We start from the raw sequence: 115,343 nt of genomic DNA on the forward strand, positions 1-115,343 counted from the left end.
ACATCGTCATGGACAATCAAATTTACGGCTTGACGAAAGGGCAGACATCACCCACTTCTGCACCTGGATTCAAGACGAAATCGACGCCAAAAGGGTCGATTGAAAAGAGTGTTTCACCCGTTGAACTCGCCTTGACGGCTGGCGCGACGTTCGTTGCCCAAAGCTTCTCGAATGATTTGAAGGGCTTGACGCAATTGATCGAGCAAGCGACGGCACATAAAGGATTTGCCTTCATCAACGTCTTCAGTCCGTGTGTCACGTTCAACAAGGTCAATACGTACGATTGGTTCAAACAGAACTTGACGAAGCTGTCCGATATCGAAGGATACGATCCGTCGAACTTGGATCTTGCGAAACAGACCGTTCATGCTCACGACGGACTCGTCATGGGATTGATCTATCAGGATGAAACACGTCCTGATTACCAGTCACAAATCGATGGCTATCAAGAATCGGGTCTCGCGTATGCGGATCTTGAGCTAAACGAAGAAACATTCGGTAAACTGGCAGTGGAATTCATGTAAGATAGAGGAAAGATGTGTTTGGTTTTTTGGGGATGCTAAACATTTGGAAGTTCGCCACATATAAATAAACGTGAACTTCCGCGAAGGAGTCGGGGAAAGATGACGAAATTAGTAACGACGGTAGAAGAGACGACAACGACGAAAACGATGCGTGCACTCGTCAAAGAAGAACGCGGGTTCGGTGCGGCACTCAAAGAAGTACCGGTACCCGTACCGAGTCGTGGAGAAGTCTTGATTCGAGTCGAGGCAACATCGATCTGTGGGACGGACGTGCATATCTATGAGTGGGACGCGTGGGCAGCCTCGCGTGTCAATCCGCCGTATGTCTTCGGTCACGAGTTCTCGGGCGAAGTCGTCGAGCTCGGAGAAGGCACGAAACGTTTGAAACTCGGTGACCGTGTCTCGGCGGAGACGCATATCGTCTGTCATCAATGTAAACAGTGTCTTCGTGGTCAATATCACATCTGTAAGAACACGAAGATCATCGGTGTCGATACACAAGGCTGTTTTGCAGAATACGTCGTCATGCCGGAAGAAAACCTCTGGGTCAACCCGGAAGATATGCCAGCAGGGATTGCCTCGATCCAAGAGCCGATGGGCAATGCCGTCCATACGGTTCTTGCGAGTGATGTCAGTGCGAAAACGGTCGCAATCGTCGGTTGTGGTCCGATCGGTCTGATGGCGGTCTCCGTCGCTAAAGCAGCTGGTGCGGCGGAAGTCGTCGCGATCGACGTCAATCCGTATCGTCTCGAACTCGCACGGACGATGGGGGCGGATGTCGTCATTGATTCACGTCATGACGATGTGTTAGAGCGAATCGAACGTATGACGGACGGCGACGGGATTGATGTCGTCTGTGAGATGAGTGGTCATCCGGTTGCGATTCGTCAAGCCTTCGAGATGGTGACAGCAGGTGGAGACGTCAACATCCTCAGTCTGCCGGTCAAACCGGTTGAAATCGATTTGACGAACCACGTCGTCTTCAAAGGTGTCCGGGTCCAAGGGATCACCGGTCGGAAGATGTATGAGACATGGAGCCAGGTTTCTGCTTTCTTATCGAGCGGAAAAGTCGATGTCCGACCGTTAATCACACACACGTTGCCGCTCGAGCGGTTCGAAGAAGGATTTGAATTGATGCGTCAAGGGAAATGCGGGAAAGTCGTATTACAACCAAGGGGGACGAATTAATGGGATTTGAACACTTACGGACAGAACTAGAAGAGATGAAACAGGCGGGCACGTTCCGCAACCTCGTAGCACTTGAGAGCGCGCAACATAACCGCGTGACGATCGACGGGAAGGAACTCATTCAACTGTCGTCGAACAACTACCTCGGACTCGCAGCACATCCACGTCTCGCTGAACAAGCTGCAGAAGCAGCGCGTACGTTCGGTGCTGGAACAGGGTCAGTTCGGACGATTGCCGGAACACTCGAGATGCACCAAGCATTCGAACGGGAACTTGCGACATTCAAGCATACGGAAGCAGCACTCGTCTTCCAGTCGGGATTCGCAACGAATCTCGGTGTCTTATCGGCACTGCTCGGTCCGGAAGACGTCGTCATCTCGGATGAGTTGAACCACGCTTCGATCATCGATGGGATTCGTCTGACGAAAGCGAAACGCCGAATCTATAAACACGTCGACTTGGCTGATCTTGAAGCGGCCTTACAAGAAACGCAAGACGCGCGGACGCGCCTTATCGTCACGGACGGTGTCTTCTCGATGGACGGAAACATCGCACCACTTCCGGAAATCGTTGAATTAGCCGAGCGATATGACGCACTCGTCATGGTCGATGATGCCCATGCGTCAGGTGTGCTTGGGAAAGCGGGACGCGGTACGGTCAATCACTTCGGTCTTGACGGACGTGTTGCCCTGCAAGTTGGTACGCTCTCAAAAGCTATCGGTGTCCTCGGTGGATACGTCGCGTGTGAACAGCACGTCAAAGATTATCTGATCCATAAAGGACGTCCGTTCTTGTTCTCGACATCACATCCACCAGCAGTCGTCGAAGCGAACCGGGAAGCGCTCCGTGTCATGGAGGAAGAGACGGAACTCTTCGATCGTCTGTGGGAAAACACGGAATTCTTCAAACAAGGACTCCGGGATCTTGGATTCGACATCGGAACGTCGACGACGCCGATCACACCTGTCATCGTCGGGGATGAAGCACGTTGCCACGAGTTGTCGGACCGCTTACGTCAAGAAGGTATCTTTGCTCAAGGCATCGCCTTCCCGACGGTTGCAAAAGGAAAAGCACGTGTCCGGACGATCGTGACGGCGGAACATACGCGTGAAGATTTAACGACGGCGCTTGCAGCTTTCGAAAAAGTCGGTCGTGAATTAAACTTGATCGGTTGATATCGATCACGGACGAAATGCGTCCGCATACTTTCAGGCAGTGGGTCGATGACCCACTGCCTGAAGTGCGTCATGACGAAAGAATCAACGTCGACCGTTTTTACTTTTGCGAGATAGGGAATAACAGATGAGGAAAGGATGTGACCTAATGAGTACGAAGAAGAAAGGGATTTTGCTCTCATTTTTGATGCTGACGCTGCTCCTTGGGGGTTGTATTCGCATCCAATATGATGCGACGATCCATACCGATCAGAGTGTCACCTTAAAGACGACATATGCCGCAAAGGAACACCCAGTGGCGCGTTTACTGAACCTAAATCCGAATTGGAATAGTTATGTCAAACAGGCAGAAAAGAACGGCTATGCAGCGAAGACGTTCAAGACGAAGGATGACTATGAAGGGATCCGGATGCAGAAGACATTCGCGAACTTCAAGGACATGACATCGATCAAGGACGAATGGAAGACAGGTATCGGTGGGATTCTCATTCCACCTGATACGAAGTTCGACATGAAAAAATCGGATGGTTTTTGGTTTGATACGTATCGACTGGATACGAACATCGATCTCAGTATCGATCGTTTGAATATCAAAGGCTATCAACCGACAGGACAGGTCAAGAAACTCGCCGATCGGTATATCCGTCAAGCCGATATCGAGATCAAGCTCCACGGTCCGAAAGTGATCGGTCTCCAAAATGGAGAAAAGATCGACTGGTCGAATTACCATGATGTGTCATGGAAATTATACGGAACGAAAGCCAACCAGCTACAGTTGATTGCGTATGTACCGAATCCGACAGGTTGGATCATTACCGGTATCGTGTTATTAATCGGTGTCGGATTATTCCTCTACTGGGTCTTTCACCGTGTCCGTCGTTTGCGCCGGCAACAGTTGAAGACGATCAGCATCTCGCTCCTCGTCTGTTTGATCGTCGGGGGAGGAGCGTGGTGGGTGTTCGCGGAAGATACGTCAAGTGCGCCGCCACCAACGCGTCAGATCGTCACGCAAGGAAAGAGTGAAATCGTGCCGACGTTCCTCGTCCACGGGTTATTCGGAACGGAGCGGACGTTCGTGCCGATGATTCAAAACTTCACGAATAAAAAAGTCGCCGATGATGGTGGTCGATGTGACGTGACTCGTTCCGGAAAAGCAACCTGTAGCGTCAAACCCTCGCCGACGGGCTACCCACTTGTCCGAATCGTCTTCGCAGATGATGAGGCAAGTCTTGCCGATCAGCAAAAGTGGTTGAATGCGGCGATTGCCGCTTACGATGCGAAACAAAAAGCGACCTTTGCCGATATTCAGCTCGTTGGGCACAGCATGGGTGGTGTCGATGTCGTCGCCTACACGGTCCAAGAGGAGATGCCGTATCACGTCCGGAAAGTCGTGACGCTCGACTCACCGATCGCCGGTTCGGATTACGCGAAACTCGGATTGACACTTGCGCCACTTGGCACGAATACGAACAGTCCTGCGATACGCGATCTTGCGAAGGGCTCACCAGCGATGAACAATCTGACCCAGCGGCTCGAGACGTGGCCACGCGACGTGCTCGTCTATTCGTTTGGTGCCAAAGGAGGCGACTTCAATCTGATTTCGTTAAATAGTTCGTTTGCACTCGAGAACTACACGGATAACATCCAGACGAAATCCTATAAGTATGATCACTTCACGATTCATCGCCGGGAGCCGGTCTTCCGCGAAATCCGCAATTTCCTGTTTAAAGAAAATCGAGTCACGGAGGAGGAACCATCATGAAACAGGTCGTCATCGTCGGCGGAGGAATTGCCGGTCTAACGGCTGCTGCATTGATTGCACAAGAAGGTCATGCCGTCACGGTACTTGAGGGAAGCCGTGAATGGGGAGGATCAGCCGGGAAGTTCACGCGCCGGGACTTGACGTATCCAGTTGGAGCGACCCTTGGGATGGGATTTGAACCGGGTGGCATTCATGCCCGTGTGCTCGATCATCTCGGAGTGACGCACCAGGTCGAGCCACTCGACGTCGTCATGACGATTCGCATCGAAGGACGGACGATTCATTATTATCAAAATCGCGATGTGTTTCTAACCGAATTGACGTCACATTTTCCGGAGCAAGCATCGTCGATTCGGGCATTCTTTGCTGAAATCGAGCAGATACACGAGGCAATTCGTCCACTGATGGCAGAACTGCCGGCATTGCCACTTCAAGATTTAGCCGACGTCCGGCGGTTAGTTCGTCATACGAAAAGTGTCGTCCTCTTACCATATTTTCCGCTGACGATTGGTCATCTGTTACGCAAACATCGACTAGCGGATACGCTGTTCGCACAAGTGATCGACGGGATCTTACTCGACAGCATGCAGACAGGGCAGGAAGCATCTGCTTTACTAGGAGCCGTCGCCTTATCGATTTATCATGAAGGTGCTTATTATGTCCCAGGTGGATTATACCGACTGGCCGAGCAATTGAAAGAGACAGCAGAGGCGAGCGGGGCAACCTGTCTCCTTGGGCGAAAAGTCACGTCGATTCGAAAGACACCGGATGGTTTCTTGATCGAGGATCGTCGCGGACGCTTGATGCTTGCTGATGCTGTCATCTGCGCAGTTCCGCTTGAAGGCATCAGGGAAGTCGTCAGTACGGATATGAAACGAACGTTACGACGGACGTACCAGCGACAAGAAAAGCTACAGCAATGGGCGACCTTTACGTATTATGCGGCGATACCGGAGTCGGTCATTTTGTCTGATGAAGCATTCCGGCAAGTCCATGATCCGTCCCTACCTTCAGGTCATGCCTTCATCTCCCTCTCCCGTCCAGATGACCGGTTACGTGCACCAGCCGGTCAGCGGACGCTGACGATGTCATGCCATGTTCCGATTGGTACGTTCGATAAGACGAACCGGAAACGCTACGACGAACAAGTCGAGAAGATGTCGGCAATCTTCGAAGCTATTCTTGAACAACAGTTTCCAGGTTTCCGTCAACAGGCAATCGAACGTCATCCGGGTGGACCCGGTGCGTGGGTTCGCTATACGTTCCGTCCGGACGGTGGAGTCGGGGGATATCCGCAACGTCCGAGTACGAGTCTTTTGTTCGCAGCGCCGTTTCGAACAGGCATCAATCACTTCTTTGCGATCGGCGACACGATCTTTCCGGGTGCCGGGACGATCGGGGCGACGACGTCTGCGATTCATGTTGCCCGACAGTTTGATGTCAGATTATGAGAAATCATCGTAAAATGATGAAAGAAGCGACGCATCTGTCGCTTTTTTCACATTTGAGGATTATGATGAGGAAGAGTCGGGAACATGATATCCATGAACAGAAAGAGAAAAGGAGTGAAGAACCATGGAGACATTCGAGCAAAAATGTCAGTCGTTCATTCAGGAACGACGACCTGAAGTCGGTCCGATTCAATTCGAGTCGGCGCGTACGTTTCTCAATGCACGCGGTTTAAGCGTTTACGAACGGATTTATCAAGGGAAAGAGGAAGTCCGATTAGCGTTCGTCGAGCAGACGAATGGTCAACAACTCGTTTCATTTATGGAAAATACATTCGGCAACGGACTGGTCTATTTTGTCTCAACGGCAACCGCGACATGGGATGGCGACCGTTTTGGTGAATATACGTTTTAAGTACATAGGGAGTCCCAGTCGATGACTGGGGCTCTTTCGTGTCGAAACCTAATCCTTGTCCCGTTCGTAAGGTAGATAAGTGACTCAGTTGAAGGAGGAAACGATGTGTCATCACTTGAACAACCTAAAACATCGACACGGCGGCTTGCGACCGTCTCGTTGATTTTCATGGCGGTCGGATTCGTCGTCTCATTGCCATTTAAAGAAAATGCGTGGGTCTTTTGGCTCCAGAGTGGTTTTGAAGCCGGACTCGTCGGTGGGATTGCCGACTGGTTTGCGATCACGGCATTGTTTCGCCATCCGCTCGGCTTAAAGATTCCCCATACGAACCTGTTGCCGAAAAATCGGGAACGGGTCATCGAATCAATCGTTCATATGCTCGAGACGGACTTGCTCAATAAAGAGAGTATCGTCGCGAAGCTCCAGCATATGACGCTCGCAGACCGTGTCATCAAAATCTTACGTTCGATTCTCGTTCTGCCTGCTTTTCGAGCGACCGTTACCGAACTATTGGTCGGTCTGATCCGGAAATTACCGAGAGAGGCGATTCTTGAGTTTGCGAATACACGGTTGACGGAGACGATCAAAGCGTATCCGTCAAAACGGCTGGCGGTACGGGCGATGGAGTTAAATGAGGAACGTCGACTCGACGAGTGGCTGATGGATCAGTTACTCGGTTATGGGCAACGTCTGCTCGAAGACCCCGTCATCCGAGACCAGATTGGGCGCCTTGCCTATACGGCGATGATCGACCAAGAAAAGAATACGTTCTTGCGGGTGACGGCGCGAACCGTCCAAAAAGTCTATTCAGAAGAAAAACTCAGTCTTGTCATTCAAGGTGTCTTGTTGACGGTCATTCAAGATATGCGACACGTCCATCACCCGAATCGTTTAGCGATTCTTGATCATCTGCGTCGTAATCTGGCACAGTTATCGATTGATGAAGAGCGTCTAGCAAAAATCGATGCTTGGAAGGCAAGCGAGGTCGACCGGTTTGACTTCGTTCCGGTCATTGAACGCGCGTATGATGCTGGTTTGATCGAACTCGAACGCTACTTGACGTCAGATGCCTTCTGGACGGAACGGGCGATGCCGATGCTTTCGCGCGCTTTAGACGACTGGGAACAGCATCCGACGTTCAAAGATAGCAGTGATCAATGGATGAAGGAGCAACTCGTTCGTTTCGTCGAACAAAATCACCAAAAAATCGGTGGACTCGTCCGCGAGAACTTAAACCGGTTCGATACGGAGACACTGATTCATATGATCGAGGATAAGGTCGGCAGTGACTTGCAATGGATTCGGGTCAACGGGGCATTGTGTGGATTCATCATCGGTTTGATTCTCGGTGCGATCAAGGTGTTCGTCGGATGAGCCGGTGGACGCATGATGTGACGTTGTCGGAAGCATTTGATTTTAAAGGAATCGTATCTCGTTTGACGGAAGACCCGTTACAAATCGAACAGGATGGGCGACTCGTCGTTCCGATCTTCATCAACGATCAGGCATACATCACGACGATGGAAGCCATCGATGGTTACACGTTACGGATTGACGGTTCAGGACCGCAAACAGCGGTGCTGACGCAACTCAATCGACGGTTTCGACTCAATGAGCCAAATCCTGCGCAGCGTCTCAAGGCGACGTCGTTACACGCGATCGTCGAACGGTTCGGCGATGAACGACTCGTGCTTGATCATTCACCGTTCACGGCCTTGATTCGCTCGATCATTCATCAACAGATCAATCTCTCATTTGCCCATACGTTGACGGAACGTGTCTTTCGAACATTCGGAACGGTCAAGGACGGGATCATCCTTCCGCCGACACCGCGTCAATTAGCAACTGCGCGTCGCGAAGACTTGCTTGCTCTGCAACTATCAGGACGTAAAGTCGATTATCTGCTTGGCGTAGCGACAGCAACGATTGATTATGATGCATTGACGTCAGCTGATGATGCAGAAATCGCTGAGACGTTGATTGCACTGAAAGGCGTCGGACCATGGACGGTCCAAAACGTCCTGATGTTCGGATACGGTCGTCCGGACCTTTTTCCGGCATCGGACATCGGGATATTACGGGCTTTCGAACGGTTGCTCGGTTACCGACCGACGGTGGAAGAAGCGACGCGACTGGCGGAGGAATTTGCCCCTGTCCGTAGTCACGCCGCCTATCTATTATGGCGTTCGATTGAATAAGGAACTATTCTTGTCACTCTATCGCGAGAACGGTATAATGAATGCGACAGAACGAGGAATCGTTCAGAATGCTAAGGGAAGCGACGTGTTCGCTAACGATAGAGGGGACGAATGTGGATGTATACAGATGAACAAATCATCGAAAAAGCCAATGAAATCGCCAAAATGATTTCAGAGACACCGGAAGTAGAACGATTTAAAGCGGCAGAAGCCAACATCAATGGGAATGAAAAAGTCCAAAAGATGATGAAACAAATCAAGTTCCTTCAAAAAGAGGCAGTCAACTGCCAACATTACGGCAAAACAGAAGCACTCGCACGTGTCGAAGCGAAGCTCGATAAATTGTTCGCTGAGCTCGATGAGATGCCTGTCGTCCAACAGTTCCAAGAAACACAAGAAGAAGTCAACGGACTTCTCCAATACATCACGGTGACGATCTCGAACGGGATTACGGATCAAATCATCGAAGCGACGGACGGAGATGTTCTCGCTGGTAAGACAGGTAGCGGCATGGAAGCAGAAAACAAAAGCGGCGGTTGCGGCTACTAATCACGAAATGAACGAAAAGCCGACGGACATCCGTCGGCTTTTTCTACGAATGAGGTGGAAGAATGGAAGCAGTACACAACACTCCGATGATGAAACAATACTTCTCGATCAAGGCGGATTATCCGGATGCCTTTTTGTTTTATCGACTCGGTGATTTTTACGAATTATTCTTTGAGGATGCCAAGAAAGTCGCCCATGAACTGGAGTTGACGCTGACGGCGAAAAACGGCAAGAACGCGGAACATCCGATTCCGATGTGTGGCGTGCCCCATCACGCAGCGAACGGCTACATCGAACAGTTGATCGAGCGTGGTTATAAAGTGGCGCTTTGTGATCAAGTCGAGGATCCGAAGTTGACGAAAGGACTCGTCAAACGCGAAGTCATCCAAGTCATCACACCGGGAACGTTGATGTCCGCCTTGACGGAAAAAGAGAATCGATACCTAGTAGCGGTCGTCGAACAGGACGGTCGTTTTGGGATTGCTCGCGGTGATGTCTCAACAGGTGAGAGTGCCTTGACAAGCGTTGCGACACTCGACGGTGTAGTCAAAGAACTGAGCATCATTTTGCCACGGGAAATCATCGTCACGACAGAGGAACACGAGACGGCGCTCGCGCACTTACGGATTCCACTGACGCGTAGTTCTCGGCGCGAATCGCATCCGCACGGGGATCGTGCGATTGATGCAGCCCAAGCGGAAGCCTTTGCGGTGCTCTATGCCTACATGCACGATACACAAAAAAGAGCGTTGACACATCTACAACCCGCTGTCGTCTATGAAGCGAGTGACTTCATGCAACTCGAGCCAAATACGGTCAAGAATCTCGAACTCGTCCGCTCGGCACGAACAGGAGACAAAAAAGGTTCGTTGCTTGGTCTGCTTGATGTGACAGGTACAGCGATGGGCGGACGGATGTTGAAACGCTGGCTTGAAAAACCGTTGTTATCGGAACGCGTGATCACCGAGCGGCTCGACGCTGTCGAGGAATTGTTGCAACACTACTTCGAACGTCAGCAATTAAAAGATACGTTACGCGAAGTCTATGATCTCGAGAGACTCGTCGCAAAAGTCGGTTACGGTACGGCTTCAGCGCGCGACCTCGTTCAATTGAAGTCGACGTTACGGCTGATTCCCCGCATTCAATCAGCGCTCGAGGAGATGATGAGCGAACGTCTTGGTCAGCTCAGTCTCGGACTCGATCCGCACGACGAATTGAGCGATTTGCTCGATCGTGCTTTCGTTGAAGCACCACCAATCTCAACGAAAGAGGGCGGAATGATTAAGGCTGGTTATTCAGCAGATCTCGACGAGTTACTCGTCGCCTCAAAAGACGGAAAGACATGGCTTGCGACACTTGAAGCCAGTGAACGGGCAGCAACCGGCATCAAGACGTTGAAGATCGGCTACAATCGCGTCTTCGGTTATTACATCGAGGTATCACGAGCCAATGCCAAGCTGTTGCCAGAAGGACGGTATGAACGGAAGCAGACACTCGCCAATGCCGAGCGTTACATCACACCGGAATTAAAAGAAAAAGAAGCGCTGATCCTAGGGGCGGAAGAGAAGAGTGTCACACTCGAGTACGATCTCTTCTGTGGAGTGCGCGATGAAGTCAAAGGACATATCGAAAGCTTGCAACGGGTCAGTCGCCGGATCGCGGAACTCGACGTCCTCGTCGCACTAGCTGAGATTGCTGAAACGCACGACTATGTCCGACCAATCACGACGACCGGACGAACGGTTGATATTCAGCAAGGACGTCACCCGGTCATCGAGACAGTCTTACCGCGCGGTGAATACGTCGCGAACGGGATTACCTTAAACGAAGGACGCGAGATGCTGTTGATCACTGGACCGAACATGTCCGGTAAATCGACCTATATGCGACAATTCGCCTTGATTGCTTTATTGCATCAAATTGGCTCGTTCGTACCAGCTGCTCAAGCGGAACTGCCGATCTTCGATCAAATCTTCACCCGGATTGGGGCGGCAGACGACCTCGTCAGTGGACAGTCGACATTCATGGTCGAGATGGTCGAGACACAAGAAGCCTTGACGCGTGCAACGGACCGGTCTTTGATCCTGCTAGATGAAATTGGTCGCGGGACCTCGACGTACGACGGGATGGCACTCGCACAAGCAATCGTTGAACACATCGCCCGGCACGTTGGAGCGAAGACGCTATTTTCGACCCATTATCATGAACTGACAGTGCTCGAAGAATCGATTGATCGATTAGCGAACGTTCACGTCCGTGCCGTTGAACAAGATGGGCGTGTCGTCTTCTTGCATGAAGTACGCGACGGAAAAGCCGACCAATCATACGGAATCCATGTCGCGCGGTTAGCTGATTTACCAGATAGTCTGATCGAACGGGCGCAAGTCCTCTTGTCCGAGTTCGAGCAGGCTGAGCCTGTTCCGGTCGCAGCACCTGTAAAAGCTCCTGTTCAGGAGGAGCCGATTGATCAACTCAGTCTGTTCTCAGATGCGGATCCTCTGCGAGAGACGATGGCGAGTCTTGATTTGATCAATATGACGCCACTCGAGGCATTGAATACGCTGTATCGTCTACAAGCCGAAGCGAGAAAGTGAGGAGAATGCAGTGGGAATCATTCGTGAATTATCCGATAGTTTAGCGAACCGGATCGCGGCGGGAGAAGTCGTCGAACGACCAGCGTCGGTCGTCAAGGAACTGGTAGAGAACGCACTTGATGCCGGTGCGACCCAAATCGATGTCGAACTCGAAGAAGCCGGAATGAAACGGATGACGATCCGCGACAACGGACACGGGTTTTACCCGGATGACGCTGAACTGGCTTTCGTCCGTCACGCGACGAGTAAGATTAAGGACGAGCATGACTTGTTCCGAATCAAGACACTTGGTTTTCGCGGAGAGGCACTTGCCTCGATCGCGTCCGTCAGTAAAGTGACATTGAAGACGAAACGTGAGGACGCGGAAGGAATTCAAGTGACGCTTGAGTACGGGACGGTCGTTGAACGGACACCAGCAGCAATGAACCGGGGAACGGAATTGACGGTCGAGCATCTCTTCTTCAATACACCGGCACGGCTGAAGTATTTGAAGACGACGCATACGGAGCTTGCGGCGATCACGGACGTGCTGAACCGGATGGCGTTCGCTCATCCAGACGTCAAACTTCGAGCAACGCATGAAGGGAAGACATTGATCCAGACGAACGGATCAGGAGACGTCCGGCAAGCACTGGCGAGTGTCTACGGTCATCAAACGATTCAAGGAACACTAGTCGCCAAAGGTGCGAATGCCGATTATCAATTGACGTGTCATCTCGTCAAACCGGAAGTGACCCGTGCCTCAAAGAATTACATCACGTTGATTCTCAATGGACGTTCGGTCAAAAACTTCGCCCTGACGCAAGCGGTCTTGAACGGTTACCATACGCTCTTACCGATCGGGCGGTATCCGATTGCGGTCATCGAGGTGACGATGGATCCACTCTTGGTCGATGTCAACGTTCACCCGGCGAAACGAGAAGTCCGTCTTTCAAAAGAGATGGAGCTCTGCCAGTTGATCCAGGAGACGATCAAGATGACGCTCAGCCGGGAGACGCTGATTCCGAAAGTGACGCCACCGAAACCAAAAAAAGATCCGAGTAGCCAGGAAAAACTCGATTTTTCTTATGTCGCTGAACCGGTCGAAGAAACGTCATCGCGAGCGGTCTGGAATTATCCGATTCCGAAAAAGCCGCAAGAAGACGATCGACCACCTGTCGAGAAATCATTACCTTTTAGCAACGAGGATGATCTATTCGAGCCCATCGCACCGGTCAAGCAGGAGTTTGCTGAACTGATTGAGGAACCAGCCGCGCGTCCGCGCTTTCCGCATCTCGACGTCATCGGTCAACTTCATTCGTCCTATATCGTCTGTGCCGGGGAAGACGGGATGTATATGATTGATCAACATGCAGCACAGGAACGAATCAAATACGAGACGTATAAGGTCATGTTCGGTCGACCACCGGAACAACGACAGCAATTGCTCTTACCGTATACGTTCGAAATCTCGTCGGATGACATGAAACGGATGGATGAAGTCCTTCCGTTGCTAAAAGACGTCGGCATCGAGTTCGAACCATTCGGTCCACAAAGCTTTATCGTCCGAGAAGTTCCGACGTGGTTCCCGTCCCATCGGCAGGAAGAGACGATTCAGGAATTACTCGATGAAGCCTTGATGAAGCGAAAAATCGATCTCGAGACGTATCGGGAAGATGCCGCCATCATGATGGCATGTAAGAAATCAATCAAGGCGAATCATCCGTTGAACGATGAGATGATGCGCCGGTTGATTGACGATCTAGCGAAAACGGAAATGCCGTTCACATGTCCACACGGACGTCCAGTCATCATCGAATGGACGACGTATGAACTCGAGAAGTTATTCAAACGGATCATGTGATTAAGATGAGGAGACGATCCCATTCAGGTGTCGTCTCAGATTAAAAAGGGAGCTGACTCAAAAGTCAGTTTCTGTAAAGAATGACGTGTCACACGCAACTCCTACAGGAACAGGCGCATTTATGCGCTATCAGAGACAAACGAGACCCGTTTTCCTGCTTGAATGAAGCAGGAAAACTGGCTTGTGTCTCGCCTGAGGAAAGGGCGTGAACAGACGCGTCATTCTTTTTTGGAGTCAGCCCCTTTTTGTTCGTCTCGAATCATTTATTGTACTGATACACGAATGACTGGTTTTTGTTTGTTCTAATACAAAAAAGGTATGGATTTTCATGAGAACGGTTACTTCAGTTGATTAACTAGATTTCATTGATTGTTGAAGGAAAGAGGCGGATAATAAGACTCGAAACTGTTAACAAGGGGACCTTTATCATGCTTTCACGCGTTATGCGTATCATTCAAATCATTGCTCAAATCGTACTTATTTTTGTTTTTCACTCAGTGGGGACTGGGTGAGCGAAACTTTCCAGTTACCATTACCCGGTAACATCATCGGCTTGATTCTGCTATACGTGACATTAAAAAGTCGACTGCTTCCTCTCGTCGCTGTTGAACGGGGCGGAACCTTTCTGCTGTTCGTCATGCCGTTATTCTTTGTCCCAGCACTGTCCGGAATCATGGATTATACGGCATTCCTTCGAACATCTGGTCTTCAAGTCGTGTTGATCGTCGTCGTCAGCAGCCTGCTGACGTTAGTCGGATCAGCGTATATCGTCGATCGCTTGGCACACCGAAAAGAGGCGGTGACCCCACATGAGTGAGACACTGTTCTGGATCATCCTGACCATTCTTTTATTCAGTGGCGCAATGTTCCTTTATCAGCGTCATCCTCGTGTCTGGACGTTACCGATCCTGACGGTGACCGCTGTCCTGATCGTAATTCTCGTCTATAGCGGCGTCTCACATGCAGAATACATGCAGGGTGGACAATATCTGTCGAAGATGCTCGGTCCAGCGATCACGGCATTTGCGATTCCGCTCTACCGCGTCCGACATCACGTTCGCCGTTTTCTACCGGAAATCGGGCTTGGTGTTTTGCTTGGAACATGTATTGCAATGAGTTCAGATCTGTTACTCGGTCTGCTACTCCATCTTGAGCGGACGACGAATCTTGCGTTGTTACCCAAATCGGTCACTTTACCCGTTGCCTTAGCGATCTCACAAAAAGCTGGCGGGACGACGACTCTGACGGCTGCCTTCGTTTTATTGACAGGATTGACAGGATCAATCGTCGGACCAAAATTAATGACGGGCTTGAAGATTCGTCACTTCGTCAGCCGTGGGGTTGGACTAGCGTCGATTGCCCACGTCATGGGCGCGACGAAATCGATGAGTCTTGACCAACGGGAAGGGGCGGTCGGTCTGCTGACGATGGTCTTGACGGCCGTCTGTGCCAGTGTCATCGCACCGTTTTTAATCACATGGTTATATGGGTAAACACTCTGTTTTTTAAACGGAGTGTTTTTTTGTAACCGATTGAAACTTGTCGACCACTTTTGCAGTATAGTACAACAGAAAACAGGGTGGAGGAGAATCAGATGATCATTTGGATTAACGGTACGTTTGGCGTCGGGAAGACGACGGCAGCAAAAGGGCTACAACAACGCTGGAGCGGATCACACATCTTTGATCCAGAGGAGACAGGCTATTTTTTACGAGCGCAACTGCCGGAAAACAAGGATGATTTTCAGGATGAGCCGTTGTGGCGTGCGTTCAATCGACAGCTCCTCGAGCAGCTCGATACGGAAAAGGCGCGGATCATCGTACCGATGACATTGACGAATCCAGCGTACTTTCAGGAAATCATCGGGACGTTACGAGCGAACGGTCATGACGTCCGTCATATCGCCTTGATGGCGAAGGAGACGACTGTCAAACGTCGGTTGATTAGCCGCTTCGAGCATCCGAATTCATGGGGTGGTCAACAGGCAGAACAACGCTTACGTCAACTGACCGATCCATTGTTCAGTCAACAGATCGAGACGGATGATCTGACGAAAGGACAGATCGTCGATGCGATTGCCCTCGTGACCGGGATTGGACTCTCGCCTGCCCGACCATAAAGGATTCAAGAAAGATGTTTCCGGGAATCATTAGATGATAATAGATGAGGAGGAAACAATCTTGAACGAAGGGCAACTTATTGCTAGGAGGATTTATGAATATGAAACACTGGATGACTGAGAAATTGGGCAGACAGTTGATGGCGATTTTTTATAGTGTCTTTGCACTAAGTGTCATCACATCGGTTGCCAGTTATTTATACGTGGATAATGCAGACGGTCGGACGAAGGAACAAGTACTCGACCAGTTACAAAAGACACAATGGTTCTGGTTCTTGAACTTGATGATTTTTTTATTTTGTCTACTGTTCATCGTTCGCCCATTGATTCATCGGGTGACGTCACAACTCCGCGAATTGAACGTCAAGAGTCGTCGCCTTGCAGAAGGCAAATCGATTTCGCTCGAGCATGATGTCGACAGCCATAATGAAGTCGGTCAATTAACGGCATCATTTTACCAGATGGCACGGTCGATCTCATCACAACATGCGGAATTGTCAGCTAAGAATCAAGAAATGGAACACAATCAGGAAGTATTGAAGCAAAAACAGAACGAGCTTGAGCGCGCTCTTGAATTGACGCGGACGAATGAACTCCATTTGCAGGATCGGAATGAACTGATCGAAACGCTTGCTTCAAAGGAGAGTTTATTCGATTATTCATCCGTCATCAGTACGATCGTTCGGTTGACGAAGACGGAATTCGGTGCTCTGTTATTGATCAAGAATAATGAAATCGCTCAAGTCGTTCCAAAAGAAATGACAGAAGAACAACAAGAGAGTCTGAAGACGGAGTCGTTACTACTAAAGCGAGTCATGATTTCAAAGGAAACCGCACATTCCTCAAAAAAGGTCGCGAACGACGATCTCATCAAGTATCCGTATCACGTCTATGAAGGTGTCATTCCGATCATGGATCCGGCAAAAGAAGAATTGATTGCTTGTCTCTATCTAGCACGATTTGACGCACCATTCAACCAACAGGATCTGGCGGAACTGGAATCGTTCTCGAAACAAATCGCGATCTCATTGATGCGAATGTCACTTTACGAACAGATGGAATACGAACGAAAAGAGACGGCACAACTGTTGAATTCCGTTCGGGAAGCGATTCTCTACATCAAACACGAAGAGAAGACGATCTTAGGAAATCAGGCGTTATTCGATATCTTCCAGTCGTTACAAGTCGAAGAAGACAACGATTCGATGACCTTCCTCGAAGTCCGACCGGAAACGATGTTCGAGCAGATGGATCAAAAGGAAGCGTTTGAAGCATACTTCGAAGAAGTCTTATCGGGTGAGATTCCGGAGGGCATGTTCTCCTTGTCGATCGACCAAGGTGAATACTTCATTCAAGTCTATGCCGAAGCCATTGCGCACGGGGGACATTCAAAAGGAACGATTCTCGTCTTCCGTGACGTCACGGCTGAGACAGAAGTCGACCGCGTGAAGTCGGAACTCGTCTCAACGGTCTCTCATGAACTTCGAACACCGCTCTCTTCAATTTATGGCTTTACGGAGCTCATGTTGAAACGGGATTTGGATCCTGAGCGGAACAAGCGATACTTGCAGACGATTCACGATGAATCAAAACGTCTGACCGATCTCGTCAGTGACTTCTTGAACGTCCAGCGGATGGAGTCAGGAAAGCAAGAGTATGACAAACAAATCTTTGACCTGAAAGAAATCGTCAAGGAACAAATTCAGTTTTATCAAGCAGCGACGGAGCAACACAGTCTGCAGCTTGATTTGAATGATGAACAGGACTTCATGGTCGAGGCAGATGCGAACAGCATGAAACAACTACTTGGTAACCTCTTGAATAATGCGGTGAAGTACTCACCGGACGGCGGGGATGTCGTCGTGACGATGACCCACCAGCACAATCAGATCGAACTCAGCGTTCGTGATTTCGGGATCGGGATTCCGAGTCATTCGATGCCGCATCTATTCAGTAAGTTTTATCGGGTCGACAACTCAGACAGCCGAAAGATTGGCGGGACGGGACTTGGATTATCGATCTGTAAGGAAATCGTTCGCGCACATGATGGCAATATCGAAGTCGAATCGATCCTTGGAGAAGGAACGGTCTTCCGGGTCAAATTGCCGAGTGCGACAGACGCGTTACTCGAAGCAGAATGAAGAGACGAAGAAGAGGCGATATCATGCGCCTCTTCTTTTTTGTCGTTTCACGTGTGAGATTCGTCCAAATTCATGCGTTTGGCTAAAACGAGTAAGATGCAGACATTTGAACGATAAATCGGACAGATTGATGACAGAACGGCTGAAACAGTTGAAAAAATCGTAAATTGTGCAGGGATTGCGAACGTTTCTGTACTCTCGCTATAGTGATTACAAAAAAGCGTGAGAGGAAGAAGAATCATGGAGAGCTTAGAAGCGTTACTCACACCACCGCAAGATATCGAACAAGAGAATGCAAACATTGATGGCAAAACACCGCTTGCGAAATTACAGCGGATTGCTGGGGAAGCAGCGCGGCAGATGATGCGACGACATCTCGAAGCAGATGTCTTGCAGGCGCTTGACGACAACATCTTGTATATCCACGACGCCGATTATTACGTGACTGGTTCGACGACTTGTGCTCAGATTCCGCTCTGTCAGCTACTCTCGAACGGATTTCAGACGACACACGGTTCAATCCGACCAGCGCAAGACATCCGTTCTGCCCTCGCCCTTGCGGCAATCATCGTCCAAGCGAATCAAAACATGCAGCATGGCGGACAAGCCTTCGCGACCTTTGACGATGATGTAGCGCCATTCGTCGAAAAGACCTACCAACGCGAATGGACCAAACTAAACGCCCTTGTGCCGCATTGGAAGCGACGCAAGCGGGAGCGGCGCGCATGGCAGGAGACGTATGAAAAGACGTTTCAGGCATGCGAAGCGTTCATCCATAATACGAATTCGATGCATTCACGCGGCGGTGGACAGGTGCCGTTTTTATCCGTCAATTATGGGACGAATACGACGCAGGCAGGGCGGCTCTTTCAGCGCGCCTTGCTGTCAGCGACGGAACGAGGGTTAGGAAGAGGGGAGACGCCGATCTTTCCGATTCAAATCTTTAAAGTCAAACAAGGCATCAACCTGTCACCGACGGATCCGAACTACGATTTGTTTCAACTTGCCACCCGCGTGACAGGAAAACGATTGTTTCCGAACTTTGCGTTTCTTGATGCACCATTTAACCGTCAGGAGCAACCGGGGGGAGCAGAAGTCGCGTATATGGGATGCCGGACCCGTGTGTTTGAAGATCGTGGAGACATCCCGTCCGTCACAGGTCGAGGCAACTTATCGTTTACGAGCATCAATCTCGTCCGTTTGGCACTTCAGAGTCAAACCGTCGATCAAATGTTCGAAGCCGTCCAAGAGACGACAAGACTTGCATGCCGGCAACTCATCGCGCGTTATGAGTTCCAGGCAAGTCGAACGGCTGACGAGTTTCCATTTTTATATCAACATGTCTGGAAAGACGGTGAGATGCTAAAAAGTACGGATCAGGTGGGTCCGGTCCTCAAGCACGGGACGTTAGCGGTCGGCTTCATCGGTCTCGCGGAATGTTTGACCGTTTTGACGGGCAATCATCATGGGTATTCCGAACTGGCGCACCAGATTGGTATTGCCTTGATTCAAGCGATGCGAACGGTCATCGACAACTATGGCGAGATGACGGGATTGAACTTCAGTTTACTGGCAACTCCAGCTGAAGGGTTATCAGGTAAGTTCACACGTCGTGATGTTAGTGACTTCGGTGAAATCAAAGGAGTGACCGATCAGCCGTATTACACGAATTCCTTTCATATCCCTGTCGATGCGCCCGTAACGATCCGTGAAAAGATTCAACTCGAAGCACCGTTTCATGCATTATGTAATGGTGGACATATCACCTATGTCGAGACAGATGGCGCACTTGCCGGAAATCCACAAGCGATTGAAGACATCGTTCGTTTGATGGCGGAAGCTGGAATCGGCTATGGGTCAATTAATCATCCCGTCGATCGTTGTCTTGATTGTCGAACGGAGCAGACGATCGAGGATCAGTGTCCGGTTTGCGGAAGTGGATCGATCGAACGGATTCGACGCATCACAGGATATCTCGTCGGTACACTGGACCGTTGGAATGAGGCAAAACGGGCTGAAGAGCAGAATCGGGTGAAGCACGATGTTACGCGTTCTTTCCCTTCATCCTGATTCTGTCGTTGATGGACCCGGTTTGCGAACGGTCCTGTTTCTTGCCGGTTGTCCACACCACTGTGTCGGCTGTCATAATCCGTCTTCCTGGGATCCGGCAGGTGGAGTGGATTGGACGATTAAAGAAACAGTGGAACGGATTCAGGCGATCGGAAATCGTCGTTTGACATTATCCGGCGGCGAGCCGATGCTTCAAGCGGCAGCACTTGTGCAACTTCTCGAACAACTTGGACCAGATTATGACGTCATTTTATATACTGGCTATGTACTAGAGGAAATCTTACAGCGTCGACGGTGGTATCCACTAATACTGCGACTAGACGGACTCATCGATGGTCCGTTCATCCTGTCGAAACTCGACCGAACGACACGTTTTCGGGGCAGCACGAATCAACGAATTTATGATCGACAGCAGTTGCAAAAAAGAGTGTTACACAAAAACAAAAACTCCCCCGTCTCATCAGACAGGGGAGAATCAGATCATGCATATTTTTGTTCTTGATCGACGGATTCGACGACTGCGAGTGTCGTCGTCCGTCGTTTTTTGATGAAGAACGATAAGATCAATGCCGCGAGTGCAAGTAACGTCGCGATGAAGAACGTATCATTGATCCCTTCGATCATCGCTTGCATCTGTAACCATTCCGGATTAGCAGCTTCTGGTTGTGAAGCGAATTCCGGGACGTGATGCTTCGTCCGCGACGTCATGATCGTCACGAGCAGACCTGAACCGATCGCACCCGATACTTGTGACAACGTATTGTTCAATGCCGTACCATGGGGCGTCAAGTGTTGCGGAATATGGTTCAATCCGTTCGTCATGACCGGCATCATGACCATCGAGATTCCAAGGAAACGTAACGTATACATGATGACGAGGAACGCATATGACGTATCCGCCGCTAATTGACTAAACGAGAACGTCGTCAAGACCGTCAGTGATAAGCCGATGATGGCAAGGATCCGGGCGCCGAAACGGTCGAACAGACGACCCGTGATCGGTGACATGATCGCCATGACGATTGCCCCCGGTAACATCAAGAGACCAGAGTGAAACGGTGAGATACCGCGAATCGTCTGGATATAGATCGGCATCAAGATCATGGCGGAGAACATCGACATGTTCAGGACCATCGAAATTCCTTGCGATAAAGCGAACATCGGATAACGGAAAATCCCGAACTCAAGCATCGGTTCTTCGAGCATGAATTGACGTATAATGAAGGAAGTCAGACTGATTACACCGATGATCAACGATCCGATGACCGTCCAAGACCCCCATCCGGCAGAACCAGCGGAACTAAATCCATACAGCAATCCACCGAAACCAAAGCTTGAGAGAACGAGTGAAAATAAATCGAGTTTGAGTGTGCTACGAACCGTCTCTTTCTTCAACAAGAAGGCACCCGTGAAGAGCACGAGTAATGCGATCGGAGTGACGAGATGGAACAGCATCCGCCACTCATAATGTTCAAGAATCCAGCCGGACAACGTGGGTCCGATGGCTGGGGCAAACGTGATGACAAGTCCGAAGATTCCCATTGCTTGTCCGCGTTTTTCGATCGGGAAACCGGTCAAAAGAACGTTCATTAGCAGTGGCATCATGATCGCAGAACCAGATGCCTGCATCATCCGCGCACCGAGTAGAAGCGGGAAGACGTGTGCTTGTCCAGCGATGATCGTACCGAGTGAGAACAGCGTCATCGCCGTCAAGAACAGTTGACGTGTCGAAAACTTCTGGACAAGGAATGCTGACGTCGGAATCATGATTCCGTTGACGAGCATATAGCCCGTCGTCAACCACTGGGCGGTGCTTGCCTGAATACCGAATGATCCCATGATCGACGGTAAGGCGATATTAAGTAACGTTGAGTTCAGGACCGCAACGAACGCACCTGCCATAAGGACAGTTAAAATTAAATAAAGTCGTGATGATTGCTTGCTTGATTGCATTTCGTTATGCTCCTTTTGTACTATGAGTCTAAAATGTTAGACTTGAATTCTATAACTAACTTGGCTATCTTACCAGTCCAAGTCGAATGAATTCAAATTATTTGCTTCATACACTAAAATAAGTGATTGTTAAACCATTGCGATCATTTGAACAGAAAAGGACAAGACCATGAATCCAAAAAAGAAACAACTACTAGATGCTGCCTATCAGCTATTCGTCGAAAAAGGTTATCAATCGACGTCCATCCAGGACATTCTTGAGCACAGTAACGTTTCCAAGGGAACGTTCTATAACTACTTTTCCTCTAAAAATGAATTATTCATCGATGTATTTAATACCGTCTTTGAAAAGATGCGGACGGCGCGCAAAGAAATTCTCGTCGGACGAGATGTTTCGGATTATGAGACGTTCATCCAACAAGGTAACTGTTACTTGGAACTGATGCAAAAATATAAATTGTATACGTTGTTCGAAGAGGCGATTGCTTCGAATGAAAAAGAACTGAAGACGTTCATGGAGAATAACCGTCTTCTCGAGATCGAATGGACGTTCGAACGATTACGTGATTTATTCGGTCAGACGAAGGAACCGTATCTTCTAGATTTAGCGGTCATTTATACAGGAATGTTGCAATATGCGATGTACTTCTTCCGACAATCCGAACCGAACACACAACCGGAACGTGTTGTCCGTTACGTATTCAATCGATTGACGCATCTCGTCGAAGACGTCAGTCGGACGGAAGAACAGTTGATTCCGCCGCGTTTCCTATCCGTTTGGCTCGACCGTCCACAAGATGAAGTCGTCATTCGGAAGGATTTGTTCGAGAAGACGAGTGCGCATATGAAACGCTTGATTACCCTGTCATCAATTTCCGATGAATCGAAGGAAGCACATGAAGAGGTTCTTGATTTCATCTATGAAGAACTACTCGAACGGAAGAAACCAAAAATTCATCTTCTACGCCGGGCACTCGAGACGATGGACGAAGATCCGGTCTTTGCGGGTCAGGAGATCATGGCAACCTATAAGGCGATGGTCGATGAGATTGCCCGTGTGCGGACCAAAACTTCCTAAAAAGGTTGCTTTTTGAAACTGACCAGATTACACTGAGACCATTCATGTTAGAAAAGGGGTCTCATCATCATATGTTTACTCAATGGAAAAAAGAGTGGTTCCTGCAACCAAAAGCGGATTTGCTGTCCGGAATCGTCGTTGCCTTGGCACTCGTTCCGGAAGCAATCGCGTTTTCGCTGATTGCTGGCGTTAATCCGATGGTCGGTTTATACGCTTCCGTCATCATTGCGATCGTCATCTCGATTGCCGGCGGTCGTCCCGGAATGATTTCAGCTGCGACCGGTGCGATGGCACTCGTCGTCGTCCAGCTCGTCAAGGACCATGGTGTCGATTATTTACTAGCTGCCGGTATCCTTGCCGGAATTCTACAAATCGCGTTCGGATTTTTAGGAATTGCTAAGTTATTACGGTTCATTCCTCGATCCGTCATGGTCGGATTCGTCAATGCTTTAGCGATTTTGATTTTCTCGGCACAACTGCCGCAGTTCGAAGGACAGAACTGGATCATGTACGCAATGGTCGCCGCATCACTCGCCATCATCTTGTTATTCCCACGCGTGACGAAAGCGATCCCGGCACCACTCGTTGCGATCACGATCATGACAGTGTTGACGGTCGTCTTCTCACTTGATACACGAGTCATCGGGGACATGGGGCAAATCGAAGCGGCGTTACCAAGCTTCTTCCTGCCGGATGTTCCGTTCTCGCTTGAGACGCTCCAAATCATCTTCCCGTATGCTTTGTCACTTGCATTCGTTGGGTTGATCGAATCGTTGCTGACAGCACGAATCGTCGATGAGATGACGGATACGACGTCGAACAAAGCGATGGAATCACGCGGACAAGGAATTGCGAACATCATCGCAGGTATGTTCGGTGGCATGCCGGGCTGTGCAATGATCGGTCAATCGGTCATCAATGTCACGTCGGGTGGGCGTGGTCGCTTGTCGACGTTGACAGCAGGTGTGTTTTTAATGCTGTTGATGTTTACGATGAATGATCTATTGATGACGATTCCGATGGGAGCACTCGTCGGCGTCATGTTCTTCGTCTCGTATGCGACGTTTGACTGGGGATCATTCAAGATGCTCAAGACGTCACCGAAGAGTGATTCTGCTGTCATGCTCGCAACCGTTCTCGTCACCGTATTGACGAACGATTTATCAATGGGTGTTCTTGTCGGAATCTTGCTTGCTGCGTTATTATTTGCGTCAAAAATTTCTCGTATTCAAGTCGAGCGCAAGGAGCAAACAGATCGAGTCCGTTATACGATTCGTGGACCGTTGTTCTTCGCATCGACGACAGCATTTGCAGAACAGTTTCAGCTCGAAACTGATCCATCATCCGTCATCACACTTGATTTCTCAGCGTGTCACTTGTTTGATGATTCCGCTATCGAAGCAATCGAAAACATCGTCTTGAAATACGAACGACTTGGAAAAAAAGTCGAACTCGTTGGATTGAATGAAGAGTCGCAGGCTCTTGTCGATCGACTAGCTCAGCGGATTGCGTAACGAATTTTATAAAAGGGGTGGCATTCCTAGGTACATTGGGAATGCCACCTCTTTCTATTGTCTCGACGAGTCATATACGCACTATGTATCCAATAATTGTATGATGTGATAAGGTGTAAGCTATTAAAAAAGAAAGTTATTATGAACTAACGTTAAAAACTTTAATTCAACTCACTTTAATAAGTAAACGAGGTTCACTAAATGAAAAATTACCATTTGAATAGAATACTCAATTTAAGGACAGTCGAAGCATATTTTTTGAGAGATGGTTATTTAACACCACCTATGTATTGCCTAATACTCATTGACTATCAACGTCCTAGCACTATTGACGATTTTCCTTATTTAAAAAATATTGATGGAATCTCGGAAGACGACTTTGGATATGATAATTTTATAAAAGCAATCATTATTTCACCTGAGGAAGTTACTCAAGAAACGTATGATGAATTATGTACCGTGGCAGGTGGTTTTTTAGAGGATAAAGAAGAGTGTCGATGGAATTTGGATATTGAAGTTATTGGTAATTTCAAACATAAAAATAATTTGGATGACATTTTTCCTTTACTCCAAAATGTATTAGAAAAATACAAGTGTCCTATAAATATTCATCATATTCCTATAGAAAAATTTAACTTCTTATCACAGGAATAAATGAGTATGATGTTTTAACATTCAAACCTACTACTCGTCCGATATGATTTATAAGATATCTATATGATCTTCAACTGTTGAAACGAACTAAAAGTCAAAGAATGACTGAATACCATGTATGAATTATGTTTTATCACTAAAAATAATAGCAAAACGATTTGAGGATTGAACATGTGCTGGAGAGGATAAGTGCGACGTGCTTTCAGTTTCGCTATACTAGAAACAAAAGGGGGCATTTAGGATGAAATGGTTTCGATTTGAGCAAGAAGGAAAAGTAGGTATCGGGGTTGAACGGGATGGCTCTACATATGATGTGACGGCACAAGTCTATACGGATTCATTGTTTGAAGTGATTTCACGTGAGTTCGAAGTTGATCTTGATTTAGATATCGCGCCACTACTTAAAGGGGATGTTCGAAAACTGGCACCGTATATTCCGGCACGAAACGTCATCTGTGTCGGCAAGAACTACGCCGATCATATCAAGGAGATGGATACGGCGGGAGCGGGGAAATTCGTCTTGTTCACGAAAGCACCGACATCGATCGTTGGTCCGTTCGAATCGATTGAGCGGCATGCGGATTTGACACAGCAACTGGATTATGAAGGTGAACTCGCCATCATCATCGGCACGACGGGGCGTGATCTGACACCTGAGAATGCACTTGATCACGTGTTTGGCTACAGTATCGTCAATGATGTGACAGCGCGGGACTTACAAAAAGAACACGTCCAGTTCTTCCGTGGCAAATCACTCGATGGGTTCTGTCCGTTCGGACCGGTCATCGTCTCAGCGGACAGCTTTGATCCGCGTGACGTCCTTGTCGAGACGCGTGTGAACGGGGAACTCCGTCAATCGGGATCAACGGCCTTGATGTTGCGTGATGTCGTAACGATTTTAGTTGAAGTGTCACACGGGATGACACTTGAAGCAGGGGACATCATTGCGACAGGCACTCCGGCTGGTGTGGGTCACGGCATGAAACCACCGGTCTACCTTCAGACAGGGGATGTCGTCGAAGTATCGATTGAAGGAATCGGTCGCTTGCAAAATGAAGTCCAGTGAACGAAGATGACTGAAATGACCGATTTTCATTCACCACTTTCCAAGTTGCTTTGGAAAGTGGTTTTTTATTTTGTGAAAATCATCAAAAATTTAAAAAATGATTGATTCTAACCAATAAAACAGTCATAAAATGACCGTTTTTGATGTATAATGAAACTATAAGAACGGTTTCATGTCGAAAAAAGTCGTATTTTGAACGTTTTATAAAGAATTTATATAAATTTTGAACGTTTTTGATTGATTTTTAGATGTAAACGCTTTATATTAAAGATGCGGAGGGAAACCTTATGTTAACCAAAAAACGCCATCAACTCATCCTTGAGCTTTTAGCCCGAGAAGAAGTCGTCAAGATGCAAAAGATCGTCGAACAAACCGGTGCGAGTGAATCCACGATTCGTCGGGATTTATCACAACTCGAGACAGCAGGTCATCTGCGTCGGGTGCACGGGGGCGCGACAGCGAACCATTTGCAAATTGAAGAACCGAGTTATTTCGAGAAGAGTGACCAACACGTCGAAGAGAAGGAACGGATCGCGCGAGCGGCTGCCGATCTGATCGAAGACGGGATGTATGTCTATCTCGATGCCGGAACGACGACGCTTGCCATCGTTCCGTATCTCGAAGAGAAGGCGATTACGGTCGTAACGAACAGTCTTCCTCTAGCGAACACGTTACTCTATCACCGTATCCCGACGTTCGTCGTCGGAGGGCAACTCAAGCATTCAACGCAAGCACTCGTCGGTTACAACGCACGTGAAGGAATGTTGATTTACCATTTTGATGTCGCGTTCCTTGGGATGAACGGTGTTCATCCGGCACAAGGCTTCACGACACCAGATCCGGAAGAGGCACTCGTAAAGAAGACAGCGATCGAATTAGCAAAACAATCGTATGTACTCGTCGATGAGACGAAGCTGGATGCGATCAGTTTCAGTCGTGTGGCGTCCTTGCAAGCGGCGACGATCATCACGACGACATCCAGTGAGCAAGAAGCGAAATACAGTCAATACACAGAGGTGGTGAACGCGAAATGATTTATACACTGACACTCAACCCATCCATCGACTATTATGTCACGTTACCGGTATTTGAGGCAGGACAAGTCAATCGTGTCGAACAGGCGGAAAAAGTGGCCGGAGGGAAAGGGATCAACGTCTCTCTCGTCCTAAAAAACTATGAGGTGGAAACACAAGCACTCGGATTCCTTGGAGGAAGTACCGGACAATTCATTCGGACGGAACTCGAGAAACGAGGCGTGTTGACGGACTTCACACCGATTCAAGATGAGACGCGAATCAACGTAAAGATTCGCGCCGATCAAGAATCTGAGCTGAATGCAGCGGGACCGAAGATTCAACCGGAAGAGCTGGAGCATTTATTATCCCGATTCAAGACGATGGAAGCCGGTGACATCGTCGTCTTCGCAGGTAGTATCCCAAGCAGTCTGCCGCATGATCTCTATCGTCATATCGCGACGATCCTGAATGAACGGAACGTCCGCTTCGCTGTCGATACGACGAAGGAAGCGATGCTTGAAGTCTTACCGCTCGGTCCATTTTTAATCAAGCCGAATCACCATGAACTCGGTGAAATCTTCGACGTCGAGATTACGTCGAAGGAGATGGCCGTTCCATACGCCCAACAGCTCGTCGAGCGAGGTGCCGAGAACGTCGTCATCTCATTTGCAGGAGACGGAGCACTGCTTGTCAATCGTGAAGGTGCCTATACGGCAAACACACCGGCAGGGAAGCTCGTCAATTCCGTCGGTGCTGGAGATTCACTCGTCGCTGGATTCGTCGCCAGCCACGCGCTCGGTAAATCACCAGAAGAAGCGTTCCGCTATGCGGTGACGACTGGTAGCGCGTCTGCTTATTCCTTTGGTCTTTGTACGAAGGAAGATATCGATCGTCTCATCAAAGACGTCAACGTCGTTGAACTCATTCAATCCTAAAAGGAGTGTGACTACTCATGAAAATTACTGATCTCTTGACACGTGATACGATTCAGCTCGATTTACAAGCGTCATCTAAAGCCGCTGTCATCGATGAACTCGTCAACGTCCTCGATCGGGCAGGAAAACTGAACGATCGCTCGGCATATAAAGAAGCGATTCTCGCACGGGAAGCGCAAAGTACGACAGGTTTAGGGGAAGGCATTGCCATTCCACACGCAAAAACAGCAGCAGTCAAAACACCAGCGATCGCTTTCGGTCGTTCGGCAGGTGTTGACTACGAAGCACTCGATGGTCAACCAAGTCGGTTGTTCTTCATGATCGCAGCGGGTGAGAACGCAGATAATGCGCACCTTGAAACACTTTCGAAACTATCGGTTTATCTGATGGATATGAACTTCCGCGATACGATCCTTGCGGCTAAAACGAAAGACGAAGTCATCGCAGCAATCGAAGCGAAGGAACGTGAAGAAGAAGGTCCAGTTGACGTCTCAAGCGACAACGTTGACCAAGACGCACCGTATATCCTCGCTGTCACAGCTTGTCCGACAGGGATTGCACACACGTATATGGCGGCTGATGCCCTTCGCCAAAAAGCAGAAGAGATGGGTGTCCGCATCAAAGTCGAGACGAACGGATCGACAGGCGTCAAGAACGGTTTGACACAACAAGACATCAACGATGCGACAGCGATCATCGTCGCTGCGGATAAAGCGGTTGAGATGGATCGTTTCAACGGGAAACACGTCGTTGAAGTACCGGTCGCACAAGGAATTCGTAAACCACAAGAATTAATTAACCGTGCCGTCAAACAAGACGCACCTGTATACAAAGCGAGCGGTTCAAGCGAAAGTTCAAAACCAGCGCGTGGTGGATTCTACAAACACTTAATGAGTGGGGTATCCGCAATGTTGCCACTCGTCGTCGCTGGTGGTCTCTTGATTGCGATCAGCTTCTTCTGGGGAATCAACTCTGCGAACCCGGATGATCCGTCATACAACGAGTTCGCTGCTCAGTTAATGTCGATCGGGAAAGCTGCATTCGGTCTCTTGATTCCGATCCTCGCCGGATTCATCGCGATGTCGATCGCTGATAAACCAGGTCTTGCTCCTGGTCTGATTGCTGGTTTCCTTGCAAGCAACGGTAATGCTGGTTTCCTCGGTGGATTGATTGCCGGTTTCCTTGCTGGTTACGTCGTGCTCTTGCTCGTTAAAGTCCTCAAAGGTCTCCCAGCAGCACTTGAAGGAATCAAACCAGTCTTACTCTATCCATTGTTTGGTTCATTCATCACAGGGATGATCATGTTGCTCGTCATCAATGAGCCGATCGCGAAGTTCATGACATGGCTCACGGATTCGTTGAACGGGCTCAGCGGTGGGAACGCAATCCTCCTCGGTATGCTCGTCGCAGGTATGATGGCAATCGACATGGGTGGTCCAATCAACAAAACAGCATATGTTTTCGGTACAGCTGCTCTTACAGCAGGTAACACGGAAGTCATGGCAGCCGTCATGGCAGGTGGGATGGTTCCACCACTCATCGTGGCTTTCTCATCAACATTATTCGCACGTAAGAAATTCACACCGCAAGAACGTGAAGCAGGTATCGCTGCTTACGCAATGGGTGCATCGTTCGTCACAGAAGGTGCGATTCCATTTGCAGCAGCCGATCCACTCCGCGTCATTCCTTCAAGCGTCATCGGTTCAGCTATCGCTGGTGCATTGACGATCGTCTTCGGCGTCTTGCTCCCAGCACCACACGGCGGTATCTTCGTCTTCCCGTTACTTGATGGTCCATCAGGTACGGTCATGGCAATCGTCGGTTACGCGGGTGCGATCCTCATCGGTTCACTCGTCGGTGCGGCAATCCTATCCTTCCTCAAAAAACCACTTGTTGACCAATCGGTCGCGAAAGCGGAAATGACAGAAGGAACAGGTACGAAAGCATCATAATTCATCTAAATCCTCTCCGTTTTCAAGCGGAGGGGATTTTTTGTTGAATTTTGACGGCTAACGGTGAAGAATAGAGGGCATACTGAATAAGAAGGAGGGATGGACATGGGTGGACAATCCTTACAAATCGGACCACGGACCATCAAGACAGGTCTTGCGGTCATCTTGGCGCTGTTGATCAGTAATCTGTTCAACCTCAGCCCGATCCTGCCTGCAATCTCGGCAGCGACGACACTCCTGCCTTCGGTCTATCAGACATGGAAACAATTTCTCGAGGAAGCAGAGGCCAACTTGATTGGTGCCTTTTTGACGTTACTCGCACTTTGGATTTTAGGGGATAATCCAGCCAATCCGCTCGCGATCGGAATCGTCATCATGGCAGCAATCTCGATTTTGCTAGCCTTTGGTTTCGGGCGGACGATTCCACACGTCGTTTTGATGATCATCGTCATTCTCGAAAGTGTGGCGACAGCGACCGAGCCACTTTGGCAAGTCGTCCTGATCCGTTACTTGCTCGTCATGCTCGGGATCGGCTGTGCGCTTGGCATCAATGCGCTGATCTTCCCGCCGCGCTATGGCAATGTCTACTATCAAAAAGCGACGAAACTCTTCGAAAAGCTGCTCGTCGTCACGCGAGCGATTGCCTTCGAAGGCAAGGTCGCCCCATATCGGGCGGCAATCGATAAAATGTCAAATTCGCTCCTTGAGACACAAAACTTGTTCAACCTACACAAGGAAGAGATTCGAGGAACGCGTCAGAAGCACGCCTCGCTCTTACGGAACCTCTTGATTCTCAAACATATGCAATCGTGCCTCGAACGTGGTGTCGCGACGGCAGAGCGCTTCAAAGAGCGAGAGAAGGCCCTTGACTCGATTGCGGACGATCTTCGGAGTGAATTGTTTTATCACTTGATGCATATCGCCCAGCGACAAGAGAAGGTCTTGCTGACATATGATCTCTTGTTGACGGAAGAACCACTCGCAATGGAGGATCTCGTCAAAGAGAACATCGCCTTCGTTAAGCACTCTTTCCTTGACCGCGATGAACTCGAGGAAGAAGTCATCATGGAAATCTTACCGATCGTCGTTTCGATGAATGAGTGGATCCAAGAGCTTGAAGCATTCGAAAAACGGCTCAATGGTGCGCTTCGTCGTCATATCACATCACTGACGATCGAACAAAAATCAGTCCGTGATAAAACATTTAATCGATTTAAACGTAAAAAAGCCATTGACGAAAGTAAAAAGTAAGCGTATAGTCCTCCTTAACGATACTTTACTTGCTAAAAGCATAACAGTATAACAGCATAACAGAACGAAAGATTAAGCGATGATGAAACCGAAGTAAAGACCATCTCCCTGTTTCAGAGAGCACGTGGCGCTGCGAACGTGTACACAGATGGTGTTGAATTACAGTTTCTGAGCTTCTTGCGTAAGCGAGCGGAGCACACCGTTATCCCAATCATAAGTGACTCAGTCGATGACTGGGTAATCAGGGTGGTACCGCGGCTTTCGTCGCCCCTGTCGAACAATATGTTCGGCAGGGGCTTTTTTGTTATCTCACATTCATTCAAGGGGGAACTCATATGTCTACACCAATCATTCCAAGTCATTTACGTCCACACGTCGCACCACAGCACTACGAAGACTACACGCCAACGGATCATGCCGTTTGGAGATACGTCATGCGACTGAATTTAAATACGTTACAAGATACAGCACATCCGGCATACCTCGAAGGGCTTGCTGCATCGGGCATCAGCCCGGAACGGATTCCGGACGTGCGTGAAATGACAGCGAACCTAAGCCGTGGAGGCTGGGGAACAGTCGCTGTTGATGGTCTCATTCCTGGCGTCGCCTTCTTCGATTTCCAAGGGCACGGACTCTTGCCGATCGCGACCGACATTCGGAAGGTCGATAACATTCTCTACACACCGGCGCCAGATATTTTGCATGAAGCAGCGGGGCACGCGCCAATCTTGATGAATCCGGTCTACGCGGAATTCGTTCGACGCTTCGGTGAGATCGGGGCACATGCCTTTAATCATAAAGCCGAGCATGACGTGTTCAAGGCACTAAAGAAATTGACGATTGTCAAAGAGAGCCCGTTCTCGACGCCAGCCGACATCGAGCAAGCTGAAGTCGAACTCGCGGAGACACGGACACACGTCAAAGGAATTTCGGAAGCGAACGAAATCTCACGTCTGTTCTGGTGGACGGTTGAATTCGGTCTGATTGGTAATATCGACAACCCACAAATCTACGGGGCAGGTCTTTTATCATCCGTCGGTGAAAGTCGCCACTGCTTAACGGACGCGGTCGTCAAACATCCATTCTCACTTGAAAAAGCACTTGCAACGAAACATGACGTGACGAGCATGCAAAAAGAACTCTTCGTTTGTGAATCGTTCGAACAACTCCGCGATGCACTTGAAGAATTCGCACAGTCGATGTCTTACATCCGCGGTGGCATCCACGGACTAACAAAAGCGGTCGAATCGGGTAACCTGTCAACGCTCGTCTTCGACAGTGGTCTCTCGCTCGTCGGTGTTCCTGAAACGCAAGAGATTCACGATTCGCTTCATCTCGTCAAACTAACAGGTCCGACAGCGCTTGCTGCGAACGGCGAAGTGTTGACAGGTCAAGGACTTGCAGATCATCCGGAAGGCTTTACACTCCTTCACGGCAAGGAATTGAACGAAGTATTGATGCAAGTCAAAGTCGGTGAACGTCTCGACTGGGCGGAAGGAAATGTTCGCGTCACAGGGGACATCACAGCGATTCAAAACGTCAATGGAAATCGGGCGCTCGTCGTCTTAGAAGCAGCGACGCTTGCAAACGACGGGAAAATGATGACGATGGACCGGATGGAATTGATCGTCGGTGACATCACGTCAGCATTCCCGGGAACGGAAGTTGAAGCACTGAAGCCGATTCCGGAAACGGTCGAGTTCGAACGAATCGAACGTCCGTTGACAGCGGCTGATCCGATCTTCGAAGTCGTCCGCGAGATTCGCGAAGGTCGTGCCGGACGAGAACAGTTACCGCAACTGATCGATCAGACACTCGTCCAGTTACCGGACGCTTGGTTACTCCGTCTTGAATTACTCGAGTTAGCGGATGAAGTCGATCAACCACGTCTGATTGCAGATCTCGAGCGCTTAAAAGCGACATCTGAGCAGCGAGATGAATTGATCACGCGTGGGATGGCCTTACTCGACGTCGTTCATCAATGAGTCGAACTCCGGTTCTGAACCTGTTAGAATGGAGACATTCGGTAAAAGGGGATGATCGGTTATGACAAATTATTATCAAGACGTAAAGGAATTCCACCGTGTGTTTTCACACCCTGGCGCAACGACGCCAACACCTATGACGGTCAATCGTGGAATCAAACGCTCGACCTGGACGGCAGAAGAAGCGGTCGTTGAGTTCCTGCATCAATCGGCGACGAGTGAAGCAGAATTTCTCGAAGCGATCGAACGTTTCAAGTCAGGACTTGATACAGCGGTCGAAAAATCGCTTCAGATGAAACAACCCGAAACAGATGTCGAACGGCTCGTCGGACAAGGGGATGCCTTGACGGACGCCCTCTACTTCATCATGGGAAGCTTCGTTGAGATCGGGCTTGATCCGGCTCCATTGTTCGAGATCGTCCAGCGTGCGAACATGGCGAAGCTTGGACCGGACGGAAAACCAATCTTCCGGGAATCGGACCAAAAGGTCATGAAACCGGAAGGCTGGCAACCACCGGAACCACAATTAGAAGCAGAAGTGCGTCGGCAAATCGCTGTAGCTTCGAGTACGTCGAAAGCGTGATTCATGACGATAAAAAGAGAGGGATGACTGGTCTGCGAACCGGTCATCCCTCTCTTGTTGTATTTATTCACTTTTGACTTGATAACGCGATAAATCGAGTTGACGGACGGTCAGGAACTCGACCCCTTCTGCTTCAAGTGCCAGTCGCTGTTCATCGCCTTCAAGCGATAGTTTTCCGCCAGCAGCGAGCACGCGGTGCCACGGTAGACGTTCCGTCTTACTCATACTGTGAAGAATCCGCGCTACTTGTCGGGCGCTACGCGGATGGCCGGCGAGTCGAGCGACTTGCCCGTACGTCATGACCCGACCAGCAGGGATCGAACGAATGATAGTCAGGACATCTTGCGTGAATGGTGTCATGTTTCGTCCGTAGCAACGACATACTGTTGAATCTTATCGTCTTCATCAAAGCCGATTGTCACATCGATGATGCCTTGTTGCAGGCGAATCTGGAGTTCGAGACGGTCCTTGATATCGTCCGCTTGTGCGATCGTCAACGTCGGGTCGACTTCAATCTCGACTTCGACGTGGAAATGATCGCCTTCCTTAATGACTTCTAGTTTACTAATGTCCTTGACGTCAGGGTCCTTCATGATTAGTCCGCCGAGACGTGCTGCCATCGTCTCATCGGCTTCACCCAGTGCACCAGCTGCGTTTTGCAGGAAGACATTCCCGACGACGTAAAACATCATCAGTCCGATGAGGATCGAAGCAATTCCTTCTGCCTGATGGAACGGTGTCACATGCGAGATGATGACGGCGAGCATCGCGACGACGCCACCAGCCGTTGCGACCAAATCTTCTAGGAACACAAGGCGTGTGGCTGGTTTCGCTTGTTTGAGTGAGCGGAAGCTGTCAAGAATCAAGCGTGGTCCTTTCGAGTCTAACTTCGCATCGTGCGCGATCTCTTGCATCGCTTTAACAAATACGCCACTCTCTAAGACGACACCGACGAACAAGACAGACAACGTAATCCAAAAGCCAGTTGATTCTGTCGGTTCGATGATGTGGGCGATCCCTTCATGAATCGTCTCGTACGCCATGATACCGACGAAGAGGATGGCACCGAGCAAGACGAGATTGACGAGACGACCGAAGCCGTTCGGGAAACGTTTCGTCGGTGCCTTTTTACTGAGGGCAGAACCGATGAAGACAAAAAATTGGTTAGCAGCGTCCCCGAGCGTATGCATCATCTCCGCGAACATTGCGACATTTCCCGTCAGGACGTAGGCAATTGCCTTGATGATGGCGATGACGGAGTTAACGATGCCTGCCGTCAGCGCCGACCGGTTTCCCCGGCGTAATAACGTAAAAAATTCTCCCATGATTGTACTCCTTTTAGTTAAGTTACATATTAGTTCATTTTATTATGTTACATCATTTTGAGAAAAACGACTATCTTCACACGAAAAAACCCACGCAAGCTGCGCGGGTTTAACTCGTCAAGACAAGTCGACTGTTTTATTGATTTCGTTCTCATCGTCTTTGCCGACGACTTTCTTCAAGACTTGTTTGACGGACTTCGTCGTGTTTCCCGTTTCCCAGTATTCAGCAGCTTCCGTGTTGACCTTGATCAAGACGACTTTCGGATCTTCGTATGTCGTTCCAAGGTATGCTTCGTAGCGTGGACTCCAGAGCTCTTTTTTTCGTTCGATGTCTTCGACGAGTTCTGCTGTCCCACGAATCGAGACGTATGATTTGTCGACGTACGCGACGTTAACGCTCGGATTCTTAAGTAGTTCTTGGTACTTGTCTGTTTCTTTTGAAGTGAGGAACCAGAGGTCGCCATCAAATTCGATATCCTGTGTCTGCATCGGACGCGATACGAGTCCTTCTGCTGAAATCGTCGTCAGCATCGCTGTTTCGATTTTATCAATCAGTTTCTTGACCGTTTCGACTGCTTCTTGATTCGTAGTATGGGTTGACATGTAACTCCACCTCATTCGTTAGATTTTTATGCTCACTTAGGCATTGTTCCCTGAATTTCAAAATGAAAACGTCCCCATGATAGAAAGAAGCAGTTTCGTTGCACCGTACAACGAGGAGGCGTACAGTGTAGGTACGCATTCGAAAGAAAAAGGAGAGACATACATGAAACTTAGTATTTTAGACCAATCCCCGGTCTCTAAAGGACAATCGCCATCTGATGCCTTACACGAAACGGTCGAGCTCGCGAAAATCGCGGACGAACTCGGCTACCATCGCCTGTGGGTATCCGAACACCACTTCGCTAAAACATTGGCTGGTTCAAGCCCGGAAGTCTTGATCGCTTACATGGCGGCAGTGACGAAACAGATTCGCCTCGGTTCAGGCGGTGTCATGCTGCCGCATTACAGTGCTTATAAAGTCGCGGAGAACTTCCGTGTCCTTGAAGGGCTTGCACCGAACCGGATCGACCTTGGACTCGGTCGGGCACCAGGCGGTATGCCGCTTGCGACACGTGCGTTGCAAGAAGGATCGTCGCCACGTTTTGGTGGAGCCGATTACGGCGAACAACTCGATGATCTCGTCGATTACTTGAAAGACGGAGCACCTGCCGGACACCGGTTCGCGGGACTCGTCGCAACACCAGAAGTCGATACGACACCAGAAGGTTGGTTGCTTGGATCAAGTGGGGGTAGTGCCTTGAACGCTGCGCAACGCGGATTCGGATTTGCCTTTGCCCACTTCATCAATGGACAAGGTGGACAAGAAGTGATGGACTACTACCGTCATAACTTCATGGCGACGTCGTTCAATGAGACACCACAAACGCTCGTCTCGATCTTCGTGACGTGTGCTGAAACGACGGAAGAAGCAGAACGGTTAGCTTCAAGCCTGGATCTGTCACTACTCCTACTTGAAAAAGGGGTCTCGTCGACAGGAACGCCAACTCCAGAAGAGGCAGCGGCGTATCCGTATACGTTCCAAGACCAATTCCGGATCGCTGAAAACCGGAAGCGGATGATCGTTGGTAACCCGGAATCCGTTGCAAAACAATTGCAAGAGCTCGCTGATTCCTACGGCACAGACGAAGTAATGATCGCTTCGATGATCGCTGACAAGGAAGCAAAACAACAATCATTGAAATTAATCATGGATGCCGTCAAAGCGGCGGTCTGACCGATACGCACGTCCTTTCTCACGAAGTGAGGGAGGACGTGTTTTTTGCGTCTGCTACGGGAATGCTCTCGGATAAGATGTCATTACGAAGTCGGAGGAATCCGAATGATGCTGCACCGAATAAGCCGACTGTACCGACTCCAAGTAGCACGATGATAGATACATGATCACTGAGTAAACCAAACAATAGGGTACCGATCGGCATCATCGCCATTGCAATGGATTCCAGCACACCGATGACACGTCCGAGGTAAGCCGGATCGGTCTGTTTTTGAACGATGAGCTGCAGTGGAATGTTCATCCGTAAGACGAGCATGCCGTCGATGAACAATAGAATCATGAAAAAAGGTAATAGTAGAGCAGATGGAACATAGCCGAGTAGGGCAAGTGCAGGAAGCGCATAACAAGAGGCGATTAAAAAGAGCGACTCGAATATCGTGCGTAACGGACGTTTCACCGTAAAGCGAGGTAAGGCAAGAAGCAACGAAGCGACAAGAAGACCGGCACCGAGTGCGGACTCGACCAGTCCAAACCGAAATGGTGTGAATTGCAGTCGATCGAGCAAAATGATTGGTAACAGGATTTCGAAAGCGACAAAAAAGAAGTTCAGGAAAATCGCCATCAGGACGAGTGTCGTCAAGACCGGTTGACGGAACAGATAACGGTAGCCCTCTTTAAACTCCGAGACGAAAGACGGAGTATCGGTAGTAGCCAGAGGAGGGGTATCCACTGCAAGAAAGCGGAGGCGGCTATTCCACCAGGCAGCAGAAGCAAACAAGAGGAACGGTAAGATCAAGAATTGCGTGATGGAGACAGTGGCGATAAGCAATCCCGCAACGAGTGGAGCGGTGATCGTTGAGGTCGATTGAATCGTCGAGAAAAGCGCGTTTCCGCGTTGTAACTCATCTTCTTCTACGAGTCGCGGTAACGAGCTTGATAAGGTGACGGATAGGAACGTCGACAGGCTCGTCAAGAGGACACTAGCAACGATGTAATGAACGGTATGTAGAGGGGCTTGTAGCGAATAGAGCAGAAGTCCGAACAAGACGAGTGCACTTAAGCTTTCGGTCATGACGATGATTCGTTTCCGGTTCCAACGATCAGCGAGGACACCAGCAACCGGTGAGAGCAAAATCCGTGGCACTGATCCTGCAAGCAGGACGAGAGCAAACTGAAAACCAGACGATGTTTCCCGTAAGACGGTCAGTCCAGCGACGAACGTAAAGAGACTTGCCGCAAATAATGAACAAAACTTTCCGAATAAGACACGCTTTAAATTAAATGACATCCTGTTCACTCCTTCAGAGTTAAATTTTATTGAACTTTAGTGTAGAATAAAGGAGTGGAAGAAAAATGTAAAGATAAAGTTCAATAAAATTTAACTTTTATGATAAAAGGAGTGACAAGTGTGTTAGGGGAACGTATCAAACAGATCCGAAAACAGAAAAAAATGACGCAAACGGACGTTGCGACCGGCATCATCACGAAGTCGATGCTCAGTATGGTCGAGAACGGGAAAGCGACACCGTCAGTGCCCGCACTACAGGCGATTGCTAGGCGATTACAAGTTACGGTCGAGGAATTGATGCTCGATCCGCGGGATGTTCGGATGCGGGAACTCCTTGAAACAATCCGTTCACGAGATACCTCATATCATTCGGACGAAAAAGTTCGAGAAATTCTGCATCCGTATTTAGTGCCAGAGACAAACTCTTACTGGCAAGGACAGGTCTTTCAGGAATATGGGGATGCCCTCCGAACGTCTGACCCTGAGCTTGGTTTGACATATTTCGAGAAGGCAGAGCGAGTTTTTCAACAGCTTGGTCGTCAAGATGAACAATTACTTGCCCAAATCGCAAAAGTTTACTTTTTATTCAATCTCAAACGGACGAAGGAAGCGTATGAGCTGATCGAAGCAATGGATATACCACGTGAGATTCCACTTGCACCGAAAACCTATTTAAAGCTTCAAATCCTGCGTGCGCTCCGAGCAAGTTTGTTCGATGATCACTACACAGAAGCGATCGCCTTATTGCGTGAAGGGGTTCAGTATATGCGGGAGCAAGATGTCTATTATCATGTCATTTCGTTTCAACGTTTCCTCGGATTGTTTTTATATCTAGAAGGGGAAATCGAACAATCACGGCAAGAGTTTGATCGACTGGAGCAGTTTTTTGCATTTAGTGAAACGACTGCCGTCGGACGAATCGAAGTCGATTTAACGAAAGGACTCATCGCGATTTTTGAAAACGATACAGACGGCATGCAGATGGCGTGGGAAAAACTCGTCACTGTGGCGATTGACGACGCGAAGCATTACATCGGACAACTCGAAGTCCATCTCCTTTTGAACGGCATCGAATTACCGAATCAGACGCTGCAGCAGAGCGTCGATAAGATATGGGAGATGCAAGATGCGTGGCTTGCCGCGAGTGGATTCGACCAAGCGATGATGCTACAGACGCTCGTACTAGCGATGCAACGAGGGATTGGTCAGGAACGGCTGGAGGATGTCACTCGATTGAAGGATGATCTTCAAAGCGAACGACTCAAAGGCGATCTTGAGCGAGAGATACAAGCATTGGTTAAGGTTCAATGACAAAAAAACAGGCATGAGGCGAGTGTGCTTCATGCCTGTTCGTGTGAGGATGTCGTTCTTCTGAAAATCAATAAGACGCATGCGGCGACGGAAACGATCAAGTGACCGATATAGACGTCTCCCGTCTGGATATAATGCAAGAGCATCGAGCCACCAAAAATCAATAAGGCAAGAAAGAGAAGCCGAACATACAGTGTTTTGTAAGACATGCAGACACATCCTTTCCATATCCAGTATATCCCAAAGTGAAGTGGTAAGACAAAAAACATCCACCCCGAGGGATGGATGAGGAAAGTTTAAAGTGATTTAAAGCCTAATAGTTTTTGCGTCCAGTAACGTTCCGATACACGGCTGATACCTAAAGCAGGTTCATTTGCATGAATGAACTGATCATTGTTCAGCATGATGCCAATATGTGTCGGACCAGCGGCATAGGTGTTTTCGAAGAAGATGATATCGCCACGCTTCGGTTGACGTAATTTTGATAACTTCGCTCCGAGATACCGATCATCGTTCCAGTAACCGTTGACGTTCGTCCGTCCGACAGCATAGCCAGCGGCATTCAACGTGTAATTCACAAAACCAGAGCAATCGAATCCACCATTGACGGGGCTACTTGATCCCCAGACGTATGGTGTACCAAGATATTGTTGCCCAATCGAGATCGCACGTTCCATCAATGTCGAACCAGGTACGGTCGTCACAGGAGGTGGTGGCGTGACCGGAGGCGTCGTTGTGACGGATCCCGTCGTGATGTAACTCTTCGCAACATAGTAGAGACCCGTTCCAATCTTGATCTGGTACCAGCCGCTATCTTTTCCTGTCGTTTCACCTGTGACATTGACCGTTGAGCCGTGTCCGACTTGCGTGAAGACTTTAGAAGACGTCGAAGGCAATGTGCGGACGTTCAGCCCGGTTGGGGCATTGACGCGATACGTCTTCGAAGCATCAACCGGCGTCACAGAGACTCCGGGAGTCGTTGGTGTTGTTGGTGGCGAAGCTTTTGTTGAAGCTTTGACATAAGTTGAAGCAACATACGCTTCTTTTCCGTCGAGCTTGACTTGGTACCACGAATCAACGGCACCTGTGACATCGAGTACTGTCTGATGGGGTAATGTCTTGTAAATTTTTGCGTTCGTTGCTGCAGCAGTCCGTGCGTTCAAGCCTTCCTTCGCATTAACCGTGTAGATCTTCGAGCGATCGACCGCTTTAATGACGTTCTTGACGGGTGTCGTCGTAGCAGGTTTTGACGTAGACGTTACTTTCATTGTCTTTTTATCAACTAATGATGCATGGATAAAAGCTACTTGCTTCTTATACGTGATTTGATACCAATCACCGGATTTTTTCGTAACAGTCAGAACGCTATTTTTTGCCAGTTTTCCGAGTGATTTCGAACTCGTCGTTGCTTGTTGGCGGACGTTGACAGCATCGGTGTTCGTTATGTAGGTCGTCGTTGTCGTAGTCTTTACTGTCGTCGCCTTGACGTATGCTGAAGTGATGAAGGCTGGTTTTGACTGGTAACGGATTTCGTACCAGCTGTTGACCTTCTTGACTGCTGTCAGCTTCGTTCCTTTTTTCAGTGTCGTGATGACCTTCGCGGAAGTCGAGGCAGCCGAGCGAATGTTGACGTTATCCGTCAATGTTAAGGTCGTTGACGCAGCAGAGACCGGTCCGGTTGAACTGATCAAGGCGATCGTCGTAAGAGCGAGAAATGTCTTCTTCACGTGACGTAGCTCCTTCCAAATAGATAGGTAAAAATCGTTGTTACCATTTTGTCATAAAAAGTGCTAATTCCCCTGATTTTAAAATATATTTTTGTTCTAAAAAACTAAGCGGTTGTTTTAATAAAAAATGAATAGCTCGATACAGTATTTTCAAAAAAGTTCGAGTACACTAGAAGTACTCGGAAGGAGGCTACACATGTTACGCCGTTTTTATCAATATTATATCCCGCATAAACGTTTATTTTGGCTTGATTTTATATCTGCCTTATTCGTCGGGGTTTTAGAACTTGCTTTTCCACTCGCTGTCCAGTGGTTCATCGACTCCTTGTTGCCAAACGGTGAGATGAACTGGATCATCCTCGTCAGCGTCGGACTATTAGCACTCTACATCATCAGCACGTTGATGCAGTTCGTCGTCAACTATTTTGGACATAAGCTCGGGATCAATATCGAGACCGATATGCGTCGTCAACTGTTCAGCCATGTGCAGAAACAGTCGTTCCGCTTCTTCGATAATACGAAGACGGGTCATATCATGAGTCGGATCACGAATGATTTGTTTGATATCGGGGAACTTGCCCATCACGGTCCGGAAGATGCCTTCATTGCCGTCATGACATTGCTTGGTGCGTTCTCGATCATGTTAACAATCAACGTACCACTCGCGCTCGTGACGATCATCGCCGTACCATTCCTGATCTGGCTGATCAGTTATGCGAACGTCCGGATGAATAAATCGTGGGACCGGATGTATGGTAATATCGCTGAAGTCAATTCGCGCGTCGAGGACAGTGTCTCTGGTGTCCGTGTCGTCCAGTCATTCACGAACGAAGCTTACGAAATCGAGCGTTTTGAAAAAGACAACGCGACGTTCCGGCAGTCGAAGATCAATGCCTACAAGGTCATGAGTAAGAGTCTATCCGGCATCTACTTGACGACCCGTTTGATGACGCTTGCCGTTTTAGTCGTCGGTGCCTACTTGACGTATCGCGAAGCTTTAACGGCAGGGGAACTCGTCGGATTCATTCTTTATATGAACATCCTGCTGAAGCCAATCGACAAAATCACCGCATTACTTGAGATGTATCCAAAAGGGATGGCTGGCTTCAAACGCTTCCTCTCGATGATTGATGAGGATGCATCGATTCCGGATGCGCCAGACGCACTCGTCGTTGATCGGTTGAACGGTGGCATCACATTCAAGGATGTGGCGTTCGGTTATGAAGCCGATCGTCTCATTCTAGAGAATATCAATCTGACGGTCGAACCGGGTCAGACAGTCGCGTTCGTCGGAACATCAGGGGCAGGGAAGACGACGATCTGTTCGTTGATTCCACGTTTTTACGATGTTCTAGATGGCGCAATCACGATTGACGGAATCGATATCCGGCAGATGACGAAGGAGTCTCTGCGACAACAAATCGGGATCGTCCAGCAGGATGTCTTCTTGTTCTCAGGGACGATCGCTGAAAACATCGCCTACGGTGACCTGAATGCGACGCACGAAGACATCGTGCAAGCGGCGGAACGTGCCCATCTCGGTCCGATGATCGCGGATCTTCCGGATGGGTATGCGACACAAATCGGCGAACGGGGACTCAAGTTATCGGGTGGGCAAAAGCAACGACTTGCCATTGCACGGATGTTCCTTAAGAACCCGCCGATTTTGATTCTCGATGAAGCGACGTCTGCGCTCGACACGGAAACGGAAGCACTGATCCAAGAATCGCTCGCCGAGTTGTCCGAGAACCGGACGACGCTCGTCATTGCCCATCGTTTAGCGACGATCCGGAATGCGGATAAGATTTTCGTCGTTACGAAGGACGGCATCGTCGAAGAAGGCTCGCATGACGAACTGATGAATCAAGGTGGTTATTTCTCCCGGTTGTTAGAGAGACAACGAGTTTGAATCGATTTGAAAGATTGGAAAGCAATGGACATGTTCCGTTGCTTTTTTTGTTCGTTCAAAAATAAGATTGTGTATGCTAATTTTAGGGAAAACGATTTATAGAAAAGAAGGCGAGGTGGAAGGATGTACGGTCAATTCTGTGAGAACTATGATGAGAGTTATCCCGTCTTGCGGGAAGAGACGTCACATGATTTCCATCGTTTTTTTGCACTGTCTTACACGATTCATGATACTGTCTTTGAACAAACTGTATATGAAAGGCTAATGCGGACGATCAAACACAAGACATCGCGTTTTTCAGCGCTTCGGAGCCGTTATACGCCGTTACTTGTCGCCCATGTTCAATTGAATAGCACGGATCCCGATGTTCTCATCGAAGAGATCATCGTTGCGGAAAAGAAGATTAAACATCGCCTGATTCGTGATAAAGGGGTTCGTCCATTTTTTGCTCTCAACGAAGTATTGAATCGGCGTCAAGGAATCGATGCCTTTCCCTATATGGAACGGCTGCACGCGACACGACCTCATCTAAATGTAGCAAAGCAGTACGTCGTGACATCGACCTTGCTTGAACAGCAGCCATTACCAGAAGAATTTCTAGAGCGGGTCAATACATCGGAAGAGTGGCTCGCGCAATTCATGGAACGAACGAGTGAACGTGTCATTACGGCGCAAATCTTAGCGGCGCATCCAGATCCTTCAGCGCAACAGGAACGAATCATTGCGTGGCGGGAACTGTTAGAGCGGAGAGAGATCATCATCTGGGATCGTTTAATGCCAATTCTTGCGTTACTCCCTACAATGGAACGTGTCGACTGGATTTATGTGACCCGGATCGTCGACCGGGAGCGGGCACGGAATCGATTTTCAGACGAGGTCAACTGGTTGATTGCCTTTCATTTGTTGCTCGCTAAAACAGGTGTGACACGAGTTCAAGCCACGTTGTTATTGCTGGCTGCACTAGAGTTGACGAAAAAACCGTAAAACGAAAAACGAACGAGGAGTGGCGCGCGCCATTCCTCGTTCGTTTGGTTTAGTGACTTAATCGAACGTCGTAAACGTCGCATGTCGTTCGACCGGATACAGTTCCGTACCGGCGACAGCGTTCAAGATCAACTGGTTCCGCGAGACGGACATACCAAGATTATCCGCAGCCGGACCGTGTGATAATTCTAAATTAGCGGTTGCGTATAGATGGTGGGCTGTCTCGACCGAACGCACGATTTGGTAGTCGGCATCGACTTTCCAGGCATTCGGTGCTTCGAATACGATATCAAGTCGGTCGATGAAGCTCGGAAGGGATGGCGAAAAACCAGTTGCCGCAATGACGGCATCTGTTACGGACATACGTTCATCCTCAAGTTCTTGATGTTGCATCGCAATCGTGAACCGCTCATCGTACGTAATCTCTTTTACTTCAAGATTCGCGCGGATCGCGACCTGTCGTTGTTCCTCTTCCGTCAAATCATAGAGATGGGCGTAGATCGATTGCAGGGTCTCCGGACTGATACCGTTCTGAGAGCGGGCAAACTTCTTGACCGACTCTTGTCGTACTTCGAGTGGAAGTTGGTTGAAGTACGTGACGTAGCTCGGTGAAAAAATTTCTTCTCCGAGTTTGCCGGTCTCAAGTGTCTCAAACAGTGTCGAACGCGCAATCCACTCGAGTTCAGGACGCTCTGAAGCAGGCGTCGTCAAGAGATCAAGGAAAATCTCGGCGGCACTTTGACCGGAGCCGACGATGCTGATTTTGTTGCGCTGAAGTAAATTTGCCTTGTTCATGACATATTGCGTATTGTGGATGACGCGTTCGTCAAACGTATCCGGGATGGCGGGTTTTGAACCAGTGCCGATGACGACGTTTCGTGCTTCGAACGTTTCGCGTTTACCGGTCGAGACATCTTCGACGAGGACTTCAAAACTATCACCGGTGTCTTGCACGTCGATGACACGTGTCGAAAAGCGGAGATCTTCAAGTTGTGTTGCGACCCAACGTAAGTAATCGTTGTAACCTTGTCTTGAAATCAGAAGTTTTTCATAGAAGTAAAACGTGTGGAGACGGTGAATCGATCGTAAGTAATTGAGATAGGAAAACGAACTTGTCGGATCGGCGAGTGTGACGAGATCGGAGATGAAGCTCGTCTGCATCATCGAGTCCTGGATCATCATGCCGGGATGCCATGAAAATTGTTCGCTTTCGTCAAAAAATAACGTCTTTAAATCTGTCGGATGCGCAAGTGCGCTCAATCCTAAATTCATCGGACCAATGCCAATGCCGATTAAGTCATACATAGAAAAAGCCTCCCAATTCGATATTGTTCTAAAACAATACCCGAAAAGGAAGGCGGACGAAACGTCAGGCTGAAGCTTTACAGCTGGTCGGTCGTCGTTGTTTTGGTTTCGACCGTCATTGTTTTCCCATCACGGATGATCGTCAAGGAGAGCGGTCCATCTGATTTGATCAGTGCCGTTTTGATGTCAACGAATGCTTTGATTTCGGAGTCATTGATTTTCGTGATGACGTCACCTGTTTTCAGTTTAGCCGCAGCAGCTGGACTGTTCGGTTCGACTGACATGACGACGACACCTGTTTTTTGACTGTCTGGTAGTTTGACTTGATCTTTAAGATAACCGGCAGGGAACGCCGCAACGTCTTGTAAGGACACACCGAGCGTCGGATGCTCAACTTTACCGTTTGTTTCAAGCTGTTTGAGGATTGGTAATGCATCATCGATCGGGATACTGAAGCCGACGCCTTCAACACCAGACTCAGCGATTTTCATCGAGTTGATTCCGACGAGTTGTCCTTGTTCATTGATCAAGGCACCCCCTGAGTTACCAGGGTTGATTGCGGCATCCGTTTGAATGACTGTCGTATTGAAGTCGTCTTGTCCATCACTGTTCGTATCGACCGGTACGGTCCGGTCTTTCGAACTGACGATTCCGCGTGTGACGGAGTTTTGGAACTCACCGAGCGGGTTACCGATTGCAAGGACCGTTTGTCCGGCTTTTAAGTCCGCTGATTTCCCGAGTGTGATGACGCCCGGAACATCGCTTGCGTCAACTTCAAGCACAGCTAAGTCATAGGTTTCGTCGCTACCAAGCAACTTGGCTGAGAGCGTCTTGCCGTCATTCAACGTTACATCGAGTTTTGATGCCCCATCGACGACGTGATGGTTCGTAATGATGTATGCTTTGCCATCCTCTTTCTTATAGATGACACCGGACCCTGAACCAGCCGCTGCTTCTTGTTGCGACATCGAGTTGCCCGTTTGATAGTTCGTTACGGTCACGACTGATTTTTGAGCCGTAGCAACTGCGTTCGTCACCGGATCATTCGATGTCGTCGAGACTTGTTTTGGCATACCATTTGATAGTGGGGTATCAGCGACCTGCTGTTCTTGATCGAGTAGGATCGGAAAGGCAACCGTAGCCGTCAAGACCGCGCCGATGATGCCTCCAGTCAATCCAGGTAAAAGTGCTTTCGTTTTTCCAGCCATAAGTCATCATTCCTCTCTGTATGATTTCTGATTTCATCATAGCAAATGAAACAACCTCTTCACTGATTACGGGAGACATTCCGAAATGACTCATCATTCCCCATAATTCGACGACAATTTCTAAAAGTTGAGATAATCAGGTCAGTTCGATACACTGAAGCTGTCTCGAACATATATTTCATTAACAGAAAGAGAGTGTGGAACATAATGCTATTGCGTCTAGTCTATGGAGCAGGATTGTTGTTTGCGGGAGTTGGTCATTTCCGTAATGAAAAAGGATTCGTCAGCATCATGCCGTCGTTCATTCCGTTCAAGCGCTTTTTCGTTCAAGTGACAGGTGTCATCGAAATCGCTTACGGTGTCATGTTGTTGACAGGAAAAGGGGTGCACCTCGTTCGTAAGACTCTTCCTGCCTTCTTATATGCAGTCTTACCCGCAAACGTCAACATGGCAGTCAATCCGAAGCCGATTAATGGAAAACGTCTTCCGTCTTGGTTGCTTTGGACACGGTTGCCGCTCCAATGGGGACTCGTCTCTCTTGCGAAACGCCTGAAATGAATCGGAACAAAAAGCCGCCAAATTGGCGGCTTTTATTGTTAAAAACGTTTGTTGACAGCAAGTAAGGAAGCTTTTGCAATCTCTTCGTAGGTAGAATCGTTCGGGTGGAACTGGTCACTCGATAAATCACGTTTGACGTCACGCACGAGATTGAACGTGTCGATGATCTCGACATCGTACTCGATACCGAGCGTCCGTGATTTTGCGTTCCAATCTTGGACGATGGCATCGAATGCTTCACCGTTTTCCGTCGCGCGGAAAGGATTATAGAGCCCGACGTAGAAGATGACAGCATCCGGATTTTGTTCTCGTAGGATACTGAACGTCTTTTTCAAGTTCGCTTGTGCCGTCGTGACGGTTTCGGCTGTCTTCTTCGCATTGAAGTTTGCGACGCCTTCACCACGATTGAATAAGTCATTTCCGCCAATCGTCACCGAGATGACTTTTGCTTGTTTGATTGAGCGTAAGACTTCTTTTTGTTCTAGTTGTTTCAGTAAATCTTCCGTCCGGGCACCACTGACGGCAAGATTCTGGAAGCGCTCGACAGTGTTATCTTTGACAAGATCGCGTCCGACGATTGCAGCGTAACTATTGCCGTTTGATGCTCCGACACCACGTGTCAAGGAATCACCAAGCGCGACGTACGTCCCGCCTTTTTTGACAGGCTCTTCCTTCGTAGGTGTCAAGACGGCACGTTTTGGTGGGTTGACGACGTCACTATAGGCACTGACGAAGCCGTATCCAAAGATTGCCGTCAAAACGAGTGAGACGGTTAAAAACAGGGGCCAGCGTAATCGCTTCATGAACGTTCCTCCTTCTAGGTTCTAACCTGATTGTAGCAAAAGTTGAAAGAATGTGCGGAAATGAAGTGTTCTGACAAGTCAAATGATTCATTATTCCGCTAGAATAGACAATAAGAGGTGAGAGACGTGAAACCAACAGTGAAATTAGAAGGTGTAACAAAGGTGATCGGAAAAAAGACGATCATTGATAATATCTCGTTTGAGATCCAACCAGGTGAAGTTTTTGGCTTCCTTGGACCGAACGGGGCAGGAAAAACGACGACGATCCGGATGCTCGTCGGCTTGATCAAACCGACGTCCGGTAAAATCACGGTCTGTGACTTCGACGTCCGCAAACAGTTCGTCCAAGCGATGGAGCGGATTGGCTCGATCGTTGAAAATCCAGAGTTGTATAAGTATTTAACGGGTCGCGAAAATCTACAAGTCTTTGCCCGGATGTTACCGAATGTCGATGAGGCTCGGATTCAGGAAGTCATCGATCTCGTCGATTTGACGGCGCGTGTTGATGATCAAGTCCGGACATACTCGCTCGGGATGCGGCAGCGTCTCGGCATCGCACAAGCATTACTCGGACGACCAAGCGTCTTGATTCTCGACGAACCGACGAATGGTCTCGATCCGATGGGGATTCGGGATTTACGTCAATTCATCCGCCGGCTCGTCGAGGAAACGGGACTGTCGGTCCTCGTCTCGAGTCATATCTTGGCTGAGATCGAAATGCTTGCCGATCGAGTTGCAATCATGAGTTATGGCAAAATCGTTCAAGTCGGAACGGTCAAGGAACTGGTCGAGTCGCTCGCACCAGGCGTTGACTGGCGTGTCGATGATGCCTTTAAGGCGAATGAGATTTTATCAGCATCCGATTTAGTCCAAGTGTCCGAAGTCGTCGATGCGAATACGGTTCATACTTTGATGGATGCAAGCAAGACACCAGCGCTCAATAAGCAGCTGCTCGAAGCAGGGGTCGAAGTCTGGACGATTGAACGGAAGGTCCAAACGCTCGAAGATCTATTCATCACGTTAACGGGAGGCGATCACATTGCGTAATCCGAACATGATCGGTCTCGTACGAAATGAAGTGACGAAAATTGCTTCGAAACGTCGTTTTGCCGTCGTTGCGATCATTCTCGTCGTTCTTGTCTCGATGTTTACGTACGCACAGTACCGAGACATCCAAGAACAAATCAAAAAGCAGGGAACGCTCGATTGGCGGGTTGAGTTACAACAAGACATCGTCGACACGCAGAACCGTCTTGCTTCTAGCAGTATTCAAGATGAGTTCCGTCAGTTCCTTGAGTTTGACCTCAAACAAAATCAATACTATCTCGATAACGACATCAACCCGAACTATCCGGGAGCCCCGACGTTCATCCGGATCTTCTTCTCGCAAGGATTGACGCTGATCTTACCGCTGTTCATCATCGTCATCATGGCGGATATCGTCAGTGGGGAGCAAAATGATGGAACGATCAAGACGCTCCTGTCGCGACCAGTCCGGCGCTGGAAAATCCTGATGGCGAAATGGTTGACGGTGTTACTCTATACGTCGATGTTGATGGCATTGACCGTCGCCGTCTGTTACGCGATATCCGGGATCGTCCTCGGCTATGACGGCTGGACAGCACCGATCTTGACCGGTTTCCAAGCCTCACCGAGCGGTACGTTCTCGACCGAGTTCGTGCATACGTTACCGATGTGGGAGTACCTCTTGATGGCAGTCGGTCTAGCGTGGATCGTCACAGCCGTTGTCGGAACGATCGCCTTGATGGTCTCTGTTCTCGTCAAAAACACAGCGACAGGGATCGGGATCATGATGGCAGTCTTGATTTCCGGTACGTTACTGACGACGCTTGGTTCAAGTTGGACGAGCTCGAAATATCTCGTCAACGTCAATTTCGGACTGATCAACTATCTCGATGGACAAGCACCACCAATCGAAGGAATGACGCTTCCGTTCTCACTTGCTGTCCTCGGTTGTTGGACGGTCGCGGCGCTAATCGTTGCGTTTTGGAACTTCACACAAAAAGATATGTATTAAGACGAACGGGTCCACCTATAGAGGGGGACCCGTTTTTCATGGATGAAGCGACAAACGATCGTATGTCTCGATTATTTTTTGATACTGAAGTTGTGTCGATAACGAAGCATCTACTATCAGAATCGGGGAAATCGACTGGTCCATCTGATACTGGTGTTCTGCGAACGTACCGATCATCGATGGATCCGTCGCCGTGTGATACGTCCGGCACCAGTCAAGGAATTCATTGGAGCCTGTAAAATCTGGGTATCGTGCTTTTTCGCGCGCGATGAGACGTTCCATCCGAACCGATTCGTCGAGCGACAGGAAGACAAGCAAGTCCCGATTGATGAAACCATCCGGATGCCAAGCGAAGACAGAGCCGGAGACGATGTAATCGTTGTAAGACATAAGATCTGCTTCATACATGGAAAATCGCTCGGAGACGTCTCGCTTTTCAGTGAACGTCGTATCTGTCCAAAGATAATGGTCGGTATCAATCCAGGGAATCTGTTCAGCTTGTCCGATGAAGGCGCCCAGTGTACTTTTTCCGGTACCTGATCCACCAATGATTTGAATACGCACGACAATCGGCTCCTTTCGAAATAATGTACCGGCACGCAGAACAGGCCCGGGCATGATGCCGGACCTGTCGCTTGGAAGAACGAATTCTCCCTATGTCGCCTCGTGCAAGCACAAGACATGGAATCGAGAGGCAGTGCCTCTAATAGGAAGCCGATGCAGGTCAGCCTCCGCGCTACGTACCAATCGTACTTTTATCATACTGATTCCAAGAATTGGTGTCAAACCTGCTCGAAAGGGTTTACAAACCATTCAAACCGTCAAAAGAGAGAATAACGATGATTAGAGGAGGAACGACCATGGCAGATTGGGGCATCATGCTGACAGGCGTCGTCATTTGTGGGTGGTGCATTTTTAGTGCCATTTATGACGATTTCATCCGTCGCGTATAAGACGAGCAAGTGGAAGCCGTCCAGAATGGGCGGTTTTTTCATTGATTTTTTTAATCCGAGTAAGTGGCTGTGGTACACTCGAATCAGAATGAAAAGATAGAGAATGGGTGAAGAAAAATGAAGAAACAACCAGTCATCGTCATCGTCGGACCGACGGCAGTCGGAAAAACGAAGACGGGCATTGAACTAGCCAAACGATTAAACGGAGAAGTGTTATCGGGAGACTCCGTCCAAGTCTATCAAGGGATGGACATCGGATCAGCCAAAGTGACGACCGAAGAGATGGAAGGGGTGCCGCACCACTTGCTAGATCTCGTCACACCGGACGACGAGATGAGTGTAGCGCGTTTTCAGACGGTTGCCCGAGCGACGATTGATGAGATCGCAAGTCGGGGCAAGTTACCGATCATCGTCGGTGGAACCGGGCTTTATATCCGGTCGATTTTATATGATTACCAGTTCACTGAGCAGGCGGAAGATCCAGCCTTGCGTGCTGAACTCGAAGCGTACGCGGCGACGCACGGTGCGAATGCATTGCATGACCAGTTGAAGGAACTTGATCCGGTGCGCGCCGAAGCGATTCATCCGAATAATATCCAGCGGGTCGTTCGGGCGATCGAGGTCGCACGGACCGGTCAGACACAAACGACCGGTAGTAAGCCGGCACTTTATGAGAGTCTACTGTTCGTCCTACACATGGAAGACCGGGATCGCTTGTATGACCGGATCGATCAACGAGTAGATATGATGGTCGAAAGTGGGCTTCTTGAGGAAGTGGCGCGTCTGGACGCTGCCGGGTACCGTCAGACGAAGGCGCTGCAAGCAATTGGTTATAAAGAGATGTTACCAGTCCTTGACGGAGCACCACTCGATCCTGCCGTTGATATGCTAAAACGGAACACGCGACGCTTCGCGAAACGTCAATTGACGTGGTTCCGTCACCAATTTGATGGCGTTTGGGTGGATATGGGAAAGTTTTCATTTGAAGAAACGTTCAAAATTATCTATGATAGAACTGTAGAGTTTCTGAAAGCGGTTAAATAAGAGTTGCCCGAAGACAGAAACAGATAAAAAGAGGGGGCACGGGGAATCATGAAAGCGACATACAACATTCAGGACGTCTTTTTAAATCAATTACGGAAAGATGCAGTCCCGACAACGGTTTTCTTAATCAGTGGGTATCAATTACGGGGGCTGATCAAGTCATTCGATAACTTCACGGTCATCTTGGAGTCCGAAGGCAAACAGCAATTGATCTACAAACACGCGATCTCGACGTTCGCACCAGCGCGCAACGTGACGTTATATGAGCAAGAAGAGACACAAGAAGTCTCTCGCTAATGAAAAAGACGACCGGGGGGTCGTCTTTTTTTTGTTGACTTCATTATTTATACGCTGGCTGAGCAAGCGTGCGAAGGATGTCGACAGGATATTGTTCTAAGTCGAGGATATCAAATCCGATGAATCCGGTATGATCGGTTTCAGCGAAGTAGAACGTAACTCCTTGGAGGTGAGACGAACTTTTTGGAATCGTGTTTTGCAATCGGAGTGAGAAACGATCTGTATGTTCTGCGTATAAGAATGCTTGTGAATGGACGGCGCGGATCACGTTCGCTTCTTCATTGAAACATTCAATCCCGATGATGCGTCCCTCTTGATCAACGTCTACGCCAAGGAATGCATTTTCTTCTAGCTCGTCCGTTTCTTCAATTACGGGAGTAAATGTCTCTGGGAAGAGATATAGATATCCCATTTTTGATTCTTGATCATAAGTCATTCGAATCGTCATTCATGTCACTTCCAAGTCTAATGAATTTTTTACAACAACGGTGTCAGTTCCTCAACCGCCTCTTCATAACGTCGGAGAGAGACATCCTTATAGAGGCATGTCTTCTGCAGACGTTCTTCCTTCGTCATCTCGTCCTGATATGTTTTCAGGATAAAACTGTTGCGTAACATCGACGGTGTCAAGATCCGCTTGTTATCGGACCGTTCATTCAGCTGACGCATCATCTTCGTAATCATGACGATCGACAATTGCTTCGGTGCATTTTTGCTGTAGACCCAGCGGAATGTCATCCGAGCGAAGTCGAAGGCGACGAAAAAAGGATCGGTGCTGTGATAACGGGGGCGGACCGGCTCCGGAATCGTCTTCAAGTAACGCAGCATGATGTCTTGATCTTCCCGCTCGAGGTGAAGCAGGTAACGGTTGCCGAGTCGGTCATGAACGGTCATCTCTTGCTGGGCGAAATTGAGATCGTGCATCTTCAAACCAATGATGTGATGGACACGTAGACCGTAACGATAAAACAGACGGAGAATCAATTCGTTTCGATCGATCAAATACGGACGTGCCTTCAATTGATGTTCCGTTAAGCCGCGATCGGATTGATTCGTCCGGACCAATTGCTCATATTCCTTGAAGGAGGCGACGTGTTTTGCCGTCAATTCGTGCGTCGGTTGTGCGTATTCGATCAGCTTCGCCTTCGTTTGTCGAATCTGATAATTGACTTGATTGATGACGGTGACGATCCGGGCAACCGTTGCTTGCTGGTAGAGTTTCTCTTCAATCAAGTATTCATTGATGAACGTCTTCCACGTCTCGATCGAAATCGCCTTGAAATCGTCGATCGTCTCGAGTGGTTGGTCGACATCGGTCATGTAGCGGTGGACTTCGATTAAATCATAGCGATAGCGGCGGACGGTCGAAAGTTGCCGTCCACTTGTCGTTAGATAAAATAAATAGCGTTCAATGAACTCTGGAAGCGTATACGACTGTTCGCGTGCCATGGTTTTCCTCCCCTTATCGTAATCTTTCTTCCATCATAAACCGAACGGATGTTTCCTGTCCAAAAAAGTTCAGACGAACCGGTGCCTGTGGTATGATAAAGGGCGCAGTACGTCTTTACTCGTGAAAGGAATGATATTATGTCAGAACGCGTCATCGTCGTTGGTTGCCAGCTCCCCGGTGTCCCGGACCATGTCTATGAAGAATCGGTCGCGGAGCTCGAAGCACTCGTAACGACTGCGCATGGTGTCGTCGTCGGTCGTCTGGATCAAAAACGACAAGCGATTGATCGCCGTACGTTCATCGGAAAAGGAAAGGTTGAAGAACTCGTTGCTTTAGCAGACGAACTTGAACCTGATTTAATCATATTCAATGCCGAGGTCACGCCCGGTCAGATGAAGAATATCCGGATCGCCTTGTCGGACCCGGAAGCCATCAAATTGATTGACCGGACGCAGTTGATCCTCGATATCTTCGCTGGCCGAGCCCAGTCACGCGAAGGGAAATTGCAGGTCGAACTGGCACAGATGAGTTATCTCTTACCACGTCTTGCCGGGCAGGGCACACAACTGTCACGTCTTGGTGGCGGAATCGGGACGCGTGGACCAGGTGAATCGAAACTCGAGACGGACCGCCGTCATATCCGGCGTCGGGTCGATGAGATCTCGAAACAACTCGAGACATCCGTCGCGCACCGTGCCCGTTACCGGGAACGTCGCAAAGAGAACCAGACATTCCAAATCGCGCTCGTCGGTTATACGAATGCTGGCAAATCAACGATCTTCAACCGGTTGACACAAGCCGACACATACGAGAAGGATGAGTTGTTCGCGACGCTCGATCCGTTGACACGTCAAGTCGATTTGCCGGAAGGTGGTCAAATTCTCCTGACGGATACGGTCGGTTTCATTCAAGATCTGCCGACGAAGTTGATCGCGGCGTTCCGTTCGACACTCGAGGAAGTGCTGGAAGCCGACTTGATCCTCCATGTCGTTGATGCGTCGAGTGAGCATTACTTGAATCAGATGCAGACGACGAACGATGTCCTCGATGAACTCGGTGCCGGTGACATTCCGCAACTCGAAGTCTACAACAAGAAGGATCAATTGAACCGCTTGTTCACAGGTGGAAAACTGCTGATTTCTGCGCTTGACCCGCAGGATATCGAGCGCTTGATCGAAGAGATCGAACGTTCGATCAGCGAAATCCTCGAGTATCTCGAGATTCGCATTCCAGTTGACGGATTTGCCCATTACAATCCGGCGAAGGAAGTCATGATGAATTTGAAGGAATTGTTCGAAGAAGATGGTTCCGTCATTCTAAAAGGTTACTTGCGTAAAGATACGCGTCTATACGCGACATTGAAACAATACGAGGTGTAAACATGTTTTCAGAATTAACCCATTACGAAACGCTCCGTCCGCTCATTGACCGGGCGGAGGAACAGATCGCCCCGTACGTCAAGAAAGCGCAAGAGGTCGCGGAATACAATCAATTCCGCGTCCTCGATGCGTTCCGACGTCACAAGGTCAGTGATTTTCACTTCATGCCGTCAACAGGTTACGGCTACAACGATGAAGGACGCGATACGCTCGAACGGATCTATGCTGATGTCTTCGGTGCGGAAGCCGGTCTTTGTCGTCCGCAAATCATCAGCGGAACCCATGCAATCGGTATCGCGTTGTTCGGTTTGTTATTGCCAGGAGACGAATTGCTTTATATCACAGGAAAACCATACGACACGCTTGAAGAGATCGTCGGAATTCGTGGTGACGGACGCGGTTCATTAAAGGAACTGGGCGTCCAGTATGATGTCGTCGAGATGAAAAACGCCGAGACGATCGACGTACCGGCCGTTCTCGAACGGATCACACTACAGACGAAGGTCGTCGGGATTCAGCGTTCAAAAGGCTATGCGACACGACGCAGTCTGCCGGTCAACGAGATCGGAGAAGCGATTGCTGCCATCAAAGCCGTTCATCCGCACGTACTGATCTTCGTCGATAACTGCTACGGTGAGTTCGTCGAGACGATCGAACCGACACACGTCGGGGCGGACTTGATGGCAGGATCGTTGATTAAGAACCCGGGTGGTGGACTTGCGAAGACTGGCGGTTATCTCGTCGGTCGGACTGATTTGATTGAACGAGCGTCATTCCGGATGACGACACCAGGGATTGGCGCCGAAGCCGGTCCATCGTTATCCGCACTTCCGGATATGTACCAAGGCTTCTATATGGCACCACATACGGTGAGCCAAGCGTTGATGGGCGCGATGTTCACGTCGAGCATGCTTGGTCAGTTTGGCTTTGACACGGCACCTCATCATACGGCAGAGCGGACGGATTTGATTCAATCGGTCTCGTTCCATGCGCCAGAGCCGATGATTGCCTTCTGTCAGGCGATTCAAGCCGCTTCACCCGTCAATGCACATGCGTTACCGATTCCGGATTATATGCCGGGCTATGCGGACGATGTCATCATGGCAGCAGGAACATTCGTACAAGGATCATCGATCGAGTTATCAGCGGATGGTCCGATCCGTGCGCCCTATACCGCATACGTCCAAGGTGGTTTGACGTATAGCCACGTCAAGATTGCCATCATCTCAGCCGTCAATCACTTGATGGAAAAACAATTAATTCCAGAAAAAAACGTTTAATACTAGAATATCTCGTGAAAAGACCTCTGAACGACTTCATGTAAAGTGATTAAAAAAGTTGTGTTAACTTTTCTTACATCGCTTGACAAGTTGCCTGACAGAGGTTTATTCTCATGGAGTAAGGAAAAAGGAGGAACCACATGGCAGACTCATCACGCCAGTCCAAGCCACTATTTCCCATCGGAGTCGTTCAAGAGTTGACCGCGTTATCTGCCCGCCAGATCCGATACTACGAAGAACAAGGACTGATCAAACCGGAGCGGACAGAGACGAAGCGTCGCCTCTATTCGTTCAACGATGTCGATCGTCTGTTGTCGATCAAGGAATACCTGGATCAGGGACTGAATATTGCAGGGATCAAATTGATTTTTGAAAACGATCTTGTCAAACGCGAACGCGTTGCGGAGAGCGTCGTCGAGACGCGCCCGGAACTATCTGACGGCGAATTGTATAAACTCCTGAAAAATGAATTGAAGGAAGCAGGACGACATGGAAAGACGTCGCTCATCCAAGGTGAGCTCGGGCGTTTCTTCAAGTAAGGACCTGTAACCATATAAAAACGAATCGGAGAGGGGATTTGTCACATGACACGTCGCAACATTACACGAGAAGACATTTTGAAAATCGCTAAAGCTGAGGATGTACGCTTCATTCGCTTACAGTTCACAGATATCCTCGGAACGATCAAGAACGTTGAGATTCCAGTAAGCCAATTGGAAAAAGCACTTGATAACAAAATGATGTTCGATGGTTCATCGATCGAAGGATTCGTCCGGATCGAAGAATCAGATATGTATCTCTTCCCAGACTTGAACACATGGGTCGTCTTCCCATGGACAGAAGATGGAACAGGGAAAGTTGCACGTTTAATCTGTGACATCCACAATCCGGATGGCACGCCGTTCGCAGGAGACCCACGTGGTCAGCTCAAACGGGTACTTAAAGAGATGGAAGAGCTCGGTTTCTCATCATTCAACGTTGGACCAGAGCCAGAATTCTTCCTCTTCAAGAAAGATGAAAAAGGTCGTCCGACACTTGAATTGAACGACCAAGGTGGATACTTCGACCTCGCACCAGTCGACCTCGGTGAAAACTGCCGTAAAGAGATCGTCATCGAGCTCGAGAACATGGGCTTTGAAATCGAAGCATCACACCACGAAGTTGCTCCAGGTCAACACGAAATCGACTTCAAATATGCGGATGCAATCACGACAGCGGATAACATCCAAACGTTCAAACTCGTCGTCAAGACGATTGCTGCGAAGCACAACTTGCACGCGACATTCATGCCAAAACCACTCTTCGGTGTCAACGGATCAGGCATGCACGCGAACATGTCGCTCTTCAAAGGCAACGAGAACGTCTTCTTCGATGAAGGCAACGAAGACATGCAATTGTCGGATGATGCACGTGCCTTCACGGCAGGTATCCTCAAACACGCTCGTGCGTTCACAGCGGTTTGTAACCCGACAGTCAACTCATACAAACGTCTTGTTCCTGGCTACGAAGCACCTTGCTACGTCGCATGGTCAGCGCGTAACCGTTCACCACTCGTCCGTGTTCCTGCAGCACGTGGACTCTCGACTCGGATCGAAGTTCGTTCAGTCGATCCAGCAGCGAACCCGTACCTTGCGCTTGCGACATTGCTCGCTTCAGGTCTTGATGGAATCAAGAACAACTTGAAAGCACCGGCTCCAATCGACCGCAACATCTACGTCATGGACAAACCGGAACGCGTTGCAAACGGAATTGATGATCTTCCATCAACACTCAGCCACGCACTCGAAGTCTTGAAAGCGGATGACGTCGTCATGCACGCTCTCGGCGATCACATCGCAGAGCACTTCGTTGAATTGAAAGAAATCGAATGGGATATGTTCCGGACGCAAGTCACGGAATGGGAACGCGATCAGTACATGGTCTTGTTCTAATCCAACTCAAGCACTTTCGGACTTCTGTCCGGAAGTGCTTTTTTCATAGCGCCGACAGGGATTGAGTCAAGGATGTGGAAAGATACAAGAGTACAAAGAAAGGGAGACGATACATCATGAAAAAAGGATATGAAGGCAAAGAGATCACGGTCTATTTTGATTCGGAAGTTTGCATTCACTCTGGTCATTGTGTACAAAGTCTACCAACTGTCTTTGATGTCAAGCGGCGTCCGTGGATTGAAGCGGACGGGGCACCAGTGGACGATGTCATGCGGGTCGTCGACGGTTGTCCGAGCGGCGCCTTATCTTACGAACGGAGGGAAGCAAATGGAGCTGAAACGAGCGGAACGTAAAATCGAAGCCCATCAGGAAGAGGAAGTGATTGGGGAAATCACTTACAGCGATACGAACAACGGCATGTGGATCATTGATCACACATACGTCGATCCCGCGCACCGCAATCAACAGATCGGGGAACAACTCGTTGCCGAGATCGTCAACTGGGCACGAGAAGCAAACGTCAAGCTGTTACCGTTATGTCCGTTTGCGAAAAAAGAGTTTGAACATCAATCCGATTATCAGGACGTACAAGCAAATACGTGAACACAAAAATCTCCTCTAGTCTCTCAAGACCAGAGGAGATTTTTTCGAGTCATTGTTTATGATCCCTAACTTTCATTTTGCGAGAAACCATCAGCGTGCCGAAATAGGCGATGACGTACAACACAATCAATCCTTGTTTTAGCAGATAAGGCAGATCCATTTGACTCGCGATTAGAAAAATGACGCACAGCAATATCAAATAGGGTATGAACTGCTTATTTGGCATATCAGGACCTCCTTCACTATCCATTTATTTCTATTATAAGGATAACACAAGAGATGCATCGAAATAGGCTAAAGATGAATGACTTGCTTATAGATACAATCGTAGAAACGCCATCGTGACAACACCAGTCACGACCGTCCAGGATAAACTTTTACTGAAAATCGCGACCGCCATGGTCGGGAGGGCGGCGAAGACATGAAGCGTCGAAACCATCGGAAACGCCTCATCTTGAGCGATGAGAAGATTTTGAAAGAAAAGGGCACCGAGCAGGCAGACCGGAATGAACGAGAGCCATTCTGTTACGAGGCGCGGTAACGTTAGTCCATGAAGGACGAGAAACGGTAAGACGCGTGGAATCCAAGTGACGAGTCCACAAGCTAAAAAAAGAGCGATTAATTCCGGGCGGATTTCCATCGTGTGATCACGACTCCTATACTTGCACCACCGAGCGTCGCGCAAAGAACGGCGACTTCTGGAGAAAAGTAGCGCATGGTTATGTAAAGCAATAGTAAGACAATCAGTAGGAGGCAACTATTCACGGCAATACGGGAACGTTCCCCTTCAAACTGTAAGTATAATAAGCCGATGAACATCGCTGTCAGGGCAAAATCGAGACCGAAGCGCTCGGGATCAGGAAACCAGCTGCCGACAAGGGCGCCGAGAACGGTTGCGACGATCCAGCTGAGATACGCAGTCAGATTCAAGCCATGCATGAAGGACGGGGCGAGCTTCCCTTTTTGGGCAGTGTTCATCGCTACAGCGAACGACTCATCCGTTAGTAGCGTTCCGGTACCGAGGCGGTCGCGGAGGTGACGTGTCTCGACATGCGGAGCGAGCGTCAGACTCATTAACAAGTGCCTGAGATTGACGATGAACGTCGTCAAAATGATGGCAGAAGCAGGACTATTTAATAGTAAGAGACTCGTGATGATGAACTGAGCGGCGCCGGCATAGATGAAGACGGACATGAATCCGACTTCAAGAGGGGATAAGCCGGAGGCACGACCGACGATCCCAGCTGAAAAACCGATGCCGATATATCCGAGGACAGTGGGTAGACAGGCACGAACACCTGCTTGAAAGGCTGATGACATTCGATTCCTCCTCTTTTTTAAGAGCATAGCACTCATGCGGAATATCGTCACCAACTGGTCAATATTTTCATCATTTTTTTCGACATATTCGACTTGATTTGGTGGTAAAGAGTAAGTGGTACGGCAAAATCAGTTAGGTAAAGGAGCGTTTTTCATGCACAAATTAATGAAAGATTCAAACCGGTTCGTTTCAGACATGGTCGACGGACTCGTACTAGCTCATCCTGATTTGTATAAAAAGGTCGAAGGGGTCAATGTCGTCGCGCGAAAAGTACCGCTTGATGGAAAAGTCGGACTCGTTTCTGGTGGAGGAAGTGGTCATGAACCAGCGCACGCTGGATTCGTGGGTGACGGTATGCTTGCTGCGGCTGTTTGCGGGGAAGTCTTCACGTCACCGACACCGGACATGGTGCTCGAAGGCATCAAGGCAGCCCATGGTGGAAAAGGTGTCCTCCTTGTCGTCAAGAACTACTCCGGTGATGTCATGAACTTCGATATGGCGAAGGAACTCGCTGAACTCGAGGACATCGAAGTCGACACGGTTGTTGTCAATGATGACATCGCGATCAAAAAGGAAGAGGATCGTCGTGGTGTCGCGGGAACGGTCTTCGTCCATAAGATTGCCGGAGCTGCAGCTGCAGAAGGGAAATCACTGAGTGAAGTCAAAGCAGTCGCGGAAAAAGTCATCCAGGGCGTTCGTTCGATCGGAATGGCACTCTCACCATGTTACATGCCAGAGAGCGGCAAGCCGGGTTTTGAGTTGCACGATGACGAGATGGAGATCGGAATTGGCATCCATGGTGAAAAAGGACTTGAACGAAAAGCAGTCGCTTCCGTTGATGCGATCGTTAAAGAGTTGCTCGATCGTCTGACAAAAGAAGTACCAGACAAAAAAGTCGCCGTCATGGTGAATGGGATGGGTGGAACACCAGAATCCGAACTGTATATCACATATAAATATGTCGCGGAAGAACTTCAGGCACACGGTTACGAGATTGCCCGTTCGTTCGTTGGAAACTATATGACGTCGCTCGAGATGCACGGATTCTCAATCACGCTCTTACCAGTAGATGATGAACTGCTTGGGTATCTCGATGCAGAAACGAAAGCGATTGGATTCTAATTTAGATAAACGGGGTGTACAAAGATGAAGTTGACGACGGAACAGTTACGAAGCGCGCTCATCAAAGCAGCGGAACAGATTGACCAGCACAAGGATGAATTGACGGACCTTGACCGGGAAATCGGTGACGGGGACCACGGGATCAATATGTCACGTGGCTTCCAAGCAGTCCAAAAGACGTTAGAAGAACACGGCGAGTATGAGGACTTAGGAGCTTTATCGAAAGAGGTCGGGATGACGCTGATCAAGACGGTCGGTGGGGCATCCGGTCCTTTGTACGGCACGGCATTCGTTAAGTTCGCTGGTGCGTTCAAAGGAAAAACAGAAGTCGAAGGTGCAGAACTCGCGGATGCTTTCCATGAAGCGACGGAAGGCATCAAATCGCGTGGGAAATCGGAATTCGGTCAAAAGACGATGGTCGATATTTGGACACCGTTCCAAGAGGCGCTCTCGCAAGACGGGGATTTGAAAGCGGCAATCGATCAAGCGCTTGCTGATACGAAAGCGCGCATCGCAACGAAAGGGCGTGCGTCTTACTTCGGTGAAGCGACAGAAGGCGTCCAGGACCCAGGTAGTCTATCGAGTGCGTTGTTGCTCGGCGAAATCGCGGAGGTGCTTCATGGTTAATCTTGTACTCGTTTCCCATAGTGAAAAGCTCGCGACTGGACTAAAGGAACTGTTAGCAGAGATGGCACCGGATACGCCAGTCTTAATAGCGGCAGCTCTTGAGGATGGTAGCATTGGAACGGACGCGACGCGAATCGAAGAAACATTAAATACACTAGACGACGATGGAGTCGTCTTAACGGATATCGGTTCTGCGACGATGAACACGGAATTGGCACTTGAACTATACAGTGGCGAACGGACGGTTCGGTTTATCGATGCACCCCTCGTCGAAGGCGCGTTTTTAGCGGCAGTCCTAAGCGGTCAGTCTAAATCCGTTGATGAGATTGAAGATGGATTGAAAAAAGAGTTTGGCAAATAAGTAATAAATCCTCCTTTGCGAGCAGGCGAAGGGGGATTTATTTCAATTTCTTTTACTCGTATTAAAACTTAGATGAGTGTTTCATGAATCAAAACGACTGGAGTCATTTTTCTAACCACTCTCTAGGTAAATGAATTGTAGCTAAATCAATGGTCTGTAATTCATTTAGAGTATAACTGTTAGCAAGATACATATCCCATTGTGCATCGATATCGTTTGCTACCTCAGTCGCTTGCTCACTTAACGGATAGCTCTCACGTCCGTCGGTTGCGATTTGGTAATAATCGTTATGGTACACGTCGGTCATGTAGCAATAACACCAATCTGCTAGTTCTTCATGTGTGATGTTGCCATCCAGCGCGGCCTGAATGTGTTCTTTTAGCTGTTGATCAGAATAAGTAGAATTCATGACACACCTCTCGCTATATTTTTTATAAGATATCAAAAACCCGGTCCCTCTGCAAAAGGAACCGGGTCAATTGTTTTATTTTGATGGTTTGAAGACCATTGTCGCTTCAACTGCTTTTTGCCATCCAGCATAGCGTTGCTCACGATCGTCTTCTTTCATCTCTGGTTTGAACTGGTGATCCAGCTTCCATTGTTGTTTGATTTCCGCTTTATCTTTCCAGTAACCAACAGCTAATCCAGCAAGGTAAGCTGCACCGAGTGCTGTCGTTTCGTTAATTTGCGGACGATCGACAGGAACGCCGAGAATGTCCGATTGGAACTGCATCAAGAAGTTGTTGGCTACAGCACCACCGTCGACACGGAGTGTCTTCAGTTCGATCCCAGAATCTTGTTCCATCGCTGTTAACACGTCGCGTGTTTGGTAAGCGAGTGATTCAAGCGTTGCCCGAACGAAATGCTCTTTATCTGTTCCGCGTGTTAACCCGAAGATTGCGCCACGAACATCTGAATCCCAGTACGGCGCACCGAGACCAACGAAGGCAGGAACGACATAAACACCGTCTGTTGAGTCAACTTTCGTTGCGTAACCTTCTGAATCTTTCGCATTTTTCAGCATCCGGAGTCCATCACGGAGCCACTGGATCGCAGAACCGGCGACGAAAATCGAACCTTCCAGCGCATATTCCACTTTTCCATCGACGCCCCAAGCGATCGTCGTCAAGAGTCCATGATCAGAAGAAACAGCTTTCTCACCTGTGTTCATGAGCATGAAGCAACCTGTTCCGTATGTGTTTTTCCCTTCACCTGCTTCGAAGCACGTTTGACCGAAGAGTGCTGCTTGTTGGTCACCCGCAATACCAGCGATTGGCACTTCGTAACCGAAGAAGTGATACGGTACCGTTTTGTCGTAGACTTCACTCGACTGACGAACCTCTGGCAACATCGAAGCAGGAACACCGAGGATATCGAGTAACTCTTCATCCCATTTTTGTTCGTAGATGTTATACATCAATGTTCGTGAAGCGTTCGTGTAGTCCGTGATGTGCGTTTTTCCACCAGACAGTTTCCAAACGAGCCACGTATCGATCGTACCGAAGAGCAATTCACCGTTCTCTGCTTGCTCCCGCGCACCTTCGACATTATCAAGGATCCATTTGACTTTCGTTCCAGAGAAGTAGGCATCAATCAGAAGTCCTGTTTTATCGCGGAACTTCTGGTTCAAACCTTGTTCTTTTAAATCGTCACAGATACCAGACGTTTGACGCGATTGCCAAACGAGTGCGTGATAGACCGGTTTACCTGTTTCTTTGTTCCAGACGACCGTCGTTTCGCGTTGGTTCGTAATGCCGATTCCGGCGATTTGCTCAGGTTTGATATCTGCTGTTCCGAGTGCTTCGGCCATGACGGCAAGAATCGAACCCCAGATTTCGTTTGCATCATGCTCGACCCAGCCTGGTTGTGGGAAGTATTGCTTGAATTCCCGTTGTGCCGAGTTGACGATTTTCCCATCGTGATCGAAGATGATCGCACGTGAGCTTGTCGTACCTTGGTCGAGTGCTAGGATATACTTGTTTTCCATTTCGAAATCCCCCTTGAGCGGTATGTGTTAGTGAGACGTGATCTTAGTAGATCAATTGATAGATGAACACGGCAATCGCTCCACCGATGATTGGACCAACGACAGGAATCCATGAATAGCCCCAGTCAGATGAACCTTTATTCGGAATCGGTAGGATAGCGTGCGCGATACGCGGTCCAAGGTCACGAGCCGGGTTGATGGCATACCCTGTTGTACCACCGAGCGATAGACCGATGACGACGACGAGTAAACCGACGATGAGTGGTTTTAAGCCGTCTCCGAACGTCGTTAAACCAAGTGCCAAGATACCGAAGACGAGAACGAATGTCCCGATGATCTCAGAAATCAAGTTCGACGGCGTATGACGAATCGCTGGACCTGTTGCGAACACACCGAGTTTTGCGGCTTGATCATCAGTCGCTTCAAAATGTTTCATGTAATGAAGCCAAACGAGAATGGCGCCGATGAAAGCTCCGACAAGTTGTCCGGCAATGTAGATCGGAACGTCTGCCCACGGTAGGTCAGAGTTCAAAGCAAGTGCAATCGTCAATGCGGGGTTCAAGTGTGCTCCGCTTTCAGCAGCGACGAATGCTGCTGTCATGACAGCAAGACCCCAAGCGAACGTGATGACGATCCATCCGCTGTTTTCCGATTTCGTCTTTTTCAAGACGACACCGGCGACGACTCCATCCCCGAGCAGGATGAGGATCATCGTACCGATCATTTCTAGTACAAAGTTATTCATGCAAAAACCCTCCCTTTGGATTAAAGCAGATAATGGCCTTTCTACTTTAAATTACTCCGATTTGAGAACGTTTTCAATACATATAATTGAAATATAGGAATGGAAATTTTTTATTTTGATGTTTAAAGATACGAAAAAGTGGATAAGAAAACACCTCTTCCTGCCTGCAAGCAAGCAAAAGAGGTGTTACCGACGACGTTTTTTTCTTTTTTAGGTCGAAACCAACTGCTGGAATAATCTAGTAGGATATGAATCGTACTCGCCACCATGATGCCAACGATGAATGCAGGCAAGGAAGCAAACCACGAATCAATCGTAGCAGAATCAAGAACCTGAAAATATAGACTTATAAATAGTAGGGGAATCAGAATCGCAGCACTATAAAGAAGCCGAATGATGTCTCCGATGATCAGTCCATGCGACCAGATCGATCGGTGAGGCATGATCTTGACATACGGCATCCAAAGAACTCGAAATGGTCCAAAGCGATAATACGGTTCTGACTTTAAATCGAGGTCGGGTGACAACCAAAGGGTACCGACAGCGATACCGATGGCAGTCGGTAACCAATCGGTTTGTTGCGTTGCGACCGAATACGCAACGTAACCCGTCAGTGCGACGGTATTGACGGTATCATGTACATTTCCTGATGGCATGAAAAAAGACCAGTCGTAACTGGTCCCTCCGTCAATGAATCGTCCGATACACGCCGATTACCTTACCAAGAATGGAGACATTATCGAAATACATCGGATCCATCGAGTCATTTTCTGGTTGTAGACGTACCTGTTGATCTTCTAAGAAGAACCGTTTCACCGTCGCTTCGCTATCTTCGGTCATAGCTACGACGATTTCTCCGTTTTCTGCTGTGTTTTGTTGGCGCACGATGACACGATCGCCGTCAAGAATACCTGCGTTAATCATCGATTCACCATCGATCGTCAACATGAAGACCGTCTCGTTCCCTACATAATGTGCAGGGAGTGGGAACTGTTCTTCGATGTTTTCAATCGCTGTAATCGGAAGACCTGCTGTGACTTTCCCGATGACGGGAACATGGACGATGGCTTCCGTGATTTCTTCAGGCTTATCAAGCAATATCTCAATCGCACGTGGTTTCGTCGGGTCACGGCGAATCATTCCCCGTTTCTCGAGTCGATCCAAATGACCGTGTACCGTCGAGCTAGACGCGAGTCCGACTGCTTCTCCGATTTCACGAACTGATGGTGGATACCCCTTCAGTTTCACTTCAGAGACGATGTAGTCGAGAATCTCTTGTTGGCGCTTAGACATTTTCCGCATACGAATTGCCACCTCTTTCTGGATTGAAGTTTGAAATGTAAGAATATATGTTTCTAGATTCACTATAACATAGAACAAATGAGCGTACAAACAATTGTTCGACATTTTGTGTTGACCGAACACGGGTTCTGTGTTTATTATGAGTTATGCGAACAATTGTTCCGCGAACGTTTATTCTAACTCATTCATTTTATATTTGGAGGGATTCATGATGATTCATACGATTCGTACTCATGCTTTTTCAATTCTCTTCTATGCATTAAGTATTGCCTTCGTGATCTTTTTACTCACACCGCGCCCGGATGAAAAAGTGGCGCAACTAATGACTGCTTCCGTTACGGTCGATGAGAACGCTACAGTTGAACAAATCGCTGAAGTCTACAATGACGGTTCGATGTCAGATGAAGAATACGTCAACTGGTTGATTAAAAATAATGATGTCGAGACAAAACACGTCATCTCAAAAAGCAAAATCGTTGTACCAATCGCACAACAATGACAAAATGGAAAAGTTGTGAAAGAACGAACAGGGATGTGAGGTACGATGAAGGTCGTGATTTATTGTCGGGTGTCGACCGAAAAAGAAGCACAAGATAGTTCGATTGAACGCCAACGGATGGAACTTTCGAAGGTCGCGTCTCAAAAGGGTTTTGATGTCGTGGATGTCGTCTCTGAAAAAGAGAGTGGATATGACGTCGATCGGGAAGGGATGCTGACGGTTCTTGATCATGTGACACGTGATGCGGTAGATGCGGTCCTCGTAACGGATGACACACGGATTGGTCGAGGGAATGCGAAAATCGCTATTTTGCACACGTTTAAGAAGCACGGTGTTCGGTTGATGACACTTGATTCCGATGGAGAATACCAACTTGCTGATGCAGAAGCGATGGTCCTTGAGATCGTCTCACTCGTGGAAGAATATCAACGTAAACTGCATAATGCAAAAATCGCGCGCGGCATGCGGCGAGCGGTCGAACAAGGCTTTCGCCCGGAACGAAATCTGAATCGCCAAGGAGAGAACGCCGGGCGTAGCCGAAAGGACGTACCGATCGAAGAAATCGTACGTCTCCGTGAACTCGGACTGACGTTTTCAGATATCGCCGTTACGCTTCGCGGGATGGGACATGATATTTCAAAGGCAACGGTCAATCGTCGATACCTTGAATACCGAGAATTGACGCCTAGCCCGGAATGAGAAGCAAGTAACCCGTCGACTGACGCGGTTAACTTGCTTTTTTTAGTAAGCTCTTTTACAGTAAGAATACAATTGAACTACTCAAGTTTGAGTCGTACAGAAAGAGGGATTCCATGTTATCACAAGAACAATTAGATCGAATCAACGCATTAGCGAATAAATCAAAAGTCGAGCCGTTATCAGAAGCAGAAGCGGCAGAGCAAAAAGAGTTACGTGCAGCGTATCTCGCAGCATTCCGTGGATCGTTCAAAAACCAACTCATGGGCATGAAGATTGTTGATGAAGAAGGTACGGACGTAACACCAGAGAAATTAAAACAAGCACAAGAAGAAGAACGGAATAAACAATAATCGTTTGTTTCTTCTATAGAAGAAAGAGGTTCGCGTTAAGCGGACCTCTTTTTTGTTTAGCGCTGTTAGATGAGGAAACATTGCACGATAGCAATACATCTTAATAACGATCTTTCATCAATTCATGCATCCTGTATGAGTCGATAGAACGGCTATAGATAGCGCATTCATTTTAATGTGACATACTATTTAGAAAAGTTGTATCACATTTAAGAGTGTGCTAAAATGAGTAGGAATTTGTGAAAAAGAGAGAGGATGATTGTTTTGACGAACATGACGACAGTAGAACAATTAGCAATTAATACGATTCGTACCTTATCGATTGATGCCGTACAAAAGGCGAACTCGGGTCACCCAGGTATGCCAATGGGAGCAGCGCCGATGGCATTCTCGCTTTGGGCGGATCATATGAACCACAACCCTAAAAATCCAGAATGGTTCAACCGCGACCGTTTTGTACTTTCAGCCGGACACGGTTCGATGCTTCTCTACTCACTCCTCCACCTATCGGGATATGATCTATCAATGGATGATCTTAAATCATTCCGTCAATGGGGATCAAAAACACCAGGTCACCCGGAATACCGTCACACGGCTGGTGTAGATGCGACGACAGGTCCACTTGGTCAAGGGATTGCAATGGCAGTTGGTATGGCGATGGCAGAACGTCATCTTGAAGCAAAATACAACCGTGACGATCTCAACGTCGTCGATCACTTCACATACGGAATTTGTGGAGATGGAGACTTAATGGAAGGTGTCTCAGCTGAAGCGGCTTCACTCGCAGGTCACCTTGGTCTTGGTAAATTGGTCGTATTGTATGATTCAAACGATATCTCACTTGATGGCGATCTCGATAAATCATTCTCTGAAAACGTCCAGAAGCGCTTCGAAGCGTACAACTGGCAAGTCATTCGCGTAGAAGACGGAACGGATATCGATTCGATTTCGAAAGCAATCGCGGCGGCGCAAGCAGAGACGACAAAACCAACATTGATCGAAGTCAAGACAGTCATCGGCTTCGGTTCACCGAACAAATCAGGGAAATCGGCTTCTCACGGTGCACCACTCGGTGAAGCGGAAATCAAATTGACGAAAGCTAGCTATGTATGGGATCACGAAGAGTTCTACGTCCCTGAAGAAGTCAAATCATTGTTCGACGAGCGGATCGTCCAACGTGGTGCTTCTGCGGAAGACGCATGGAACGAAACGATGAAACAATACGAAGCAGCTCACCCGGAATTGCATGCGGAACTCGTTCGCGCGATCGCAAACGAATTGCCAAGCAACTGGGAAGCAGATCTTCCAACGTACGACTTGTCATCGAAAAAAGCGACACGCCAAACGAGTGGTGAAGTCTTGAACGGTCTTGCGAAGAACGTTCCGACATTGTTCGGTGGTTCAGCTGACCTTGCAGGATCGAACAACACGATGCTCAAAGGCGAAGCAGACTTCGATATCGACCCAAGTGGTCGTAACATCTGGTTCGGTGTACGTGAATTCGCAATGGCTGCGGCTGTCAACGGTATGGCACTTCACGGCGGCGTCATTCCTTACGGCGCGACATTCTTCGTCTTCTCGGATTATCTCCGTCCAGCAGTTCGTTTAGCAGCATTAATGGGACTTCCATCAATTTTCGTCTTGACGCACGACTCGATCGCTGTCGGTGAAGATGGTCCAACACACGAGCCAGTCGAGCACTTGATGAGCTTCCGTGCAATGCCGAACGTCACGATCTACCGCCCAGCAGACGGAAAAGAGACGATCGCAGCATGGAAAACAGCAGTTCAAGCGAAAGACAAACCGACACTTCTTGTCTTAACACGTCAAGGTCTTCCTGAACTTGAAGGCACAACGACGGAAGGCGCAGAAAAAGGCGGTTATGTCATCGCTGGTGACGTCACGAAAGCCGACACGCTCTTGCTCGGTACGGGTTCAGAAGTTCACCTTCTTGTCGAAGCACAAAAAGAACTTGGTGAATCAGCAGCTGTCGTTTCGCTTCCATCATGGGAAGTATTTGAAGCGCAGTCAGCAGAGTATAAAGAATCAGTTCTTCCAAAACACATCACGAAACGTGTTGCGATCGAAGCAGGCGCTTCGCTCGGTTGGTACAAATATGTAGGAACAGAAGGACAAGTCATCGGAATCGATCGTTTCGGCGCATCTGCGCCTGGAGACTTCCTCTTGAAAGAATACGGCATGTCTGTTGAGAACGTTTTAGCGACAGTCAAACAACTCGGATAATCTTTTCCGGAAAAACGGGTCCGATCTTACGTCGGGCTCGTTTTTCATCTATTATCATCTATGCAAACAATTGGAATTATAGTATAGTAAAAAGCGACGTTTTAAGTTAGAGGAGGAAGCAACTTGGCTACATGGATTTGGATTTTAATTGCCCTTCTTTGCTTGGTAGCAGGTGTCGCCCTTGGTTTCTATATCGCTCGTCGATACATGATGAACTACTTGGAGCAAAACCCACCAATCAACGAAGATATGATTAAGACATTGATGATGCAAATGGGTCAAAAGCCATCACAAAAGAAAGTCAACCAAGTGATGCGTTCAATGAGTGGTTCAATGAAATCACCTAAAAAATAAGCTGTACGAAAGGGGACTAAATGGTCTCCTTTTTATTTGCTATTTTTTAGAAAGAGAACTAATCTAAAATGTGAGACTATTTTAAATAATCATAGGATTTAAAAAAGGGGGGAGACTTGAATGGGAGTCTTCAGGAAACTCGGTTGGTTTTTCCGGCGAGAATGGAAAGCGTATAGTCTTGGGGTCGTCAGTTTGATTTTTGTAGCGGCGTTAGAGTTGATTCCGCCAAAAATCATCGGGACGACGGTCAACGGTCTGAGTGAGGGAAGCTTGACGAAAGATGATTTGATTCGTCTCGCAGGTACGTTGTTGCTCATCGGGGTCGCGACATATATCATTCGTTATTTTTGGCGCTTTTATATCTTTGGAGCATCGATTCGTCTCGGTCGATTATTGCGCAGCCAACTGTATGGACATTTTTCAGATTTGGATCAATCGTTCTATAAGAAATATCGGAGCGGGGACTTGATGGCGCATGCGACGAACGACGTACAGGCGGTATCGATGACAGCAGGTGCCGGTATTCTCACGCTCGTCGACTCGGTGACGATGGGGAGCTTTGTCATCATCACGATGGTCACGACGATCAGTTGGAAATTGACGCTCGTATCACTTCTACCGATGCCGCTGATGGTCTACTTGACGTCACGCTACGGGAAAATGTTACATTCGCGTTTTCACGACGCGCAGGAAGCATTCTCCGATTTGAATGACAAGGTCGCGGAAAGTATTAGTGGTGTCCGCGTCTTAAAAGCAACAGGGGAAGTGGAATCTGACGTGCAGACGTTTACGGATCTATCGGATGACGTCGTCCAAAAGAACCGTCGTGTCGCAAAAATCGATGCATTATTTGATCCGACGATTTTTGGATTAGTCGGTCTATCGTACATCATCGCTGTCGGATATGGTGCATATCTGTTACAACAAGGTGAAATCCGAATTGGTGACATCGTCTCATTCACTACATATCTTGGTTTATTGACATGGCCAATGCTTGCCTTCGGTTGGTTGTTCAACATTGTCGAACGTGGTCGTGCTTCCTACGATCGGATCGAGCGAATGCTTGCGATCGAACCGGAAATTAAAGATGCGAAAGAAGCAGCAACAAGTGTTTCCTCACCTGAACTCCACGTTGGGATTGAGCGTTTCATCTATGATACGCAACCGGTCTTACAAGACATCGATGTGACGTTGAAGCCCGGTAAATCGCTCGGAATCGTCGGGAAGACAGGTGCTGGGAAATCGACGTTCGTTCGCTTATTGTCTCGCGAATACGACGTCAAACAAGGCGCCATCACAATTGGTGGACGAGACATCAAACAATTGACGCGTGACACCGTCCGTCGTCAAGTGGCGATCGTTCCACAGGATCATTTCTTATTCTCCGCGTCGATTGCTGATAATATTGCCTTTGCAAAACCGGATGCATCAATGGAAGACATCATGGAAGCAGCTCGGATCGCAGCGGTTCATGATGATATTCTTGGATTTAAGGAAGGGTATGCGACGATGGTCGGGGAGCGTGGGGTGACGTTATCCGGCGGTCAAAAACAACGGATCTCGATTGCCCGGGCATTACTAGCAGACTGTCCGATTTTAGTGCTCGATGATGCCTTATCTGCGGTTGATGCCAAAACTGAGGAAGCGATCATCCACCACTTCCGCACGGCGGATCACGATCAGGCACAAATCATCGTTGCTCATCGCCTGTCGGCTGTGTCACATACCGATGAGATCATCGTCCTTGAAGACGGTCGGATCATCGAGCGAGGCACACATGAGCAGTTACTCGCTCATGACGGTTGGTATAAAGAGACGTACGATCGTCAGCAACTAGAATCACTCGTCGAACAAGGAGGGCGTTCTAATGAATCATGATATCAATGAAAAAGCCGTCCTGAAACGATTACTTGATTTCGTCAAACCGTTCAAAAAACAGGTCAGTATCGCCTTCATCCTGCTGTTCATTACGACAGCGGCAAAACTCGGGGGACCGTATCTCGTCAAGATTTTCATTGATGAATACGTCGCACCGGGTTCATATCCCGTACAGGAAGTCGCACTTTTGTTTACAGCGTACTTGTTACTGCATACGACAGGGATCATCGTCGATTACTTACAGGCGTTCGAATTCCAAAAGATTGCCTTGCAAGTCATTCAACGCTTACGGATTGATGTGTTCCGGCACGTCATGCACTTACGGCTTGCCTATTTTGACCGGACGCCTGCTGGAGTGCTCGTGTCCCGGATCACGAACGATACGGAAGCGATCAAGGAGCTCTACATCGGTGTCCTGTCGACATTCGTGCAAAGCGGCGTTCAGTTGATTGGAACATATATCTTCCTCTATCTGCTAGAGCCGCGACTCGCGACGATTGCGTTACTATTGTTACCGCTGTTTTATTTCATCATTTGGATTTACCGGAAGTATTCGACGAAGTATTACGCGGAAGTCCGCGATTTACTATCGAAAATCAATGCCCAACTGAACGAATCCATCAACGGGATGGCAATCATCCAACAATTCCGCCAAGAAAAACGCTTAATGGCAGAGTTCGAGGAGACGAACGTCGCCCACCAAAATGGACGTTATAAGAACTTGAAGCTCGATAGTTGGTTACTGCGACCAATCATTGAATTGTTACTGGCGGTTTCGATCGCAACACTCGTAACATATTTCGGTGTCCTATCGTTCTCGCAAACGGTCCAAGTCGGTGTCGTCTATGCCTTCATCAGCTACATGGAGCGGATTTTCCAACCGGTTCAGCAAATCATGCAACGGTTGTCCGAGTTCCAACAAGCTGTCGTCTCAGCAGACCGTGTGTTCAAGGTCCTCGATACGGATGAGCCGGAACCAACGAAACAACTCGAAGGGGATGCACGAGTATCGGAAGGACATATCGTCTTTGAAGACGTGCGCTTTAGTTATGACGGAGAGAAAGATGTCTTGAAAGGGATTTCGTTCGAGGCGAAAAAAGGACAGACGATTGCGCTCGTTGGTCATACGGGAAGTGGAAAAAGTTCAATCATCAATATCTTGATGCGCTTTTACGCGTACCAATCGGGTCGGATTTTGATCGATGGTCAACCGCTTGAGCAGTTATCGGAAGAAGAACTACGACAGCATGTCGGACTCGTTTTGCAGGATTCATTCTTGTTCACGGGAACGGTCGCTGACAACATTCGATTATTCGATAGTTCGATTTCCTTTGACCGTGTCGAAGCGGCTGCTAAATTCGTACAAGCTGACGGATTCATCAATCAACTGGATCAGCAATATGACAGTCCCGTTGCGGAACGGGGGGCGACGTTCTCAGCTGGGGAACGTCAGTTGATCTCCTTCGCACGCACGATGGCGCGGGATCCGAAAATCCTGATCCTCGATGAAGCGACGAGTTCGATCGATACGGAGACAGAGGAGAAAGTGCAAGTCGCACTTGAACGGATGCGTCAAGGGCGGACGACGATTGCTATTGCCCACCGTCTATCGACAATTCAAGATGCAGATTTGATTCTTGTATTGCATCAAGGGGAAGTGATCGAGCAAGGAAATCACCAAGAATTGATCGCACAAGATGGTCTGTATAAGAAGATGTATCAGTTGCAATCCGGTCATGTCACGGTTTCTTAAAAAATAGACAAAAAAAGCCTGCCAGGCGATCTCGCCCGGCAGGTTGTTTGTTTTGATTAGTAGACTGTAACTGTAACGTTTTGGCGTCCCCAGTTGAGTGCTTCTTGTTGTGAACCAACGAGAAGGTCAAGTTTGTTACCTTGGATTGCGCCACCACGGTCGAGTACGATTGCTTCACCAATGCCTTCGATGTGCATACGTGTACCGATTGGGTATTGTGAAGAAGCTGCTACGATACGCATACCATTGTACGTGATCGTATTTGTAACGTCATAACCGCTTGCTGTCAACGCACGACCGTTGTAGAGTTGGCTACCGTTGTTAGATGGGTCGTTCGTGTAAGCACTGACGTTCATCGTCACTTTCGTACCTGATTTTGCAGGTGTTGATTGTTTTGTTGCAGTAGCTGGTTTAGCTGCTGCTTTTGGTGCTGGCTTCGCAGCAGGTTGTGCTTTTGCTGCTGGTGCTTTCGATACGCCAGCGAGTGAAGTATAGTCGCTGTGTACGTAGCGCGTTTTACCATCGATTGTTGTTTTGATCCATGCACCAACTTTACCTTCTACGTTGACTTTTTCGCCTTTGTAGAGGTTACCGACATCTTTCGAGCTTGTCGTTGGTTGTGTGCGGACGTTTAGTACTGCCGTAGTAACTGTCGCTTTTTTAAAGTCGAATGAGCCTGCTGCAGACGTATACGCACCATGGACATAACGTTTTTGACCGTTAACTGTTGTTTTGATCCATGCGCCAGAACGTCCTTCGACATTTAATGTTTGACCTTTATATACATTGCCTACGTCTGCTGATGCAGTTGTAGGTGCTGTGCGTACGTTGAGTACTGGTGTATTTACTGTTACCGTTTCTGAGGCAGCCTCTGTCTCTTGGGCAAATCCTACTGATAGAGCTGTTGCTGCAAGACCGGCAGCGAAAACTGCTTTTTTCATTATTGATGTCCTCCTGACATATGCTGTGTTTACTGTTCCTACTTTACACGGCAAATCTGACCTGTGCGTTTACAGGTCAATGTCATTCGAGTTACAAACCGAGCTTTTGTGACAACAAGATTGCAAAAGGACGGTTTTTGTCATCGATAGGACATACTGATTATGAAAAACGGACGTTTATAGGTATTTTGGCTTACTGAATATAAAAAATTCGCACAATTCAACAGAAAAAAGCCTTAAAGATAGAAAGTGTTGAATCCTTCTATCGTCTGATGATGAAAAAGTGAAACGGATGATACGTAGATCAATACTTGACGATCGTCGTCACGCCGACCGCTGTCAGGTAAGAACGATGATACAATTCCTGCATCCAATCGTTAGCGGAAAGTTGAAACGTGCCGTGAATCGTTTGGTACGTTCGCTGGCGAATATTGATTTCGATTGGCTCTAGTAGCGGAGTGGACGGTAGATGGTCATGCATGCTGTCATTTTGATTTTCGATATAGAGCAGCTCGAGGACATCTCCTTCTTCCGTATGACGTTGTAGATAAATTATGAACTCCCACTGATCGGCACCATCGATCGTAGACAAGTAAGGTATCGTGAATTGTCCTCGCTTCAATGAGACGTATTTCAACCGCTTCGACTTCATGTACGTATAATTGAGGGAGATCGTCAGGTATATAAAGGGTACGAGAGCTAGAAATGAATGTAAGAGCGGACGTCAAGCACCCCATCAGAAATAAGAAGCCATAAAAAAGTCAGCATTCGCACTCGAATGCTGACCAGACCGTACATTTAAGATAATAGCGGTTCATTCGAACCGTGAATGGTATAGTTTTGAACAGTCCGTGAATATTCTAAAAGCAGGACATCAAGTTCATGGCTAAGTTGTAGAACACGCGGGGAGGTGAAGCTGGACTGGTCAGCTTGATGATATAGTTCGCTACGTTTGGCTTCGATGGCTAACGTCAATAGTTGTTGTGTCGTCATAGCAGTCTCCCTTACATTGGTGTCGTATCCATATTCTAGCAAGTCCATTTACGAGGTGCAATGAGATTTCAGTAAAATCGATGAAATGTAATTTTTTTGTAATTTTGGCGGACACGAATCTTTTGCAACTTTCTGTGAGATAATAGGTGCTAAATGCAGAGGAGTTTGGCAAAATAGAGGAGGAACTTCTTCTATAGTAGTAAAGAAAGGGGATGCTCATATGGAGCTCTCATTATGGTTAGCGTTTGGAGCAGGATTATTATCTTTCGTCTCTCCATGTACGCTACCACTGTATCCTGTGTTTCTCTCATACATCACAGGCGTGTCGGTAACGGATTTAAAAGAACGGGGCGTACGAGAAAAGCGATCCTTGTTTCATACGTTAGCGTTCCTCGTTGGTTTTGCGATGGTATTCGTTGTACTCGGTTTATCGACATCGTTGTTCGCAGATGTCTTTATCACATATCGAGATACGTTACGGATGGTTGGGGCACTCGTCATCTTCGTATTTGGGATTGTTCTCGTCGGATTATGGCAACCAACATTCTTGATGCGTGAAAAGAAACTGAATCTCGGGGAACGAAAAGGAGGATACGTCGGGACGGTACTCGTCGGAATCGGTTTTGCAGCCGGTTGGACACCGTGTACAGGTCCGATTCTCGCAGGAGTCATCGGATTAGCTGCGACCAATCCGAGTCAAGGCATGTTCTATATGCTCGCGTATGTCCTTGGCTTCTCGATTCCGTTCTTATTGATGGCGTTCTTCGTCGGTCGTTCGCGCTTGTTCGTGCAGTATAGTCTGAAATTAACGAAATTCGGGGGAGCCTTGATGATGGTGTTCGGAGTCATGCTGTATTTTGATGGCTTGAGTAAATTCGCAGCATGGATGAGTGACATCGTCGGATTCACTGGATTTTAATCAAGGAAGTGATCGGATGATTTGGATATCAACTGGGGTAGCGCTCGTCATGGGATTGCTGATCAGCTTCATTCGTGTGAAGGCATCAGCAAAACCGACGAATGCTAAAAAAATCTTGATCCCGCCCTTTGCGATGTCGACGGGGATGCTACAGTTTTTATACCCAGCATCCCGTCTGACATGGACGGAGGTAGCAGAAGCATTGCTCGTTGGAGCCATCTTCAGTATCTTTTTGATCAAGACATCCAATTTTTATGAAGCGGAAGGGCAAATTTATTTGCAACGTTCGAAAGCATTTTTCATCGTCTTATTCGGCATCTTACTCGTTCGGACGGTTGCGAAATTTTTCATCGGCGGACAGATCGATATCTTCGAAACGGGTGGGATTTTTTATCTCGTTGCCTTCGGAATGATTGCACCGTGGCGCTTCGCGATGTATATGAAATACAAACGAGTCAAGTCGGGCACCGTGCCGGTTGCGCACTTACCTCACTAAAAAAACCGCTGAAGGCGACTTCGGCGGTTTTTCGTGCATCCTTCAATTTTGGAAGTATAATGCGTAGTCTCGCCAGTCGATGGCGTGCTCCGTTAGTGCTTTTTTCAAGAATTTATGATCGCGTTTCGGTGTCGCAGAAATATATCCTTTGACGACCAGTTCGGATGTCATCTCTGTCGCCCGTTCTTCAAGTGCGAACTGTCCGATCCGCCCGGCAATCTTGCGGCGTGCGACATCACGAAATGCCGATGGAACCGGCATGACGAGAGCGTTCAACAATTCCATCGTCTCATCCGTCCAAAGATGTCGTGTTTGGTCGATGTACTCATCTTCCCAGTCCATCATCGATTTACCGTCTTCTTTCGGTAACTTCTTGAGGAACTTCCGGAACATGAAAAACCCGCCAATTGCCATGAGTGTGATCATGATAAAGCCCCAGAGCAGAATCCCGTTCATGAACCATTCCATGCGCGACTCATCCCCCTTTCACATCAAATATAGATTAGCATAAATCAGGTGGACGTGCTATGATGAATGACGGAGAAAGTGAGGCGAAAGAATGCTGCAACCATACGTACAATTGGACGAGACCGGACAGCCCCGTAAAGGTGTTTTACCTGAAACAGCGGACGGTCGGATCGTTGAATTCTATTATGATACGAAGGGTGAAGAGATCACGGTGATCTTCGTCACCGTTCCGGCAGAAGATGCGAGCCGGAAGCGTGCGTTTACGGTCGGGAAAACGTTCAAGACGGTTTCGACACTCGAAGACTTCACGTTACTTCACTATGAATGGGCAAATGACCAGATTTTTGCGACACTTGAGATGTTCGCGGATGGGTCGAAACGTCAAATCGACGCTTCGAGATTGCTCGACTATTAAAAAAGAAGGAGATGCGGATTGCCGCGTCTCCTTCTTTTGATATTCAAGAAATATGAAGTCGGATGACCTCGTCATGCAGTTCCACCTGACCACCAATCGGGAACGTGAACAAAGGACTCGTATGTCCGAAGTCGACATTCGCAAGAACCGGTACGTGCTCTAGGAATGGATAGAGTGAGATCAGATATCGCAGATGCTCTTCCGTCATCTTCGTTGTGAGTTGGAAGCGTCCAAAGACGATCCCACGAATCGTTTCCGCACCTGGTTGTGCCATCAAAGAGGCGAAATCACGGGCGAACGTCGCTGGATGGACTTCGTAATCATCTTCAAGGAATAAAATCGTATCCCGTAAATCAGGGAAGTGCGGTGTGCCTTGCAGGAGATTTAACGTACAAAGATTCCCACCGAGCAGTCGACCGCTTGCTTGCCCATTGGATAAAAGAATCGGTCCTTTGTTTGGTAACGTAATGATATGTCCACGATCGGTATCACGCCAATGGACTGAAGGCTGGATCGTAACGGGTTCTGTTCCGAACAACACTTGCTTGAAGTAATCGATCGTATAAGAATCGCGATCACGGAAAGCCCGTAACATCGGTCCGGAGTAAGTGATTAATCCAGTGTTCGTTAGAATGGCGTGACTGAGTGCTGTGATATCGGAGAAGCCACACAGGATTTTCGGATGTGTCCGAATCAATTCGTAGTCGAGTAAGTCGACAAGTTCATTCGTGCTGAACCCACCGCGAACGCACAGGATCGCATCAACGTTCGGATCAGCGAACGCGGCATGGAGGTCTGCGACGCGTAACTCAGGATCACTGGAACCGAACGGATTGACGGCACGCGCATGTTGACTGATCGAGACACGTAATCCAAGCGATTCGAGCGTTTGGATCGCACCATCGATGATCTTCATCTCGACCGTTGAGAGGCTAGAAGCGGGTGCGATTAAGCGGACATGAGAACCATCCGTCAACTTCTTCGGCGTTAACGTCGGCAGGTGGGCAGCGATGATCTCTAAACGGTTACCGAATGGATCGATTGTGAAGAAACGACGACGTGGCGCAAGGCGTGTGTCATGCTCAACCGGATAACCGGCAGCTTGAAGAGAATCGCTCAACGCTTCGAACGCAGCGACGGTTAATCCAGGATGCGCTTTTTTAGCAGGGGAGAAGGGATCCTCGATGCCGAGATGAAGTGCTGCACCATGTTCTTCGAACCAGACACCACCACTGGCTTGAACACCAGTCGGTTTTTCGACTTCCTTCATATGTAAAAGCCCGGCATAAAATGCACGGGCGCGATCTTCTTCGTTTTTCGGCATAGCGAGCTGGACATGATCTAACATGAAGACACTTCCTTTACGAATTAGATTCAGGCAACGAACTGAGTGATCCGTTTCAGTTCACGTTCGACGAGGTTCAAGTAGAAGACACCTTCGATCCGGCGATCGAGAGATTGTGCGATCTCATAGAGATTCGTCCGAAGCGCTGCGAGATACGACGCTTCCTCACCAAGAGATTGACGATGGGCGAACGCATAGTGAGCGAGTAAGAACTGAAGATACCCACGATCAGTCAAGAATGGAATCAATTGTTTTTTCTCTTCCATCGACCAGGTATAGTTCGTATCGTAATACATCTTCGCATATAGGTGGTACGGCTCGTCGCCACCTGTAAAGAGGGTTTCACCCCGTTTGACTTCTTCGATCAAGCGTTCACTCCAATCGAAGCGTTCTTTTTTGCGACTAAGGAACAACGGTAGGATGTATGGATGTGCCTGATCCGGCATCCGTGAACAACCCCGTTCATGCCGAAGTGCTGCATAAAGTAACAAGGCACGATCTTCGAAGCCACGTTCGATCGCATACGTCATCCGGCTAAATGCTTCGCAGGATGGGCAATCACTAAGTTCGTCACTTGGCGCGTCAACCCATTCCGATAGATAATGATCGGCTTGTTCCTCGTCACCGAGTTTGCTATAGACCATGAAGCTGATATAGTCGCGCGTCCGAATAAAGCCATGCGCGTCACAGAAATCGATGAAGCGATCGAGATCTTCTTCGAGAAGCGAGACCGTCACGTCTTCTTGTTCTGCCATATAGATCAAGTAGGACTTGTAGTTCCAGTACAAATCAAGTTCTTGTTTTGGAGTCAGTGTCATCTCATCTTTTCGGATCCATTCCATCAAGAGCGTGAAGGACACAAGAAACGATCGGAAGTGTCCTAAATCAAATTGATTTTGTGAAAATGTCCATAAGGAGAGGAAGCGGAGTGAATCATCAGCTGTTTCCTCAAAGATGGCCCATAAGGCCTCACCGCGTGCAACGGAGGGTTCTTCTTCCTTTAAACGAAGATATAAGAGATGGAGTTCTTCTTGAGGGTTCATCTGTACCCCTCCTTTCTTATATAAGTATACCACGAGCGTTTTGAGAAATCGCAATTGAGCGAGGACGGAATAAAAAAAGATTCCGAACCCGCTCAATCGCGGTTCGGAATCATTTCAAGTATTTGTGGATGAGTTTCAGCTGTCGGATGTAGCAAATCATGTACTGTGTAACCATTGAGTACTTGATGGAACGCCGCAATGGCATCATCGAAAGCATCACGTGCTGGATTGAGCGAAGGAATCTCGTGAATGCCTTCTTGCGGATCGAGAAAATGAACGGTTGGTTCAAACAGTTGTACGACGTCACCGATATGAATTGCATCCGGAGGGCTCGCTAATCGAAAACCACCTCCACGACCACGGACAGATTCAATCAGACCACTCTGTCCTAAACGATAGACTACTTTCATCAAATGATTCTTAGAAATGTCGTAACAATCCGCTACTTCCTGGATTCGGACTAAACGATCGGGATGAGCTGCTGCGAACAGCAGGGACCGAATCGCGTAATCCGTATAACGTGTCATGCGCATTTTCATCACCTACTTAACACACATACTAGGGGGGGACGCAAGCATTTACAACTTTCAATGTGCAAAAAATAAGATGCATTTTAGAGATTGTTTTTGAGGGTGGATTCACGCATAATGGACGGTGAAAGGTAGGTTAAATTATGCATTTCGATCAGGCATTACACCTTTTGCAACAGCTCGGTCCATCGATGGAGCAAAAGGGATTGCGGATCGCGACGCGCTTCTATGACTCGCTCGAGGCGACGTACGAAGAAGAATTGCGCGCGCTTCGAGAAGCAGGAGCTCAGGACGGAACTCGCGCATTACGGATTTTACGCCTGAGTCAATTACTGAACCAGATTACCAACCAGCACGAATCGAGTGAACTGTTTAAATTGATTTTGCTGAATGAAATCGATCAGACGAAATCGTTTCTGCTGACGTACCCGGACATCATCAGTCGTGAAATTCTTCAAGCTATTCAAATCGAATATGACCTTAAAGAAGATGCACCTTTACTTCAAGCATGGGCAATTGTTCACCATCAACTCGTCGATACGTGCCGCCATTTTTGTAAATACCGTCATGCTGAAAATTGGCGTCAACAAGATATTTTGTTGATCGCAGAAGAACATCATCTCGGAGCCGTCATCGATGAAGCCAGGCACGCGCTCTTGAGTGGTCGAAAAACGACATTGTTACATGTCTCAGCTGAGGAACTGGCAGAACGAATGTTAGCGAATGTCGTATCCTTGACGACGAAAGGGATGGTCGTTCATCACATTCGTCAAGAAGGATGGGAACAACAGATGCACGAATTCTTGACGATGATCACGGCGAATGATCCGATTGTCTTCGTCAGTGGATCGACGAATTTCATTGAAGAAATCCAGCAACGACTTGATCCGCTACCGGTCCTGTTCGGTCCGTTCGTAGCGGCAAATCAATTACCCTCTTAACGAGAAAAGCGATGTGTAACGCTCTGACAAAAGTCGGAGCATGACACATCGCTTTTTTAAGCTGATTTCGTTAAGCGTTTCGCACGTTGAATCGACCGGTCGAGTGCGAGATAGACCCCACCAGAGACACAACATAGCAGTCCGACGAATCCGAGCGCAAAGTCACCTTTTCCGGTATCAAGGAATAACGATCCGAGAAGCGGTGCGGTGACGCCGCCAATCAACCACTGGAGACTCGCAGCACCGTTGTACGTTCCGCGGAGATGTTCTGGTGCGATCAAAGCGATGAACGTCATCTGCACAGGAGACATGATCATCTCACCGAGCGTATAGAACGCATAAATCGCAAGCAATACCGTCACGAGCACGACATAACTCGTTCCGAGTGAGAACAGGTAAGACGGCACGAATGCGAGAAAAATCATGCCGATCCCGAAAATCGAGGCGCCGAGCAACATGACTTTTCCGAATGCCTTGCCGGACAAGCGAGCAGCGATCGGGAACTGGAACAAGACGACCATGATTCCGTTCAGTGCCATCAAGTAAGGAAACGGATTTTGTTTCGTCGGTAGTCCCGGCAGTGCTTCCTTCAAGAAGACCGGTAACATACTCTCGACGAGGGCAAATCCCATCGAGATGAAGACACCCGCCCCGATGAAGATTAAAAAGACATGATCCTTCCGCAATACAGTGAGCGGTGATACTTTGACTTCGTCCGTCTTTTCGATATACTCCGGTTTCGTCTCTTCGATGAAGAAGTAGAGAACGAGTCCGTACAGGAAAAAGACGAAAGCGGCAGAGTAGAAGATGAGTGAACGGTCGACGAATAGGACCGCACTTCCGAGAAGTGGACCGAATGCGGCCCCGACGTTATGTCCCATCCGCAGCAGGCCGAACGATTCGTTCAGGCGTTCTGGTGGTGTGACGTCAGCGACCATCGCGCTTGCCGCCGGATGGAACAGTGAACTCGATAAACCGAGCAGCGCGTTCAAAGCGAGAAGTGGTCCGAATGAATCAGCGAACGAAAAACCGATTAGTGCGATGACGTCACCGATGATCGAGAGGACCATCAGTGGTTTTCGACCGAATTTATCGGCGAAGTGACCACCGAGGACGGCACCGACGAGCGACATGATCGGTCCGGTCGCCATGATGACACCGACCAAGAAGTAGGAATCGAGTCGATCCGCATAATAAAGAACTAAAAATGGTGCAATCATGAACATCATGATCCCCGTGATCGTTTCCCCGACGAACCGGATCCAGATGTTGCGATCAAGCTGTTTGAGTGCGTTAAACATAGTGAAAACCCCTTATATTCCGTTTTTAGACAATAGAAAAGACGGATACGCACAAATATGGGCATACCCGTCCTAATATAAGAGGGCAGCATGTACGTATACGCATACGCACACCCTGCTTAATTAAAAATTAAACGATTGGGTGACGTACAGTTGTAGCCGATACAAAGACAGTGTGGACAGATGTCCGGGCTTGATGGAATACCATTGTACGTCTCCTCCTTCTGTAATAGTAAACTTCCTAGTCATCGTAAAGAAGATCGTGATGAATTGTCAACTTTAAATCTGAAAATTGAGTCAATGAAGTGAAATGGACGAGACCTTGAAAATTCGGTATGATAGACTAGTTGCGAAAAAGATTGATCGGACTTTTGAATATATCGGTGAAAGGAACTACCATACATGACAAACATTCTACAAACGGAAGTCGAAAAGCGTCGGATTTTCGGCATCATCTCCCACCCGGATGCGGGTAAGACGACATTAACTGAAAAATTCCTCCTGCACGGAGGGGCAATCCGTGAGGCAGGTTCTGTCAAGGCACGGAAAAACTCGAAATTTGCGAAATCCGACTGGATGGAAATCGAAAAACAACGCGGAATCTCTGTTACGTCTTCGGTCATGCAATTCGAATACGATAAAAAGATCGTCTCAATCATGGATACACCAGGTCACTCGGACTTCGGTGAAGATACGTATCGGATCCTGACAGCGGTTGACTCAGCAATCATGGTCATCGATGCAGCGAAAGGGATCGAGTCGCAAACGAAGAAACTGTTCCAAGTTTGTCGGATGCGCGGGATTCCAATCTTTACGTTCATCAATAAGATGGACCGTCAAGCGCGTGACCCACTCGAATTGATGGAAGAACTCGAAGAAGTCCTCGGTATTCCGTCTGTTGCTGTGACGTGGCCAGCTGGTTCAGGTCAACAGTTCGAAGGGGTCTATGACCGTGTCAAAGGACAATTCCATTGTTTCAAGAACGATCGTAAGTCGATCGAACTCGGTGAGGAAGGTCTCGCGAACGAAGAACTCGCGACGACGATCAACTCGGAAATGTATGAGACGTTGATGGATGAAGTCGACTTACTCGACGGCGCAGGTAACGAATATGATGAAGAATTGATCGCAAAAGGTGAACTGACTCCAGTCTTCTTCGGATCAGCACTCGTCGATTTTGGTGTCACACCACTTCTTGAACATTACTTGAACTTGTCTCCTTCACCGACACCACGCGAGTCGAACAAAGGGAAAGTCGAGCCGGCACAAGACTTCTTCAGCGGTTTCGTCTTCAAGATTCAAGCGAACATGAACCCGAACCACCGTGACCGGATTGCGTTCGTCCGTATTTGTACGGGTAAATTTGATCGTGGAATGGACGTCGTCCTGACACGGACAGGCAAGAAGATGAAGTTATCTCAATCGACACAATTCATGGCGGATGAGCGGGAAACGGTCAATGAAGCGTTCGCAGGAGACGTCATCGGGTTGTACGATTCAGGCAACTATCAAATCGGTGATACAATCACGAACGGTGATCCATCATTGCAATATGAAGCACTACCAACGTTCGCACCAGAACTCTTCTTGAAGGTCTACACGAAAAACGCCTTGAAGTCGAAACAGTTCCAAAAAGGTGTCGAACAGCTCGCGCAAGAAGGTGCGATCCAGGTCTACAAGACGGAATACAACGAAATCATCCTCGGAGCAATCGGACAACTCCAATTCGAAGTCTTCGAGCACCGGCTCAAAGGCGAGTATGGCGTTGACATCTTGAAGGATGCTGCGAACTTCCAAGTCGCGAAATGGATCAAGCCAGCTGAAGTCGCTGCCGTCAAACAATTGACGGATTCACGGACGGTTCTCGTCTACGACCGTTGGGAAAATGCTGTTCTATTATTTGCGAATGATTTCGTCTACGAGCGATTCGTTCAGAAGAACGAAGGAACGATCACATTGGTCGATTCACCGCAACAACTCTAAGTTTTTGACGGACTACTTTTCGAAGTGGTCCGTTTTTTCGTTCCTGAAATCTCGTTTGATGGCAAGCGAACAAGGGTAAAAACAGAGCGAGTTTGAATTCATATGAAAAAGGAAGGTGTCATGTGATGGCGAAACGGTTTGTTGGAATCTATCAGGATCAATCGAGTCTGGAACGAAAAATCGAGGAATTGAAACAACAGGGGCATCATGATTCGGATTTTTCTGTCGTCGGTCGAGATGACGCGGCAGACGAAGCATCGGGTGCAAGTTGGATTGATCAGGTCAAATCAAAATTTTCTAAAGAACCACCGCTCCGCGAGACATTAAAACGTGTCGGACATTCGGACGATGAGGCAGAACGGCATTACGCAGAAGTCGAGCGTGGCGGTCTTGCATTGTTCGTCAAAGATCGAGATCACGATCATGACCACGACCATGAGCACCATCATCACCATGACCACGATCATGATCATGACCATCGGCACGATGATAACAAGGTCGAAAATCCAGGGAACAACGCCTATGAATCCAATCACCGCGGGGACGGTGAGAAGAGCGACCGGGCGAAGTGGAAAGCAGACGATCTCGACTAATACCTAGAAGTGAAGGCGCCGATATCGGTGATCTTCACTTTTTTTCTCGCGTCCGGAGTCGCAAAGCGAGATGTGAGAGGAATCGAGGTGCTATACTGAGAGCATCGAAGAGGTGATATGACATGAAAAAAATAGTGACAGCTTTAGCAGGAATTGGTCTTGCCAGTGCTTGGTTCATTAACCGGTACCCAGTTTTCGGGAAACGACCAAGCCGTGCAGAGCGGCTGAGTTTCGAACGATCAGATCGTTTTGTCGACGGGAAGTTCAAAAATGAGATGGATTTCCAGTTGAAGATGGAATGGGACTCGATGAAAAGTATCTTAAAGGATTACGGAAGAAACATTCCGAATCTGCGTCCTGTCAAAGCGTTACCGACGCTTCCGTATCAGCGACGTCAAGACGATAGTGAAACACCACGTGTCACATGGTTCGGACATTCGGCATTTTTACTCGAACTCGATGGGCAAACGATTTTCTTTGACCCGATGCTCGGGCGCGCACCATCACCGTTCCCGAAACTGGGGGGAGGACGTTTTCAAACGACGCAGACGGTTGATCTCGAACGTCTACCGTTGATTGATGTCGTTGTCTATTCGCATGATCATTATGATCATCTGGATTATCCATCCGTCCTCGCCTTGAAAAATCGAGTCGGTCGCTTCATCGTGCCGCTCGGTGTCGGGAGTCGTCTCCGTGGATGGGGCGTCTCGGCTGAGCGAATCACGGAACTCGACTGGCATGAATCGACACAAGTCGGTGGCATCAAACTGACAGCGGCTCCGTCGCGCCATTATTCAGGGCGAAATGGTCTTGATCAATTTTCAACGCTATGGGCGTCATGGGTCATCGAAGGCTCGCAAAAGGTCTTCTTTAGTGGCGATAGTGGATATGGTCCACACTTCAAAGCAATCGGCGAACAATATGGTCCGTTTGACCTGACGATGATGGAATGTGGACAGTACGATGTCCGGTGGTCCAATTCGCATATGTTACCGGAACAAACAGTTCAAGCTCATCGAGATGTAAAAGGTCGTGTCCTGATGCCGATTCACTGGTCTGCCTTCATCCTCGCGTTCCATGCGTGGTTCGAGCCGGTCGAACGGTTGCTCAAGGAAGCGAAACGCGATGAGATTCCGGTTCTGACACCAATGATCGGGGAGAGTGTGACACCCGAGAGCACGACACGAAAATGGTGGCGGGAAGTGCGTTGAGTAAAATAACTTTTTGATTTTAATTGAATGAAATGAGAAAAAAGTAGCCTTTTCGAATCACATCGAAAAGGCTACTTTTTTAGGTGAATAAACAGACGAAATGTTCATCCTCGACTCTTATAGAAAAGCGAGGATGATGCCATCGTCCGGTCGTACAATACCATTTAGCTCGCCAATTGATCCGCTTGCTTTACGCGACGAGAACGCACTTTTTCGATGATTTCGAAACCGAGCACAAGCATCGTTCCGACGAGTAATCCGTTACTGAGGAACGGACGAAGCGTCAAAGGCAGGACTTCCGCGATGACGGTCGATTGCAACAAGATACTGATGCCGATGACGGCACTGATCGCAAACGCATGGCGGCGGCGACTGTTCTCCATGTTACTTTCCGCAGACTGCCAGGCAATCAGGAACATGTGCGGCAATGTCGCAAGCAACGCGGCACTCGCAACGCTACGCGGTAATGTCGCGATGATCCCGATCAAGCTTGGGAAGAAACCGATCAGTGCGATGACGAGCGAGGCAATCAAGAACGGGCGACGTTTCCGGCTTCCCGTTTGCGCGATGAATCCGCTCGTGATGGGCAATGGCACCGGGACAAGCGTCGAGAATGTAGCAGCGAGTAAATGAATGACACCTTCGATGGATAATCCTTGGTGCAGACGTCCTTGTTTTTGAAGCGTCGCTTCGACGGCGCTTAAAGCGGCAATTAAATTGACGACGAGCAAGATCGCGAACGGAATCGCGACAAGGAATGCACTGCCGTCAAACTGTGGCCATCCGAACGGTAGCGCTTGCGGTGGTGCGAACAAACTAGATGATGCAGGAAGCGACGGACGGCTGACGAGCCAACCGACGATGATTCCGATCATCAAGGCAAACGGACGTAAGCGACTCGGTCCAAATTGGCTGAGTCCGAGCACGAGCAAGAACGTGACGATTCCGGCGAGGCGTGTTGCCTCGACGGCGAGAACGGCACCGAGCATAACACCTGTCAATTGAATACATAATAAGAGCAAAAACGTTCCGCTGACGAGCGGTGTAAAGACGGGTAATAAGTATTTCGTCCATCCTGTCAAACCGAGAATGATGAGGACGACGCCGGCAATGACGACGGCTGCCATCGCGATTGTAAAGGCCGTTTTTGAATCGACCGGTAGTGCAGCGATGACGACGAAGATGCTGACCCATGATCCGGCAGGTCCCGATACGATCGGAAGCCGGTGGCCGAAGGCTCCGTGTAGGAAACAGGCAATCCCGCCTACAAAGAACGACCGTTGGACAAGGGCAGCAGTCTCAACTGATGAGAGGTCGAACAGACTGGCGACGACGATTGGTAAAGCAATCGTGTTCGCGAGTAAAAAGACGATCCACTGGAAGGTAGAAGTCGTTTGTTTCATGAAAAAGCTCCTTTCTTAAACTTCAGATATTCCTGCATCATAGCATATGATTGATGTTATGATTTATATATCTTTATACATGAAAACATATGAAAGAGATGATGAATATGGATTTACGTCAGTACCGCTATTTTTGTGCGGTCGTCGAGGAACAATCCGTCACGCGAGCAGCGGAGCGCTTACGGATGGCACAACCTGCCTTGACGCAGCAAATTCGGCGAATGGAAGAAGAGCTAGGTGTTCGTCTGATTGAGCGGGCAGGGCGCGGGATCCGGATTACCTCGAGCGGCAACCGCTTATATGAACGAGCAGTCTCTTTGCTACAGTTCGAGCAGGAGACACGGATGGAAGTGAGCGACATCGAAGCCGGACGAACGGGAATCTTGCGCATTGGTGTGAACACTTTATCAGCCAGTCGGCTCGTCGAATGGATTGAACAGATGAAACGACGACATCCTGGCATTATCTTACAAGTCCACCAAGGAGAATCGAGTGCGCTCATCGAACGGTTGAAAGAGCGGTCGCTTGACGCAGCGTTCGTCCGTCTGCCGATTGATGCGCAAGGGATTTCGATTGAATGGATGGAAGAAGAACCGTTTCATCAAGTCTGGCACCCCGATCACCCGACCGCGGATCTCATCATTCCGAGTCAAGAAGGACTCGGTGTCTTTCAGACGTTAAGTCAACGGCTCAGCGTAGTATCGCAAGAGACGTGTTCCGATGTTTTGACGCTGATCGGACTTGTCCGCAGTGGACAGGCGGTGACTGTATTGCCGGAGAGTACGTTGCGGGAACTGGATATGACAGGACTGCACCAGACATACCTATCCGGTGCAGCAAGTACGACAGCCTTCGTCTGGTTGACGGAGACGGGACCGACGACACTGACGAAACAATTCATTGAAATCATGAAAGAAACAGCAGATTGATCAACTGACAGGAAAGAAAGGATAGATCGTATGAAAACGATTCAAGGCACGTATGGAGAAGCAAAGATTTTCACGGATAACGTCGACGACCTGACGATTAAGCAAGTCACCGCTATGTTAGAGGAACAATTTGCGACAGACAGTCGCGTCCGGATCATGCCAGATTGCCATGCTGGAAAAGGATCTGTCATCGGAACGACGATGCATGTGACGGACGAGGTCGTACCGAATCTCGTTGGTGTCGATATCGGTTGCGGCATGTTATGTACACGACTTGCTGAACAAGAACCAATCGATTATGCGAAACTTGACGCGACGATTCAGCGTCTCGTTCCAAGTGGCATGTCGGTACGTCAGCAAGCTCATCCATTGTCCGAACAGGTACCGTTTGATCAAGTACTTGCACCGTTTAACGAGACACGGGCACGATTATCGATTGGTACGCTTGGTGGAGGGAATCATTTCATCGAACTGAACCAGGATGCAGCAGGACAGCGCTATCTCGTCATTCATTCTGGTAGTCGCAATCTTGGGAAGACGATTGCCGAACATTATCAAGCAGAGGCAGAAACTGCACGCTTCCAATTTGACGCTGACCAAGTCATCGCCGAATTAAAACAACAAGGGCGCGAGTCGGATATACAGACGACCTTACAGCAATTGAAGGAAAAACGGTCTACGTTTAACAAAGATTTAGCATCTGTTTCCGGCGAAGCGATGGAGCGTTACCTCCATGATCTTAAGATTGCTCAACGATACGCAGCATTGAACCGTCAGGCGATGACCGAGGTCATTTTCGAGGCGATGGGATGGACGGTAGCGGATCAATTCGATACGATCCACAACTACATCGATCTTGACGCGATGATTCTACGAAAAGGTGCCATCTCTGCAAAAGCCGGCGAGCGGGCAATCATTCCGATGAACATGCGTGATGGTTCCTTGATCGTCGTAGGAAAAGGAAATCCCGATTGGAACTATTCCGCGCCACACGGAGCAGGACGAATCATGTCGCGGTCAAAAGCATTCAAAACAGTTGAACTGGATGCGTTCGAAAAGACGATGACCGATGTCTGGTCAAGTTCAGTCGTCGCATCGACGCGTGACGAGTCGCCGTTCGTCTACAAGCCGATGGACGAAATCATCCGTAATACGAAAGAAACGGTTGATGTCGTCGAAATCATTAAACCGCTGTACAACTTTAAGGCGAAATGATGGAAGGTTATTATCAATTGGGGAGGATATTCTATGAATTATAAGGGGACTATGTTGATTCTGTTTTCAAGTGTGTTTTTGATCGCTGGATGCACGGATGAGGCGGTCACGACGGAACAGAAAAAAGTAGAAGTCAAAACTACTACGCATACGAATCAGACGAAACACCCCATCTTAAATCCAGTTCAGTATGAAAAGCTGTTCAAGCATATGAATGAACACTTGAAGATGGACCAGTTTCAGTTGAAGGATAGTACGATCGGTGCAGACTTCACGGCTGTCGACCAATCCTTGAGTTTTGAGAAGAGAAGATGGTTAACGGTTGACGGAACGATTGATACGCCATCGACCCAGGAGACACTTTATTTTGAAAACCAAAAACAAGATACGCAGTTAGCGATTCATTTTGCGTATACGAATCGATACATAGGCAATGATCTGGTTCAGTATCAATCAAACGGTAGTTACGGCGAGCTCCTCATCATTAGCTACAAAAACATCCTCATATCCGTACAACAAAATTCATTAAACAAAGTAGATCCTGACACGACACAGGAAGCAGCAAAACAGGTGATCCAGGAATTAAAAAACGTCCCCGTTTAAAACGAGAACGTAAAGGTGACAACTCTGATTTGATTAGACCGTACCATCCGGTAATGTCTCACCAGTCCGACGAATCGTCGCGCCAAGTTCAGCGGCGATCGCATTGACGGCTTCTGAATCTTCGTTGACCTCACTGATCAAGATGACACCGTAATGGTCAGGATTGATCTGATTCAGCGTCCGATTGAACAAATCAAATGATTCCCGCTCGTTCTTCTCATCCCGGTTCGCACCAATCAAGTAACCAGCAACGGAGCCGACGAGCATACCGAACGGACCACCAACGACACCGATTGCCATGCCGATCAATGAGCCTTTGAAGGATTGGTCCTGTTGTGTGAAGTCGATGGCATCGATGAAAGAGAAGCCCTCTGCTTCGTCACGTTTTGCGAGAACCATCTGATCCATCTCGATTTCTTTGATTGCCTCGAGATCCTTAATCATCGCAAAGCCTGTTTTTGCTTTTTCTAAATCACTAAAAATGATTGTCGTAATAACGTGCGTTGCATCGCTTTTGTATTTCGCCATAATAAACGCCTCCACAAGAATCGGATATCGTACTACACTTTTTAAGTACCCTGAACATTCTAAATGGAAACGCGAGACTGGAAATATGAGAAAAACAGGACAACAGAATAATTTTCTAATATCGGCAATAAGTAAAACTTATCGAAAGTCTTTTGTTCTTTCAAATTGTAACGGAATCCATATTATACTATGATAGAACTGTACAAGTAAGCGGTATCAGGGGCTTGATGTCGTGAACACTTAAAGGGGGAATCACCATGAAGCAAACAGATGTGTCGCAAGATGTCTTTGGCGCACGCCGTTCGTTTGAAGCAAACGGTAAGAATTATCAGTACTATAGTCTTGAAAAATTGGAAGAACTCGGATTGACGGAAGTCAAACGTCTTCCATACTCGATTCGTGTCCTACTCGAGTCAGTACTTCGTCAACAAGATGGTCGTTCGATCACACGTGAACACGTCGAGAACTTGGCGAAATGGGGAACAGCTCAAGTTTCGAACGATGTCGATGTTCCGTTCAAACCGTCACGCGTCATCCTTCAGGATTTCACAGGTGTTCCAACGGTCGTTGACCTCGCGTCACTTCGTAAAGCCATGCAAGATCTCGGTGGAGACCCATCGGTCATCAACCCAGAAGTACCAGTCGACCTCGTCGTTGACCACTCGGTTCAAGTCGATGCTTACGGTTTTGCTGGAGCACTTGCAGAAAACATGGATCTCGAATTCGAACGTAACGAAGAGCGTTACAAATTACTTCGCTGGGCGACATCGGCATTCGATAACTACCGTGCCGTACCACCAGCAACAGGGATCGTCCACCAAGTTAACCTCGAGTACTTGGCATCTGTCGTCCTTGAAAAGGAAACAGCAGACGGTACAGTTGATGTGTACCCGGATACACTCGTCGGAACGGACTCACACACGACGATGATCAACGGTCTTGGCGTCCTCGGTTGGGGAGTCGGTGGGATCGAAGCGGAAGCGGGCATGCTCGGACAGCCATCGTTCTTCCCAGTACCAGAAGTCATCGGTGTACGCATTACAGGTGAGATGCACCCAGGAACGACAGCAACAGACGTTGCCCTTCGTGTAACGGAAATGCTCCGTCAAGAGAACGTCGTTGGTAAATTCGTCGAGTTCTTCGGTCCATCACTCCACTTGATGTCACTTTCTGACCGGGCAACAATCGCGAACATGGCGCCAGAATATGGTGCAACATGTGGATTCTTCCCAGTCGACACAGAAACATTGACGTACCTTCGTCTGACAGGTCGCGATGAAGAATTGATCGAAAAAGTCGAGAACTACTCGAAAGCAAACGGTTTGTTCTACACGCCACAAAACGAAGATCCAACATTCACGAAAACAGTCGAACTCGATCTTTCGACAATCGTTCCTGCCCTTGCTGGACCAAAACGTCCACAAGACCGGATCGATTTGACGGATGTTCATACATCATTCAAAAAAGCGTTGACGGCTCCACAAGGAAACGCTGGATTCGGCTTAGCGGAAGAAGAAGCGAACAAAGTCGCTGTCGTTCAGTTCGAAGACGAAGCAGTTGAAATGCGTACGGGTGACGTGGCAATCGCTGCGATCACGAGCTGTACGAACACATCAAACCCATACGTCATGATCGGTGCTGGACTCGTCGCGAAAAAAGCGATCGAACTCGGTCTTTCGGTTCCAAAATACGTCAAGACATCACTTGCGCCAGGATCGAAGGTCGTTACGGATTACCTCGAGAAATCAGGACTCCAAACGTACCTTGACGAACTCGGCTTCAACACGGTCGGTTACGGCTGTACGACATGTATCGGGAACTCTGGTCCACTCGACCGCGCAGTCGAAGACGCAATCCTCGGTTCAGACTTACTCGTATCGTCTGTCCTCTCCGGTAACCGTAACTTCGAAGGTCGTGTCCACCCGCTCGTCAAAGCGAACTACTTGGCTTCACCGCCACTCGTCGTCGCGTATGCACTTGCAGGAACAGTCGACGTCGATATCATGAACGCGTCACTCGGAACAGGCAAAGACGGACAAGAAGTCTTCTTCGCTGACATCTGGCCGTCACGTGATGAGATCCAAACGATCATCAACACGGTCGTCACACCAGAAAGCTTCCGTGCAGAATACGATTCAGTCTTCACAGGAAACGAACGTTGGAACAACCTTGATGTGCCAACAGGGGATCAGTACGACTTCGACGGTGAGTCGACGTACATCCAAAACCCACCGTTCTTTGAGAACTTGGCGAAGGAAGCTGGTCAAGTCGAAGCCCTCAACGGACTCCGTGTCTTCGGTAAGTTTGCTGATTCGGTTACGACGGACCACATCTCACCAGCGGGTTCATTCTCGAAAACGACACCAGCCGGTCAATACCTCGTCAACAAAGGGGTTGCACCAAAAGACTTCAACTCATACGGTTCACGTCGTGGTAACCACGAAATCATGATGCGCGGAACGTTCGCGAACATCCGCATCCGTAACCAAGTCGCACCAGGTACAGAAGGTGGCTTCACGACGTACTGGCCAACAGGCGAAACGATGGCGATGTACGATGCTGCGATGAAGTATAAAGAAGATGGCACAGGTCTCGTCATCCTCGCTGGTAAAGATTACGGTATGGGTTCTTCACGTGACTGGGCAGCAAAAGGAACGAACTTGCTCGGCGTCAAAGCCGTCATCGCGGAAAGCTTCGAGCGGATTCACCGTTCAAACCTCGTCATGATGGGTGTTCTTCCACTGCAATACGTGGCAGGCACGACAGCTGAAACACTTGGTTTAACAGGTGAAGAAGCGATCAGCATCGCAATCGATGAGTCTGTTCGTCCACGTGACATCGTTAAAGTCACAGCGACAGCGGCAGACGGAAAAGTCACTGAATTCGAAGCGATCGCTCGTTTCGACTCAGAAGTCGACATCGATTACTACCGTCACGGCGGGATCCTTCCAATGGTCCTTCGTGAGCGTCTCCAACAAGCATAAGTTGTCTAATCAAAGGTGGGGGAAACCCCACCTTTTTTTGACGAGAGGAGGAAAAAGGTGAACCGATTCAAGAAGTGGTTTCAACCGAAGGAAGACCAGCCGTTGCCGATGCGTGACGTGACGCTTGATGAAGTCAAACAAGCGACGCATGCTTTTGAATCCGAACTACCGAAAGGGACGAATCGGACAGTGCTTTTAGACAACGAACAACGCATCGACTTAAAGCAGTTGGAGCCGTATTTGAAAGCACGTTCGACACAAGTGTTTTACATGTCGCGTGAGACATTCACCATCATGGAGGCAAAAGACCGAGAACTTGTCTATGAGATGGATCATGTCCAGGTTGCCGTCGATCGCTATTTTGACCGGGTGAAGAAACTCCCGTTGAAACCGTATAGCAAAACGTTCCAAGTCGACTGCGCGATGTTGTTTCAAGATGGCTATTTGCGTGAAATGCCGCATCATAGCTATTACTTGGTCGATGAGTCGATGATCGTCTCGCTGACGCCGAAAGAAGCATAAACGTAATCAAGGGTGGACCGAATTCATTCGGTTCGCCTTTTTTTGTCGTCCTGACCATTTTCTGATTTGTTCAAAAGTCTGACGAATTTAGTCAGAAATCGTGAAATCTCGGACAAACCCTTTGTATTCTCCTTATAAAACCGATACGATGATAAGGAATAGAGACTTGAGCTAGGAAGGTGTACATGGCATGACGAAACGAACGAGCACGTGGATTGCAGTAGCAATCGTGGCAATGGCGATCCTCCTTGCCTACAATTTTTATCTCTTGAACAAGACGCAGACCGCAAGCGATGAAAAAGCCGCGACGGTCAAACCGTTTTATACGATGACACGCATCCAATATGTTGAGAAGAAGCTCGCGACGAAAAAAGATGAACTTGAATCACGCACGTATGAAGTCGTCTTTAATGACAAAGGTCATTTCCGGACAGAAGTCGTAGACGGTCCGTCAAAAGGATCGCTTGCGATCTGGAACGGGACGATGTTCCGTGAGTATGATGCGACAGGGAAGTTAGTCAATGAGACGAAAGCCGGCAAAAGTGTCAGTGCGCCGCGCCCATTCCTCTCACGTGGCTTCAACGAACAGATCCTCGCCTTCATCAACAAAGGTGACTTCGGACAAGTCGAGGGAGAAGCGGACATCGCTGGAATGGCAGCAGACGTGTATGTGAAAAAAGAACCATCAAGCACGGTACCAGAAGACTGGATCAAACAATACCCATCGATCTTCGATAAAGAAAACAACCAAGAACAAGCAACGTATTATGTCGCTTCCGACCGTTCGAAAGTACTCGGTGCGGAGTCACGTAATAACGGTAAACTGTTCTACTCTGTCAAGATGAAGAGTTTTGAAACGATCGATACGTTCGATCCGGATTGGTTAAAAGCAAAATAAACAAGAAACGACCGGCGATGACGCTACGAAACGGTAGCGGACAAAGTCGGTTTTTTCGAGACGCAGGAGGTTCAACATGGAAGCATTCTCGAAAGAGGAGATGTTCAATCAAATCAAAGCGTGGGAAGAGGGCGCGAAGGTCGAGGAGGTGCTCGCCTTACGGTATGCTCAAAGTAGCCGGTTGCTTGGAGAGACGGAAGCACTCGTCCGCATCTTGGCGTTACTCGTCGAACATCGCTATATCATGACGGGACGACTGGATGCCTTAGCTGAGAGTTGGATGCAAGAAATCCGTCAGCATGGTCGTTTGCCAGCTCGTCTTGAGCAGTTGTTGACGGAACAACAATTACAAAGTACGTATCAGCGCCTTGTTGCGCATACGTTTCCGACGATTCGCGAGACGGACAATGCGAACGCCAAACGATCAGCGACGAAAGAACTGATTCTCCAAGCAAGCCAAATCGTCGAGGAGACGGAACAAATCGTCGAACTGACGGAACGGTTGCGTCGATTGGATGCTGGTCGCTGGACGGAACTGTTCGAAGCTGGAACGGCATTACTGCGTTCGAGTGCCACGCTTGAACAGACAGCGCAGACATTCGTCGATAGCTTGCAAGAGCGTTTCTATTCCCGAGAAGCGTTTCGCGAGATGACGGAACTGAAAGCGACGACAATCCAGGATCTCAAACGTGTCGTCGCTTTGCTCCCCGTCGAAAGCAAACAAGTCGAACGCTCAGCACTCGAAGAACTCGACGCGATGATTGGTCTCGAAGACATCAAACAACGGGTCCATCATATGTATCGCTTCTTGAAGTATCAACAAAAACGATCGGAAGATGGCTACCGTTCAAGCGATCAACCATCGCTACACATGATCTTCATGGGTAACCCCGGAACCGGAAAGACGACGCTTGCCCGTCTGATGGCAAAAATCTATCACGAGCTCGGACTTCTCGAACGACCGGAAGTCGTCGAGACGGATCGTTCATCGCTTGTCGGTGCGTTCGTCGGTCAGACGGAAGAACAGGTCATGAGTAAAGTCCGCGAAGCCGTCGGAGGGGTGCTCTTCATCGATGAAGCCTATGCCTTAAAACGTGCCGGACAAAGTGGGAACGATTATGGTCAGGCCGCGATTGATACGCTCGTCGCAGCGATGACGAGTGGGGAATATGCAGGGCGATTTGCGGTCGTGCTTGCTGGATACCCAGAAGAGATGCGTGATTTCCTGAAGGCGAATCCTGGACTCCGGAGTCGTTTCCCGGAATCAAATCATTATCTACTCGCTGACTATACGGATCAGGAGCTGCTCGCCATCGGACGTTCGATCGCGACCGCGAACGATTACGTCTTGACGGAACAAGCAGAGCGGGCGTTGCTCGGACGGCTTGAGCGAGAACGAGTTGACGCCAGTTTCGGAAATGGACGCGCCGTCCGTAATATCGTGCTTGATGCGATCTTCAAGAAGGGATCAAGCCTTGGAGAGAGTGCCAGTCACGAAGACTTTGCCTTACTCGAACAAGAAGACTTCGAGATGGTGCAAGAACCGGACGCAACCGTTGAGGAGCGGATCGCTTCGCTCGTCGGATTGTCTGATCTTAAAGATGAACTCAAACAGATTGAAGCTCTGTTGTCAATGCAAAAACGTCGCCGGGAAGCTGGTTATAAAGTCTTACCGGTCGAATTGCATGCGGTCTTTAGCGGCAATAGCGGGACCGGAAAGACGACTGTCGCGCAGCTTTATGCTGATGTGTTACGACAATGCGGTTATTTGAAACGCGGACATCTGAAAGTCGTCAGCCGGGCGGATCTCGTCTCCGGTTACGTCGGACAAACGGCGCAAAAGACGCGCGACGCAATTCGCGACGCGCTGGGTGGTGTCTTATTCATTGATGAAGCGTATGCGTTAAACGGTGGAGCGAACGACTTCGGGAAGGAAGCGATTGATACGCTCGTGGATGAGATGACGAAACATCAAGACAATCTCGTCGTCGTCCTTGCGGGTTACGAGCAACAGATGAACGCTTTGCTTGCGAGTAACCCAGGACTGAAATCACGCTTTAAGCGATCGTTCCACTTCCCGAATTATTCGCCAGACGAGTTGATTCAAATCATTGAAGGATACGCAGCACGGTTCGGATACGAGCTGACGGAGGACGCACGGTTGACGCTTACCGAGAAGATTGATGTCGTTCCGAACGGAAACGCACGGGCGGCGATCACGATCGTCGAACAGGCGATCGCGAAGCAGTCGATGCGATTAATTGACAAAGTTAGCTTGTCCGGTTCAGAATGGTCCTATCTTGAAAAAGAGGATTTTTAAGGGGGAAGCTACATGCACACGATTGAAATACCTGTCCGCTACGCCGAGACGGACATGATGGGCATCGTCTATCATTCGAATTATCTCGTCTATTTGGAACTCGCACGGACAGAATTAATCCAGTCCTTGGGTCTTGATTACAAGGAGATGGAAGATGCGGGTTATGTCTCCCCGGTCACGAATGTCAATCTCGATTACAAACGCTCGTTGACGTACGGTGATACAGCGGTCGTCACGGTCTGGATTGATCATTACGATGGATTGCGGACGATTTATGGCTATACGGTCAAACATCCGGACGGGAAGCTTGCGGTCTCTGCGAAGACGACACACGTCGTCGTCAAGAAAGAAAACTTCCGACCGATTCGCTTGCCGAAGGTGTTCCCGAACTGGCACGAAATTTATGAGAAGATGAGCGAGACGGACGCAGCACTCTTAACGGAAGCGTGAAGAGATACATCAAAAGCGGAATCGATTTTTGAATCGGTTCTGCTTTTTTCTTTTTCAGTCTGAACAGTAAAATTTAGCACTTGGTACTAACGACCGATGACAAAATCAGAATCATTTGCGAAAATAAAGAAGCTGAAGTAAGGTAGGGACTTACTCTATCTGTCGGAAGTAGACTCGACGGATGGAACGATTAGCGGTAACATAGAGAAGCATAAAAAGAAGAGGGGTCTTACTCATGAAAAAAATCGTAACCGTCAGTACGTTAGCGCTTCTCCTTGCAGGATGTAATCCTGGGGATCAACAAGCGGATGATACAACGAAAACGGAACAGAAATCAGATGAGACAAAACAATCAAACGACGAAACGAAAAAAGAAGACACAGCAAAAGACACGAACAAAGACGAAACAAATAAAACAGACGAAACAGCAAAAGACGATACGTCAGAAGAAGCAAAACAAGAAGACAATTCGTCTGACGCGGCAACGCAAGAAGATCAAGGTTCTTCGGATGAGACGAAAAAAGAAGAAGAACAAAAAGACGATACACCAGCTTCAGAGAACAAAACAGAAGACAACAAAGACGAATCGACGGATAAACCGGATAGTTCATCTCAGGATCCAGAACAAGAGAAACCGTCGAAACCAGAAGATGAAACACCGGACGTCGATAAATCAGCAAATGCCAAAGCAAATCTATCACTGGGTAATTTCGTCGTCGTCAATAAGAAATACGGCTTGCCGATCGACTACAAGCCATCGGATCTTGTCGTCCCGAACGTCAGCTTCTCATACTCGGGCGTGCTCGAGCAAAGCTACATGCGGGCGCCGGCTGCGAAACAGATGGAAAAGATGTTCGCCGCTGCTAAAAAAGAAGGCGTGACATTGAACGCTGTCAGCGGATTCCGTTCAGGCGCACGTCAAAAAGTATTGTATAATAATTATGTCGCACGTGATGGCAAGGCAGCTGCTGATCAATATTCAGCTCGTCCTGGTAACAGTGAGCACCAAACAGGTCTTGCTTTTGATATTTCGGCACCAAGCGTTGGTAACGGGTTAACAGCTGCCCTTGGTGATACGAAAGAAGGAAAATGGATTGCGAATAACGCAGCCAAATATGGTTTCATCGTGCGCTACGATCGTGGTTTCCAATCACGGACAGGCTATACGTATGAGCCATGGCACATTCGTTATGTCGGTGTCGATGTCGCGACACAAATTAAAAATAACGGACAGACTCTTGAGGAATATATGAAAGTCGGTCACTAAGAGGTTGGAGGTTGACTATGATTGAAATCATAGGGATTTTAGTTCTTGGCTATCTGCTTGGTTCGATACCGTTCGCACTTCTTGTCGGGAAGTGGGGACACGGGATGGATATTCGCCAACATGGTAGCGGGAATCTCGGAACGACGAATACGTTCCGTGTCTTGGGAAAAAAGGCGGGAATCATCGTATTGATCGGTGATTTCGGAAAAGGAGCCGTCGCAAGCCTTGTTCCAATCTTAATGGGAGCAGATATACATCCGTTGTTTGCTGGATTAGCAGCTGTCATCGGTCATATCTATCCGATCTTCGCGAAGTTCAAAGGCGGAAAGGCAGTTGCGACGTCCGGAGGGATGTTGCTCGTGACGAGCCCTGTTCTGTTCATCTTCCTGCTCGTCTCCTTTTTGACGACACTTCGTCTGAGCCGGATGGTGTCGCTCAGTTCAATCGTGGCGGCAAGTGTCGGAATCGTTGTTTCCATCACCATCGGCTTCTTGACGAACGATTGGATCGTTCCGACGTTCTTTACGGTTCTTGCTTTGTTCGTCATCTTCAAGCACCGCGAGAACATCCAACGGATTCGCCAAGGAACAGAATCTAAGATTCCACTCTTTGCAAAGAAACCGTCTGAATGAGTCATTAAGACGCATCTACATCTCGTTCATTGAGATGCGGATGCGTCTTTTGTTTGTGAAAAAAGTCGGATAACGGACGAATTCAACGACATTTCATAGGAACTACACGTTTATTTACATCTGATTTACAAGACCTTTACAGACGTTCGATACACTAGAACTAGAACTTGTCTGTGAAGGGGGAAGCGCACGTGTCGTTGTTAGGAGAAGAGCGGAAATCACGCATCATGGAATGGCTGGAAGAGGAAGGGAAAGTCATGACGAAGGATTTGATCGAACGTCTCGATGTCTCGGGAGAAACGGTACGACGCTACTTAGAGGAACTCGAACGGGAACGGCAATTGAAGCGCGTCTATGGTGGCGCCATCTATCAAGGAGGAAAACGAGAGACACCGATCTCACGTCGGACGGATCAGTTATCTCGCCGTTTAGCGCGTTATGCGAAAGGATGGCTCAGCGATTATTCCTGTATCTTTCTTGGTCGAGGTGAGCCGGTCGAGCATCTGTTGCCGTATTTAACGGGAAACGCGACAATCGTTACGAACTCACTGATGGTCGCTAGTCACTTGGAGCAGTGCCGTAAGACGGGACCGTTCAAAGGTGAAATTCGATTACTCGGTGGGACAGTCGATGCTTACGGGCAGACGGTCGGAGTCGAAGTCTTGCAGGCGCTCGATGCTTACGCTTTTGATGCTTGTTTTCTATCGTTTGACGGTGCTGAAATCGAGCGTGGCTTCGTCAGCGATGATATTGAATCCTCACTGATTCAAAAAGCCGTCATCAGTTGTACGAAGGACGTCTATGCCTTTTTGGCAAATGATGAATTCCAAGGCAATCGTAAATATAAGGTGGCAGAGTTCCGGCGTGCAAAGATCGTCCTCAGTCCAGCCTCCTATCCACCATCGTGGGAGATGAAACTGTTCAACGAACGCGTGAACTGGATGGTCGTCTCATGATACACTGATGCGGGAGGGATGCATCATGTTAGAAATCATCGCATCGACCGTAGAAGAAGCGGTCGCAGCAGAACAAGCCGGAGCGGACCGGATCGAGCTCGTTTCCGCATTATCCGAAGGTGGGTTGACGCCGAGCTATGGACTGATTCGTCAAGTCGTCTCGACGGTCGAGATTCCGGTTCACGTCCTCGTTCGACCACATAGTAAGTCGTTCGTCTATTCGAAATCAGATGAGGAGACGATCATCACGGATATCGACTTGATCCGTGAACTCGGTGCTGCCGGGATCGTCGTTGGCTCATTGACCGCAGACGGTCGCATCGACGAAGGCTTCCTTGGTCGAATTATCAAACATAAAGGGGAACTGTCACTGACGTTCCACCGGGCGATCGACAGTAGTCGTGATATTTTCGAAGCGACAGAAGTGCTCGCTGATTTTCCGGAAGTCGACCGGATCTTGACGTCAGGTGGTCAAGCGACGGCACTAGAAGGAAAAGAGACGATTGCGCGCTTGATCGAGGAACATCCAGACTTGATCATCTTACCAGGGTCCGGGATTACGCTTGAGAATGCGGAAACGCTTCTTAAAGCGACGAAGGCATCGGAACTACATGTGGGATCCGCTGTCTTACAAGACGGTATCATTCAAAAAGAACGTGTTGAAGCATTGAAACGACTTCTCGGCTAATCCTATACCGCACGAATCCATTTTTCAAATCTGATGAGATGAGAGAAATGGATTTTTTTGTATGTGTTCGTGACGGATTTTCGACGATTCGGTGATGCGTTTGAAAAGCAGAGTGGGATAACTAGGTTTTTTAACGGGACTACGCTAGAATCAAAGATGGAAATAGTGGAAATGAAGGAGTACGACATGAATCCTAAACAATTAAAACAAGACGCCCTTGGTACACTAAAAGGACGCTGGCTGGTCGGGCTAAGCATCTCGATCATCTACTTCCTGATCTTTGCGCTTGCAGCAAGCCGGATGTCTTTTGATCGAGATGACATTGACAGCATGGTCCGTTTCGCCGGACTGAACATGGTCGTAACGATCGTCCTTGCTCCGGTGACGGTCGGACGAACGATTGCTTACTTACGCTTCACACGCGGGGAATCTGCTGGCATCGGAACGTTATTCGAAGGATTTTCTTCGTTTCGACGTGCTTTCCGGACGATTGCCGCTTACGCGATCGTGACGGTATTGGTCTATGTCGGATCATTTTTGATTTTACCGGCATTGTACTTTTATCTAGCGTATCGCCTCGTTCCGTACATTTTGGTCGACCGACCGGAATTGTCGTTTTGGCAAGTACTCGGTGAGAGTCGTCGGATGATGAAAGGGCATAAGCGTGAACTGATCATGCTTTACCTGAGTTTCATCGGCTGGGGTATCCTCGCACTACTTAGTACTGTGGGGGTCATCTTCTTGACGCCATACTTCGATACGACGATGGCACACTTCTATGAACGCTTGAAACCAACACGTCAATCATCCGTCGAGGGATGAACGAAAAAAGCCTGTACATTACGTCAGTAGACGTAGCGTACAGGCTTTTGCTCATTCTACCGAAGCGCGTGAACGTTCAGCGAGCAACAGATAAAGTGCTTGTGTACCGGAATCAGCATAACCCAGCTCAGCAAGTTGTTCATATAAATCCTTCGTCAGTGCAAGACCAGGTGTCGCGATGCCCATCTCAGCGCCGCGTTCGAGGGCAAGCCGCATATCCTTGATGAAGTGCTTGACGAAGAAACCAGGTGAGTAGTTTTCAGCGATGACGCGCGGAATCAAGTTCTCTAGACTCCAGCTACCGGCAGAACCAGATTTGATCGTCTCGATGAATTGCGTCGGGTCAATCCCGGACCGCGTGACGAACAACAGCATCTCCGCTGTTCCAATCATCGAGCCGGCGATTGCGATTTGGTTCGCGAGTTTCGCCGATTGTCCTTTACCAGGACCACCGAAGAGTGAAATCGATTTTCCCATCGCTTCGAATAATGGCTTCGCTTGTGCGAAAGTCGCTTCTTCACCACCGACGAGAATGGCGAGTGTTCCGTTCTTCGCACCGAGGTCACCACCTGTGACAGGTGCGTCAAGTGCCTGAAGACCGCGTGCTGCCGCTTCCTGCGCGATGCGTTCTGCAAGAGCCGGACTGGATGTCGTCATGTCAATCAGAATCGTTCCTGGTGCCGCATGATCGAGGATTCCGTCTTCGAAGTAGATCTGCTCGACGTCTTGCGGATAACCGACGATCGAGATGACGACGTCGACATCCGTGACGACGTCTTGAATCGTATCGACGATCTCGACACCATCTGCTTCAAGGACAAGTCCTTTTTCTTTCGTACGATTGTATCCTTTGACTGTAAAACCTGCCTTGCGCAGATTGCGGACCATGCCTTGTCCCATGACACCTAATCCGATGAAACCGACTGTCTTCATACGTGATTCCCCCTTGCACGTTCCGTGCCGATGAATTGTTGCGTTACGAGCTTATTATACAATGGATTGTCGACGACAAGACGATCATGTGTCCCGATGCCGGAAATCCGACCATCTTCAAGGACGATGATTTGATCGGCATGACGGACTGTCGCGAGACGATGGGCGATGACGAACGTCGTCCGTCCGACCATCAATCGTTCAAGTGCTTCCTGAACGACCCGCTCGGACTCAGAGTCGAGGCTTGACGTGGCTTCATCCAGCAATAGAATTTCCGGATCTCGGAGGAGTGCACGTGCGATCGCAATCCGTTGGCGTTGACCACCAGACAACTTGACACCTCGTTCCCCGATTTCAGTTGCATACCCCTCCGGAAAACGTTCAATGAACGTATCGGCATTCGCCATCCGTGCAGCCTCCCGGATTTTGTCTTCACTGACGTCTTCCGCAAGACCGTAAACGAGATTGTCACGGATCGTTCCCGATAAAACAGGGGAGTCTTGGGCAACATAACCAATCGCTTGGCGCCAAGACGATAACGTTAAATCAGCGATGGATTGATCTCCGAGTCGGATTTGCCCGGACGTCGGTTGATAGAATCGCTCCAGTATCGCGAATAATGTCGTCTTCCCGGATCCACTCGGACCGACGATCGCTGTCGTCTTGCCGCGTGGTAACGTAAAGCTGACATCCTGGAGGATGGGCGTCTCATTGTATCCGAATGATAGGTGATCGACCGTGACGTCCGTAAACGGACGCGGCGCAACAAGCGCTCCAGGTGCTTCCGGTGTCTCATCGAGAAGCTCGATGATTCGCTCTGTCGCCCCGCGAGCCTTCTGTAACTTCGTGATGAATTCAGTCATCGTCACGAGTGGCGTCATGATTTGGAACAAATAGAGTGAGAAGGCGACGAGTTCACCTGCTGTGATCTGGTTCGTCGCGACGCGGTAGGCACCAAAGCCGATGATCAAGATCAACATCGTCGTCAAGGTGACGTTAAAGATTGGCAACAAAAGGGCTTGGATTCGTCCTTCCTTGACGCCATAGCCATAAAGATTCTCGATGCGAGTTTTCCCACGGTCGAGCTCATAGGATTCAGTCGCTTGCGATTTGACGAGTCGGACTTCACCGAGCATCTCGGCAAAAAAACCGGATAATCCCGCGAGTTCCTTCTGAGTCTCACGAGATATCTTATGCAACTTCCGCACGAGCGGGATGATGATTAGTAGCGTCACGGGTACAGCGATGACCATGACGAGTGTCATTTGCCAGTCGAGGAAGAACAGGATCGTGATCGCTCCGATGATCGAGACGAGTGATGTCAGCAGGCGGACGAGTTGCTCCGACAGCAATTGCTGGAGTGTCGTAGCGTCACTATTGAGCCGAGAGACAAGCTCACCTGATTTCGTCTCATCATAGAACGGAATCGATAAGGTCAACAGGTGTTTCCATAAGAGCGTCCGCAAATTGGCGACGATCCGTTGACCAACGATCTGTAACCAATAGATGGACAAGGCGTTCGCGACGACTTGGACGACGAAGACGATCACGAACAAACTGATCAGCTGCGGAGTCAGTCGATCGACTGTAAAACCGTCAATCAACGTCTTTAAGAACCAAGGGATGGCGAGTGCTGCCAGCGCTTGGATGACGGAGACGGAAACGGCAGCGGATAATAATCCGACCGGGGGTTTCGTTTTTTTCAATAACAGGTAAAAAGATTGGAACGTCGCAGCGTTCATTTCAACACATCCTCTCTTTTCCATTGTCCGAAAGAACGAAGAAACGGTCAAATGGGAAACGCGACTTGACAAGAAATCTTTTGGTTTGTGACACTGATAGTGGAAACAACAAGGGAGGATTCAGATGTCTATTTTCGTAGATGCAGACGGATGTCCCGTTGTCGATCTCGTCGTTCGACACCGACAGGGACGTGACGTCTTTTTAGTTTGTGATACAGCACACCAGATGATGCGGGAGGGGGCGACGACGATCACGGTCGGACAAGGACCAGATGCCGTCGATTACGCGATCGTCAATCGGATGAAACGTGGCGATCTCGTCGTGACCCAAGACTACGGTTTAGCAGCACTCGTCTTAGCGCGAGGAGGCTTCGCGATGGACCAAAATGGTCGTCAGTTTACGAACGAGAATATCGATCTATTGCTTCATACACGCCATGTCGGACAACAAATCCGACGAGCGGGTGGACGGACGAAAGGACCGAAAAAACGGACGCGCGATGCGGACCGGGCCTTTGAAGAGGCATTTCGCGCATTAGTGCAAAGCAGCATATAAGGAAGACAGTACTCGAACTGTCGATCAAATAGGGACCATGCTATAATTTGTAACAGGAATGAATTTTGAAAGGAGGATACACGTTGAAACGAATCTTACGCGACCACTCGAAGGACCGTCCTTACCGATTGCGCCAAGGAACGGTTCCAGCATCAGCTGAGGCACGACTCACATCACTCGATCAACGTGAAATCAATCGATTACAACAGAATTTACGAGAAGTCGAACTGAAATTGAAGCAACGCAATGAAATCATGGAAGCGTTAGCGACGCAAAATGTCGAAGCGGCCTGTGAGACCGTCCTGACGATCCTGTTGCAACTGCTCGATGTAAAAGAAGGTGCCATCCTCTTGTACCGTCGTGAACAGTTGAATCATTTCGTCGCGCAAGGCATCGACGAGATGGAGCTGATCGAAAAAGATCTCGATCAATATTCTGTCTTACGTCGGGCGTTCGTCATGCGTAAATCGGTTCAATTACCGATTGGCGATCAGTTCGAATCGGCGATCCCCGTCCAATCTCCAAGTAATGGACAAGTCGTCGGGTTACTTTATATTCGTCATGCTTTTCCTCAGTTCAATCTAGAGCAAGTCGGGGACTTACTTGATCTATCACGAAAACTCGGAATGACGCTTGAACGCCATCTCCTGTTCCATCAGATGGAGCATGAAAAAATCAAGACGTATCAGCTCCTCGACTCGATTCGGGAAGCTGTCCTATACATCGAGAGTAGTGGGGAACAGATCTATGCGAACCAAGCTTTGTTGAACATGTTTCCACCGAAGCTCGTCAATCAAGCGCAAGGATTCCGCCACGCCTACGAACGGGCGACGTCGCTGTTTGAACATGTCGATCAGCCAGACGCACTCCATGACTACATCGGTCAACTGATGAATGGAGATATTCCGGGAGAAACGATCGAACTATCAGCGTTTCGGGGGAACTTGCTACTCAGTGCTTACGCCGAGCGGATTGCGATCGCAAACGTCGAGTGGGGCATGATGCTCGTCTTACGGGACGTGACGAAAGATAAGGAACTTGATCTTAAGCAGGCAGAATTCGTCTCAATCGTGTCGCACGAGTTGCGGACACCGCTCTCTTCCATCATGGGCTTCACGGAATTATTGATGAAACGAGAAGTGGATCCGAAGCGCCAAAAGCGATATTTGCAGACGATTCATTCAGAAACCGTTCGTTTGGCGGAATTGATCAATGACATCTTGGAAATTCAAAAAGGAGAAGATTCGACGCATGGGACGCAAAAAGAACCGCTTGATGTGAAACAATTGATGTTCGAGATGAAACCGATGTTTGATCTCGCGAGTCGCGCGCATCGCATCAGTGTCCAGTTCGATCCAGGCACCTATACGATTTCAGCAAGCAGTGAAAAGATGAAACAGCTGTTCACGAACTTGATCATGAACGCGATTAAATATTCACCTGAAGGTGGCGCAATCCGGATCAAAGGGTCAAACCAGTCGGATCAATTACGGATTGAGATTTCGGACGAAGGGCTCGGTATACCAGAGAAAGCCCTACCTTATATCTTTGATAAGTTTTACCGAGCAGATAACTCGGATACACGTAAAATCGGTGGAACCGGCTTAGGACTCGCGATTTGTCGCATGATCGTGCTTGATCATGGTGGAGCTATTTCCGTCCAATCAACGGAAGGAAAGGGCAGTACATTCATCATTCAACTCCCGCTCGACGCATGACCGACAATCGACTGAGAAAGGAGGAAGACACGGTGAATAATTCACACATTCGTTATGAAGCATTGCATCCGCTCGTCGAAGAGATTCTTGAAAAACTGAGTGAACGGATCGGCGTCAACACGTTGTTTTTTGCATTAAATGATTCATATAGCAACTTTGTCGTCAAGGCGATCAATCAAGAGCGACAATTGATTGAAGAAGGCTCGACCCATGTCTTCCAACACGTTCTCTGTAAGCTGGTCGTCGATGAAACGGATGGAAAGGTTTCAATCAGTGAATTGCTCAACGATCCATTGACGGTCAATCATCCGGTCACGAAAGCACTGGGGAACGGAAGTTTCATGGGAGTGGCAATCAAGAATGCTGAGAATGAGAAGATCGGGACGTTGTGCGCCTTCGACGATCAACCATTCGACTTCAAGGAGCAGGATATTGCACTTGTGGAACATTACGCTGACATCATTAGTAAATCAATCAACGTTGAAACGTATGTCATCAAAGACGCTTTGACAGATGTCTATAACGAACGCTATATGAATCGTTTAATTTCGAGTGTGACGATTCATCCAGCTTTCTTGATGGTCTTGAACCTCGACCGTTTTCATGCGATCAATGCTACGCACGGTTACCGGATAGGGAATGAAGTATTGCGTGAAATTGCAAGTCGTCTAAAATATGTACCGTTACCGAATCATGTCGTCGGACGGATGGATGGTAATGAGTTCGTCGTATTGGCAGAACTTGAGCAAGAGCAAGAATTCGAACAGCATGCAATAGACTATGCCCGCATCGTCACGGAAGCAATCGAGCAACCAATCGTTGGTGTCGCGGACGAACCGATTCACGTGACGGCATCGTCTGGGGTCAGTCTCTTGACGGGTGACATGGCGAGTCGTCAGACGCAGATTTATGCAGCGGAAGCCTTGATGCAACAAGTGAAACACGACGGGAAACGACGGACCTCGTTCGTCAATCCGAACCGACATGCGGAGCAACACCCGTTTGCATCGGTCCTTGAATCAGAGCTGTCACATGCACTGGAACGAGGGCAGTTCGAACTTTATTACCAATGGATCGTCGATGCCAAACAAGAACATTATGTCGCGGTAGAAGCACTTTTACGCTGGAACCATCCAGTGCTTGGCTTTGTCAGTCCGACGGATTTCATTCCGATTGCTGAGAAGATGGAGATTTTTCCGGACATCGGTCGATTTACGATCTGTCAGGCCATCTTGGACCAACGACGGCTAGAAGAAACGTTTGGTCGTAAGATTTCCGTCGCTGTCAATCTATCGGCAAATCAGTTCGAGTCGGATCAACTCTTTTCCGAGTTAATTCGACTAACAGAAGAGTCTTACTTCCCGAATGAGCGTCTCATTCTAGAAATTCGTGAGGAAGTACTGCAAACACGTCGTCGTTTTGCGATCAAACGCTTGGAACAGTTACGCCAAGCAGGCTATCGTCTGACCGTCGATCACTTCGGTAGTCATTATGCGTCACTCAATTCGTTGTTACGCCTGCCTGTTCAAGCGGTCAAACTCGATCCAATCTTTACGCGTCGACTCGTTCAAAATCAGCTGGAACGCTCGATGATTCGCTCTGTTCATTCCTTGACGTCGACGTTGAACATCGCGCTCGTGATTCAGGAAGTCGAAACGCCGTCTCAGCTGCAGCACATTCAAACGTTAGATGAGTTGTTGTATGTACAAGGATACGAGGTTCATCATCCTCAACCGATCGATCAACTGCTCGTCGAGGACATCATACGAGGGCGTGCTGAGGTTTAACCGTTCTTCAGTCGGGAATACCTTAAAAGGTGGAACAAGTACATTTTAAGGGGGATGCCAAATGGCTGATCAACACGATAAAGAAACGGATCCGATTACTTCAGGTAACCGAATGACGAAGGATGAGATTGCGGGGCGTGATCCGCAGAACCATGCGGAGGTTCCGGAAAAATCGAAGGATGAAAAAGAATCGAAGCATCAAGAGCAAGAACAAGATGCTGAGAAAACAGAACGACCAGACAACGATGCTTCGAGTGAAGAGGCACCCGATTTGTCCCATGCTTCAGATGAAGATGGGGATGTCCAGCCGTCTGATGATGACAACCAACAAGATAAGGAATAACTAAAATTAAAGGCAATCGATGTCCGGCAGAAATGCCGGATACCGATTGCCTTTTTTTGATGGAGTAAAAGATTACTCGCCACCCCCGCCGCCGTCACCACCACCATCAAATCCTCCGTCGATCCCGCCGTCTGTCGCATGGGACGTATCGGTCAAATCAACAGGGAAGAGTAAGAACGGAATCGCGTCGGCGCCGTCCGGTGGGAGAATCGAAGATGGGAAGAGTTGTTGCAGGATTGTTTGTTGACTTAAATACAATCGGATTGCTGTCAAATAGACTAAGTCTTTCCGGTACTTAAAATGTAAATCGGAGCGTAACGCCTCTGCCATCCGTTCGAGTGACGAAGCGTGAACATTTGGATCACCGAGTAACGCAAGCATACCGTGAAACGACAGCGGAACATGGTGTTTACGATGTATCTTACGGGATGCCTCCACTTGTGCGATATAGCGATCCCAATCGTCTTCAGGCAATAAAGCGAATATCAAGGCGACGACATACGTCTGTTGAGCGCGTCCGAATCGCCGTTTGAGTCGTTGATAGACCGTTTCGATACGCGAGGCGAGCTCGTCTAACTCACCGCGTGTCGTAGCGTGAAAATAGACGAAAGAGATCAATAGCGGTGACACGATGAACCGATGTTGTTTTTTGAGGCGTGTGTATAATTGTACCGTTCGTTCAAGTACCACGTCCTGCGGAGTAAGACGGCTGATGAACAGGGCAGTAGAATAGGCATTCAAGGGATGCGACAATCGATGCGATTTAAAATAGCCATGAATCGACATCATCTCAGCAATCCGACTCGGTGTGTGGGCGTCAAAGGCATGAATCTTCGAAGCAAGTAATAATGCCTGGGTGGTTTGTGTATGCAAGCGTATTTTCAAGTCATCTGCTGTCTCAAGCAACACACTTGCGGAAACCTGCTCCGTTCCGATCGTTCGGTCGAATGCCAGTTCGATGAGAATACCATCCTGATAGGTTCTGAATTCTGGTCCGATGTGATCCAGCTGTCGCAAGAAAGTCGTCGCGATCTCCATGACTGTTCCTCCTCTGCCTTTTCTTCTAGTGTATCACGCAGTGAAAGCGTTATCTTATTTTTTCAGTTGGGTGTCAATCAATTGTTCTGCTGCGCGCCGGTACAAGTTACTCATATGAGCCATCGCTAAGATCTGTTCCAGTGGGTCGGTCGTCGAGGCGGTTAGAGCGTCTTGTTCTGTTACGAAGCGGGCTGTATTTCGTTCCGTCAGTTCGAGGTAATTGCGATAAAACCCTTCAAGATCAAGTTGATCCTGTTCGATCCCTTCGTTCAAGGGCGCGAGAATCGTCTTGATGTCATTGATCGAAAACGAACTTTTCAATTGATAAATCAAGCTGATCAGAATCAAGTGCTCCTTCGTATATTTTTTATTCGTGACCGGAAAGAATAATTTCTTTTTGGCATAATTGTTGATCATCGTCTTCGTCAAAATCGTCTCATCTGTACTTCGCGTCGTTGCCTCGAATGTCCGCTCGAACAGTTGGATGACTTGATCCATATAGAGATCGATATTCGGAATATCTTCGAGCCGTAATTGGCGATCGTGTCTCGTGTCATCAGAATGTGTCATAAAAAAACCTCCAAAATCGCTAAAATAGGACTTTCTACTTCTCCATCATATGATAGAATACGTATATAACGCCATGTAGTATTCGAAACTACATATCAGAGGAGGAACGAAAGTGAAAGCTTATATGAGAGAACCGATTAATGGATTAACGCATCTTGGAGGGGCTGTCTTTGCTTTTGTCGGGTTACTGGCACTTGTCATCAAGGCATCGTTAGAACGGGGGGCATCACTTGCGATTGTTGCAGCGATTATTTTTGGTGTCAGTATGATGGCGCTCTATGCCGTCTCAGCAACCTACCATATGGTGCTTGCGAGCGACCGGGCGATCGCAATCTGGCGTCGGTTGGATCATTCGATGATTTATCTGTTGATTGCCGGGTCTTACGCACCATTTTGTCTCGTCAGTTTGAACGGTCCGACTGGTTGGGTCTTGTTCAGCATCGTCATGTTGATTGCAGTCTCTGGAATCACCTTTAAATTGGTTTGGTTCAACAGTCCACGTTGGTTATCAACGACGCTCTACATCGGAATGGGCTGGATCATGGTATTTGCGATCACACCACTCGCGCAAGTCTTATCACCGCTCGGCATCGGATTGTTGTTCCTTGGTGGTATCTTCTATACGATCGGTGGCATCATCTATGGGCTGAAGCCACGGATCTTATCGTTCAAACATCTTGGATTTCATGAAATCTTCCATATCTTCGTATTACTTGGTAGCTTAGCACATTTCCTATGTGTCTACTTCTTCGTCTTATGAGGATGTCCTCCTTCAGTCAATGGCTGAAGGAGTTTTTTTGTGTCTGATGGAAATTACAGGAGAAGTCGAGTGTTCTCACGAATGAAAGAACGAATAGATCACGCATAGGGGGAAAAGCATGAAACACACACGATGGCAGTTAGAGACACTCTACACGATAGATGACGTCAAATCAGGAATTACTAAGATACAAGCAGCGTTGACGAAACGTCCGACAAATGTGGCAGAACAGGTCGAGCGTTATCAGCAAGTCGCGCGCGACGTCGAGGAATGGAGCGACTTCATTTATTGTCTGTACGCTGAAGATGTCACGCGCTCAGAAGTCCATCCATTGCTCGAAGAGATTGAAATCGTGCAAGCGATGGTGCGCAGTGAGGCAGCAGCACTCGATACGAAGATCGCTGCACTGTCACAAGAAGAGTGGGAGGAGCTCGTCACGGGCTCACCATACGCCTTTTTCTTGAACGAACGCCGTGACATCCAGTCGCGTCGTGCACCACTAGTGCAGGAACAATTGTTGCAGGATCTCGGTGTGGACGGGTTCCAAGGCTGGGGACAGCTCTACAAACAGCGTTTCATGGCATTACGCGTCGACTTGGATAATAAGCAGGTCACGATCGGTCAAGGGCTACACGAAGCGATGTTCGCACCTGACCGTTCGGCTCGTCTAGCGGCAGCGACAGCAGTTGACACTGCTTGTGCACAAGAAGCTGACCTGTTTGCGACAATCTTGAACCGGATTGCCGGCTTCAGATTGCAATCCTACAAGATGCGGAACTGGGAGCAACCATTGACTGAGTTGCTTGAGCAGAACCGGATCTCGGAAGCGAGCCTAACAGCGATGATGGAAGCACTCAATCAACACCGCGACCTCTTTCACGCCTATTACGCTCGCAAGATTGCCCAGGCGGAGCGGGTGACTGGAGAATGGCATGATTTTGAGACGAACACCTATCGCTCCGCGCGTCACGTTCCGTTTGAGATGGCAGAGACCATCGTCACGACACAATTCAAACGATTGAATCCGCAGCTTGGCGCCTTCGCGGAAAACGTGTTTAGTGAGGGATGGGTCGATGCAGAGAATCGTCCTGGAAAAGCAGAGGGCGGATTCTGCGCTGCCTTTCCGATTGCCAAGGAGAGCCGAATCTTCATGACGTACCGCGACAGTTATCCGGACGTCGCGACGCTCGCTCATGAATTTGGTCATGCCTATCATAATTATTTACTGCAAGACGAACCGTATTTAAATCAAGTCAAAGGAACGAGCATTGCGGAGACGGCTTCGACGTTCATGGAGAATCTCGTCCTCGATGCTGCCATCAAAGAGACGACGGAACGGGAGGAAGTGCTTGCTCTGCTTGAAGTCAAGATCCGAGAAGGGCTGAAATATGCCAGCATCGTTCCCGGGATGTTCCGGTTCGAGCAACGGTTTTATGCGGAACGTCAGCAAGGGACGGTCAGTGCCGAACGGTTAAGTGAACTCCTGCAAGAGGAAGAACGGTTAGCCTATGGTCCGGTATTGCCTGAACCAGCGCGCTATAAATGGATGTACATCAGTCATCTGTTCAATCCGAATCTTGCGTTCTACAACATTCCCTACACGATCGGTTATCTGCTCAGCAATAGTCTGTATCAGACGGTTCAAGCGGATCCGAGTCAATTTTCGACAGTCTTTGAAGCCGTCATGCATGATTCCGGTCAAGCGACGATCGATGAGATCGTTAAACGTCATCTCGACGCTGATCCGACATCTGTCGCGTTTTGGATGGAAGCTCAACAACCGCTCGTCCAGGCAATTGAGCAGTACCTGAAGTTAACGGAATCCTCTCTCTCCGTCGATTGAAGACGAATCGAAACGGGAACAGAAATGTAGGGAGGGATGCGGATGTATGAACAGGAGAAACAATTAGTCGCTGAGGCAGCACTAACTTACGTGAAAAATGGGATGATAATTGGTCTTGGGACGGGTTCGACGACGGAACGATTCATCGAGGCGCTTGGTCCACTTGTGCAGGCCGGACTACAGATTCAAGGTGTGGCGACGTCACTTGCGACGGTCCGACTCGCGGAACAGT

The 115,343-nt window shown here is 48.6% G+C and carries 114 protein-coding genes and 1 other annotated feature (2 of these 115 cut by a window edge); of the genes, 79 read left to right on the forward strand and 35 right to left on the reverse strand.

What is annotated here, in order from left to right; genetic code table 11:
* The 17 genes from EXW93_RS05185 to EXW93_RS05265 form a co-directional block, all read left to right on the forward strand.
* A protein-coding gene (locus tag EXW93_RS05185; protein ID WP_174316077.1) for a 2-oxoacid:ferredoxin oxidoreductase subunit beta crosses the window boundary here: on the forward strand, positions 1-524 show its 3' portion. Its footprint begins 343 nt before the window's first position; the window shows 524 of its 867 coding nt (coding positions 344-867); its start codon lies beyond the left edge, outside the window; its stop codon occupies positions 522-524.
* A 99-nt stretch (positions 525-623) separates the two neighbouring features.
* Complete coding sequence (tdh, locus tag EXW93_RS05190) at positions 624-1,712, forward strand: L-threonine 3-dehydrogenase (RefSeq protein WP_023467708.1); 1,089 nt, start codon at positions 624-626, stop codon at positions 1,710-1,712.
* Positions 1,712-2,887, forward strand: coding sequence for a glycine C-acetyltransferase (locus EXW93_RS05195; protein ID WP_058265162.1), 1,176 nt, complete (start codon positions 1,712-1,714; stop codon positions 2,885-2,887). The genes tdh and EXW93_RS05195 overlap by 1 nt, the downstream gene beginning before the upstream one ends.
* A gap of 127 nt (positions 2,888-3,014) precedes the next feature.
* Complete coding sequence (locus EXW93_RS05200; RefSeq protein ID WP_174316078.1) at positions 3,015-4,649, forward strand: alpha/beta hydrolase; 1,635 nt, start codon at positions 3,015-3,017, stop codon at positions 4,647-4,649.
* A complete protein-coding gene (locus tag EXW93_RS05205; RefSeq protein ID WP_174316079.1) occupies positions 4,646-6,100 on the forward strand; it encodes a phytoene desaturase family protein in 1,455 nt (484 codons plus the stop codon). The genes EXW93_RS05200 and EXW93_RS05205 overlap by 4 nt, the downstream gene beginning before the upstream one ends.
* Before the next feature lie 124 nt (positions 6,101-6,224).
* Positions 6,225-6,512, forward strand: a complete 288-nt coding sequence (locus tag EXW93_RS05210) for a hypothetical protein (protein ID WP_174316080.1) — start codon at positions 6,225-6,227, stop codon at positions 6,510-6,512.
* A gap of 105 nt (positions 6,513-6,617) precedes the next feature.
* Positions 6,618-7,886, forward strand: a complete 1,269-nt coding sequence (locus tag EXW93_RS05215; protein WP_371811108.1) for a DUF445 domain-containing protein — start codon at positions 6,618-6,620, stop codon at positions 7,884-7,886.
* Positions 7,883-8,710: a DNA-3-methyladenine glycosylase family protein gene (locus tag EXW93_RS05220; protein WP_023467713.1), complete on the forward strand. Its 828-nt coding sequence runs from the start codon at positions 7,883-7,885 to the stop codon at positions 8,708-8,710. Before EXW93_RS05215 ends, EXW93_RS05220 begins: the two co-directional genes overlap by 4 nt.
* A 111-nt stretch (positions 8,711-8,821) precedes the next feature.
* Entirely contained in the window at positions 8,822-9,259 is a 438-nt protein-coding gene (locus EXW93_RS05225) for a YlbF/YmcA family competence regulator (protein WP_023467714.1), read from the forward strand.
* Positions 9,260-9,321: 62 nt separating this feature from the next.
* Positions 9,322-11,853 (forward strand): DNA mismatch repair protein MutS, encoded by a 2,532-nt coding sequence (mutS, locus tag EXW93_RS05230; protein WP_058265167.1) that lies wholly within the window; start codon positions 9,322-9,324, stop codon positions 11,851-11,853.
* A 10-nt stretch (positions 11,854-11,863) separates the two neighbouring features.
* The gene (gene mutL / locus EXW93_RS05235; RefSeq protein WP_174316081.1) at positions 11,864-13,696 is read left to right on the forward strand and encodes a DNA mismatch repair endonuclease MutL; all 1,833 of its coding nucleotides are present in this window, start codon (positions 11,864-11,866) and stop codon (positions 13,694-13,696) included.
* Between the two features lie 508 nt (positions 13,697-14,204).
* On the forward strand, positions 14,205-14,513 hold the full coding sequence (locus EXW93_RS05240; RefSeq protein ID WP_174316082.1) for a CidA/LrgA family protein: 309 nt from the start codon (positions 14,205-14,207) through the stop codon (positions 14,511-14,513).
* The gene (locus EXW93_RS05245) at positions 14,506-15,189 is read left to right on the forward strand and encodes an LrgB family protein (protein WP_023467718.1); all 684 of its coding nucleotides are present in this window, start codon (positions 14,506-14,508) and stop codon (positions 15,187-15,189) included. The genes EXW93_RS05240 and EXW93_RS05245 overlap by 8 nt, the downstream gene beginning before the upstream one ends.
* Before the next feature lie 101 nt (positions 15,190-15,290).
* Positions 15,291-15,815, forward strand: a complete 525-nt coding sequence (locus EXW93_RS05250) for an AAA family ATPase (RefSeq protein WP_064300224.1) — start codon at positions 15,291-15,293, stop codon at positions 15,813-15,815.
* 101 nt (positions 15,816-15,916) lie between these two features.
* Positions 15,917-17,956, forward strand: a complete 2,040-nt coding sequence (locus EXW93_RS05255) for an ATP-binding protein (RefSeq protein WP_064300223.1) — start codon at positions 15,917-15,919, stop codon at positions 17,954-17,956.
* A 240-nt stretch (positions 17,957-18,196) separates the two neighbouring features.
* Positions 18,197-20,026, forward strand: a complete 1,830-nt coding sequence (locus EXW93_RS05260) for an anaerobic ribonucleoside triphosphate reductase (RefSeq protein WP_174316083.1) — start codon at positions 18,197-18,199, stop codon at positions 20,024-20,026.
* Positions 19,998-20,528, forward strand: a complete 531-nt coding sequence (locus EXW93_RS05265) for a 4Fe-4S single cluster domain-containing protein (RefSeq protein ID WP_174316084.1) — start codon at positions 19,998-20,000, stop codon at positions 20,526-20,528. The genes EXW93_RS05260 and EXW93_RS05265 overlap by 29 nt, the downstream gene beginning before the upstream one ends.
* Here EXW93_RS05265 and EXW93_RS05270 read toward each other — a convergent pair.
* The gene (locus EXW93_RS05270; protein ID WP_023467723.1) at positions 20,507-21,979 is read right to left on the reverse strand and encodes a DHA2 family efflux MFS transporter permease subunit; all 1,473 of its coding nucleotides are present in this window, start codon (positions 21,977-21,979) and stop codon (positions 20,507-20,509) included. The genes EXW93_RS05265 and EXW93_RS05270 overlap by 22 nt on opposite strands.
* A gap of 169 nt (positions 21,980-22,148) precedes the next feature.
* Between EXW93_RS05270 and EXW93_RS05275 the strand changes: the two genes are divergently transcribed.
* The 10 genes from EXW93_RS05275 (at position 22,149) to EXW93_RS05320 (ending at position 34,013) form a co-directional block, all read left to right on the forward strand.
* Positions 22,149-23,057 carry a TetR/AcrR family transcriptional regulator gene (locus EXW93_RS05275; RefSeq protein WP_035398167.1) on the forward strand — a complete coding sequence of 303 codons (909 nt, stop codon included), beginning with the start codon at positions 22,149-22,151 and terminating at the stop codon, positions 23,055-23,057.
* Positions 23,058-23,128: 71 nt separating this feature from the next.
* Entirely contained in the window at positions 23,129-24,571 is a 1,443-nt protein-coding gene (locus tag EXW93_RS05280; protein ID WP_174316085.1) for a SulP family inorganic anion transporter, read from the forward strand.
* Between the two features lie 201 nt (positions 24,572-24,772).
* Positions 24,773-25,225, forward strand: coding sequence for a hypothetical protein (locus tag EXW93_RS05285; RefSeq protein WP_023467726.1), 453 nt, complete (start codon positions 24,773-24,775; stop codon positions 25,223-25,225).
* Between the two features lie 241 nt (positions 25,226-25,466).
* Complete coding sequence (locus tag EXW93_RS05290; protein ID WP_174316086.1) at positions 25,467-26,291, forward strand: fumarylacetoacetate hydrolase family protein; 825 nt, start codon at positions 25,467-25,469, stop codon at positions 26,289-26,291.
* 287 nt (positions 26,292-26,578) lie between these two features.
* Entirely contained in the window at positions 26,579-27,325 is a 747-nt protein-coding gene (locus EXW93_RS05295; RefSeq protein ID WP_023467728.1) for a DeoR/GlpR family DNA-binding transcription regulator, read from the forward strand.
* A complete protein-coding gene (gene pfkB, locus EXW93_RS05300; RefSeq protein WP_023467729.1) occupies positions 27,322-28,242 on the forward strand; it encodes a 1-phosphofructokinase in 921 nt (306 codons plus the stop codon). Before EXW93_RS05295 ends, pfkB begins: the two co-directional genes overlap by 4 nt.
* A gap of 17 nt (positions 28,243-28,259) precedes the next feature.
* A complete protein-coding gene (locus tag EXW93_RS05305; protein WP_023467730.1) occupies positions 28,260-30,194 on the forward strand; it encodes a PTS fructose transporter subunit IIABC in 1,935 nt (644 codons plus the stop codon).
* Positions 30,195-30,299: 105 nt separating this feature from the next.
* A complete protein-coding gene (locus EXW93_RS05310; protein ID WP_075642065.1) occupies positions 30,300-31,445 on the forward strand; it encodes an FUSC family protein in 1,146 nt (381 codons plus the stop codon).
* Between the two features lie 70 nt (positions 31,446-31,515).
* Positions 31,516-31,720, forward strand: a binding site (T-box leader).
* A gap of 60 nt (positions 31,721-31,780) precedes the next feature.
* Entirely contained in the window at positions 31,781-33,430 is a 1,650-nt protein-coding gene (locus EXW93_RS05315; RefSeq protein WP_075642066.1) for an aromatic amino acid hydroxylase, read from the forward strand.
* Between the two features lie 61 nt (positions 33,431-33,491).
* The gene (locus EXW93_RS05320) at positions 33,492-34,013 is read left to right on the forward strand and encodes a pyrophosphohydrolase domain-containing protein (protein ID WP_035398156.1); all 522 of its coding nucleotides are present in this window, start codon (positions 33,492-33,494) and stop codon (positions 34,011-34,013) included.
* A gap of 63 nt (positions 34,014-34,076) precedes the next feature.
* Here EXW93_RS05320 and EXW93_RS05325 read toward each other — a convergent pair whose 3' ends face one another.
* From EXW93_RS05325 to EXW93_RS05335, 3 genes are all read right to left on the reverse strand, one after another.
* A complete protein-coding gene (locus tag EXW93_RS05325; protein WP_035398153.1) occupies positions 34,077-34,373 on the reverse strand; it encodes an MGMT family protein in 297 nt (98 codons plus the stop codon).
* A complete protein-coding gene (locus EXW93_RS05330) occupies positions 34,370-35,338 on the reverse strand; it encodes a cation diffusion facilitator family transporter (RefSeq protein ID WP_035398151.1) in 969 nt (322 codons plus the stop codon). Before EXW93_RS05330 ends, EXW93_RS05325 begins: the two co-directional genes overlap by 4 nt.
* Before the next feature lie 117 nt (positions 35,339-35,455).
* Positions 35,456-35,941 (reverse strand): pyridoxamine 5'-phosphate oxidase family protein, encoded by a 486-nt coding sequence (locus tag EXW93_RS05335; RefSeq protein ID WP_023467736.1) that lies wholly within the window; start codon positions 35,939-35,941, stop codon positions 35,456-35,458.
* A 163-nt stretch (positions 35,942-36,104) separates the two neighbouring features.
* Here EXW93_RS05335 and EXW93_RS05340 point away from each other — a divergent pair, with 163 nt between their 5' ends.
* Positions 36,105-37,115, forward strand: a complete 1,011-nt coding sequence (locus EXW93_RS05340; RefSeq protein WP_035398148.1) for an LLM class flavin-dependent oxidoreductase — start codon at positions 36,105-36,107, stop codon at positions 37,113-37,115.
* 19 nt (positions 37,116-37,134) lie between these two features.
* Here EXW93_RS05340 and EXW93_RS05345 read toward each other — a convergent pair whose 3' ends face one another.
* A complete protein-coding gene (locus EXW93_RS05345) occupies positions 37,135-38,403 on the reverse strand; it encodes an MFS transporter (RefSeq protein WP_174316087.1) in 1,269 nt (422 codons plus the stop codon).
* 120 nt (positions 38,404-38,523) lie between these two features.
* On the opposite strand from EXW93_RS05345, the gene EXW93_RS05350 reads away from it, so the two are divergent.
* Positions 38,524-39,714, forward strand: coding sequence for a helix-turn-helix domain-containing protein (locus tag EXW93_RS05350; protein ID WP_174316088.1), 1,191 nt, complete (start codon positions 38,524-38,526; stop codon positions 39,712-39,714).
* Positions 39,715-39,743: 29 nt separating this feature from the next.
* Here the strand turns inward: EXW93_RS05350 and EXW93_RS05355 are convergent, their stop codons facing one another.
* Positions 39,744-39,923: a hypothetical protein gene (locus EXW93_RS05355; protein WP_174316089.1), complete on the reverse strand. Its 180-nt coding sequence runs from the start codon at positions 39,921-39,923 to the stop codon at positions 39,744-39,746.
* An 87-nt stretch (positions 39,924-40,010) separates the two neighbouring features.
* The gene (locus tag EXW93_RS05360; protein ID WP_174316090.1) at positions 40,011-41,441 is read right to left on the reverse strand and encodes a C40 family peptidase; all 1,431 of its coding nucleotides are present in this window, start codon (positions 41,439-41,441) and stop codon (positions 40,011-40,013) included.
* Positions 41,442-41,637: 196 nt separating this feature from the next.
* Between EXW93_RS05360 and EXW93_RS05365 the strand changes: the two genes are divergently transcribed.
* Together EXW93_RS05365 and EXW93_RS05370 are read left to right on the forward strand one after the other, a co-directional pair.
* Positions 41,638-43,350 (forward strand): ABC transporter ATP-binding protein, encoded by a 1,713-nt coding sequence (locus tag EXW93_RS05365; RefSeq protein WP_023467742.1) that lies wholly within the window; start codon positions 41,638-41,640, stop codon positions 43,348-43,350.
* A gap of 123 nt (positions 43,351-43,473) precedes the next feature.
* A complete protein-coding gene (locus EXW93_RS05370; protein WP_055967159.1) occupies positions 43,474-44,334 on the forward strand; it encodes a DUF4003 family protein in 861 nt (286 codons plus the stop codon).
* Positions 44,335-44,391: 57 nt separating this feature from the next.
* Here the strand turns inward: EXW93_RS05370 and EXW93_RS05375 are convergent, their stop codons facing one another.
* A complete protein-coding gene (locus EXW93_RS05375) occupies positions 44,392-45,639 on the reverse strand; it encodes a lysine N(6)-hydroxylase/L-ornithine N(5)-oxygenase family protein (protein ID WP_058265188.1) in 1,248 nt (415 codons plus the stop codon).
* 77 nt (positions 45,640-45,716) lie between these two features.
* Positions 45,717-46,847: a S1C family serine protease gene (locus tag EXW93_RS05380; RefSeq protein WP_174316091.1), complete on the reverse strand. Its 1,131-nt coding sequence runs from the start codon at positions 46,845-46,847 to the stop codon at positions 45,717-45,719.
* A gap of 207 nt (positions 46,848-47,054) precedes the next feature.
* Between EXW93_RS05380 and EXW93_RS05385 the strand changes: the two genes are divergently transcribed.
* Positions 47,055-47,405 carry a DoxX family protein gene (locus EXW93_RS05385; protein ID WP_029341233.1) on the forward strand — a complete coding sequence of 117 codons (351 nt, stop codon included), beginning with the start codon at positions 47,055-47,057 and terminating at the stop codon, positions 47,403-47,405.
* 38 nt (positions 47,406-47,443) lie between these two features.
* Here EXW93_RS05385 and EXW93_RS05390 read toward each other — a convergent pair whose 3' ends face one another.
* The gene (locus tag EXW93_RS05390) at positions 47,444-48,208 is read right to left on the reverse strand and encodes an SGNH/GDSL hydrolase family protein (RefSeq protein ID WP_023467747.1); all 765 of its coding nucleotides are present in this window, start codon (positions 48,206-48,208) and stop codon (positions 47,444-47,446) included.
* Positions 48,209-48,334: 126 nt separating this feature from the next.
* On the opposite strand from EXW93_RS05390, the gene EXW93_RS05395 reads away from it, so the two are divergent.
* Positions 48,335-49,255, forward strand: coding sequence for an ABC transporter ATP-binding protein (locus EXW93_RS05395; RefSeq protein WP_023467748.1), 921 nt, complete (start codon positions 48,335-48,337; stop codon positions 49,253-49,255).
* A complete protein-coding gene (locus EXW93_RS05400) occupies positions 49,248-50,246 on the forward strand; it encodes an ABC transporter permease (RefSeq protein WP_023467749.1) in 999 nt (332 codons plus the stop codon). Before EXW93_RS05395 ends, EXW93_RS05400 begins: the two co-directional genes overlap by 8 nt.
* A 36-nt stretch (positions 50,247-50,282) precedes the next feature.
* Here the strand turns inward: EXW93_RS05400 and EXW93_RS05405 are convergent, their stop codons facing one another.
* Positions 50,283-50,810 carry a P-loop NTPase family protein gene (locus EXW93_RS05405; RefSeq protein WP_023467750.1) on the reverse strand — a complete coding sequence of 176 codons (528 nt, stop codon included), beginning with the start codon at positions 50,808-50,810 and terminating at the stop codon, positions 50,283-50,285.
* A 506-nt stretch (positions 50,811-51,316) separates the two neighbouring features.
* Here EXW93_RS05405 and miaA point away from each other — a divergent pair.
* Positions 51,317-52,243 carry a tRNA (adenosine(37)-N6)-dimethylallyltransferase MiaA gene (gene miaA, locus EXW93_RS05410; protein WP_029341237.1) on the forward strand — a complete coding sequence of 309 codons (927 nt, stop codon included), beginning with the start codon at positions 51,317-51,319 and terminating at the stop codon, positions 52,241-52,243.
* A 48-nt stretch (positions 52,244-52,291) separates the two neighbouring features.
* A complete protein-coding gene (gene hfq / locus EXW93_RS05415) occupies positions 52,292-52,540 on the forward strand; it encodes an RNA chaperone Hfq (RefSeq protein ID WP_023467753.1) in 249 nt (82 codons plus the stop codon).
* Between the two features lie 43 nt (positions 52,541-52,583).
* On the opposite strand, the gene EXW93_RS05420 is transcribed toward hfq, so the two are convergent.
* Positions 52,584-52,988 (reverse strand): DUF2283 domain-containing protein, encoded by a 405-nt coding sequence (locus tag EXW93_RS05420; RefSeq protein ID WP_174316092.1) that lies wholly within the window; start codon positions 52,986-52,988, stop codon positions 52,584-52,586.
* 29 nt (positions 52,989-53,017) lie between these two features.
* Positions 53,018-53,989 (reverse strand): site-specific integrase, encoded by a 972-nt coding sequence (locus tag EXW93_RS05425; protein WP_058265193.1) that lies wholly within the window; start codon positions 53,987-53,989, stop codon positions 53,018-53,020.
* A 138-nt stretch (positions 53,990-54,127) separates the two neighbouring features.
* Between EXW93_RS05425 and hflX the strand changes: the two genes are divergently transcribed.
* From hflX to EXW93_RS05455, 6 genes are all read left to right on the forward strand, one after another.
* On the forward strand, positions 54,128-55,369 hold the full coding sequence (gene hflX / locus EXW93_RS05430) for a GTPase HflX (protein WP_174316093.1): 1,242 nt from the start codon (positions 54,128-54,130) through the stop codon (positions 55,367-55,369).
* 2 nt (positions 55,370-55,371) lie between these two features.
* On the forward strand, positions 55,372-56,649 hold the full coding sequence (locus EXW93_RS05435) for a methionine gamma-lyase family protein (RefSeq protein ID WP_035398134.1): 1,278 nt from the start codon (positions 55,372-55,374) through the stop codon (positions 56,647-56,649).
* Between the two features lie 140 nt (positions 56,650-56,789).
* Positions 56,790-57,188, forward strand: coding sequence for a MerR family transcriptional regulator (locus EXW93_RS05440; RefSeq protein WP_023467758.1), 399 nt, complete (start codon positions 56,790-56,792; stop codon positions 57,186-57,188).
* A gap of 45 nt (positions 57,189-57,233) precedes the next feature.
* Positions 57,234-58,580, forward strand: a complete 1,347-nt coding sequence (gene glnA, locus EXW93_RS05445) for a type I glutamate--ammonia ligase (protein ID WP_023467759.1) — start codon at positions 57,234-57,236, stop codon at positions 58,578-58,580.
* A 116-nt stretch (positions 58,581-58,696) separates the two neighbouring features.
* A complete protein-coding gene (locus tag EXW93_RS05450; RefSeq protein ID WP_035398132.1) occupies positions 58,697-58,933 on the forward strand; it encodes a (4Fe-4S)-binding protein in 237 nt (78 codons plus the stop codon).
* Positions 58,908-59,183, forward strand: a complete 276-nt coding sequence (locus EXW93_RS05455) for a GNAT family N-acetyltransferase (protein WP_174316094.1) — start codon at positions 58,908-58,910, stop codon at positions 59,181-59,183. Before EXW93_RS05450 ends, EXW93_RS05455 begins: the two co-directional genes overlap by 26 nt.
* Before the next feature lie 49 nt (positions 59,184-59,232).
* On the opposite strand, the gene EXW93_RS05460 is transcribed toward EXW93_RS05455, so the two are convergent.
* The 3 genes from EXW93_RS05460 to EXW93_RS05470 form a co-directional block, all read right to left on the reverse strand.
* Positions 59,233-59,409 (reverse strand): hypothetical protein, encoded by a 177-nt coding sequence (locus EXW93_RS05460; RefSeq protein WP_174316095.1) that lies wholly within the window; start codon positions 59,407-59,409, stop codon positions 59,233-59,235.
* An 87-nt stretch (positions 59,410-59,496) separates the two neighbouring features.
* Positions 59,497-59,823, reverse strand: a complete 327-nt coding sequence (locus EXW93_RS05465) for an AzlD domain-containing protein (RefSeq protein WP_174316096.1) — start codon at positions 59,821-59,823, stop codon at positions 59,497-59,499.
* Complete coding sequence (locus EXW93_RS05470; RefSeq protein ID WP_174316097.1) at positions 59,802-60,503, reverse strand: AzlC family ABC transporter permease; 702 nt, start codon at positions 60,501-60,503, stop codon at positions 59,802-59,804. The genes EXW93_RS05465 and EXW93_RS05470 overlap by 22 nt, the downstream gene beginning before the upstream one ends.
* A gap of 154 nt (positions 60,504-60,657) precedes the next feature.
* Between EXW93_RS05470 and dhaK the strand changes: the two genes are divergently transcribed.
* Genes dhaK through dhaM form a run of 3 tightly spaced genes read left to right on the forward strand, consistent with a single transcriptional unit; the run spans position 60,658 to position 62,614 of the window.
* Positions 60,658-61,626 carry a dihydroxyacetone kinase subunit DhaK gene (gene dhaK, locus EXW93_RS05475; protein ID WP_023467763.1) on the forward strand — a complete coding sequence of 323 codons (969 nt, stop codon included), beginning with the start codon at positions 60,658-60,660 and terminating at the stop codon, positions 61,624-61,626.
* A 24-nt stretch (positions 61,627-61,650) separates the two neighbouring features.
* The gene (gene dhaL, locus EXW93_RS05480) at positions 61,651-62,253 is read left to right on the forward strand and encodes a dihydroxyacetone kinase subunit DhaL (protein ID WP_023467764.1); all 603 of its coding nucleotides are present in this window, start codon (positions 61,651-61,653) and stop codon (positions 62,251-62,253) included.
* Positions 62,246-62,614, forward strand: coding sequence for a dihydroxyacetone kinase phosphoryl donor subunit DhaM (dhaM, locus tag EXW93_RS05485; protein ID WP_174316098.1), 369 nt, complete (start codon positions 62,246-62,248; stop codon positions 62,612-62,614). The genes dhaL and dhaM overlap by 8 nt, the downstream gene beginning before the upstream one ends.
* 103 nt (positions 62,615-62,717) lie before the next feature.
* Here dhaM and EXW93_RS05490 read toward each other — a convergent pair whose 3' ends face one another.
* The 5 genes from EXW93_RS05490 to lexA all read right to left on the reverse strand — a co-directional run bounded on the left by EXW93_RS05490 (position 62,718) and on the right by lexA (position 66,648).
* Complete coding sequence (locus tag EXW93_RS05490; RefSeq protein ID WP_174316099.1) at positions 62,718-63,023, reverse strand: hypothetical protein; 306 nt, start codon at positions 63,021-63,023, stop codon at positions 62,718-62,720.
* Positions 63,024-63,098: 75 nt separating this feature from the next.
* Positions 63,099-64,601 carry a glycerol kinase GlpK gene (gene glpK, locus EXW93_RS05495; RefSeq protein WP_023467767.1) on the reverse strand — a complete coding sequence of 501 codons (1,503 nt, stop codon included), beginning with the start codon at positions 64,599-64,601 and terminating at the stop codon, positions 63,099-63,101.
* Between the two features lie 43 nt (positions 64,602-64,644).
* On the reverse strand, positions 64,645-65,346 hold the full coding sequence (locus EXW93_RS05500; protein WP_023467768.1) for an MIP/aquaporin family protein: 702 nt from the start codon (positions 65,344-65,346) through the stop codon (positions 64,645-64,647).
* Between the two features lie 122 nt (positions 65,347-65,468).
* Entirely contained in the window at positions 65,469-66,002 is a 534-nt protein-coding gene (locus EXW93_RS05505) for a metal-binding protein (RefSeq protein WP_174316100.1), read from the reverse strand.
* 31 nt (positions 66,003-66,033) lie between these two features.
* Complete coding sequence (gene lexA, locus EXW93_RS05510; protein ID WP_023467770.1) at positions 66,034-66,648, reverse strand: transcriptional repressor LexA; 615 nt, start codon at positions 66,646-66,648, stop codon at positions 66,034-66,036.
* 211 nt (positions 66,649-66,859) lie between these two features.
* On the opposite strand from lexA, the gene yneA reads away from it, so the two are divergent.
* The 7 genes from yneA (at position 66,860) to EXW93_RS05545 (ending at position 74,425) form a co-directional block, all read left to right on the forward strand.
* On the forward strand, positions 66,860-67,147 hold the full coding sequence (gene yneA / locus EXW93_RS05515) for a cell division suppressor protein YneA (protein WP_023467771.1): 288 nt from the start codon (positions 66,860-66,862) through the stop codon (positions 67,145-67,147).
* A gap of 45 nt (positions 67,148-67,192) precedes the next feature.
* Complete coding sequence (locus EXW93_RS05520) at positions 67,193-67,846, forward strand: YneB family resolvase-like protein (protein WP_023467772.1); 654 nt, start codon at positions 67,193-67,195, stop codon at positions 67,844-67,846.
* Positions 67,847-67,959: 113 nt separating this feature from the next.
* On the forward strand, positions 67,960-68,196 hold the full coding sequence (locus EXW93_RS05525) for a DUF896 domain-containing protein (RefSeq protein ID WP_023467773.1): 237 nt from the start codon (positions 67,960-67,962) through the stop codon (positions 68,194-68,196).
* 255 nt (positions 68,197-68,451) lie between these two features.
* Positions 68,452-70,440 (forward strand): transketolase, encoded by a 1,989-nt coding sequence (gene tkt / locus EXW93_RS05530; protein ID WP_023467774.1) that lies wholly within the window; start codon positions 68,452-68,454, stop codon positions 70,438-70,440.
* Positions 70,441-70,563: 123 nt separating this feature from the next.
* Positions 70,564-70,794 (forward strand): YneF family protein, encoded by a 231-nt coding sequence (locus tag EXW93_RS05535; RefSeq protein ID WP_012370001.1) that lies wholly within the window; start codon positions 70,564-70,566, stop codon positions 70,792-70,794.
* A gap of 120 nt (positions 70,795-70,914) precedes the next feature.
* Positions 70,915-72,672: an ABC transporter transmembrane domain-containing protein gene (locus EXW93_RS05540; RefSeq protein ID WP_023467775.1), complete on the forward strand. Its 1,758-nt coding sequence runs from the start codon at positions 70,915-70,917 to the stop codon at positions 72,670-72,672.
* The gene (locus EXW93_RS05545) at positions 72,662-74,425 is read left to right on the forward strand and encodes an ABC transporter ATP-binding protein (RefSeq protein ID WP_174316101.1); all 1,764 of its coding nucleotides are present in this window, start codon (positions 72,662-72,664) and stop codon (positions 74,423-74,425) included. The genes EXW93_RS05540 and EXW93_RS05545 overlap by 11 nt, the downstream gene beginning before the upstream one ends.
* Positions 74,426-74,481: 56 nt before the next feature.
* On the opposite strand, the gene EXW93_RS05550 is transcribed toward EXW93_RS05545, so the two are convergent.
* From EXW93_RS05550 to EXW93_RS05560, 3 genes are all read right to left on the reverse strand, one after another.
* Entirely contained in the window at positions 74,482-75,366 is an 885-nt protein-coding gene (locus EXW93_RS05550; RefSeq protein WP_023467777.1) for an SH3 domain-containing protein, read from the reverse strand.
* A gap of 304 nt (positions 75,367-75,670) precedes the next feature.
* Positions 75,671-76,003: a hypothetical protein gene (locus EXW93_RS05555; protein ID WP_075642076.1), complete on the reverse strand. Its 333-nt coding sequence runs from the start codon at positions 76,001-76,003 to the stop codon at positions 75,671-75,673.
* Positions 76,004-76,164: 161 nt separating this feature from the next.
* The gene (locus EXW93_RS05560; RefSeq protein WP_338083373.1) at positions 76,165-76,407 is read right to left on the reverse strand and encodes a Spo0E family sporulation regulatory protein-aspartic acid phosphatase; all 243 of its coding nucleotides are present in this window, start codon (positions 76,405-76,407) and stop codon (positions 76,165-76,167) included.
* 172 nt (positions 76,408-76,579) lie between these two features.
* On the opposite strand from EXW93_RS05560, the gene EXW93_RS05565 reads away from it, so the two are divergent.
* On the forward strand, positions 76,580-77,278 hold the full coding sequence (locus tag EXW93_RS05565; RefSeq protein ID WP_023467780.1) for a cytochrome c biogenesis CcdA family protein: 699 nt from the start codon (positions 76,580-76,582) through the stop codon (positions 77,276-77,278).
* A gap of 16 nt (positions 77,279-77,294) precedes the next feature.
* Positions 77,295-77,774, forward strand: coding sequence for a CcdC family protein (locus EXW93_RS05570; protein WP_035398107.1), 480 nt, complete (start codon positions 77,295-77,297; stop codon positions 77,772-77,774).
* 42 nt (positions 77,775-77,816) lie between these two features.
* Here EXW93_RS05570 and EXW93_RS05575 read toward each other — a convergent pair whose 3' ends face one another.
* Positions 77,817-78,242: a DUF2621 family protein gene (locus EXW93_RS05575; RefSeq protein WP_023467782.1), complete on the reverse strand. Its 426-nt coding sequence runs from the start codon at positions 78,240-78,242 to the stop codon at positions 77,817-77,819.
* A gap of 91 nt (positions 78,243-78,333) precedes the next feature.
* Between EXW93_RS05575 and EXW93_RS05580 the strand changes: the two genes are divergently transcribed.
* The gene (locus tag EXW93_RS05580) at positions 78,334-78,657 is read left to right on the forward strand and encodes a hypothetical protein (RefSeq protein WP_023467783.1); all 324 of its coding nucleotides are present in this window, start codon (positions 78,334-78,336) and stop codon (positions 78,655-78,657) included.
* Between the two features lie 43 nt (positions 78,658-78,700).
* Here the strand turns inward: EXW93_RS05580 and EXW93_RS05585 are convergent, their stop codons facing one another.
* The 3 genes from EXW93_RS05585 to EXW93_RS05595 all read right to left on the reverse strand — a co-directional run bounded on the left by EXW93_RS05585 (position 78,701) and on the right by EXW93_RS05595 (position 81,578).
* The gene (locus tag EXW93_RS05585; RefSeq protein WP_174316102.1) at positions 78,701-80,005 is read right to left on the reverse strand and encodes an LD-carboxypeptidase; all 1,305 of its coding nucleotides are present in this window, start codon (positions 80,003-80,005) and stop codon (positions 78,701-78,703) included.
* 26 nt (positions 80,006-80,031) lie between these two features.
* Positions 80,032-81,045 carry a hypothetical protein gene (locus tag EXW93_RS05590; protein ID WP_023467785.1) on the reverse strand — a complete coding sequence of 338 codons (1,014 nt, stop codon included), beginning with the start codon at positions 81,043-81,045 and terminating at the stop codon, positions 80,032-80,034.
* Between the two features lie 92 nt (positions 81,046-81,137).
* Positions 81,138-81,578: an RrF2 family transcriptional regulator gene (locus EXW93_RS05595; RefSeq protein ID WP_023467786.1), complete on the reverse strand. Its 441-nt coding sequence runs from the start codon at positions 81,576-81,578 to the stop codon at positions 81,138-81,140.
* A gap of 140 nt (positions 81,579-81,718) precedes the next feature.
* Between EXW93_RS05595 and EXW93_RS05600 the strand changes: the two genes are divergently transcribed.
* Positions 81,719-82,516 carry a hypothetical protein gene (locus EXW93_RS05600; protein ID WP_023467787.1) on the forward strand — a complete coding sequence of 266 codons (798 nt, stop codon included), beginning with the start codon at positions 81,719-81,721 and terminating at the stop codon, positions 82,514-82,516.
* A 56-nt stretch (positions 82,517-82,572) separates the two neighbouring features.
* Here the strand turns inward: EXW93_RS05600 and EXW93_RS05605 are convergent, their stop codons facing one another.
* Positions 82,573-83,817: an MDR family MFS transporter gene (locus EXW93_RS05605; RefSeq protein ID WP_023467788.1), complete on the reverse strand. Its 1,245-nt coding sequence runs from the start codon at positions 83,815-83,817 to the stop codon at positions 82,573-82,575.
* Between the two features lie 402 nt (positions 83,818-84,219).
* On the opposite strand from EXW93_RS05605, the gene EXW93_RS05610 reads away from it, so the two are divergent.
* From EXW93_RS05610 to EXW93_RS05620, 3 genes are all read left to right on the forward strand, one after another.
* Positions 84,220-85,800, forward strand: coding sequence for a peptide chain release factor 3 (locus EXW93_RS05610; protein ID WP_058713293.1), 1,581 nt, complete (start codon positions 84,220-84,222; stop codon positions 85,798-85,800).
* Between the two features lie 125 nt (positions 85,801-85,925).
* Positions 85,926-86,393 (forward strand): YflT domain-containing protein, encoded by a 468-nt coding sequence (locus tag EXW93_RS05615; protein WP_058713294.1) that lies wholly within the window; start codon positions 85,926-85,928, stop codon positions 86,391-86,393.
* Between the two features lie 122 nt (positions 86,394-86,515).
* Positions 86,516-87,604 (forward strand): MBL fold metallo-hydrolase, encoded by a 1,089-nt coding sequence (locus EXW93_RS05620; protein ID WP_035398100.1) that lies wholly within the window; start codon positions 86,516-86,518, stop codon positions 87,602-87,604.
* A 164-nt stretch (positions 87,605-87,768) separates the two neighbouring features.
* Here the strand turns inward: EXW93_RS05620 and EXW93_RS05625 are convergent, their stop codons facing one another.
* On the reverse strand, positions 87,769-89,007 hold the full coding sequence (locus EXW93_RS05625; RefSeq protein WP_035398099.1) for a purine/pyrimidine permease: 1,239 nt from the start codon (positions 89,005-89,007) through the stop codon (positions 87,769-87,771).
* Positions 89,008-89,114: 107 nt separating this feature from the next.
* On the opposite strand from EXW93_RS05625, the gene EXW93_RS05630 reads away from it, so the two are divergent.
* The 3 genes from EXW93_RS05630 to EXW93_RS05640 are packed head-to-tail and all read left to right on the forward strand — an operon-like array spanning position 89,115 to position 91,754.
* Positions 89,115-89,936 (forward strand): LysR family transcriptional regulator, encoded by an 822-nt coding sequence (locus EXW93_RS05630; RefSeq protein ID WP_035398096.1) that lies wholly within the window; start codon positions 89,115-89,117, stop codon positions 89,934-89,936.
* 30 nt (positions 89,937-89,966) lie between these two features.
* Entirely contained in the window at positions 89,967-91,151 is a 1,185-nt protein-coding gene (locus EXW93_RS05635; RefSeq protein WP_023467794.1) for an RNA-splicing ligase RtcB, read from the forward strand.
* Positions 91,152-91,184: 33 nt separating this feature from the next.
* Positions 91,185-91,754 (forward strand): hypothetical protein, encoded by a 570-nt coding sequence (locus EXW93_RS05640; protein ID WP_023467795.1) that lies wholly within the window; start codon positions 91,185-91,187, stop codon positions 91,752-91,754.
* Positions 91,755-91,787: 33 nt separating this feature from the next.
* Here EXW93_RS05640 and EXW93_RS05645 read toward each other — a convergent pair whose 3' ends face one another.
* On the reverse strand, positions 91,788-92,282 hold the full coding sequence (locus EXW93_RS05645) for a hypothetical protein (protein ID WP_023467796.1): 495 nt from the start codon (positions 92,280-92,282) through the stop codon (positions 91,788-91,790).
* A gap of 257 nt (positions 92,283-92,539) precedes the next feature.
* Between EXW93_RS05645 and acnA the strand changes: the two genes are divergently transcribed.
* The 10 genes from acnA (at position 92,540) to EXW93_RS05695 (ending at position 103,821) form a co-directional block, all read left to right on the forward strand.
* Positions 92,540-95,266, forward strand: a complete 2,727-nt coding sequence (acnA, locus tag EXW93_RS05650; protein ID WP_023467797.1) for an aconitate hydratase AcnA — start codon at positions 92,540-92,542, stop codon at positions 95,264-95,266.
* Positions 95,267-95,323: 57 nt separating this feature from the next.
* A complete protein-coding gene (locus EXW93_RS05655; RefSeq protein WP_023467798.1) occupies positions 95,324-95,788 on the forward strand; it encodes a DUF3939 domain-containing protein in 465 nt (154 codons plus the stop codon).
* A 190-nt stretch (positions 95,789-95,978) separates the two neighbouring features.
* Positions 95,979-96,686 (forward strand): hypothetical protein, encoded by a 708-nt coding sequence (locus EXW93_RS05660; RefSeq protein ID WP_023467799.1) that lies wholly within the window; start codon positions 95,979-95,981, stop codon positions 96,684-96,686.
* A gap of 76 nt (positions 96,687-96,762) precedes the next feature.
* Complete coding sequence (locus EXW93_RS05665; RefSeq protein WP_023467800.1) at positions 96,763-99,006, forward strand: AAA family ATPase; 2,244 nt, start codon at positions 96,763-96,765, stop codon at positions 99,004-99,006.
* A gap of 12 nt (positions 99,007-99,018) precedes the next feature.
* Positions 99,019-99,456 (forward strand): acyl-CoA thioesterase, encoded by a 438-nt coding sequence (locus EXW93_RS05670; RefSeq protein ID WP_023467801.1) that lies wholly within the window; start codon positions 99,019-99,021, stop codon positions 99,454-99,456.
* Positions 99,457-99,691: 235 nt separating this feature from the next.
* The gene (locus EXW93_RS05675; RefSeq protein WP_174316103.1) at positions 99,692-100,723 is read left to right on the forward strand and encodes a M15 family metallopeptidase; all 1,032 of its coding nucleotides are present in this window, start codon (positions 99,692-99,694) and stop codon (positions 100,721-100,723) included.
* Positions 100,724-100,740: 17 nt separating this feature from the next.
* A complete protein-coding gene (gene plsY / locus EXW93_RS05680) occupies positions 100,741-101,355 on the forward strand; it encodes a glycerol-3-phosphate 1-O-acyltransferase PlsY (RefSeq protein WP_035398091.1) in 615 nt (204 codons plus the stop codon).
* A 191-nt stretch (positions 101,356-101,546) separates the two neighbouring features.
* Positions 101,547-102,311 (forward strand): DeoR/GlpR family DNA-binding transcription regulator, encoded by a 765-nt coding sequence (locus tag EXW93_RS05685; protein ID WP_023467804.1) that lies wholly within the window; start codon positions 101,547-101,549, stop codon positions 102,309-102,311.
* Between the two features lie 25 nt (positions 102,312-102,336).
* Entirely contained in the window at positions 102,337-102,999 is a 663-nt protein-coding gene (locus EXW93_RS05690) for a copper homeostasis protein CutC (protein WP_035398089.1), read from the forward strand.
* A 186-nt stretch (positions 103,000-103,185) separates the two neighbouring features.
* Positions 103,186-103,821: a DUF975 family protein gene (locus EXW93_RS05695; RefSeq protein ID WP_035398088.1), complete on the forward strand. Its 636-nt coding sequence runs from the start codon at positions 103,186-103,188 to the stop codon at positions 103,819-103,821.
* A 51-nt stretch (positions 103,822-103,872) separates the two neighbouring features.
* Here the strand turns inward: EXW93_RS05695 and EXW93_RS05700 are convergent, their stop codons facing one another.
* Positions 103,873-104,754, reverse strand: coding sequence for an NAD(P)-dependent oxidoreductase (locus EXW93_RS05700; protein ID WP_174316104.1), 882 nt, complete (start codon positions 104,752-104,754; stop codon positions 103,873-103,875).
* Positions 104,751-106,496 (reverse strand): ABC transporter ATP-binding protein, encoded by a 1,746-nt coding sequence (locus EXW93_RS05705; RefSeq protein WP_023467808.1) that lies wholly within the window; start codon positions 106,494-106,496, stop codon positions 104,751-104,753. The genes EXW93_RS05700 and EXW93_RS05705 overlap by 4 nt, the downstream gene beginning before the upstream one ends.
* 124 nt (positions 106,497-106,620) lie before the next feature.
* On the opposite strand from EXW93_RS05705, the gene EXW93_RS05710 reads away from it, so the two are divergent.
* The 4 genes from EXW93_RS05710 to EXW93_RS05725 all read left to right on the forward strand — a co-directional run bounded on the left by EXW93_RS05710 (position 106,621) and on the right by EXW93_RS05725 (position 110,900).
* A complete protein-coding gene (locus EXW93_RS05710) occupies positions 106,621-107,052 on the forward strand; it encodes a YaiI/YqxD family protein (RefSeq protein ID WP_055967203.1) in 432 nt (143 codons plus the stop codon).
* 83 nt (positions 107,053-107,135) lie between these two features.
* On the forward strand, positions 107,136-108,770 hold the full coding sequence (locus tag EXW93_RS05715) for an ATP-binding protein (protein WP_023467809.1): 1,635 nt from the start codon (positions 107,136-107,138) through the stop codon (positions 108,768-108,770).
* A gap of 32 nt (positions 108,771-108,802) precedes the next feature.
* Positions 108,803-110,557: an EAL domain-containing protein gene (locus tag EXW93_RS05720; protein WP_023467810.1), complete on the forward strand. Its 1,755-nt coding sequence runs from the start codon at positions 108,803-108,805 to the stop codon at positions 110,555-110,557.
* 61 nt (positions 110,558-110,618) lie between these two features.
* Positions 110,619-110,900, forward strand: coding sequence for a hypothetical protein (locus tag EXW93_RS05725; RefSeq protein ID WP_023467811.1), 282 nt, complete (start codon positions 110,619-110,621; stop codon positions 110,898-110,900).
* A gap of 72 nt (positions 110,901-110,972) precedes the next feature.
* Here EXW93_RS05725 and EXW93_RS05730 read toward each other — a convergent pair whose 3' ends face one another.
* Positions 110,973-111,938: a DUF4003 family protein gene (locus tag EXW93_RS05730; RefSeq protein ID WP_023467812.1), complete on the reverse strand. Its 966-nt coding sequence runs from the start codon at positions 111,936-111,938 to the stop codon at positions 110,973-110,975.
* A 54-nt stretch (positions 111,939-111,992) separates the two neighbouring features.
* Positions 111,993-112,508 carry a DUF1836 domain-containing protein gene (locus tag EXW93_RS05735; RefSeq protein WP_055967209.1) on the reverse strand — a complete coding sequence of 172 codons (516 nt, stop codon included), beginning with the start codon at positions 112,506-112,508 and terminating at the stop codon, positions 111,993-111,995.
* A 112-nt stretch (positions 112,509-112,620) separates the two neighbouring features.
* On the opposite strand from EXW93_RS05735, the gene trhA reads away from it, so the two are divergent.
* The 3 genes from trhA to rpiA all read left to right on the forward strand — a co-directional run.
* Entirely contained in the window at positions 112,621-113,268 is a 648-nt protein-coding gene (trhA, locus tag EXW93_RS05740) for a PAQR family membrane homeostasis protein TrhA (protein WP_023467814.1), read from the forward strand.
* A gap of 118 nt (positions 113,269-113,386) precedes the next feature.
* Positions 113,387-115,111 carry a M3 family oligoendopeptidase gene (locus EXW93_RS05745; RefSeq protein ID WP_174316105.1) on the forward strand — a complete coding sequence of 575 codons (1,725 nt, stop codon included), beginning with the start codon at positions 113,387-113,389 and terminating at the stop codon, positions 115,109-115,111.
* 42 nt (positions 115,112-115,153) lie between these two features.
* Positions 115,154-115,343 carry the 5' portion of a ribose-5-phosphate isomerase RpiA gene (rpiA, locus tag EXW93_RS05750; RefSeq protein ID WP_174316106.1) on the forward strand. Its footprint extends 509 nt past the window's final position, so 190 of the gene's 699 nt are visible here — the first part of the coding sequence; it begins with the start codon at positions 115,154-115,156; its stop codon lies beyond the right edge, outside the window.

The organism is Exiguobacterium sp. JMULE1 (genome assembly GCF_013337175.1).
Lineage (GTDB): Bacteria > Bacillota > Bacilli > Exiguobacteriales > Exiguobacteriaceae > Exiguobacterium_A > Exiguobacterium_A indicum.

Bases quoted from the DNA above. Each gene is read 5' to 3' on its own strand.
- tdh (WP_023467708.1), top strand. From the start codon at position 624: ATGACGAAATTAGTAACGACGGTAGAAGAGACGACAACGACGAAAACG.
- EXW93_RS05195 (WP_058265162.1), top strand. From the start codon at position 1,712: ATGGGATTTGAACACTTACGGACAGAACTAGAAGAGATGAAACAGGCG.
- EXW93_RS05200 (WP_174316078.1), top strand. From the start codon at position 3,015: ATGAGGAAAGGATGTGACCTAATGAGTACGAAGAAGAAAGGGATTTTG.
- EXW93_RS05205 (WP_174316079.1), top strand. From the start codon at position 4,646: ATGAAACAGGTCGTCATCGTCGGCGGAGGAATTGCCGGTCTAACGGCT.
- EXW93_RS05210 (WP_174316080.1), top strand. From the start codon at position 6,225: ATGGAGACATTCGAGCAAAAATGTCAGTCGTTCATTCAGGAACGACGA.
- EXW93_RS05220 (WP_023467713.1), top strand. From the start codon at position 7,883: ATGAGCCGGTGGACGCATGATGTGACGTTGTCGGAAGCATTTGATTTT.
- EXW93_RS05225 (WP_023467714.1), top strand. From the start codon at position 8,822: ATGTGGATGTATACAGATGAACAAATCATCGAAAAAGCCAATGAAATC.
- mutS (WP_058265167.1), top strand. From the start codon at position 9,322: ATGGAAGCAGTACACAACACTCCGATGATGAAACAATACTTCTCGATC.
- EXW93_RS05245 (WP_023467718.1), top strand. From the start codon at position 14,506: ATGAGTGAGACACTGTTCTGGATCATCCTGACCATTCTTTTATTCAGT.
- EXW93_RS05250 (WP_064300224.1), top strand. From the start codon at position 15,291: ATGATCATTTGGATTAACGGTACGTTTGGCGTCGGGAAGACGACGGCA.
- EXW93_RS05255 (WP_064300223.1), top strand. From the start codon at position 15,917: ATGAAACACTGGATGACTGAGAAATTGGGCAGACAGTTGATGGCGATT.
- EXW93_RS05260 (WP_174316083.1), top strand. From the start codon at position 18,197: ATGGAGAGCTTAGAAGCGTTACTCACACCACCGCAAGATATCGAACAA.
- EXW93_RS05265 (WP_174316084.1), top strand. From the start codon at position 19,998: ATGTTACGCGTTCTTTCCCTTCATCCTGATTCTGTCGTTGATGGACCC.
- EXW93_RS05270 (WP_023467723.1), bottom strand. From the start codon at position 21,979: ATGCAATCAAGCAAGCAATCATCACGACTTTATTTAATTTTAACTGTC.
- EXW93_RS05275 (WP_035398167.1), top strand. From the start codon at position 22,149: ATGAATCCAAAAAAGAAACAACTACTAGATGCTGCCTATCAGCTATTC.
- EXW93_RS05280 (WP_174316085.1), top strand. From the start codon at position 23,129: ATGTTTACTCAATGGAAAAAAGAGTGGTTCCTGCAACCAAAAGCGGAT.
- EXW93_RS05285 (WP_023467726.1), top strand. From the start codon at position 24,773: ATGAAAAATTACCATTTGAATAGAATACTCAATTTAAGGACAGTCGAA.
- EXW93_RS05290 (WP_174316086.1), top strand. From the start codon at position 25,467: ATGAAATGGTTTCGATTTGAGCAAGAAGGAAAAGTAGGTATCGGGGTT.
- EXW93_RS05295 (WP_023467728.1), top strand. From the start codon at position 26,579: ATGTTAACCAAAAAACGCCATCAACTCATCCTTGAGCTTTTAGCCCGA.
- pfkB (WP_023467729.1), top strand. From the start codon at position 27,322: ATGATTTATACACTGACACTCAACCCATCCATCGACTATTATGTCACG.
- EXW93_RS05305 (WP_023467730.1), top strand. From the start codon at position 28,260: ATGAAAATTACTGATCTCTTGACACGTGATACGATTCAGCTCGATTTA.
- EXW93_RS05310 (WP_075642065.1), top strand. From the start codon at position 30,300: ATGGGTGGACAATCCTTACAAATCGGACCACGGACCATCAAGACAGGT.
- EXW93_RS05315 (WP_075642066.1), top strand. From the start codon at position 31,781: ATGTCTACACCAATCATTCCAAGTCATTTACGTCCACACGTCGCACCA.
- EXW93_RS05320 (WP_035398156.1), top strand. From the start codon at position 33,492: ATGACAAATTATTATCAAGACGTAAAGGAATTCCACCGTGTGTTTTCA.
- EXW93_RS05325 (WP_035398153.1), bottom strand. From the start codon at position 34,373: ATGACACCATTCACGCAAGATGTCCTGACTATCATTCGTTCGATCCCT.
- EXW93_RS05330 (WP_035398151.1), bottom strand. From the start codon at position 35,338: ATGGGAGAATTTTTTACGTTATTACGCCGGGGAAACCGGTCGGCGCTG.
- EXW93_RS05335 (WP_023467736.1), bottom strand. From the start codon at position 35,941: ATGTCAACCCATACTACGAATCAAGAAGCAGTCGAAACGGTCAAGAAA.
- EXW93_RS05340 (WP_035398148.1), top strand. From the start codon at position 36,105: ATGAAACTTAGTATTTTAGACCAATCCCCGGTCTCTAAAGGACAATCG.
- EXW93_RS05345 (WP_174316087.1), bottom strand. From the start codon at position 38,403: ATGTCATTTAATTTAAAGCGTGTCTTATTCGGAAAGTTTTGTTCATTA.
- EXW93_RS05355 (WP_174316089.1), bottom strand. From the start codon at position 39,923: ATGTCTTACAAAACACTGTATGTTCGGCTTCTCTTTCTTGCCTTATTG.
- EXW93_RS05365 (WP_023467742.1), top strand. From the start codon at position 41,638: ATGTTACGCCGTTTTTATCAATATTATATCCCGCATAAACGTTTATTT.
- EXW93_RS05370 (WP_055967159.1), top strand. From the start codon at position 43,474: ATGTACGGTCAATTCTGTGAGAACTATGATGAGAGTTATCCCGTCTTG.
- EXW93_RS05375 (WP_058265188.1), bottom strand. From the start codon at position 45,639: ATGTATGACTTAATCGGCATTGGCATTGGTCCGATGAATTTAGGATTG.
- EXW93_RS05380 (WP_174316091.1), bottom strand. From the start codon at position 46,847: ATGGCTGGAAAAACGAAAGCACTTTTACCTGGATTGACTGGAGGCATC.
- EXW93_RS05385 (WP_029341233.1), top strand. From the start codon at position 47,055: ATGCTATTGCGTCTAGTCTATGGAGCAGGATTGTTGTTTGCGGGAGTT.
- EXW93_RS05390 (WP_023467747.1), bottom strand. From the start codon at position 48,208: ATGAAGCGATTACGCTGGCCCCTGTTTTTAACCGTCTCACTCGTTTTG.
- miaA (WP_029341237.1), top strand. From the start codon at position 51,317: ATGAAGAAACAACCAGTCATCGTCATCGTCGGACCGACGGCAGTCGGA.
- hfq (WP_023467753.1), top strand. From the start codon at position 52,292: ATGAAAGCGACATACAACATTCAGGACGTCTTTTTAAATCAATTACGG.
- EXW93_RS05420 (WP_174316092.1), bottom strand. From the start codon at position 52,988: ATGACGATTCGAATGACTTATGATCAAGAATCAAAAATGGGATATCTA.
- EXW93_RS05425 (WP_058265193.1), bottom strand. From the start codon at position 53,989: ATGGCACGCGAACAGTCGTATACGCTTCCAGAGTTCATTGAACGCTAT.
- hflX (WP_174316093.1), top strand. From the start codon at position 54,128: ATGTCAGAACGCGTCATCGTCGTTGGTTGCCAGCTCCCCGGTGTCCCG.
- EXW93_RS05435 (WP_035398134.1), top strand. From the start codon at position 55,372: ATGTTTTCAGAATTAACCCATTACGAAACGCTCCGTCCGCTCATTGAC.
- EXW93_RS05440 (WP_023467758.1), top strand. From the start codon at position 56,790: ATGGCAGACTCATCACGCCAGTCCAAGCCACTATTTCCCATCGGAGTC.
- glnA (WP_023467759.1), top strand. From the start codon at position 57,234: ATGACACGTCGCAACATTACACGAGAAGACATTTTGAAAATCGCTAAA.
- EXW93_RS05450 (WP_035398132.1), top strand. From the start codon at position 58,697: ATGAAAAAAGGATATGAAGGCAAAGAGATCACGGTCTATTTTGATTCG.
- EXW93_RS05455 (WP_174316094.1), top strand. From the start codon at position 58,908: ATGGAGCTGAAACGAGCGGAACGTAAAATCGAAGCCCATCAGGAAGAG.
- EXW93_RS05460 (WP_174316095.1), bottom strand. From the start codon at position 59,409: ATGCCAAATAAGCAGTTCATACCCTATTTGATATTGCTGTGCGTCATT.
- EXW93_RS05465 (WP_174316096.1), bottom strand. From the start codon at position 59,823: ATGGAAATCCGCCCGGAATTAATCGCTCTTTTTTTAGCTTGTGGACTC.
- EXW93_RS05470 (WP_174316097.1), bottom strand. From the start codon at position 60,503: ATGTCATCAGCCTTTCAAGCAGGTGTTCGTGCCTGTCTACCCACTGTC.
- dhaK (WP_023467763.1), top strand. From the start codon at position 60,658: ATGCACAAATTAATGAAAGATTCAAACCGGTTCGTTTCAGACATGGTC.
- dhaL (WP_023467764.1), top strand. From the start codon at position 61,651: ATGAAGTTGACGACGGAACAGTTACGAAGCGCGCTCATCAAAGCAGCG.
- dhaM (WP_174316098.1), top strand. From the start codon at position 62,246: ATGGTTAATCTTGTACTCGTTTCCCATAGTGAAAAGCTCGCGACTGGA.
- EXW93_RS05490 (WP_174316099.1), bottom strand. From the start codon at position 63,023: ATGAATTCTACTTATTCTGATCAACAGCTAAAAGAACACATTCAGGCC.
- glpK (WP_023467767.1), bottom strand. From the start codon at position 64,601: ATGGAAAACAAGTATATCCTAGCACTCGACCAAGGTACGACAAGCTCA.
- EXW93_RS05500 (WP_023467768.1), bottom strand. From the start codon at position 65,346: ATGAATAACTTTGTACTAGAAATGATCGGTACGATGATCCTCATCCTG.
- EXW93_RS05505 (WP_174316100.1), bottom strand. From the start codon at position 66,002: ATGCCATCAGGAAATGTACATGATACCGTCAATACCGTCGCACTGACG.
- lexA (WP_023467770.1), bottom strand. From the start codon at position 66,648: ATGCGGAAAATGTCTAAGCGCCAACAAGAGATTCTCGACTACATCGTC.
- yneA (WP_023467771.1), top strand. From the start codon at position 66,860: ATGATTCATACGATTCGTACTCATGCTTTTTCAATTCTCTTCTATGCA.
- EXW93_RS05520 (WP_023467772.1), top strand. From the start codon at position 67,193: ATGAAGGTCGTGATTTATTGTCGGGTGTCGACCGAAAAAGAAGCACAA.
- EXW93_RS05525 (WP_023467773.1), top strand. From the start codon at position 67,960: ATGTTATCACAAGAACAATTAGATCGAATCAACGCATTAGCGAATAAA.
- tkt (WP_023467774.1), top strand. From the start codon at position 68,452: ATGATTGTTTTGACGAACATGACGACAGTAGAACAATTAGCAATTAAT.
- EXW93_RS05540 (WP_023467775.1), top strand. From the start codon at position 70,915: ATGGGAGTCTTCAGGAAACTCGGTTGGTTTTTCCGGCGAGAATGGAAA.
- EXW93_RS05545 (WP_174316101.1), top strand. From the start codon at position 72,662: ATGAATCATGATATCAATGAAAAAGCCGTCCTGAAACGATTACTTGAT.
- EXW93_RS05550 (WP_023467777.1), bottom strand. From the start codon at position 75,366: ATGAAAAAAGCAGTTTTCGCTGCCGGTCTTGCAGCAACAGCTCTATCA.
- EXW93_RS05560 (WP_338083373.1), bottom strand. From the start codon at position 76,407: ATGGACTTGCTAGAATATGGATACGACACCAATGTAAGGGAGACTGCT.
- EXW93_RS05565 (WP_023467780.1), top strand. From the start codon at position 76,580: ATGGAGCTCTCATTATGGTTAGCGTTTGGAGCAGGATTATTATCTTTC.
- EXW93_RS05570 (WP_035398107.1), top strand. From the start codon at position 77,295: ATGATTTGGATATCAACTGGGGTAGCGCTCGTCATGGGATTGCTGATC.
- EXW93_RS05575 (WP_023467782.1), bottom strand. From the start codon at position 78,242: ATGGAATGGTTCATGAACGGGATTCTGCTCTGGGGCTTTATCATGATC.
- EXW93_RS05580 (WP_023467783.1), top strand. From the start codon at position 78,334: ATGCTGCAACCATACGTACAATTGGACGAGACCGGACAGCCCCGTAAA.
- EXW93_RS05585 (WP_174316102.1), bottom strand. From the start codon at position 80,005: ATGTTAGATCATGTCCAGCTCGCTATGCCGAAAAACGAAGAAGATCGC.
- EXW93_RS05590 (WP_023467785.1), bottom strand. From the start codon at position 81,045: ATGAACCCTCAAGAAGAACTCCATCTCTTATATCTTCGTTTAAAGGAA.
- EXW93_RS05595 (WP_023467786.1), bottom strand. From the start codon at position 81,578: ATGCGCATGACACGTTATACGGATTACGCGATTCGGTCCCTGCTGTTC.
- EXW93_RS05600 (WP_023467787.1), top strand. From the start codon at position 81,719: ATGCATTTCGATCAGGCATTACACCTTTTGCAACAGCTCGGTCCATCG.
- EXW93_RS05605 (WP_023467788.1), bottom strand. From the start codon at position 83,817: ATGTTTAACGCACTCAAACAGCTTGATCGCAACATCTGGATCCGGTTC.
- EXW93_RS05610 (WP_058713293.1), top strand. From the start codon at position 84,220: ATGACAAACATTCTACAAACGGAAGTCGAAAAGCGTCGGATTTTCGGC.
- EXW93_RS05615 (WP_058713294.1), top strand. From the start codon at position 85,926: ATGGCGAAACGGTTTGTTGGAATCTATCAGGATCAATCGAGTCTGGAA.
- EXW93_RS05620 (WP_035398100.1), top strand. From the start codon at position 86,516: ATGAAAAAAATAGTGACAGCTTTAGCAGGAATTGGTCTTGCCAGTGCT.
- EXW93_RS05625 (WP_035398099.1), bottom strand. From the start codon at position 89,007: ATGAAACAAACGACTTCTACCTTCCAGTGGATCGTCTTTTTACTCGCG.
- EXW93_RS05630 (WP_035398096.1), top strand. From the start codon at position 89,115: ATGGATTTACGTCAGTACCGCTATTTTTGTGCGGTCGTCGAGGAACAA.
- EXW93_RS05635 (WP_023467794.1), top strand. From the start codon at position 89,967: ATGAAAACGATTCAAGGCACGTATGGAGAAGCAAAGATTTTCACGGAT.
- EXW93_RS05640 (WP_023467795.1), top strand. From the start codon at position 91,185: ATGAATTATAAGGGGACTATGTTGATTCTGTTTTCAAGTGTGTTTTTG.
- EXW93_RS05645 (WP_023467796.1), bottom strand. From the start codon at position 92,282: ATGGCGAAATACAAAAGCGATGCAACGCACGTTATTACGACAATCATT.
- acnA (WP_023467797.1), top strand. From the start codon at position 92,540: ATGAAGCAAACAGATGTGTCGCAAGATGTCTTTGGCGCACGCCGTTCG.
- EXW93_RS05660 (WP_023467799.1), top strand. From the start codon at position 95,979: ATGACGAAACGAACGAGCACGTGGATTGCAGTAGCAATCGTGGCAATG.
- EXW93_RS05665 (WP_023467800.1), top strand. From the start codon at position 96,763: ATGGAAGCATTCTCGAAAGAGGAGATGTTCAATCAAATCAAAGCGTGG.
- EXW93_RS05670 (WP_023467801.1), top strand. From the start codon at position 99,019: ATGCACACGATTGAAATACCTGTCCGCTACGCCGAGACGGACATGATG.
- EXW93_RS05675 (WP_174316103.1), top strand. From the start codon at position 99,692: ATGAAAAAAATCGTAACCGTCAGTACGTTAGCGCTTCTCCTTGCAGGA.
- plsY (WP_035398091.1), top strand. From the start codon at position 100,741: ATGATTGAAATCATAGGGATTTTAGTTCTTGGCTATCTGCTTGGTTCG.
- EXW93_RS05690 (WP_035398089.1), top strand. From the start codon at position 102,337: ATGTTAGAAATCATCGCATCGACCGTAGAAGAAGCGGTCGCAGCAGAA.
- EXW93_RS05695 (WP_035398088.1), top strand. From the start codon at position 103,186: ATGAATCCTAAACAATTAAAACAAGACGCCCTTGGTACACTAAAAGGA.
- EXW93_RS05700 (WP_174316104.1), bottom strand. From the start codon at position 104,754: ATGAAGACAGTCGGTTTCATCGGATTAGGTGTCATGGGACAAGGCATG.
- EXW93_RS05705 (WP_023467808.1), bottom strand. From the start codon at position 106,496: ATGAACGCTGCGACGTTCCAATCTTTTTACCTGTTATTGAAAAAAACG.
- EXW93_RS05710 (WP_055967203.1), top strand. From the start codon at position 106,621: ATGTCTATTTTCGTAGATGCAGACGGATGTCCCGTTGTCGATCTCGTC.
- EXW93_RS05725 (WP_023467811.1), top strand. From the start codon at position 110,619: ATGGCTGATCAACACGATAAAGAAACGGATCCGATTACTTCAGGTAAC.
- EXW93_RS05730 (WP_023467812.1), bottom strand. From the start codon at position 111,938: ATGGAGATCGCGACGACTTTCTTGCGACAGCTGGATCACATCGGACCA.
- EXW93_RS05735 (WP_055967209.1), bottom strand. From the start codon at position 112,508: ATGACACATTCTGATGACACGAGACACGATCGCCAATTACGGCTCGAA.
- EXW93_RS05745 (WP_174316105.1), top strand. From the start codon at position 113,387: ATGAAACACACACGATGGCAGTTAGAGACACTCTACACGATAGATGAC.